The 112,207-nt window shown below is 71.9% G+C and carries 108 protein-coding genes and 1 tRNA gene (2 of these 109 running past the window's edge); 32 read left to right on the plus strand and 77 right to left on the minus strand.

The genetic code is table 11. The features are described from left to right. Positions 1-1,187: the 5' portion of a cytochrome P450 family protein gene (locus ACQPZA_RS30240; protein WP_433275505.1), read on the minus strand. Its footprint begins 52 nt before the window's first position; only the first 1,187 of its 1,239 coding nucleotides appear in the window; its start codon is at positions 1,185-1,187; its stop codon lies off the left edge, out of view. Positions 1,188-1,221: 34 nt separating this feature from the next. Then, positions 1,222-1,929: a TetR/AcrR family transcriptional regulator gene (locus ACQPZA_RS30245; RefSeq protein ID WP_433275506.1), complete on the minus strand. Its 708-nt coding sequence runs from the start codon at positions 1,927-1,929 to the stop codon at positions 1,222-1,224. Positions 1,930-2,095: 166 nt separating this feature from the next. Between ACQPZA_RS30245 and ACQPZA_RS30250 the strand changes: the two genes are divergently transcribed. Then, positions 2,096-2,869 (plus strand): enoyl-CoA hydratase-related protein, encoded by a 774-nt coding sequence (locus ACQPZA_RS30250; RefSeq protein ID WP_433275507.1) that lies wholly within the window; start codon positions 2,096-2,098, stop codon positions 2,867-2,869. Between the two features lie 7 nt (positions 2,870-2,876). Here the strand turns inward: ACQPZA_RS30250 and ACQPZA_RS30255 are convergent, their stop codons facing one another. Genes ACQPZA_RS30255 through ACQPZA_RS30265 form a run of 3 tightly spaced genes read right to left on the minus strand, consistent with a single transcriptional unit; the run spans position 2,877 to position 6,525 of the window. After that, positions 2,877-4,049, minus strand: a complete 1,173-nt coding sequence (locus ACQPZA_RS30255) for a DUF418 domain-containing protein (protein WP_433275508.1) — start codon at positions 4,047-4,049, stop codon at positions 2,877-2,879. Then, the gene (locus ACQPZA_RS30260) at positions 4,046-5,767 is read right to left on the minus strand and encodes a hypothetical protein (RefSeq protein ID WP_433275509.1); all 1,722 of its coding nucleotides are present in this window, start codon (positions 5,765-5,767) and stop codon (positions 4,046-4,048) included. Before ACQPZA_RS30260 ends, ACQPZA_RS30255 begins: the two co-directional genes overlap by 4 nt. Then, complete coding sequence (locus ACQPZA_RS30265) at positions 5,752-6,525, minus strand: ABC transporter ATP-binding protein (protein WP_433275510.1); 774 nt, start codon at positions 6,523-6,525, stop codon at positions 5,752-5,754. Before ACQPZA_RS30265 ends, ACQPZA_RS30260 begins: the two co-directional genes overlap by 16 nt. Before the next feature lie 129 nt (positions 6,526-6,654). Here ACQPZA_RS30265 and ACQPZA_RS30270 point away from each other — a divergent pair, with 129 nt between their 5' ends. Both ACQPZA_RS30270 and ACQPZA_RS30275 read left to right on the plus strand, forming a co-directional pair. Further along, entirely contained in the window at positions 6,655-7,986 is a 1,332-nt protein-coding gene (locus ACQPZA_RS30270; protein WP_433275511.1) for a sensor histidine kinase, read from the plus strand. A gap of 32 nt (positions 7,987-8,018) precedes the next feature. Further along, a complete protein-coding gene (locus tag ACQPZA_RS30275) occupies positions 8,019-8,699 on the plus strand; it encodes a response regulator transcription factor (protein ID WP_433275512.1) in 681 nt (226 codons plus the stop codon). A gap of 25 nt (positions 8,700-8,724) precedes the next feature. On the opposite strand, the gene ehuA is transcribed toward ACQPZA_RS30275, so the two are convergent. The 4 genes from ehuA to ehuB are packed head-to-tail and all read right to left on the minus strand — an operon-like array spanning position 8,725 to position 11,764. Beyond that, positions 8,725-9,489 (minus strand): ectoine/hydroxyectoine ABC transporter ATP-binding protein EhuA, encoded by a 765-nt coding sequence (ehuA, locus tag ACQPZA_RS30280; protein ID WP_433275513.1) that lies wholly within the window; start codon positions 9,487-9,489, stop codon positions 8,725-8,727. Between the two features lie 4 nt (positions 9,490-9,493). After that, complete coding sequence (gene ehuD / locus ACQPZA_RS30285) at positions 9,494-10,153, minus strand: ectoine/hydroxyectoine ABC transporter permease subunit EhuD (protein ID WP_433275514.1); 660 nt, start codon at positions 10,151-10,153, stop codon at positions 9,494-9,496. After that, positions 10,153-10,857 (minus strand): ectoine/hydroxyectoine ABC transporter permease subunit EhuC, encoded by a 705-nt coding sequence (gene ehuC, locus ACQPZA_RS30290; RefSeq protein ID WP_433275515.1) that lies wholly within the window; start codon positions 10,855-10,857, stop codon positions 10,153-10,155. The genes ehuD and ehuC overlap by 1 nt, the downstream gene beginning before the upstream one ends. 7 nt (positions 10,858-10,864) lie before the next feature. After that, positions 10,865-11,764: an ectoine/hydroxyectoine ABC transporter substrate-binding protein EhuB gene (ehuB, locus tag ACQPZA_RS30295; protein ID WP_169397847.1), complete on the minus strand. Its 900-nt coding sequence runs from the start codon at positions 11,762-11,764 to the stop codon at positions 10,865-10,867. A 197-nt stretch (positions 11,765-11,961) separates the two neighbouring features. On the opposite strand from ehuB, the gene ACQPZA_RS30300 reads away from it, so the two are divergent. Next, a complete protein-coding gene (locus ACQPZA_RS30300; RefSeq protein WP_433275516.1) occupies positions 11,962-12,831 on the plus strand; it encodes a hypothetical protein in 870 nt (289 codons plus the stop codon). A 1-nt stretch (position 12,832) separates the two neighbouring features. Here the strand turns inward: ACQPZA_RS30300 and ACQPZA_RS30305 are convergent, their stop codons facing one another. The 6 genes from ACQPZA_RS30305 to ACQPZA_RS30330 all read right to left on the minus strand — a co-directional run bounded on the left by ACQPZA_RS30305 (position 12,833) and on the right by ACQPZA_RS30330 (position 21,064). Further along, positions 12,833-13,885: an ABC transporter ATP-binding protein gene (locus tag ACQPZA_RS30305; protein ID WP_433275517.1), complete on the minus strand. Its 1,053-nt coding sequence runs from the start codon at positions 13,883-13,885 to the stop codon at positions 12,833-12,835. 38 nt (positions 13,886-13,923) lie between these two features. Continuing rightward, complete coding sequence (locus ACQPZA_RS30310; protein WP_433275518.1) at positions 13,924-14,967, minus strand: ABC transporter ATP-binding protein; 1,044 nt, start codon at positions 14,965-14,967, stop codon at positions 13,924-13,926. Then, a complete protein-coding gene (locus tag ACQPZA_RS30315) occupies positions 14,964-15,977 on the minus strand; it encodes an ABC transporter permease (RefSeq protein WP_433275519.1) in 1,014 nt (337 codons plus the stop codon). Before ACQPZA_RS30315 ends, ACQPZA_RS30310 begins: the two co-directional genes overlap by 4 nt. Positions 15,978-16,076: 99 nt before the next feature. Beyond that, entirely contained in the window at positions 16,077-17,819 is a 1,743-nt protein-coding gene (locus tag ACQPZA_RS30320; RefSeq protein ID WP_433275520.1) for an ABC transporter substrate-binding protein, read from the minus strand. A gap of 56 nt (positions 17,820-17,875) precedes the next feature. After that, a complete protein-coding gene (locus ACQPZA_RS30325; protein WP_433275521.1) occupies positions 17,876-18,871 on the minus strand; it encodes an ABC transporter permease in 996 nt (331 codons plus the stop codon). Positions 18,872-19,066: 195 nt separating this feature from the next. Beyond that, the gene (locus ACQPZA_RS30330; protein WP_433275522.1) at positions 19,067-21,064 is read right to left on the minus strand and encodes a protein meaA; all 1,998 of its coding nucleotides are present in this window, start codon (positions 21,062-21,064) and stop codon (positions 19,067-19,069) included. 165 nt (positions 21,065-21,229) lie between these two features. Between ACQPZA_RS30330 and ACQPZA_RS30335 the strand changes: the two genes are divergently transcribed. Then, positions 21,230-21,556, plus strand: a complete 327-nt coding sequence (locus ACQPZA_RS30335) for a hypothetical protein (protein WP_433275523.1) — start codon at positions 21,230-21,232, stop codon at positions 21,554-21,556. 182 nt (positions 21,557-21,738) lie between these two features. Here ACQPZA_RS30335 and ACQPZA_RS30340 read toward each other — a convergent pair whose 3' ends face one another. The 4 genes from ACQPZA_RS30340 to ACQPZA_RS30355 all read right to left on the minus strand — a co-directional run bounded on the left by ACQPZA_RS30340 (position 21,739) and on the right by ACQPZA_RS30355 (position 25,363). Continuing rightward, positions 21,739-22,560 (minus strand): DUF1206 domain-containing protein, encoded by an 822-nt coding sequence (locus ACQPZA_RS30340; RefSeq protein WP_433275524.1) that lies wholly within the window; start codon positions 22,558-22,560, stop codon positions 21,739-21,741. Between the two features lie 107 nt (positions 22,561-22,667). Beyond that, entirely contained in the window at positions 22,668-23,360 is a 693-nt protein-coding gene (locus ACQPZA_RS30345) for a DedA family protein (protein ID WP_433275525.1), read from the minus strand. Positions 23,361-23,451: 91 nt separating this feature from the next. Continuing rightward, entirely contained in the window at positions 23,452-24,720 is a 1,269-nt protein-coding gene (murA, locus tag ACQPZA_RS30350) for a UDP-N-acetylglucosamine 1-carboxyvinyltransferase (protein WP_169398755.1), read from the minus strand. Between the two features lie 31 nt (positions 24,721-24,751). Further along, positions 24,752-25,363, minus strand: coding sequence for a TetR/AcrR family transcriptional regulator (locus ACQPZA_RS30355; protein WP_433275526.1), 612 nt, complete (start codon positions 25,361-25,363; stop codon positions 24,752-24,754). A 98-nt stretch (positions 25,364-25,461) separates the two neighbouring features. Here ACQPZA_RS30355 and ACQPZA_RS30360 point away from each other — a divergent pair, with 98 nt between their 5' ends. Next, positions 25,462-26,202 (plus strand): SDR family NAD(P)-dependent oxidoreductase, encoded by a 741-nt coding sequence (locus ACQPZA_RS30360; RefSeq protein ID WP_433275527.1) that lies wholly within the window; start codon positions 25,462-25,464, stop codon positions 26,200-26,202. A 49-nt stretch (positions 26,203-26,251) separates the two neighbouring features. After that, positions 26,252-26,833, plus strand: coding sequence for a cob(I)yrinic acid a,c-diamide adenosyltransferase (locus tag ACQPZA_RS30365; RefSeq protein ID WP_433275528.1), 582 nt, complete (start codon positions 26,252-26,254; stop codon positions 26,831-26,833). Positions 26,834-26,836: 3 nt separating this feature from the next. On the opposite strand, the gene ACQPZA_RS30370 is transcribed toward ACQPZA_RS30365, so the two are convergent. From ACQPZA_RS30370 to glyA, 12 genes are all read right to left on the minus strand, one after another. Beyond that, the gene (locus ACQPZA_RS30370; protein ID WP_433275529.1) at positions 26,837-27,283 is read right to left on the minus strand and encodes a DUF2550 domain-containing protein; all 447 of its coding nucleotides are present in this window, start codon (positions 27,281-27,283) and stop codon (positions 26,837-26,839) included. Positions 27,284-27,303: 20 nt separating this feature from the next. Continuing rightward, positions 27,304-27,678 (minus strand): F0F1 ATP synthase subunit epsilon, encoded by a 375-nt coding sequence (locus ACQPZA_RS30375; RefSeq protein ID WP_433275530.1) that lies wholly within the window; start codon positions 27,676-27,678, stop codon positions 27,304-27,306. An 11-nt stretch (positions 27,679-27,689) separates the two neighbouring features. Beyond that, entirely contained in the window at positions 27,690-29,138 is a 1,449-nt protein-coding gene (atpD, locus tag ACQPZA_RS30380) for a F0F1 ATP synthase subunit beta (protein ID WP_169398746.1), read from the minus strand. Further along, positions 29,138-30,160, minus strand: coding sequence for a F0F1 ATP synthase subunit gamma (locus tag ACQPZA_RS30385; protein ID WP_433275531.1), 1,023 nt, complete (start codon positions 30,158-30,160; stop codon positions 29,138-29,140). Before ACQPZA_RS30385 ends, atpD begins: the two co-directional genes overlap by 1 nt. A gap of 12 nt (positions 30,161-30,172) precedes the next feature. Then, complete coding sequence (gene atpA / locus ACQPZA_RS30390) at positions 30,173-31,831, minus strand: F0F1 ATP synthase subunit alpha (RefSeq protein ID WP_169398744.1); 1,659 nt, start codon at positions 31,829-31,831, stop codon at positions 30,173-30,175. Positions 31,832-31,882: 51 nt separating this feature from the next. Beyond that, on the minus strand, positions 31,883-32,713 hold the full coding sequence (locus ACQPZA_RS30395) for a F0F1 ATP synthase subunit delta (RefSeq protein ID WP_433275532.1): 831 nt from the start codon (positions 32,711-32,713) through the stop codon (positions 31,883-31,885). Then, positions 32,713-33,273, minus strand: coding sequence for a F0F1 ATP synthase subunit B (locus tag ACQPZA_RS30400; RefSeq protein WP_433275533.1), 561 nt, complete (start codon positions 33,271-33,273; stop codon positions 32,713-32,715). The genes ACQPZA_RS30395 and ACQPZA_RS30400 overlap by 1 nt, the downstream gene beginning before the upstream one ends. A 39-nt stretch (positions 33,274-33,312) precedes the next feature. Then, positions 33,313-33,519, minus strand: coding sequence for an ATP synthase F0 subunit C (gene atpE / locus ACQPZA_RS30405; RefSeq protein ID WP_433275534.1), 207 nt, complete (start codon positions 33,517-33,519; stop codon positions 33,313-33,315). Between the two features lie 66 nt (positions 33,520-33,585). After that, positions 33,586-34,380, minus strand: coding sequence for a F0F1 ATP synthase subunit A (atpB, locus tag ACQPZA_RS30410; protein WP_433275535.1), 795 nt, complete (start codon positions 34,378-34,380; stop codon positions 33,586-33,588). Between the two features lie 477 nt (positions 34,381-34,857). Then, a complete protein-coding gene (locus ACQPZA_RS30415) occupies positions 34,858-35,298 on the minus strand; it encodes a hypothetical protein (protein ID WP_433275536.1) in 441 nt (146 codons plus the stop codon). Continuing rightward, positions 35,295-36,443: a glycosyltransferase family 4 protein gene (locus ACQPZA_RS30420; RefSeq protein WP_169398738.1), complete on the minus strand. Its 1,149-nt coding sequence runs from the start codon at positions 36,441-36,443 to the stop codon at positions 35,295-35,297. The genes ACQPZA_RS30415 and ACQPZA_RS30420 overlap by 4 nt, the downstream gene beginning before the upstream one ends. Positions 36,444-36,471: 28 nt before the next feature. Continuing rightward, on the minus strand, positions 36,472-37,782 hold the full coding sequence (gene glyA / locus ACQPZA_RS30425) for a serine hydroxymethyltransferase (protein ID WP_312859407.1): 1,311 nt from the start codon (positions 37,780-37,782) through the stop codon (positions 36,472-36,474). A 101-nt stretch (positions 37,783-37,883) separates the two neighbouring features. Between glyA and ACQPZA_RS30430 the strand changes: the two genes are divergently transcribed. After that, positions 37,884-38,579: a TetR/AcrR family transcriptional regulator gene (locus ACQPZA_RS30430; RefSeq protein ID WP_433275537.1), complete on the plus strand. Its 696-nt coding sequence runs from the start codon at positions 37,884-37,886 to the stop codon at positions 38,577-38,579. 18 nt (positions 38,580-38,597) lie between these two features. Here ACQPZA_RS30430 and ACQPZA_RS30435 read toward each other — a convergent pair whose 3' ends face one another. From ACQPZA_RS30435 to argS, 10 genes are all read right to left on the minus strand, one after another. Continuing rightward, positions 38,598-39,245 carry an L-threonylcarbamoyladenylate synthase gene (locus tag ACQPZA_RS30435; protein WP_169398736.1) on the minus strand — a complete coding sequence of 216 codons (648 nt, stop codon included), beginning with the start codon at positions 39,243-39,245 and terminating at the stop codon, positions 38,598-38,600. Between the two features lie 9 nt (positions 39,246-39,254). Then, positions 39,255-40,133, minus strand: coding sequence for a N5-glutamine methyltransferase family protein (locus tag ACQPZA_RS30440; RefSeq protein WP_433275538.1), 879 nt, complete (start codon positions 40,131-40,133; stop codon positions 39,255-39,257). A gap of 88 nt (positions 40,134-40,221) precedes the next feature. Beyond that, positions 40,222-41,286, minus strand: a complete 1,065-nt coding sequence (prfA, locus tag ACQPZA_RS30445; RefSeq protein WP_169398734.1) for a peptide chain release factor 1 — start codon at positions 41,284-41,286, stop codon at positions 40,222-40,224. A gap of 153 nt (positions 41,287-41,439) precedes the next feature. Next, positions 41,440-41,661 (minus strand): 50S ribosomal protein L31, encoded by a 222-nt coding sequence (gene rpmE / locus ACQPZA_RS30450; RefSeq protein ID WP_169398733.1) that lies wholly within the window; start codon positions 41,659-41,661, stop codon positions 41,440-41,442. Positions 41,662-41,789: 128 nt separating this feature from the next. After that, positions 41,790-44,042 carry a transcription termination factor Rho gene (gene rho / locus ACQPZA_RS30455; protein ID WP_433275539.1) on the minus strand — a complete coding sequence of 751 codons (2,253 nt, stop codon included), beginning with the start codon at positions 44,040-44,042 and terminating at the stop codon, positions 41,790-41,792. 327 nt (positions 44,043-44,369) lie between these two features. Then, positions 44,370-45,272, minus strand: coding sequence for a homoserine kinase (thrB, locus tag ACQPZA_RS30460; RefSeq protein ID WP_433275540.1), 903 nt, complete (start codon positions 45,270-45,272; stop codon positions 44,370-44,372). A gap of 64 nt (positions 45,273-45,336) precedes the next feature. Beyond that, on the minus strand, positions 45,337-46,353 hold the full coding sequence (gene thrC, locus ACQPZA_RS30465; protein ID WP_433283055.1) for a threonine synthase: 1,017 nt from the start codon (positions 46,351-46,353) through the stop codon (positions 45,337-45,339). A gap of 56 nt (positions 46,354-46,409) precedes the next feature. Then, complete coding sequence (locus tag ACQPZA_RS30470) at positions 46,410-47,735, minus strand: homoserine dehydrogenase (RefSeq protein WP_169397495.1); 1,326 nt, start codon at positions 47,733-47,735, stop codon at positions 46,410-46,412. Between the two features lie 66 nt (positions 47,736-47,801). Beyond that, complete coding sequence (gene lysA, locus ACQPZA_RS30475) at positions 47,802-49,244, minus strand: diaminopimelate decarboxylase (protein ID WP_433275541.1); 1,443 nt, start codon at positions 49,242-49,244, stop codon at positions 47,802-47,804. Between the two features lie 34 nt (positions 49,245-49,278). Then, a complete protein-coding gene (argS, locus tag ACQPZA_RS30480) occupies positions 49,279-50,934 on the minus strand; it encodes an arginine--tRNA ligase (RefSeq protein WP_169397497.1) in 1,656 nt (551 codons plus the stop codon). Positions 50,935-51,055: 121 nt separating this feature from the next. Here argS and ACQPZA_RS30485 point away from each other — a divergent pair, with 121 nt between their 5' ends. The 3 genes from ACQPZA_RS30485 (at position 51,056) to ACQPZA_RS30495 (ending at position 52,704) form a co-directional block, all read left to right on the plus strand. Further along, entirely contained in the window at positions 51,056-51,838 is a 783-nt protein-coding gene (locus tag ACQPZA_RS30485) for a DUF3105 domain-containing protein (RefSeq protein ID WP_433275542.1), read from the plus strand. Next, a complete protein-coding gene (locus ACQPZA_RS30490) occupies positions 51,838-52,593 on the plus strand; it encodes a DUF305 domain-containing protein (RefSeq protein WP_433283057.1) in 756 nt (251 codons plus the stop codon). Before ACQPZA_RS30485 ends, ACQPZA_RS30490 begins: the two co-directional genes overlap by 1 nt. Positions 52,594-52,629: 36 nt before the next feature. Continuing rightward, positions 52,630-52,704: transfer RNA gene (locus ACQPZA_RS30495), tRNA-Arg, on the plus strand. Between the two features lie 179 nt (positions 52,705-52,883). On the opposite strand, the gene ACQPZA_RS30500 is transcribed toward ACQPZA_RS30495, so the two are convergent. Continuing rightward, positions 52,884-53,651, minus strand: a complete 768-nt coding sequence (locus ACQPZA_RS30500; RefSeq protein ID WP_433275543.1) for a class I SAM-dependent DNA methyltransferase — start codon at positions 53,649-53,651, stop codon at positions 52,884-52,886. Between the two features lie 267 nt (positions 53,652-53,918). On the opposite strand from ACQPZA_RS30500, the gene ACQPZA_RS30505 reads away from it, so the two are divergent. After that, entirely contained in the window at positions 53,919-54,968 is a 1,050-nt protein-coding gene (locus ACQPZA_RS30505; RefSeq protein ID WP_433275544.1) for a homocysteine S-methyltransferase family protein, read from the plus strand. 59 nt (positions 54,969-55,027) lie between these two features. Here ACQPZA_RS30505 and ACQPZA_RS30510 read toward each other — a convergent pair whose 3' ends face one another. Further along, positions 55,028-55,720: a response regulator gene (locus tag ACQPZA_RS30510; protein ID WP_433275545.1), complete on the minus strand. Its 693-nt coding sequence runs from the start codon at positions 55,718-55,720 to the stop codon at positions 55,028-55,030. Next, positions 55,717-56,973, minus strand: coding sequence for a sensor histidine kinase (locus tag ACQPZA_RS30515; RefSeq protein WP_433275546.1), 1,257 nt, complete (start codon positions 56,971-56,973; stop codon positions 55,717-55,719). The genes ACQPZA_RS30510 and ACQPZA_RS30515 overlap by 4 nt, the downstream gene beginning before the upstream one ends. Before the next feature lie 109 nt (positions 56,974-57,082). Between ACQPZA_RS30515 and ACQPZA_RS30520 the strand changes: the two genes are divergently transcribed. The 3 genes from ACQPZA_RS30520 to ACQPZA_RS30530 all read left to right on the plus strand — a co-directional run bounded on the left by ACQPZA_RS30520 (position 57,083) and on the right by ACQPZA_RS30530 (position 58,984). After that, positions 57,083-58,084: a hypothetical protein gene (locus ACQPZA_RS30520; protein ID WP_433275547.1), complete on the plus strand. Its 1,002-nt coding sequence runs from the start codon at positions 57,083-57,085 to the stop codon at positions 58,082-58,084. Positions 58,085-58,240: 156 nt separating this feature from the next. Beyond that, entirely contained in the window at positions 58,241-58,453 is a 213-nt protein-coding gene (locus ACQPZA_RS30525) for a DUF4236 domain-containing protein (protein ID WP_433275548.1), read from the plus strand. A gap of 240 nt (positions 58,454-58,693) precedes the next feature. Continuing rightward, a complete protein-coding gene (locus ACQPZA_RS30530; RefSeq protein WP_433275549.1) occupies positions 58,694-58,984 on the plus strand; it encodes a hypothetical protein in 291 nt (96 codons plus the stop codon). A gap of 336 nt (positions 58,985-59,320) precedes the next feature. Here the strand turns inward: ACQPZA_RS30530 and ACQPZA_RS30535 are convergent, their stop codons facing one another. Both ACQPZA_RS30535 and ACQPZA_RS30540 read right to left on the minus strand, forming a co-directional pair. After that, entirely contained in the window at positions 59,321-60,526 is a 1,206-nt protein-coding gene (locus ACQPZA_RS30535) for an FAD-dependent monooxygenase (RefSeq protein ID WP_433275550.1), read from the minus strand. A 97-nt stretch (positions 60,527-60,623) separates the two neighbouring features. Continuing rightward, on the minus strand, positions 60,624-61,574 hold the full coding sequence (locus tag ACQPZA_RS30540; RefSeq protein ID WP_433275551.1) for a cupin domain-containing protein: 951 nt from the start codon (positions 61,572-61,574) through the stop codon (positions 60,624-60,626). Between the two features lie 81 nt (positions 61,575-61,655). On the opposite strand from ACQPZA_RS30540, the gene ACQPZA_RS30545 reads away from it, so the two are divergent. Together ACQPZA_RS30545 and ACQPZA_RS30550 are read left to right on the plus strand one after the other, a co-directional pair. After that, a complete protein-coding gene (locus tag ACQPZA_RS30545) occupies positions 61,656-62,492 on the plus strand; it encodes an NAD(P)H-binding protein (protein WP_433275552.1) in 837 nt (278 codons plus the stop codon). 31 nt (positions 62,493-62,523) lie between these two features. Next, positions 62,524-62,952, plus strand: coding sequence for a pyridoxamine 5'-phosphate oxidase family protein (locus tag ACQPZA_RS30550; protein ID WP_433275553.1), 429 nt, complete (start codon positions 62,524-62,526; stop codon positions 62,950-62,952). A gap of 16 nt (positions 62,953-62,968) precedes the next feature. Here the strand turns inward: ACQPZA_RS30550 and ACQPZA_RS30555 are convergent, their stop codons facing one another. The 5 genes from ACQPZA_RS30555 to ACQPZA_RS30575 all read right to left on the minus strand — a co-directional run bounded on the left by ACQPZA_RS30555 (position 62,969) and on the right by ACQPZA_RS30575 (position 66,508). Next, positions 62,969-63,424 (minus strand): nitroreductase family deazaflavin-dependent oxidoreductase, encoded by a 456-nt coding sequence (locus tag ACQPZA_RS30555; RefSeq protein WP_433275554.1) that lies wholly within the window; start codon positions 63,422-63,424, stop codon positions 62,969-62,971. 50 nt (positions 63,425-63,474) lie between these two features. Beyond that, positions 63,475-64,041, minus strand: coding sequence for a dihydrofolate reductase family protein (locus ACQPZA_RS30560; RefSeq protein ID WP_433275555.1), 567 nt, complete (start codon positions 64,039-64,041; stop codon positions 63,475-63,477). A 111-nt stretch (positions 64,042-64,152) separates the two neighbouring features. After that, a complete protein-coding gene (locus tag ACQPZA_RS30565; protein ID WP_433275556.1) occupies positions 64,153-65,439 on the minus strand; it encodes an RNA polymerase sigma factor in 1,287 nt (428 codons plus the stop codon). Next, on the minus strand, positions 65,439-65,807 hold the full coding sequence (locus ACQPZA_RS30570) for a YciI family protein (protein WP_169397515.1): 369 nt from the start codon (positions 65,805-65,807) through the stop codon (positions 65,439-65,441). Before ACQPZA_RS30570 ends, ACQPZA_RS30565 begins: the two co-directional genes overlap by 1 nt. A gap of 41 nt (positions 65,808-65,848) precedes the next feature. Next, the gene (locus tag ACQPZA_RS30575) at positions 65,849-66,508 is read right to left on the minus strand and encodes a DUF998 domain-containing protein (RefSeq protein ID WP_433275557.1); all 660 of its coding nucleotides are present in this window, start codon (positions 66,506-66,508) and stop codon (positions 65,849-65,851) included. 208 nt (positions 66,509-66,716) lie between these two features. On the opposite strand from ACQPZA_RS30575, the gene ACQPZA_RS30580 reads away from it, so the two are divergent. Next, the gene (locus ACQPZA_RS30580) at positions 66,717-67,190 is read left to right on the plus strand and encodes a hypothetical protein (RefSeq protein WP_433275558.1); all 474 of its coding nucleotides are present in this window, start codon (positions 66,717-66,719) and stop codon (positions 67,188-67,190) included. A gap of 15 nt (positions 67,191-67,205) precedes the next feature. Here ACQPZA_RS30580 and lexA read toward each other — a convergent pair whose 3' ends face one another. Next, on the minus strand, positions 67,206-67,868 hold the full coding sequence (gene lexA, locus ACQPZA_RS30585; protein ID WP_433275559.1) for a transcriptional repressor LexA: 663 nt from the start codon (positions 67,866-67,868) through the stop codon (positions 67,206-67,208). 111 nt (positions 67,869-67,979) lie between these two features. Between lexA and ACQPZA_RS30590 the strand changes: the two genes are divergently transcribed. Next, positions 67,980-68,762, plus strand: coding sequence for a methyltransferase domain-containing protein (locus tag ACQPZA_RS30590; RefSeq protein WP_433275560.1), 783 nt, complete (start codon positions 67,980-67,982; stop codon positions 68,760-68,762). A gap of 22 nt (positions 68,763-68,784) precedes the next feature. Here ACQPZA_RS30590 and ACQPZA_RS30595 read toward each other — a convergent pair whose 3' ends face one another. The 10 genes from ACQPZA_RS30595 to ACQPZA_RS30640 all read right to left on the minus strand — a co-directional run bounded on the left by ACQPZA_RS30595 (position 68,785) and on the right by ACQPZA_RS30640 (position 83,460). Then, on the minus strand, positions 68,785-70,440 hold the full coding sequence (locus ACQPZA_RS30595; RefSeq protein WP_433275561.1) for a PucR family transcriptional regulator: 1,656 nt from the start codon (positions 70,438-70,440) through the stop codon (positions 68,785-68,787). Positions 70,441-70,537: 97 nt separating this feature from the next. Next, a complete protein-coding gene (gene menC, locus ACQPZA_RS30600) occupies positions 70,538-71,644 on the minus strand; it encodes an o-succinylbenzoate synthase (protein ID WP_433275562.1) in 1,107 nt (368 codons plus the stop codon). After that, positions 71,641-72,534 (minus strand): GNAT family N-acetyltransferase, encoded by an 894-nt coding sequence (locus ACQPZA_RS30605; protein ID WP_433275563.1) that lies wholly within the window; start codon positions 72,532-72,534, stop codon positions 71,641-71,643. Before ACQPZA_RS30605 ends, menC begins: the two co-directional genes overlap by 4 nt. Further along, entirely contained in the window at positions 72,531-73,670 is a 1,140-nt protein-coding gene (locus ACQPZA_RS30610) for a M20/M25/M40 family metallo-hydrolase (RefSeq protein WP_433283059.1), read from the minus strand. Before ACQPZA_RS30610 ends, ACQPZA_RS30605 begins: the two co-directional genes overlap by 4 nt. A gap of 78 nt (positions 73,671-73,748) precedes the next feature. Then, complete coding sequence (locus ACQPZA_RS30615; protein ID WP_433275564.1) at positions 73,749-77,117, minus strand: serine hydrolase; 3,369 nt, start codon at positions 77,115-77,117, stop codon at positions 73,749-73,751. Next, entirely contained in the window at positions 77,114-78,115 is a 1,002-nt protein-coding gene (locus tag ACQPZA_RS30620) for an ABC transporter ATP-binding protein (RefSeq protein ID WP_433275565.1), read from the minus strand. Before ACQPZA_RS30620 ends, ACQPZA_RS30615 begins: the two co-directional genes overlap by 4 nt. Continuing rightward, the gene (locus ACQPZA_RS30625) at positions 78,108-80,039 is read right to left on the minus strand and encodes a dipeptide/oligopeptide/nickel ABC transporter permease/ATP-binding protein (protein ID WP_433275566.1); all 1,932 of its coding nucleotides are present in this window, start codon (positions 80,037-80,039) and stop codon (positions 78,108-78,110) included. Before ACQPZA_RS30625 ends, ACQPZA_RS30620 begins: the two co-directional genes overlap by 8 nt. Before the next feature lie 3 nt (positions 80,040-80,042). Beyond that, a complete protein-coding gene (locus ACQPZA_RS30630) occupies positions 80,043-81,035 on the minus strand; it encodes an ABC transporter permease (RefSeq protein WP_433275567.1) in 993 nt (330 codons plus the stop codon). A gap of 4 nt (positions 81,036-81,039) precedes the next feature. Continuing rightward, positions 81,040-82,620, minus strand: a complete 1,581-nt coding sequence (locus ACQPZA_RS30635) for an ABC transporter substrate-binding protein (RefSeq protein WP_433275568.1) — start codon at positions 82,618-82,620, stop codon at positions 81,040-81,042. A gap of 162 nt (positions 82,621-82,782) precedes the next feature. Continuing rightward, positions 82,783-83,460 carry a TetR/AcrR family transcriptional regulator gene (locus ACQPZA_RS30640; RefSeq protein ID WP_433275569.1) on the minus strand — a complete coding sequence of 226 codons (678 nt, stop codon included), beginning with the start codon at positions 83,458-83,460 and terminating at the stop codon, positions 82,783-82,785. Positions 83,461-83,555: 95 nt separating this feature from the next. On the opposite strand from ACQPZA_RS30640, the gene ACQPZA_RS30645 reads away from it, so the two are divergent. The 3 genes from ACQPZA_RS30645 (at position 83,556) to ACQPZA_RS30655 (ending at position 85,961) form a co-directional block, all read left to right on the plus strand. Continuing rightward, entirely contained in the window at positions 83,556-84,395 is an 840-nt protein-coding gene (locus ACQPZA_RS30645) for an SDR family NAD(P)-dependent oxidoreductase (RefSeq protein WP_433275570.1), read from the plus strand. 293 nt (positions 84,396-84,688) lie between these two features. Beyond that, positions 84,689-85,147, plus strand: a complete 459-nt coding sequence (locus tag ACQPZA_RS30650) for a DUF2231 domain-containing protein (RefSeq protein WP_433275571.1) — start codon at positions 84,689-84,691, stop codon at positions 85,145-85,147. 46 nt (positions 85,148-85,193) lie between these two features. Next, positions 85,194-85,961, plus strand: a complete 768-nt coding sequence (locus ACQPZA_RS30655; protein ID WP_169399361.1) for an FkbM family methyltransferase — start codon at positions 85,194-85,196, stop codon at positions 85,959-85,961. A gap of 7 nt (positions 85,962-85,968) precedes the next feature. On the opposite strand, the gene ACQPZA_RS30660 is transcribed toward ACQPZA_RS30655, so the two are convergent. From ACQPZA_RS30660 to ACQPZA_RS30685, 6 genes are read right to left on the minus strand one after another with little or no spacing between them, the layout of a single operon-like run. Then, positions 85,969-86,586: a histidine phosphatase family protein gene (locus ACQPZA_RS30660; protein ID WP_433275572.1), complete on the minus strand. Its 618-nt coding sequence runs from the start codon at positions 86,584-86,586 to the stop codon at positions 85,969-85,971. Continuing rightward, positions 86,580-87,623 carry a lysylphosphatidylglycerol synthase transmembrane domain-containing protein gene (locus ACQPZA_RS30665; RefSeq protein WP_433275573.1) on the minus strand — a complete coding sequence of 348 codons (1,044 nt, stop codon included), beginning with the start codon at positions 87,621-87,623 and terminating at the stop codon, positions 86,580-86,582. Before ACQPZA_RS30665 ends, ACQPZA_RS30660 begins: the two co-directional genes overlap by 7 nt. Beyond that, positions 87,623-88,465 carry an SAM-dependent methyltransferase gene (locus tag ACQPZA_RS30670; protein ID WP_433275574.1) on the minus strand — a complete coding sequence of 281 codons (843 nt, stop codon included), beginning with the start codon at positions 88,463-88,465 and terminating at the stop codon, positions 87,623-87,625. The genes ACQPZA_RS30665 and ACQPZA_RS30670 overlap by 1 nt, the downstream gene beginning before the upstream one ends. Positions 88,466-88,467: 2 nt before the next feature. Continuing rightward, complete coding sequence (locus tag ACQPZA_RS30675; RefSeq protein WP_433283061.1) at positions 88,468-89,550, minus strand: glycosyltransferase family 4 protein; 1,083 nt, start codon at positions 89,548-89,550, stop codon at positions 88,468-88,470. A gap of 23 nt (positions 89,551-89,573) precedes the next feature. Further along, positions 89,574-89,972: a 6-pyruvoyl trahydropterin synthase family protein gene (locus ACQPZA_RS30680; protein ID WP_433275575.1), complete on the minus strand. Its 399-nt coding sequence runs from the start codon at positions 89,970-89,972 to the stop codon at positions 89,574-89,576. 21 nt (positions 89,973-89,993) lie between these two features. Then, complete coding sequence (locus ACQPZA_RS30685; protein WP_433275576.1) at positions 89,994-90,974, minus strand: zinc-dependent alcohol dehydrogenase; 981 nt, start codon at positions 90,972-90,974, stop codon at positions 89,994-89,996. A gap of 68 nt (positions 90,975-91,042) precedes the next feature. Here ACQPZA_RS30685 and ACQPZA_RS30690 point away from each other — a divergent pair, with 68 nt between their 5' ends. The 7 genes from ACQPZA_RS30690 (at position 91,043) to ACQPZA_RS30720 (ending at position 101,192) form a co-directional block, all read left to right on the plus strand. After that, complete coding sequence (locus tag ACQPZA_RS30690; RefSeq protein ID WP_433275577.1) at positions 91,043-91,801, plus strand: CDP-alcohol phosphatidyltransferase family protein; 759 nt, start codon at positions 91,043-91,045, stop codon at positions 91,799-91,801. Between the two features lie 38 nt (positions 91,802-91,839). Next, the gene (locus tag ACQPZA_RS30695) at positions 91,840-93,591 is read left to right on the plus strand and encodes a sulfatase-like hydrolase/transferase (RefSeq protein WP_433275578.1); all 1,752 of its coding nucleotides are present in this window, start codon (positions 91,840-91,842) and stop codon (positions 93,589-93,591) included. 60 nt (positions 93,592-93,651) lie between these two features. After that, entirely contained in the window at positions 93,652-93,990 is a 339-nt protein-coding gene (locus ACQPZA_RS30700) for a DUF6968 family protein (protein WP_169399352.1), read from the plus strand. Positions 93,991-94,189: 199 nt separating this feature from the next. Beyond that, entirely contained in the window at positions 94,190-96,523 is a 2,334-nt protein-coding gene (locus ACQPZA_RS30705) for a putative bifunctional diguanylate cyclase/phosphodiesterase (protein ID WP_433275579.1), read from the plus strand. 236 nt (positions 96,524-96,759) lie between these two features. Continuing rightward, on the plus strand, positions 96,760-98,340 hold the full coding sequence (locus tag ACQPZA_RS30710; RefSeq protein ID WP_433275580.1) for a hypothetical protein: 1,581 nt from the start codon (positions 96,760-96,762) through the stop codon (positions 98,338-98,340). A gap of 146 nt (positions 98,341-98,486) precedes the next feature. Next, positions 98,487-100,655 (plus strand): eCIS core domain-containing protein, encoded by a 2,169-nt coding sequence (locus tag ACQPZA_RS30715; protein ID WP_433275581.1) that lies wholly within the window; start codon positions 98,487-98,489, stop codon positions 100,653-100,655. 123 nt (positions 100,656-100,778) lie between these two features. Beyond that, a complete protein-coding gene (locus tag ACQPZA_RS30720) occupies positions 100,779-101,192 on the plus strand; it encodes a hypothetical protein (protein WP_433275582.1) in 414 nt (137 codons plus the stop codon). Between the two features lie 159 nt (positions 101,193-101,351). Here the strand turns inward: ACQPZA_RS30720 and ACQPZA_RS30725 are convergent, their stop codons facing one another. Beyond that, the gene (locus tag ACQPZA_RS30725) at positions 101,352-103,199 is read right to left on the minus strand and encodes an FUSC family protein (RefSeq protein WP_433275583.1); all 1,848 of its coding nucleotides are present in this window, start codon (positions 103,197-103,199) and stop codon (positions 101,352-101,354) included. Positions 103,200-103,368: 169 nt separating this feature from the next. Continuing rightward, positions 103,369-103,941 (minus strand): histidine phosphatase family protein, encoded by a 573-nt coding sequence (locus ACQPZA_RS30730; protein WP_433275584.1) that lies wholly within the window; start codon positions 103,939-103,941, stop codon positions 103,369-103,371. Between the two features lie 89 nt (positions 103,942-104,030). On the opposite strand from ACQPZA_RS30730, the gene ACQPZA_RS30735 reads away from it, so the two are divergent. From ACQPZA_RS30735 to ACQPZA_RS30745, 3 genes are read left to right on the plus strand one after another with little or no spacing between them, the layout of a single operon-like run. After that, positions 104,031-104,249, plus strand: coding sequence for a CbtB domain-containing protein (locus tag ACQPZA_RS30735; RefSeq protein WP_433275585.1), 219 nt, complete (start codon positions 104,031-104,033; stop codon positions 104,247-104,249). 14 nt (positions 104,250-104,263) lie between these two features. Then, positions 104,264-105,007 carry a CbtA family protein gene (locus ACQPZA_RS30740; protein WP_433275586.1) on the plus strand — a complete coding sequence of 248 codons (744 nt, stop codon included), beginning with the start codon at positions 104,264-104,266 and terminating at the stop codon, positions 105,005-105,007. Between the two features lie 8 nt (positions 105,008-105,015). After that, a complete protein-coding gene (locus tag ACQPZA_RS30745; RefSeq protein WP_433275587.1) occupies positions 105,016-105,957 on the plus strand; it encodes a hypothetical protein in 942 nt (313 codons plus the stop codon). Here ACQPZA_RS30745 and ACQPZA_RS30750 read toward each other — a convergent pair. The 7 genes from ACQPZA_RS30750 to ACQPZA_RS30780 all read right to left on the minus strand — a co-directional run. After that, complete coding sequence (locus ACQPZA_RS30750; protein ID WP_433275588.1) at positions 105,937-107,352, minus strand: MFS transporter; 1,416 nt, start codon at positions 107,350-107,352, stop codon at positions 105,937-105,939. The genes ACQPZA_RS30745 and ACQPZA_RS30750 overlap by 21 nt on opposite strands. Positions 107,353-107,523: 171 nt before the next feature. Further along, positions 107,524-108,396, minus strand: coding sequence for an alpha/beta fold hydrolase (locus ACQPZA_RS30755; RefSeq protein WP_433275589.1), 873 nt, complete (start codon positions 108,394-108,396; stop codon positions 107,524-107,526). Between the two features lie 34 nt (positions 108,397-108,430). After that, on the minus strand, positions 108,431-109,252 hold the full coding sequence (locus ACQPZA_RS30760; RefSeq protein WP_433275590.1) for an alpha/beta fold hydrolase: 822 nt from the start codon (positions 109,250-109,252) through the stop codon (positions 108,431-108,433). A 270-nt stretch (positions 109,253-109,522) separates the two neighbouring features. Continuing rightward, a complete protein-coding gene (locus ACQPZA_RS30765) occupies positions 109,523-110,419 on the minus strand; it encodes a LysR family transcriptional regulator (RefSeq protein ID WP_433275591.1) in 897 nt (298 codons plus the stop codon). 71 nt (positions 110,420-110,490) lie between these two features. Next, a complete protein-coding gene (locus ACQPZA_RS30770) occupies positions 110,491-111,381 on the minus strand; it encodes an ABC transporter substrate-binding protein (protein WP_433275592.1) in 891 nt (296 codons plus the stop codon). Between the two features lie 202 nt (positions 111,382-111,583). Continuing rightward, positions 111,584-111,712, minus strand: coding sequence for a hypothetical protein (locus ACQPZA_RS30775; protein WP_433275593.1), 129 nt, complete (start codon positions 111,710-111,712; stop codon positions 111,584-111,586). Between the two features lie 111 nt (positions 111,713-111,823). After that, positions 111,824-112,207: the 3' portion of a hypothetical protein gene (locus ACQPZA_RS30780; protein ID WP_433275594.1), read on the minus strand. The gene runs 45 nt beyond the window's last position; only the last 384 of its 429 coding nucleotides appear in the window; the start codon falls outside the window, past its right edge — the gene reads right to left on this strand; the stop codon is at positions 111,824-111,826.

Raw genomic sequence — 112,207 nt, forward strand, 5'->3', positions numbered from 1 at the left:
GCCCACTCCTGCTCCTCGTTGACCAGCGCCAGGTCGGGGAACCGCTCGAACAGTGCCCGCAGCGCCACCTCCCCCTCCTGACGGGCGAGCGCCGCGCCGAGGCAGTAGTGGAACCCGTGCCCGAACCCCACGTGCCCCTCACCGCGTCCGACCGGCCGCCTGGTCACGTCGAACCGCTCGGGGTCGGTGTACTCCCGGGGATCGAAGTTGGCCGACACGAGCACGGCCTGGACAGCTTCACCCGCCCGGATCCGCACCCCGCCGAGATCGACGTCCTCCGTGGCATAGCGCACCCGCGTGATGTGCACCGGCCCGCAGAACCGCATCAGCTCGTGCACGGCGACGGGCCACAGGCTCGGGTCGCGACGGAGGAGGTCGAGCTGGTCGGGATGGGTGAGCAGGGCGACGATGCCGTTCCCGAGGAGGTGAGCGGTGGTCTCATGGCCCGCGATCACGAGCGTGAGCACCATCGTGACCAGCTCGTCGTCGCTGAGCTGGTCGCCGTCGGCCTCCTGCGCCTGGATGAGGGCGGTCAGGAGGTCGTCGGCCGGCTCGGCCCGGCGGCGCGCGATGAGGTCCTGCACATGGGCGACCATCTCGCGGATCACACCTGGGAAGATCTTCGGGTCCATCGACACGAGGCCGACGCCCCACTCGCGCCAGGCGGGCCGGTCGGCCTCGGGCACACCGACGAGCTCGCAGATCACCGTGATCGGCAGCGGATAGGCGAACTGCTCGATCAGTTCGGCGGGGGACTCGAGGCCGTCGAGCAGAGTGGCGGTGATCGCCTCGACCCGGGGGCGCAGGTCGTTGACCCGCCGCACCGTGAACGCCCGCGACACCAGCTTGCGCAGCCGGGTGTGGTCGGCGCCGTCGGTGTCGAGGATCGAGGTGGTGACGTAGCGGGAGAGCTCCGGCGGGAGGCCCAGCATGTCCTCGAGCATCTTCTCGCGGACGTTGCTCACCTCCACACCCGGAACCGAGGCCGGGTTGTTCACGAAACGTGGATCGCCCAGCACCACGCGCACGTCCGCCTGGCGCGTCACGTACCAGGCACTTCCGCCGTCCATCGTGCGTCCGCGCAGCACCGGGGCCTGCTCGCGCAGGCGGCCGTAGCCCCCGTAGGGATCAGCGATGAGGGCAGGGTCCATCAGGTCCGGTTCGACGGACGACGGTGTCGTGGTCATTCCTGGCTCCTTCTCCGGTGCCGTCCGTCCGGGTTCACCGGACGCGGCGGCGCCACTCGTTGTCGATGTGCTCGATGAGTGATCGGTAGAGCTCGGCGATGACGGGCGCCAGGCGCTCGAGCTCGGCGGTCGGCGGGTCCGGCATCTGCACGGCGGAGGCGACGGCCTGCTCGAGGAGATCGGCGCGGGTGTCCACGTCGAGGTCGGGGCGGCTCCCCGGCGCCCCACCCATGAAGAAGAACCCGGCCCCGATCGCCCCGAACATGTAGAGCAGCGCGTCGATGTCGAGGTCGGTGCGCACGCATCCCGCGTCGCGCAGCAGCCGCAGGTGTTCGGTCAGCACCTGCGCCCGGGCGGCGACCAGCCCCCCGAGGGTCTCCCCTGCCTCGTGTGCGAGCCGCCCGAGCACCTCGGCGTCGGCCAGGTACAGCGCCCGGGACATCGGGTCGGCCGCGAGCTCCAGGTAGAGCGAGCGCAGCTGCCGGGCAGGCAGAACGTGTGCGGGCTCGGCCTCCATCCGGTCGGCCATGGCCGTGACGACCCGGCGGTTGGCACGCAGCAGCACGGTGAGGAAGAGCGCTTCCTTGGTGCGGAAATGCAGGTAGACGGTGCCCTTGCCGATTCCGGCGTGCCGTGCGACCTCGTCGATGGTGACCCGCTGGTAGCCCCATCGCACGAGCAGCTCCGCTGCGGTGTCGAGTACCCGCTCCATGCGGCTGCTCGCGAACTCCGGCGCGGCCACGCCCACCTCCTCGTCGTGACGCCCTGACCATCTGACGACCTGACCATCTGACGATGTGACCAGATCTATCAATCTGGTCACGACGTGACCGTACGCCGGGCTGCGGCGTCCGACAAGACCGGTTCGCCCGACTGGCACGGGGCTCGGCCCGGACTACCGTTGCGGCATGGCCGACTACGAACATCTGCTGGTCAAGCACGACGGCGACACCGTCCGGATCACGATGAACCGGCCGGACCGGCGCAACGCGCTGTCGGAAGGCCACCTGCGCGAGCTGCTCGACGCGTTCGAGACGGCCGGGCGCAGCAGCGCCACGGGCATCGTGCTCGGCGCCGAGGGCAAGGCGTTCTCGGCAGGCCACGACTTCGCCGACGTGGCGGCCCGCGACCTCGGCGGAGTGCGCGACCTGCTGAAGCTGTGCACCCGCGTCATGCAGACCGTCCAGGAGGTGCCGCAGGTCGTGATCGCGCGGGTGCAGGCCATCGCGACCGCAGCGGGGTGCCAGCTCGTGGCGTCCTGCGACCTGGCGGTGGCGGCGGAGTCGGCCGCGTTCGCGCTGCCCGGGGGCAAGGGCGGCTGGTTCTGCCACACCCCTGCCGTCCCGGTGGCCCGCACCGTCGGACGCAAGCGGCTGATGGAGATGGCCCTCACCGGCGACGCGATCGACGCGGCGACGGCCGCCGAGTGGGGGCTGGTGAACTACGCGGTGCCGGACGCCGAGCTGGACGCCCGGGTCGACGACCTGCTCGCGCGGGCCACCCGCGGCAGCCGCTTCGGCAAGGGCGTGGGCAAGCAGACCCTCTACGCCCAGCTGGACCGGCCGGAGGCCGACGCGTACGCGATCGCCGTGGAGGTGATGGCGTCGCTGTCACAGAGCCCGGGCGCCAGGGAGGGCATGGCGTCGTTCCTGGAGAAGCGCGCGCCCGTGTGGCCCGACTGACCGCCGCTCACCGCCGGTAGGCGAGTCTGCGGAGGAGTGCGTCAACGGGGCCGGGGCGGCCGGTGCGGTCCATCCAGGCCGCGACGGCCAGCGCCACGAGCCAGACGGCGAGGGCGACGGCCAGCGCCCCGAGGCTGTCCACCCGCTCCCCGAGACCCAGCAGGTCGTGGTGCAGCACCACGGCGACGAGCACCGAGTTGACCAGGTAGAAGGTCAGCGACCGCTGTCCCACCGCGGCCACGGCCCGGGTGATCGGGCCGCGCCGCTCGTCCAGGCGCAGGGCGAGCAGCCCGAACGCCGCCGCGTAGCCCGCGCCGCCGAGCACGCCCGTCAGCACCTGTAGGGCGAGCAGAGCGCCGGTGGAGACGACGTCCGGGCGCAGGGCGTCGACCGCGATCAGGGCCGCGGGCAACGCGCCGAGCAGCGACGTGGCGATCCCGCCGGCCGCGATGCGGACCAGGAGCGGGCGGCGGCGCGCCGGGTCGTCGAGCAGCCCGAGGCGCCCGGCCCGGAAACCCAGTACCACGAGCAGGAACAGCGGGAAGGCCACGGCGACGAAGATCGGGTTGAACGGCACGGCGGCCGCACGCGCCGCCCAGTCCGCCGCGGTGCCGTACCCGGGCATCGCGACCGCGGCGATGTCGGGGGCGGCCGCGAGGGAGACCATCGCCAGTGTCACGGTGATGACGTAGCAGGGCACGAGCACCGCGATCGTGCGCGTGACGGCACGGTCGGAGCGGAACAGCAGACCGCCGAGCACGAGTCCGGCCAGCCCGTAGGAGGCGAGGATCTCGCCGGGGAACACCAGGAACGCGTGCACGGCGCCGAAGGCGAGGAGCCACAGGCTGCGCCGGCGGAGCAGGCCACGCGTCTCGGCGTCCGGCACGCCCGCCTGGCGCCTGCGGGCCACCATCCAGGCCAGCCCGTAGCCGTAGAGGATCGCGAACATCGGGAACGCGCGGTTGTCCAGCACGAGCATCACCACGAACCGCGCCACGGTGTCGGGCGCCGAGGTCCCGTCCGGGAGCCGGCCACCGAACGCCACTCCGGCGTAGACCCCGGCGTAGGCCATCGCGATCAGCAGGAGCATCACCCCGCGGGCCAGGTCGGGAGCGAGTTTCCGTTCCGAGCGCGGGGTGGCGCCGTACCCGGCGCTCGCAAGGGGTCCGGTCGCGGTCATCCCACGGTCTCCTTCGTCCTCTGCGGGGGCTTCTCCCCCTTGGCCGCTGCCGCGGCGGCGAGCGCGGAGCTCTCGGCGTGGCCGGACAGGTAGTCGAGGAACCCGGCACCGCGGCCCTTCGCCATCGTCGTGCCCGGGTAGCGCAGCCGGGCGAAGGTCTCGGGCAGGTGGGACTCCAGGCGCCGGGCCGCCACGGCACCACCCGCCCAGGCGACGACCACGGCGTTCCCGAGCGCCACCCCCAGGGCCGCCACGCCGAGCCACGGCGGCGGGTCGGCAGCGAACGCCAGCGGCACCGCCACCGCCACTGTCGGCGCGATCAACAGCAGCACCGCCCAGAGCGCCACCTGGATGGCGAAGCCGTTCTCCCCGGCGTCATTGGCGTTGACCCGGCGGTGTGGCTCGACCCCGGGGGTCACCCCGACCACGGACATCACGGCGGCGACGCCGCTGCCGACCCCGAGCGTGGCCAGGATGCCCGCATAGATCGGCACCGCGAACTCGAACACCCCGGTCAGCACCATCATCAGCGTCGACAGTCCGAAGGCGGGCAGGCCCAGCGCCACGACCAGCCCGATCTGGCGGCCCCTGATGTCGGCCCGCACAGCCCGGGGGCTCTCCCCGACCACGAGCAGCCACAGCGCGGTGCCGTCCTGGCCGAACAGGTTCGCCCCGCTGAGCCCGGCCATCAGGGCGACGGCGATGCCGGCCAGACCGGCGAGCTGCGGGATCCCGGCGATCACACCGTAGATCGCGACGAAGATCCCGAACCAGATCGACGACCGGATCTCCAGGCTCCGCCACGGATCCCGCCACCAGGTGCGCAGCTCCTTGCCGATCACGGCACCGAGCGGCGTGCCGGGCAGCAGCCGTCCCCGTGTCAGCGCCCGGCTCCCCCACGGGCGGGTGCGACGGCGGACGGTGCGGTTGCCCACGTAGGGCGTCAGGAGCGCAACGGCGGCCAGCACCACCAGTGCCGTGACCAGCGCCAACGCGCCGACCAGCCCTGCGGCCGACCCGTAGTCGCCCGCGGCCGCGGCGTCGACGGCCAGCAGGGGCCAGCTGCTGGGGAACAGGCCCAGCACCCCCGAGACCCCCGACGCGCCGAACCCGTCCCGCAGGAACTCCGGCACGGCAGTGATGGCGGGCGAGACGATCAACCACCCGACGAACATCGACGAGAGCACCAGTCCGTACTGGATCGCCGCGATCTCGACGCCCATCCGGGTGCGCATGGCCGCGCCGAGCAGGGCGTACGCCACCCGGGAGACCGCCACGGTGAACACGAGCAGCAGCGCCGCCCCGACCACCGCGGTCCCGACGGCGGCAGCCACGGACGCGACGTCCGGAACGGCCGTCACGAATGCGTAGCCGACCAGCGCGAGCACCGCCGCCGCGGTCACGACCGCGCCGACGCCGACGAACACCGACGCGAGCAGCCCGAACCCCAGCCGCCGCGGGGACAGCGGCAGCAGCGTGAAGTACTCGGGCCGCAGCACGGCCGCCCCCGAGGTCAGTATCGGCCCGACCAGCCAGCCGACGAGCCAGGCGGCGAGCACGAACAGCAGCACGTCGGACCGGGCCGACGGGGCCGCGACCAGCAGGGCTGCCCACGTGGCGAGCGCGCCCCCCACGCCCAGCACGAGACCGAGCACCCGCTTCCAGCTGAGTGTGTGCCGCTGGATCGCGAACTTGAGCCGGATCAGCTCGCCAACCACGCCAGGTCCTCCTCCCCGATCTCGCGCTCCCCGACGAGCCGGACGAAGGTGTCCTCGAGCGTCGAGGCGCCGCGGACGTCGGCGAGGGTGCCTGCGGTCAGGACCTGCCCGGCCGCGATGATGGCCACCCGGTCACAGAGGTCCTCGACCAGCGACATCACGTGCGACGAGATCACCACCGACCCCCCGGCGGCGACGAAACGGCGCAGGATGCCGCGCAGGACGCGGGCCGAGACCGGGTCGACCGCCTCGAACGGCTCGTCGAGCACCAGCACCTTCGGTGCGTGCAGCAGGGCGGTGGCCAGCCCGATCTTCTTGCGCATGCCCGTCGAGTACTCGATGACCTGCACCCCCCGGTCCTCGGCCTCGTCAAGCTCGAGAATGCGCATCAGCTCGGCGGCCCTGGTGCGCACCACGTCGGCGCGCATGTCGCGCAGCAGCCCCCAGTAGGTGAGCAGTTCGCCACCGGTGAGCCGCTCCGGGAGCGCGAGACCGTCGGGGAGCACACCGAGCAGCGCCTTCGCCCGGCCGGGGCGGGTCCACACGTCGACGCCGTGGACGGCGGCGGTGCCGGAGTCCGGGCGCAGCAGGCCGACGGTCATCGCGAGCGAGGTGGTCTTGCCCGCGCCGTTGGGTCCGACGAGGCCGGTCAGCGAGCCGACCGGCACCGTCAGGCTCACGTGGTCGGCTGCCGGTTTCCCGGAGAAGACCTTCGTGAGCCCGTCCAGCTGCAGGGCCGCGGGGGTGTCGATCGACATGCCGGCAACGCTGCCCGTCCGGCGCGCCCCGTACTGCGGCCGACCGGACAGTCCCCCTGGCCGATCGGTCCGCATCCGGCCGGAAAATCAAGCCACTCGGGCATACGTCCCTTCCGTACAGTTCGTCCCATGGTCGACACCGCCCGGCCGGCCGCGCCCCCGGTGGACCGCTGGATGCTCCCCGGGGAGCTGGCCCGCGCCGTCGACCCGGAGGGCCGCACCACCACGGGTACGGCCAGGCGCACGCCCCGCGACTGGGCCGTCGACCTCGCGATGTTCCTCGTGGCCGTACTCGCCGGGGCGTCCGAGCAGACGCTCGTGGTGCTGCCCGACCTGTTCGGCCTGCCCACCTGGCTCCGGATCGCCGATCCGCTCCTCGGCGCCGCGGCGTGCCTCGCGCTGTGGTGGCGCAGGGGGTTCCCGGTGGCCACCGGGGTACTGGCCGCCGTCGCGGCATCGATGTCCAACACGGCGACCGGTGCCGTGTTCCTGCTGCTGTTCTCCCTCGCCCTGCACCGGGGCTGGACGTACGCGGTGCCGGTCAGCTTCGGCATGGTGCTGCTCGGCGTGCCGTACATGGCCACGTACTTCCCGGCGGTGTTCGGGCCGCCCGTCCCGTGGATCCTCGTGATCCTGCTGTTGGTGGCGCTGGTGGTCACCGCAGGACTCGGCGTGCGGGCCCGGCGCCAGCTCGTGCTCGCCATGGGGCTGCGCGCCGACGCCGAGCGGCGCGAGCACGCGAGAGCGCTGGAGGAGAGCCGCCACACCGAGCGGCAGCGGATCGCCAGGGAGATGCATGACGTGCTGGCGCACCGGATCTCCCTGCTGTCGGTGCACGCCGGCGCCCTCGAGTACCGCACCGCCATGGCGGAGAGCGGCACCGCGCCGCCACCGACCGCGGCGGAGGTGCACAGTGCGGTGAGCGTGGTGCGGTCCAACGCGAACCAGGCCCTCGACGAGCTCCGCGAGGTGCTCCACCTGCTGCGCGACCCGGCCGCGACGGCCGACGTCGACCGGGAGGAGATCAGGGCCGCGCCGCAACCCACCGTGGACCGGCTCCCCGCGCTCGTCGACGAGGCGCGCCGCAGCGGCCAGGACGTGCACGCGGACCTCGCCGACGACCTGTCCGCCCTGCGCCCGCAGGTGCAGCGCACCGTCTACCGCATCGTGCAGGAGGGTCTCACCAACGCGCGCAAGCACGCGCCGGGCGCCGCGGTGCACGTCCTCGTGCGGGGCGAGCCGGGTGGTGACGTCGTGGTGCAGGTGGGCAACCCGGTGCCGCTGGGGGTCACCACGAGCGAGATCCCGGGGGCGGGCTCGGGCCTCACCGGGCTCGCGGAGCGCGTTGCCCTGCACGGCGGGGAGCTCACCCGGGAGATCACCGACGGGCGGTTCCGGCTGGGCGCGAGCATCCCGTGGCCACCCGAGGACGCCGTGATCCCGGCGGAGGACCGGCGATGACCACGGAGACAGCAATGACCACGGAGACGGCAATGACCGCGCAACCCGCGATCCGGGTCCTCGTCGTCGACGACGACCCCCTCGTCCGCAGCGGGCTCAACCTGATGCTGGGTGGCGCGGGGGACATCGAGGTCGTCGGCGAGGCCGCGGACGGCGCGGACGTCGTCGACGCGGTGGACCGGCTCGCCCCGCACGTCGTGCTCATGGACGTCCGGATGCCGGTGCTCGACGGCCTCGCCGCCACCGCGGCCCTCGATCGCCGCGCCGGCCCCGGACCGCGTCCCGCCGTCGTGATGCTGACGACCTTCGACGCTGACGAGACGGTGCTCGCCGCACTACGCGCCGGAGCCGCCGGCTTCCTGCTCAAGCACACCCCGCCAGCCCAGATCGTCGACGCCGTGCGCCGTGCCGCCGCGGGCGACCCCGTGCTCTCGCCGAGCGTCACCCGCAGCGTGATCGCGATGGCCGCCCGCCGGCACCCCCCGGCCGCACCGGCCGCCTCCGACGCCCGCGCCCGCATGGACCTGCTGACCGACCGCGAGCGCCAGGTCGCCATCGCCGTGTCGGAGGGGCTCGGCAACGCCGAGATCGCCGAGCGGCTGCACCTGTCCACGTCGAGCATCAAGGCGACGATCTCCAGCGCCCTGACCAGGCTCGACCTGACCAGCCGGATCCAGCTCGCGATCCTCGCCCACGAGTCCCGCCACGGCTGACCCGACCCGTTGCGGGACCGGGCCGCTATCCCCGCTCCAGCACCGCCTTCAGGAACTCCTTCGTGCGCGGGTGTTCCGGGGCGCTGAACAGCCGTTGCGGCGGGGCGTCCTCGATCACCTGTCCGCCGTCGAACATCATCACCCGGTGGGAGAAGTCGCGCGCGAACCCCATCTCGTGGGTGACGCAGAGGATGGTGATGTCGGTGGTCTCGCCGATGTCGCGCAGCAGGGCGAGCACACCGGCGACGAGCTCGGGGTCCAGTGCCGAGGTCACCTCGTCGAGCAGCAGGACGTCCGGGCGCATCGCGAGCGCCCGCGCGATGGCCACCCGCTGCTGCTGCCCGCCGGAGAGCCGTGACGGGTGCTCGTCGATCTTCTCCCGCAGTCCGACCAGGTCGAGCAGCTCCTCGGCGCGCGTGTTGGCCTCGTCCTTCGACAGGCCGAGCACCCGGGTGGGCGCCTCGGTCAGGTTGCCCCGCACGGTCATGTTCGGGAAGAGGTTGAACTGCTGGAACACCATCCCGATGTGTTTGCGCACCTCACGGCTGTGCTTCTCGTCGGCGGGGACGAGCTTGCCGCCCTTCTCCATGTGCGAGAGGTAGCGCCCCGCGACGGTGATGGTGCCGGCGTTCACCGCCTCCAGGCTCATGAGCAGCCGCAGGATGGTGGTCTTGCCCGATCCCGACGGCCCGATCAGCGTGACGTGCTCACCGGGGGCGACGGTGAAGTCGAGGTCGGAGAGCACGACGTTGTCGCCGAACCGCTTCTCCACCCCGTCGAAGACGATCATCGGGTCAGATGGTCCCGACACGGCTCTCCAATCTCCGCACGAGCAGCGAGGCAGGGTAGCTCAGCAGCAGGAAGAGCAACCCCGCGATGGTGTACGGCTCGACGTAGCGGAAGTAGGTGTCGCCCGCCTCCTGGGCGCGGCCGACCACGTCGAGCAGCCCGATCGCGGTGAGCAGCGGCACCTCCTTGAACATCGAGATGACGTAGTTGCCGAGCGCGGGGACGACCCGCGGGACCGCCTGCGGCAGCACCACGCCGGTCCAGACCCGCGAGCGCGGGAGGCTCAGTGCCGTGGCCGCCTCCCACTGCCCGCGCGGTACGGCGTCGATCCCGGCACGGTAGACCTCCGACGTGTAGCACGCGTAGTGCACGCCGAGGGCGATCACGCCGACCGTCAGCGCGCTCAGCACGATGCCGAACTGCGGCAGCACGAAGTACAGGAAGAAGATCTGCACGAGCAGGGGCGTGCTGCGCACGAGCTCCACGAAGCCCCGCACCACCACCGCGAGCGGCCGCGGGCCCCGTTGCAGCACCGCGAGCACCAGGCCCAGGACCATCGCGACGATCGAGCCGAGCACCGTCGCCACCAGGGTGAGGCCCAGCCCTTCGAGCAGCGAGGGCAGGATCGCGAAGGCGTAGTTCCAGTCCCAGATCTGCTGAGACATCAGACCGCCCCCGTGACGGCGGCGCGCCGGGCGCGCTCGGACGGCCCCCGGCCGAGCCGCGCCGCCGCCTTGCGTTCCAGGAACCGCATCACCGCGGTGATGACCAGCGACAGCACGAGGTAGAAGAGCAGCAGCAGCAGGAAGATCTGCAGCACCTGCGGGTTGAACCGCGGGACGAGGATCTGCGTGGCCTGCCGGGTGATCTCGCTGATGAAGACGAACGACAGGATCGAGGTGCTCTTCAGCAGCTGGATGAACAGGTTGTTGAACGGCGGGATCATCTCGACCACCGCCTGCGGCAGGATCACCCGGAACATCCGCTGCGCCGGGGAGAGGCTGAGCGCCAGCGCACCTTCGTACTGGGCGCGGGGCACCGACTGGATCGCACCGCGGACGATCTCCGCTCCGTACGCGCCGTGGTTGAGGCCGAGCACGAGAATGCCACCCCAGATCGGCACGATCTCGAACCCGACGAGCACCGGCAGCGCGAAGAAGATCCAGAACAGCTGCACGACCTCCGACGTGCCGCGCAGCCCCTCCACGTAGATCCGGCTGATCACGCGCACCGGCCGCGACGGCGACAGCAGCGCGAGCCCGGCCGCGAACGAGAGCACGATCGTCAGTGCGATGCCGCCGACGGTGGCCAACAGGGTCTCCGGGAGTCCCTGGGCGAGGACGGACAGGAACGTTGCGAGGTTGTCCACCGCAGCCTCAGGCCGAGCAGAGCTGCTCGGTGGTCAGCCCGGCGGTGGGCAGGTTGGCGTCGGAGAACCCGAACGGGCTCGCGATCTGCACCCAGCGCCCGTTCCCGTGCAGGTTCTGCAACTCGGTGTCGAACGCCTGCCGCAGGTCGTTGTCGCCCTGCCGGAACACGAACCCGCCCGCCGAGACGACGGGCCGCCCGTCCTGGGTGGGGGTGAACCCCGGGGTGACCTCGACGCCCGCCTCCGGGTTCTTGCCGGCCAGCCACTTCAGCGAGATGTCGGTGAGCGCCGCGGCGTAGACCCGGCCCGCGGTGACGGCCTGCAGCAGCGCGTTCTGGTCGTCGAACGGGCTGATGTTGCCGGCCGGGACGCCCCCCGCCTCGGCATAGCCCTGCTCCACGGCCGCGCCGAGCACGGCGAGCTTCAGGTTCTTCGCCGCGATGTCCGGGAACGTGGTGACGCCCTCCGGGTTGCCCCGCGGCACGAGGAACGCGGTGAGCGCGGTGTAGTCCGGGACGGAGAACGCCGCCTGCTGGCACCGCTGGGGCGTGATGTTCATGCCGGCGCAGACCATGTCGAAGCGGTTGGCGTTGAGCGCGGGGATCAGCGAGCCGAAGTCGACCTGCTCGGCCTGCACGTCACGGATGCCGATGCCCTGCAACACCGCGCGGGCCACCTCCGGCGCCTCGCCGGTGACCCTCCCGTCGGTGCCGGTGAAGCCGTAGGGCTCCTCGCCGGCGATCCCGATGCGGATGGTGCCGCTGCTGCGCGCGCTCTCCAGCACGCTGCCGCCGCCGGCGTTCGTGCTGGTACAGGCAGCGAGCGCCGTTGTTCCCCCGAGTGCCACCGCACCTGCGGCGGCGGTGCGGCGGAGGAAGTCACGCCTGCTCCATGATCGCTGCGTCATGGTGGTCCCCTTCCGGATCGAACGGCCGGGACCTTCGTCGGTCACCGACGTCGTCAGGCGAACGTAGGTCAACCCCTCCGGACGGACCGGTGTCTGCAGGGGACGGAGGCCACTCGTTATCCGAACGCAATCAGCCTCGGTGTCCGGAACGCCGGTACCCCGAGCCGATCGCCGGCCCATGCGCGAGGATCGGCCGCATGTTGCGCATCGCCGGGCTCCCCGTGCTGGTCGGCCCTTCCGACGTCGTCGCCGGGGCCAGAGCGGTGATGGGATGGACCGAGGAGGCCGTCGAGGTCGCGGCGTCGCTGCCCGGGCGGGCGTCGGCACTGCTCGACGACGTCGAGGCCCTCGTCGCCAGGATCTCCGCGGTCGCCGACCGGGTGGAGGTCATCGCGGACCGGGCCGACGTCATCGTCGGGTCGGTCGACGAGGTGCTCGTCGGCGTGCGCACCGCCGTCGCCAGGGTCGACACGGTGCTGGCCGACGCGGACGGGCTCGTCCGGCGGATCGACCCGCTGCTCGCCGAGGTGCGCACCGCCGCGGGCGGCGCCGCCGAGCTCGTCACGCAGGCCCGTGTCGTGGCCGACGATGCGGCCGGACTCGTCGGGCGCGCGGGAGAGGTCGCCGACGGAGCCGCGGAGCTCGTGGCGGGAGCGGGCAGCGTCGCCGACCGCGCGGGCGGTGTGATCGACAAGGCCACCGCGGTCGCCGAGCGCGCCACCACCGTGGTCGACCAGGCGGCAGGCGCCGCCGACGGCGCGGGCGAACTGCTCGCCGTCTACCAGCCGATCGCCCGCCAGGCCGCACCGCTCGCCCGGCGCTTCGTGGAGGAGTTCTCCGAGGAGGAGGTGCAGGCGGCGATCCGGCTCGTCGACCAGCTCCCCCAGCTCACCGAGCACATGGAGACCGACATCATGCCGATCCTCGCCACCCTCGACCGGGTCGGCCCGGACGTCCACGAGCTGCTCGAGCAGCTCAAGGAGATGCGCCAGGCCATCCAGGGCATCCCCGGGCTCGGGTACTTCCGCAGGCGCGGCGAGCGCGAGGACGCCGAGAACGGCAGCTGACCTACGCGGGCACGTTCTCCGGGAAGTGGCAGGCCACCCGCTGCCCGGGCGCCAGCTCCACCAGCGGTGGCTCCTGGGTGCCGCAGATGTCCTGCGCCTTCCAGCAGCGGGTGTGGAACCGGCAGGCCGGCGGCGGGTTCAGCGGGCTGGGGACGTCCCCGGTGAGCAGGATGCGCTCCCGCTTGGTCGTCCGCTGCGTGTCCGGCACGGGCACCGCCGAGAGCAGCGCGTTGGTGTAGGGGTGCATCGGGCGGGTGTAGACGGCGTCGCTCTCGCCGAGCTCCACGATCTTGCCCAGGTACATCACCGCGACGCGGTCGGACACGTGCCGCACCACCGAGAGGTCGTGCGCGATCAGCACGTAGGTCAGCCCGAGCTCGTCCTGCAGGTCCTCGAGCAGGTTCACCACCTGCGCCTGGATCGACACGTCGAGCGCCGACACCGGCTCGTCTGCGACGATCAGCTTGGGCCGCAGCGCCAGCGTCCTGGCGATGCCGATGCGCTGGCGCTGCCCGCCGGAGAACTCGTGGGGGTAGCGGTTGTAGTGCTCGGGGCTCAGCCCCACCAGCTGCAGCAGCTCCTGCACCGCCTTGCGGATCCCGCCGGGCGGCTCGATCCCCTGGATGCGGAACGGCGCCCCGACGATCGTCCCGACGGTGTGCCGCGGGTTGAGCGACGAGTACGGGTCCTGGAAGATCATCTGGACCTCCCGGCGCAACGGGCGCATCGCCCGCTGCGGCAGGTGGCTGATGTCGCGCCCGTCGAAGACGATCGAGCCACCGGTGGGCTCGATGAGGCGGGTGAGCAGGCGCCCGGTGGTGGTCTTGCCACAGCCGGACTCGCCCACCAGCGACAGCGTCTCGCCGCGGAACACCTCGAAGTCCAGGCCGCTCACGGCCTGCACCGCACCCACCTGGCGTTGCAGCAGGCCACGGCGCACCGGGAAGTGCTTCTGCAGCCCGGACGCGCGCAGCAGCACCTCCCGCTCGGTCGGGGCCGGCTCCGCCGGCTCTGGGCTGGGCGTCGACCCCGTGATGGTCGATCCGGTGGACATCGGTTCGGTACCCGTTCGGTCGGGGCTCATCGGTCGGCTCACAGCTTCGGCCTGATCTCGTCGTCGAAGATCTGCCGCCGCCGTTCGTCGGACAGGTGGCAGGCGACCCGGTGGCCGTTCGTCCCGACCGCGCGTAGCTCGGGGCGCACAGTGGTGGCCAGGCCGTCGGTGAGCTCGTCGTAGGCACACCGGGGGTGGAAGGCACAGCCCGACGGCACGTTGATCAGGCTCGGCGGGCTGCCGGGGATGGGCATCAGCCGGTCGGACCGCTCGCGGTCCCAGCGGGGCAGCGAGCCCAGCAGGCCCCACGTGTAGGGGTGCTGGGGTGTCTCGAAGACGCTCGCCGCCGAGCCGGTCTCGATCGCGCGGCCGCCGTACATGACCAGGATGTCGTCGGCCAGCTCGGCCACCACGCCCAGGTCGTGCGTAATGATGATCACCGCGGAGTTGAACTCGGCCTGCAGGTCGCGGATCAGGTCGAGGATCTGGGCCTGCACCGTGACGTCCAGCGCCGTGGTCGGCTCGTCGGCGATCAGCAGTTCCGGGTTGCACGACAGCGCCATCGCGATCATCGCGCGCTGGCGCATCCCCCCGGAGAAGTGGTGCGGGTAGTCGTCGAAGCGCGACGCCGCCTGCGGGATCCCCACGCGGTCCAGCAGCTGGACCGCCCTGGTCCGGGCGTCACGCTTGCTCACGTCGTGGTGCAGCCGGTACGCCTCGACGATCTGCTGGCCCACCGAGTAGTACGGATGCATCGCCGAGAGCGGGTCCTGGAAGATCATCGCCATGGTCCGGCCCCGCAGCTTGCGGACCTGCTCGGAACCGGCCGAGACCAGCTCCTGGCCGCCGAGCCAGATCTCGCCCGAGATCTTCGCCGCACGGGCCTTGTGCAGACCCATGATCGACAGGCTGGTCACGCTCTTGCCCGAGCCGGACTCGCCCACGATGCCCAGCCGCTTGCCCCGCTCGAGGGTGAACGACAGCCCGTCGACGGCCTTCACCACGCCGTCGTCGGTCGGGAAGTGCACCCGCAGGTCCCGCACGTCCAGGAAGGCGGGCGGGGTGGCGTCGGAGGGGGTCATGAGTACCTCACCCGCGGGTCGACGATGGCGTAGCACAGGTCCACCACCAGGTTGGCGAGGATGATGAAGATGCTCCCGACCATGACGACGCCGAGCACCTTCGGCAGGTCGTTGTTGACCACCGCGTCCACCGAGTACTTGCCGATACCGGGCAGTGAGTAGGTGCTCTCGGTGAGGATCGCGCCGCCCAGCAGCAGCCCGAGGTCCAGCCCGAAGATCGTCAGGATCGGGGTGAGGGCCGAGCGCAGGCCGTGCTTGACCACGACCGTCCGCTCGGGAAGGCCCTTGGCCCGCGCGGTGCGGATGAAGTCCTCGCCCATGGTGTCGAGCATCCCCGCCCTGGTCAGCCGGGCGTAGCCCGCGGCGTACAGGAATGCGAGCGTGATCCACGGCAGGAGCAGGTCGTACGCCCACAGGAAGGGGTTGTCCTCGATCGGCGTGTAGCTGCCGCCCGGCGCGGTGATGCCGAGCGCGTAGCTGAAGACCGCCAGTGACAGCAGCCCGGTGAAGAAGATCGGCAGCGACACCCCGGCGAGCGCCACGCCCATAGCGGCCCGGTCGAAGATGCTGCCGGGACGCAACGCCGACACCACACCGGTGGCGACGCCGGCGACCACCCAGATCAGTGCGGCGCCCGCGGCCAGCGACAGCGTCACCGGGAGCCGGTCGAGCAGGTCGGGCAGCACGGGGTTCTGGGTGAGGAACGAGTACCCGAAGCACGGCGCCGGACAGTGCACCGTGGACGGTCCGGTGCTGTAGTCCGCACCGGCCACGATCCCCTTGAGGAACCGGCCGTACTGCACCCAGATCGGGTCGGTGAAGCCGAGCTTCACCGCGATCACGTGGATCTGCTCGGCATCGGCGGTCTTGCCGACGTAACGCGACGCGAGATCCTCGGGGGTGGCCCCGGCGAGCCGGGGCACCAGGAAGAAGATCGCGAACACGGCGGCTGTGACGATCAGCAGCAGGATCACCGCCGCGACCAGCCGCCGCACGATGTAGATGGCCATCACTTACGGCTCGGTGGCCGGTGGGCCGCACCGGTCGGGTGCGGCCCACCGGCCCACCACGTGCCTTCACCTACCTCCAGGTCGGTCCGCGGGGAACACCTACTTGCGGGTGGTGCCCAGCGCCAGGTAGTCGAACATCTGGTAACCGTCGGTGATGAACACGTTCGTCAGGTTCGGCGGCCGGTAGAGCAGGCCCTTGGACCAGATGCCCGGCAGGATGTAGGCGTCGTCCATGACCTTCTTGTCGATGTCGACCCAGATCTTCTCCCGGGCCGTGGTGTCCGTTGTGACCAGCGCCTTGTCGAGCATCGCGTCGACCTCGGGGTCCTTGACGCCGAAGTTCGTGTTGCCCCCGGAGGCACGGATCACGCGGCTGTCGACCATCTGGGCGAGGAACCCGTAGCCGTCGGGCCAGTCGGCGGCCCAGCCGAAGACGTTCAGCCCGAGCGAGTTGGCCTTCGCGAAGTCCGGCTTGCCGGCGTAGAGCTTGGCGTAGTCACCGAGCGGGTAGGGCTTGATCTCCAGGTTGATGCCGACCTTGGCCAGCGACTGCTGCAGGGCCTCGGCCGTGGCCTTCTCCTTCGGCCGCTCGGCGCGGTAGGAGATGCCCGTGGTGAAGCCGTTCGGCTGCCCGCACTGGGCGAGCTCGTCCTTGGCCTTCGCCGCGTCACCCGCGTTGCCGGGGGTCGGGTAGGTGTCGAACTTCTCGGCACCGGGGATCACCGGAGGCAGCAGGTTGGTCGCGATCTCGCCACCGGTCGCCCCGCCGTAGGCGCGCTGGTAACCGGTCTTGTCGGCCGCGTACTCCACCGCTTTGCGGCAGTGGATGTTGTCCAGGGGTGCGACGTCGGAGTTGATCGACGTGTACCAGAGCCGCGCACTGATGGCCGAGTCGGTGTTCGCCTTGAGCGTCTGGTCGGCCAGTACCTTGCCCTGGGCGGCCGGGCCGACGCCGGTGCCTTCGATCGCGACGTCGAGGTCACCGGACTGCAGCCGGTTGTCGATGTCGTCGGAGTTCACATTGAGCGCCACCTCGATGCGGTCGGGCAGCGGCTTGCGGTTCGGGTCGGTCGCCTGGTCCCAGTTCGGGTTGCGCTTCATCGTGAAGCTCTTGCCGAGGTCGTTGGTGTCGAACATGTAGGGGCCCGTGGAGACCACGTGCTCCTTGTACTTCGACCCGGTGTCCTTGGCGACGGGAACCGGCGCGGTGCTCGGCATCTGCGCGAAGTAGTCGAACCCGCTGAACGGCTGCTTCAGGTGGAACACGATCGTCCGGTCGTCCGGGGTGTCGATCGCCTTGAGGCCCAGCTTGTTCGGGTCGGGGTCCGCGTACGGGCTCGTGTAGCCCTGCAGGTCCAGGAAGTCGTTGAAGTAGGTCGGCCCGTTCGGGAACGTGGTCTTGTCCAGCGACCGCTCGACGGCGTACTTGACGTCCTTGCTGGTGACCGGCGTGCCGTCCTCGAACTTCACGCCCTGGCGCAGCGTGTAGGTCCACGTCTTCGCGTCGTCGCTGGGCTTGCCGAGCGACTCGGCCAGGTCGGGCACGAGGGTGGCGCCGTCCTTGCCCGGGGCCGACTTGAACATCACCAGTGCACGGCTGTACAGCCGGGCGAAGTTCCACGAGTACGAGTAGTACGTGTCGGCGGGGTCCAGCGAGTCCCAGTCGCCCGAGTTGGCGTACCGGATCGTGCCGCCCGTGACGTCCGAGACGTTGTGGACGCCGCCGGCGTCGCTCCCGCCGCCACTCGACGAGCTCCCGCCCGAGCTACCGCCTCCACAGGCCGCCAGGGCCAGCGCCGAGACCGCGATGACCGCGGCCGCCGCCACTCTCCTACTTCTCACGCTTTCCGCCTACTTCTCATCGGGGAGCTCCCGGTGGTACCGGGAAATGGGATCAATTACCGCGAACGCGGATCGAGCGCGTCACGGAGGCCGTCGCCGAACAGGTTGAAGGCGAGGACCGTCACGAAGATCGCGAGCCCGGGGAAGAGCATGAAGTTCGGGGCGATCTGGAACCAGTGCGTGGCGTCCGACAGCATTCCGCCCCAGCTCGGGGTGGGGGGCCGGATACCGACCCCGAGGAACGACAGTGCGGCTTCGAACAGGATGTTCGTCGGGATCAGCAGCGTGGCGTACACCAGGATCGGCGCCACCAGGTTGGGCATCATCTCGGTGAACAGGATCCGGGGGCTGCGGGCGCCGAGGCTGCGGGCGGCGTCGACGAACTCACGCTCGCGCAGCGACAGCGTCTGGCCCCGGATGATGCGGCCGATGTAGGGCCAGCTGGAGAAGCCGATGATCACCACGATGAGCGCGATGCGCAGCGCGTCGCCCTCCAGGCCGAAGGCCTTGTCCGGGATGATGCCGGCCAGCGCGAGGGCGAACAGCAGGATCGGGAACGCCAGGAAGACGTCCATCGTGCGGCTGATCAGGGTGTCGACCCAGCCGCCGAAGTAGCCCGCCACCACACCCAGCACGGCCCCGATCAGCACCGCGAGGAGAGTGGCGAGGAACGCGATGAGCAGCGAGATCCGGGAGCCGTAGACGACCCGGCTGAAGATGTCACGCCCGTTCACCGGCTCGACCCCGAAGAGGAAGTCGTGGCTGATCCCGCCGAAGGGGCCGTTGGCCACCTGCAGGTCGGGGTCGATCTTCTCGTAGTGGAAGTCGAGCGGGGGGTGCCCCAGCAGCGCCACGATGAGCGGCGCGAAGATCGCCACGAGGACCAGCAGCACGATCACGGCCGCCCCGCCGAGCGCGACCTTGTCGCGGCGCAGGCGGCGCCACGCGATCGCGCCGAGCGACCGTCCCTGGATCGTCGTTCCCATGCCCACCGTGACGGCCTCGGGCTCGGCGTGCACCGCCGAGCCGGGTACGTCGCTGGGGGCCGTCATTGCCGCACCGGCATGCGTCCACCTTCACGTCGTTATCCAGATCGCTCCCGATTCGGGGTCGGGCGACCTGGGTTCGCGAACACTATCGGGTGAACTACCGGTGGGTACGCCTACGAACGGTAACGATTTCGTAAGCCAGTGTGGATAAACCGGACATATCTGTCGTAATTGCCTTGCCCGGCTCGCAAGAGGCCCTCAGTCGCCGAGCTGGTGCACCTTTCGGACCAGCGTCACGATCTCGTTCATCATGGCGGTGAGCCGATAGTCCTTCGGCGTGAACACCGCGGCCACGCCCTTCTCCCGCAGCGTCGCCGCGTCCTCGGGCGGGATGATGCCGCCCACCACGACCGGCACGTCGTCGGCTCCGGCGGCCCGCAGCCCCTCCACCACGGCAGGCACCACCTGCAGGTGCGAGCCGGACAGCACCGACAACCCGACGACGTGCACGTCCTCCTGCACGGCGGCTGCCACGATCTGCGCGGGCGTGAGCCGGATGCCCTGGTAGACCACCTCGAAGCCGACGTCGCGCGCACGCACGGCCACCTGCTCCGCGCCGTTGGAGTGGCCGTCGAGCCCTGGCTTGCCCACGAGCATGCGCAGCCGGGAGCCGAGCTCCTCCCCCGTGGCCCGCACGCGCTCGCGCACCACTCCGATCTCCCCGGCCGCCTCGCCGGAGGCGATCGCGGCGGACACCCCGGTGGGGGCCCGGAACTCGCCGAACGTCTCCCGCAGCACCCCGGCCCACTCCCCCGTGGTGACACCCGCCTTGGCGCAGGTGATCGAGACGTCCATGAGGTTGGTGTCGGTCTTGGCCGCGTCGCGCAGCGCGGCGAGCGCGCTCTCGACGGCCGGCGCGTCCCGGGACGCACGCCAGGCCCGGATCGCCTCGACCGCCGCGGCCTCGGTCGCCGGGTCGACCGTCTCGATCGCGGCCGCGCCATCGGCCTGCAGCGGGCTGGGCTCGGTGGTGTCGAACCTGTTCACGCCGACGACGACGTCCTCGCCCGACTCCATCCGGCGCCGCCGCTCGGCCAGCGAGCCCACCAGCCGGCCCTTCATGTAGCCGGACTCCACGGCGGCGACCGCGCCCCCCATCTCCTGCACCCGCTCGATCTCCGCGCGGGCGTCGGCCACGAGCTCGGCGACCTTCGCCTCGACCACACGGCTGCCGGCGAACAGGTCCTCGTACTCCAGCAGGTCGGTCTCGTAGGCGAGCACCTGCTGCATGCGCAGTGCCCACTGCTGGTCCCACGGCCGGGGCAGCCCCAGTGCCTCGTTCCAGGCCGGGAGCTGGATCGCGCGGGCGCGGGCGTCGCGGGAGAGCGTCACCGCGAGCATCTCCAGCACGATCCGCTGGACGTTGTTCTCCGGCTGCGCCTCGGTGAGCCCGAGCGAGTTGACCTGCACGCCGTAGCGCAGGCGCCGCTGCCTGGGGTCCTGCACGCCGTAGCGCTCCCGCGTGATGTCGTCCCAGAGCTGACCGAGGGCCCGCATCTTGCACATCTCCTCGACGAACCGCAGGCCCGCGTTGACGAAGAAGGAGATGCGCGCGACCACGTCGCCGAACCGCTCCGGCGGCACCTGGCCGGAGTCGCGCACCGCGTCCAGCACCGCCATCGCCGTGGACAGCGCGTAGGCGAGCTCCTGTGGCGGCGTGGCCCCGGCCTCCTGCAGGTGGTAGCTGCAGATGTTGATCGGGTTCCACTTCGGGATGTTGGCCACCGACCAGGCGATCATGTCGGTGATCAGGCGCATGCTCGGCGCGGGCGGGAACACGTACGTCCCGCGCGACAGGTACTCCTTCACGATGTCGTTCTGCGTGGTCCCGGCCAGGGTCGCCCGCGGGGCGTCGTGCTCGTCGGCCACCGCCACGTAGAGCGCGAGCAGCCACATGGCGGGCGCGTTGATCGTCATCGAGGTGTTGGCCTCGGCCATCGGGATGCCGTGGAACAACGCGCGCATGTCGCCGATGTGGCTCACCGGCACCCCGACCTTGCCGACCTCCCCCGTCGCCAGCTCGTCGTCGGGGTCGTAGCCGGTCTGGGTCGGCAGGTCGAACGCCACCGACAGGCCGGTCTGCCCCTTGGCGAGGTTGCGCCGGAAGAGCTCGTTGGACCGCTCCGCCGAGGAGTGCCCGGCGTAGGTCCTGATCACCCAGGGACGGTCGCGCTGACGGTCGGTCGGGTAGGGCACCGGACACCTCCGCGTCGTGGATCCGGCGGGCGGACCGGCTCAGCCTACTGGCGCGTAGCTTTCCCGAGCGGGCGAACGGCGCGGCGTCACACCGGGCAACGGTGAGGGATCGATCCAGTGTTCGTGGGGGCGCGGTTGCGGCGTCCGTGGCGCACAATGTCCGGCATGCTCGAGGGGACACCGGCCGTCGCCCTCATCGGCGCGCTGTTGATGAGTGCGGTCCTCTTCCTGGCGCTGCGCTGGACGTTCGGCACCGGCCGCAACCAGCCCGCGCCGCACCTCCCGGACCCGGACGACCCCACCGGCGACGGCCTGCTCGAGGAGGTCTCCCGGGTGCCGACGGAGGCGGCCGCCCTGGTGCTGCGGTCCCGCCTCGGCGACGCCGGCATCCGCGCGACGGTCGGCCGCGCCGACGGCGTCTACCGCCTGCTCGTCTTCCACTCGGACGCCGTCAACGCCCGGGTGGTGCTGAGCAGAGGCGCCCTCGACTGACCGTACGGCCGGGGAACCGGGCGACTCGCGCACGCGAAACGGGCGACTCGCGGGGCCGAAACGGGCGACTCGCGCGGCCGAAACGGGCGACTCGCGGGGGCCGCGCGCCGACCGTCCCGCGAGTCGCCCCGTTTCTCCCCGCGAGTCGCCCCGTTTCCGCGGGCGAGTCGCCCGCTGCGGCCTCAGACGCGGTGGTAGCGCGCGTCGAAGAAGGAGAACACGCCGTAGGCGGCCAGCCCGATGGCGACGATGATCAGCAGGTAGGGCCCGAACGGCTGGGCGGCGAGCGTCTTGAGCGCCACGTCGAGCCCGGACGCCTCGTCCGGGCGGAACCGGACGGCCGCGATCACGACGAGCACCCCGATGAGCCCGATGGTGATGCCCTTCGCGACGGAGCCGACCTGCCCGGTGCGTTCGAGGGTCTGCCGCGCGTGGCGGTCGGTCGGGGTGCTCATGTCCTCGAGGAACTTCTTCTGGTAGCCCTGGACGATCTTGACGATGCCGGCCACCAGTATCCCGAGCCCGACCGCCCCGACGATGAACTGACCGCCGGGCAGCCCGAGCACTCCGGCGGTGGCGCCCTGCTTGCCGCCCCCGCCGCCCCCGCCACCCGCAGCGGTCCTCCCCGCCAGCACGGCCAGCACCACGAAGACCACGGCGTTGCCCGCGCTCGTCACGCGCTTGCGGAGCTTCTTCTTGCTGTCGGACTCGTAGCCGAAGCCCCAGAGCGCCTGCGAGAGCCGCCACAGCGCCACGGCGACGAACCCGATGACGAGCACCCACAGCAGCACCTGGCCGAACGGCTGCTGCGCGAGGTCCTGGAACGCGCCGGTCTGGTCGGCGCGCTCACCGCTGTTGCCGAACGCGACCTGCAGGGCCAGCAACGCGATCAGGAGGTGGGTGACGCCGTAGGCCCCGATCCCCACCCTCACGCCGACCTTGAACGGCTGGCTGTCGGCAGCCTGCTTCGCGGACCGGTTGGCCGACTCGGCGGCACTCGTCATCGTTGATCCTCTCCGTACGTTCGGGCGCACCGTCGCACGGAGGTTCCCGCGCCGCAGCCGCTGCTGCTCTGTCCCCCGAATGGGCGGCGGCGAACCGCGGTCTGCAGCTACCGGGAGCGGGTCACCGGGTACTCGCCCGGCTCGACGTCTCCGAGCACCGTCATCTCGGCCGTCCGGGCGGCCTGCTCCGCACGGTGCTTCCGGACGGCCCGTACGACCAGGACGACGACCACCGCCGCGACGGCGACGCCCGTGACGGTGGGGCCGACGAGGTGGGCGGCCTGCCGCAGTGCCGCCGACGCCGCGCTCCCGAGTCCCACGTAGACCAGGCCCCAGAGCACGGCCCCCATGGCCGTGTAGCGGGCGAACCGGCGCACGGGCATCCGCAGCGTCCCGGCCAGCACGGGCACCAGCGAGTGCGCCACGGCGAGGAACCGGGAGCCCGCGATCGCCCGGCCGGTGCCGCCCTGCAGCACGGCCTCCGCGCGGGCCCAGTTGGGTTCGCCGATCCACCGGCCGGCCCGGCTGACCCGCAGCCGCGGGCCGAACCGCCGCCCGATCAGGTAGCCGCCGGTCTGCCCGACCAGGCTCGCGCCGGCGGCGACGCCCGCCAGCGCCGCGTACTCACCGGCGCTGCCCACCGTGGTGGCCGCCGCGAGCAGGACGACCTCCCCCGGCGTCACGAGGCCGATCAGCACGGTGGTCTCCAGCACCAGCAGCACGCCGACGACGGCGTAGAGCTGCCAGGCGGGCAGAGCATCGAGCATCGCGAAGAAGGAGCCGAGCCAGTCGCTGATCACCGGTCCAGAGTGGTCCGGCGGGCGCTCCACGCCCATCCGGACAACCCCTGAACACAGGTGGGGATGCCCCCCGGGTCACCCTGGGTTCGGCTCAGCGGTCGGGTTCACGCTCAACGCGCTGGATCTCGGCGCCGAGGTCCCGCAGGTTCTCCACGAACCGCGGGTAGCCGCGGTCGATGTGCTCGATGTCCCACACCTCGGTCTGCCCGTCGGCGCACAGCGCGGCGAGCACGAGTCCCGCGCCCGCCCGGATGTCGCTGGCCCAGACCGGCGCGCTGGACAGCCGCTCGACGCCCCGCACGACCGCGTGGTGGCCGTCGGTGCGTGCGTCGGCACCGAGCCGGACCATCTCGTCGACGAACCGGAACCGCGCCTCGAACACGTTCTCCGTGATCATCGACGTGCCTTCGGCGACGGCGGACAGCGCGATCGCCATGGGCTGCAGGTCGGTGGCGAAACCGGGAAAGGGCAGCGTCACGAAGTCCACGGCCCGCGGGCGCCCGTCCATCCGGACGGTGAACTCGTCGGGGCCGATCATCGTGTCGGCGCCGGCCGTGCGCAGCTTGTCGAGGACCAGGTCGATGTGGTGCGGGTCGACACCGCGCACGGTCACCTCCCCGCGGGTCATCGCGGCGGCGAACGCCCAGGTGGCACCGACGATGCGGTCACCGATCACGCGGTGCTCGGTGGGCTGCAGGCCGGTGACACCGTGCACGGTGAGCGTGGAGGTGCCGACGCCGTCGATCTTGGCGCCCATCTGCTGCAGCATCGTGCAGAGGTCGACGATCTCCGGCTCGCGGGCGGCGTTGTCGATCACCGTGGTGCCGTCTGCCAGCACGGCTGCCATCAGGATGTTCTCCGTGGCGCCGACGCTGGGGAAGTCGAGCCAGATCTGCGCCCCGCGCAGCTCCTCGGCGTGGGCGACCACCCGGCCGTGCTCGATCTCGGTGGTGGCACCGAGCTTGCGCAGCCCGGCCTGGTGCATGTCGAGCGGGCGGGAGCCGATGGCGTCACCGCCGGGCAGGGGCACGATCGCACGGCGGCACCGGGCCACCAGCGGCCCGAGCACGCAGACCGACGCGCGCAGCTTCGACACCGACCGGTAGTCGGCCTGGGCGCCGGGCTCCGCCGGAACGTCGATCGTGACGGTGTCGTGGTCGATGGTGACGGTGCAACCGAGACTGCGCAGCACATCCGCCATGAGCGGGACGTCGAGGATCTCCGGACAGTTCCGGATCCTCGTCGTCCCCTCGGCCAGCAACGCTGCTGCCATCAACTTCAGGACGCTGTTCTTCGCCCCCACCACGTCGACGGCGCCGACGAGCCGGGCGCCACCGTTTACCGCGAAATGCTCTGCCACGAGCATCGACGCTATCCCCTGGGGCCGGGGACTACGCGGTTGGCCGCGCCGACCGATCGAGCGCCACCATTGCCTGGTCCACCACGGTGGACAGCTCCTGGCGGGTCGCGCCGTCGCGGGCCTGGAGGGACATCCCGAACTGGACGGAGCTGACAAACGCTGCCAACGCGTCGATGTCGGCGCCAGGCGGCACGTCCCCGTCGGCCTGTCCCCTGGCCAACCGGTCGCGCACCTCCGCGGTGGAGGCCCGCCGTTGCTCGGCGAGGAAGTCACGGATCCCGGCGGTGCTGGGCGTGTACGTGGTGGCGGCCAGCACGATCATGCAGCCGCTCGGTTTCTCCGGGTCGGTGTAGGCCACCACGTTGGCGCGCAGGAGCGCCTCGATGCCCGCCACCGCCGTCGGCGCGTCGCACATGGCGCGCAGCGTCGGCTCGCCCTCCCGCTCCTCGTAGAGCGCCACGGCCTCCCGGAACAGTGCCTCCTTGCTGCCGAACGCCGCGTACAGGCTGGGCGGGCGGATGCCCAGCACCGTGGTCAGGTCACCGATGGACGTGCCCTCGTAGCCGTGCTCCCAGAACGTCTCCATCGCCAGGCGGAGCGCCTCGGCGCGGTCGAAACCGCGCGGCCGTCCTCGCTCCGTCATCGCCACCCTTTCTGTAGTGCTCCCTAAATATACCCCTTGACCCGAGTGGCGACCATGCTCCAGACTTCTTGAGCGACCACTACAGAATGGACTCTTCAATGACCGACCTCACCGGCCGGGTGGCCCTCGTGACCGGCGGCAGCCGCGGCATCGGGGCCGCGATCGCACTGCGGCTCGCCCGCGACGGCGCCGACGTCGCCCTCACCTACCTCACGGCACAGGAGCGCGCGACCGCAGTGGTGCGGGACATCGAGGCACTCGGCAGGCGCGGTCTCGCGGTGCGGGCCGACAGCGCCGACTCCGCCGCCGTCACGGCCGCCGTCGACCACACCGTCGAACGGCTCGGGCGCCTCGACATCCTCGTCAACAATGCGGGGGTCTTCCCGTTCGGTCCGTTCGAGAAGGTCGACGCCGACGAGCTCGACCACACCATCGCCGTGCACGTGCGGTCCGCGTTCGTGGCCGCGCAGGCCGCGTCACCGCACCTCGGTCCGGGCGGACGCATCATCAGCATCGGCAGCAACCTCGCCGAGCACGTGGGCCAGCCGGGCATCACGCTCTACGCGATGACGAAGTCGGCACTCACCGGGCTCACCCGCGGGCTGGCCCGCGAGCTCGGCCCGCGCGGCATCACCGTCAACGTCGTCCATCCCGGTTCCACCGACACCGACATGAACCCGGCCGGAGCGCCCGGAGCCGACGCCCAGCGCGCCGTCACGGCGCTCGGCCGGTTCCAGTCCGCCGACGACGTCGCCGCCACCGTGTCCCACCTGGCGGGCGAGGACGGGCGCACGATCACCGGCGCGGCCCTGCTCGTCGACTCCGGGGCGAACGCCTGACGGCGCCCGGCCACGGCGCCAGACAGGCTGGGCCGCATAGGCTGGCCCCATGGCCGTGCACCTGACCAGGATCTACACCAGGACCGGGGACGACGGCACCACCGCTCTCGGCGACTTCAGCCGCGTCCCCAAGACCGACGTCCGACTCGCCGCGTACGCCGACACCGACGAGTGCAACGCCGCGCTCGGCGTGGCGGTCACGGTCGGCGAGCTCGCCGCCGAGCTGCTGGTGCCGCTGCGTCAGGTGCAGAACGACCTCTTCGACGTGGGTGCGGACCTGTGCACGCCGATCGTCGAGAATCCGGAGTACCCGCCGCTGCGCGTCACCGAGGACTACGTCACGCGGCTGGAGGGCTGGTGCGACGAGTTCAACGAGGGGCTGGCGAAGCTCGACTCGTTCGTGCTCCCGGGTGGCACTCCCGGCGCGGCATACCTGCACGTCGCGCGCACCGTCACGCGCCGGGCCGAACGATCGGTCTGGGCCCTGCTCGAGGCAGACGCCGAGCGCACCAACCCGCTCACGGCGAAGTACCTCAACCGGCTGTCGGACCTGCTGTTCATCCTCGGCCGGGTCGCCAACCCCACCGGTGACGTGCTCTGGCAGCCGGGCGGCCCGCAGGCGCAGCGCTGAGCGTCAGGAGGCCTGGCGGTAACCGGTGCGCCCGGGTGGCGTCGCCTCCAGCCACGACAGGAACCCGGTGAGCACCCCCGGCCCCATGGCGATCTCGAGGTCCTCCCCCTGCACCCGGCAGCGCAGCACCGAGGCTGTGGGCGGCAGGAGGTAGATCTCGCCGCCGGACGGGCTGCGCCGGTCGATGATCTCGAGCTGCGTCCGGTCGACGACGGCGGTGGGCCCCAGCCGGAAGGACGTCAGGCGGAACCACGCGAGCTCGTTGCCCCGGTAGCGCCCGACACCGAAGTGCCATCCGGCGGAGTCGTCCTTCTTCTGGGAGTCGACAGCGGGGCGGCGGCGCAGAAAAACGTCCACGCCACCGCCCCGCATGAGTCGTACTCGCCGAAAGGCCAGGTATCCCAGGCCGAGACAGGCGATCAGGAGCAGGATTCCGACGACCAGCGCCATTGCTCCCAACGCGGCCCCAGCTACTCGGCCGCGCCGGCGGCTTTCAGCCGCGCGTTGGCGCGGGCAGCGGCAGCTGCACCATCCGGCTCGGACGTGTCGGCCCGATCCAGTGCGGCGCGGGCCCGGGACACGTCGATCTCCTCGGCCTTCTCGGCGAACTCGGCCAGCACCGTGACGTTGTCCGGTGTGATCGAGAGGAAGCCGCCGTGCACCGCGAGCGTGGTGGAGGTGCCGTCGGTGCCGTCGATGCGCACGACGCCTGCCTCCTCCAGCTGCGCGAGCGTGGGCTCGTGCCCCGGCAGCACCCCGATCTCGCCGACGGTGGTGCGGGCGAGCACGAAACTGGCCTGACCCGACCAGATCCGCCGCTCGACCGCGACCAGCTCTACCGTCATGTCCGCCACGGTCAGCCCTCGAGCTTCTTGCGGTTCTTGTCGAGGTCCTCGAGGCCGCCGCAGAGGAAGAACGCCTGCTCGGGGACGTCGTCGAACTCGCCCTTCGCGATCTTGTCGAAGGCCTCGATGGTCTCCTTCAGCGGCACCGTGGAGCCCGGCTGCTGGGTGAACTGCTCGGCGACCAGCAGGTTCTGCGAGAGGAACCGCTCGATGCGCCGCGCGCGGCCGACCAGCTGGCGGTCCTCCTCGGAGAGCTCGTCGATACCGAGGATCGCGATGATGTCCTGCAGGTCGGAGTACTTCTGCAGGATCCGCTTCACCTCGTTGGCGACCCGGAAGTGCTCCTCGCCGATGTACTGCGGGTCGAGGATCCGGGACGTCGACGTCAGCGGGTCGACCGCCGGGTAGATCCCCTTCTGGGAGATCGGGCGGGAGAGCTCCGTGGTGGCGTCGAGGTGCGCGAACGTGGTGGCGGGCGCCGGGTCGGTGTAGTCGTCCGCCGGCACGTAGATCGCCTGCATCGAGGTGATCGAGCGGCCACGGGTCGAGGTGATCCGCTCCTGCAGCTCGCCCATCTCGTCGGCCAGGGTGGGCTGGTATCCCACCGCGGACGGCATGCGGCCGAGCAGCGTGGAGACCTCGGAACCGGCCTGCGTGAACCGGAAGATGTTGTCGATGAAGAGCAGCACGTCCTGGTCCTGCTCGTCGCGGAAGTACTCCGCCATCGTCAGGGCGGAGAGGGCCACCCGCATACGCGTGCCGGGCGGCTCGTCCATCTGACCGAACACCAGCGCGGTGTTCTCGATGACACCGCTCTCGGTCATCTCCGTGATGAGGTCGTTGCCCTCACGGGTGCGCTCACCCACGCCGGCGAACACCGAGGTGCCACCGAAGTTCTGGGCGACGCGCTGGATCATCTCCTGGATGAGCACGGTCTTGCCCACGCCCGCGCCGCCGAACAGGCCGATCTTTCCGCCGACCACGTACGGGGTGAGCAGGTCCAGCACCTTGATGCCGGTCTCCAGCATCTCGGTGCGGCCCTCGAGCTTGTCGAAGGTCGGAGCCTGCCGGTGGATGCCCCACAGGTCGCCGGTGATCTCCAGGTCGGGCTTGTCCAGGCACTCCCCGAGCGCGTTGAACACGTGGCCCTTGACCTGGTCGCCGACCGGCACCGAGATCGGCCGGCCGAGGTCGGTGACCTCCTGGCCGCGGACGAGTCCGTCGGTGGGCTGCATGGAGATGGTGCGCACCAGGTTGTCGCCGAGGTGCTGGGCGATCTCCAGGGTCAGCGTCTTGGCGAGGTCACCGATCGAGACCTCGACGGTGAGCGCGCTGTAGAGCTCCGGCACCTCGTTCCGCGGGAACTCGACGTCGACGACCGGACCGGTGACCCTCACTACCCGCCCGGTCCTGGCCTGTGTCGGAGCGGATGGGGCGCTGGCATCAGCGGTGGCGGTCATCAGTTCTCACTTCCTACGCTCACGAGAGCGTCGGCACCACCGACGATCTCACTGATCTCCTGGGTGATCTGTGCCTGACGGGCCTGGTTGGCCTCCAGTGTCAGGGTACGGATCAGTTCGTTCGCGTTGTCCGTTGCGGCCTTCATCGCCCGCTGGCGAGCGGCCGACTCCGACGCTGCCGACTCGAGCAGGGCCGCGAACAACCGGGCCCCGACGTACTTGGGCAGCAGTGCATCGAACAGTGTCTCGGCGTCCGGCTCGAACTCGTACAGGGAGCGGACTTCGGAAGCGGCCTGGCTCGCCGTCTCCTCCGCGGAGCGTCCGACGTTCTCGCCCTCGGCGATCCGCTCGGTCTCGCTCCCCGCGTACTCGACCTCCATGGGCGCCATCCGCCGCGCCTGCGGCGTCTGGGTGACCATGTTCTGGAACTGCGTGTACACGAGGTGCAGCTCGTCGACCGGCTGCACGCCGTCCGTGTCCCGTTCGCCGTCGGTGCCCTCGGCACCCTGCTCACCGTCGGAGTCGTTCACGCCGGCCATGAAGGCCGCGACGAGCGTGCGGGCCACCTCCGCAGCGTCGGCGTAGCTCGGCTGCTCGGAGAACCCCGTCCAGGACGCCTCGACCTTGCGGCGGCGGAACCGGAAGTAGTTCACGCCCTTGCGACCGATGACGTAGAGCACCGGCTCCTTGCCCTGCTCACGGAGCAACGACTGCAGCTGCTCCGCCTCCTTGAGCACGTTGGCGTTGTAGCCGCCGGCCTGGCCACGGTCGCTGGTGACCACCAGCACCGCGGCGCGGGTGGCGTTCTCCCGCTCGACCAGCAGCGGATGGTCCAGCGCCGAGTTGTTGGCCAGCTCGGTGAGGACCGCCGTCATCTGCTCGGCGTAGGGCTTGGCCTCGTCGACCCGGGCACGGGCCTTCGCGATCCGGGAGGTCGCGATCAGCTCCATCGCCCGAGTGATCTTCTTGATGGACTGCGTCGACCGGATCCGCCGCCGCAGCACGCGAATCTGTGCCGCCATTGATCTACTCGCCTACTCTGAGGAGCTGCCGGCCGGAGCAGGCTTGTTGACCTTGACCTTCTCGCGGTCGACATCTTCCTCGTCGAGCGCCTCGGCCTGGGCTTCCTTCGGCACCACCGACGACCCGTCGGACGCGGTGAAGTTCTCCTTGAACTCCTTCACGACGCCGGCGATGCGGTCGGCCAGCTCGTCGGACAGCTTGCCGGTGTCGCGGATCTCGCCGAGGATGCCCTCCTGGTTGCGCCGCACGTGGTCGAGGAACTCCGACTCGAAGCGGCGGATGTCGCCCACCGGCACCGAGTCGAGGTGACCACGGGTGCCGAGGAAGATCGAGACGACCTGCTCCTCGACCGGCTGCGGCTGGTACTGCCCCTGCTTGAGCAGCTCCACCAGCCGACCACCGCGCCCGAGCGCAGCGGCCGAGGCGGCGTCGAGGTCGGAACCGAACGCGGCGAACGCCTCCAGCTCGCGGTACTGCGACAGGTCGAGGCGCAGCGATCCGGAGACCGTCTTCATCGCCTTGATCTGGGCGTCACCACCGACCCGGGAGACCGAGATACCGACGTTGATCGCCGGCCGGACGCCCTGGTTGAACAGGTCCGACTCGAGGAACACCTGGCCGTCGGTGATCGAGATGACGTTGGTGGGGATGTAGGCCGAGACGTCGTTGGCCTTCGTCTCGATGATCGGCAGGCCCGTCATCGACCCCGCGCCGAGCTCGTCGGACAGCTTCGCGCAGCGCTCCAGCAGCCGGGAGTGCAAGTAGAAGACGTCGCCCGGGTAGGCCTCGCGGCCCGGCGGGCGGCGCAGCAGCAGCGAGATCGCGCGGTAGGCCTCGGCCTGCTTCGACAGGTCGTCGAAGACGATCAGGACGTGGTTGCCCTGGTACATCCAGTGCTGGCCCAGCGCAGAACCGGTGTAGGGCGCGAGCCACTTGAAGCCGGCGGGGTCGTTGGCCGGGGACGCGACGATCGTCGTGTACTCCAGCGCGCCCGCGTCCTCCAGCGACTGCCGGATACCGGCGATCGTGGAGCCCTTCTGCCCGATCGCGACGTAGATGCAGCGCACCTGCTGCTTCGGGTCGCCGCTGGCCCAGTTCTGCTTCTGGTTGATGATCGTGTCGACGCAGACCGCGGTCTTGCCGGTCTTGCGGTCACCGATGATCAGCTGGCGCTGGCCGCGGCCGATCGGCGTCATGGCATCGATGGCCTTGATGCCGGTCTGCAGCGGCTCGCTGACGCCCTGGCGCTGCATCACGGACGCGGCCTGCAGCTCGAGCACACGCTGCGTCTCGGCCTCGATGTCACCGAGCCCGTCCAGCGGGTTGCCCAGGGGGTCGATGACCCGGCCGAGGAAGTTGTCCCCGACCGGCACGGAGAGGATGTTGCCGGTGCGCTTGACCGGCTGGCCCTCCTCGATGTGGGCGTAGTCGCCCAGGATCACCGCGCCGATCTCGTGGACGTCGAGGTTCAGGGCGACACCCAGCACGCCACCGGGGAACTCGAGGAGTTCGTTGGTCATCGCCGAAGGCAGGCCCTCGACGTGGGCGATGCCGTCGCCGGTGTCGGAGACGTGTCCCACCTCTTCGCGGGAGGTCTCCGTCTCCAGCGAGGAGACGTAGCTGGAGATCGCACTCCGGATCTCCTCGGAGGAGATCGTCAGCTCTGTCATGGCTGTCGTCTGTTCCTTCTTTTCGGTCGGTTAAACGTCTCTGGGCGGGGGTCAGCTCGGCAGTGTGCGCCGCGCGGCGGCCAGCTTGCCCGCGACGCTGCCGTCGATGACCTCGCCGCCGACCTGCACGACCAGTCCGCCCAGCAGGCGCTCGTCCAGCTCGACCTGCAGGGAGATCGGCCGTCCGTAGAGCCGACCCAACGAGTCGGTGAGCTTCTGTTCCTGCACCCGCGTGAGCGCAATCGGTGTGGTGACCCGCGCGACCGACCGGTCGCGGCGCTCCGCCGCCATCTCCGCCAGCTCTTCGGCCACGACGTCCAGGTGCCTGCTGCGGGGCAGCCGCACGGTCTGACGCAGCAGCGAGGCCGCGACCGGGGAGACCCGCTTGCCGATCACCTGGTCGAGCAGCGTGATGCGGCCGTCGGCCGGCGTGCTCGCGTCGGAGAGCAGCGTGTTCAGCTCGGGCTCGCGGTCGAGGATCCGACCGAACCGGAACAGCTCGTCCTCGACGTCGTCGAGCTTGCCGTTCTTCTCGGCCACGGCGAGCGTGGCCTGGCGGGCGAGCGTCTCCGTGGCGCCGACCAGGTCGGACGCCTGTGACCAGCGGGAGGTCACCAGCAGTTTCACGAAGTCCAGTGCGGACTCCGACAGCTGCCCGCCGAGCACCTGCTCGGCGAGCCCCGCGCGTGCCGACTCCGGAGTGGAGGGGTCGGCGAGGATGCGCCGCAGTGCCCTCTCCCCGGCGACGAGCCGCGTGAACGCGAACAGCTCGTCGCCCAGGGTGGTGAGCGCGCGGGCGTCGGCGCTGTCCACGTAGGCGTTCAGCCGGCCGAGGGCCGCAGCCATCGCCTCCCGGCTGGCCGCCTGCAGGACGGTGGCCATCAGCTCGCCCCGCTCGCCGGGGTGGCCTCACGGCGCTCCGCGAGACCGTCGAGCTCGGACAGGAACGCGTCGACGGTGGACGAGCGGCGCGCGTCGTCGGCGAGCGAGTCGCCGATGATGCGCTCGGCCAGCTGCACGGACAGCCCGCCGATCTCCCCACGGAGCTGGCGCACCACCTGCTCCCGCTGCGCGGCGATCTGCTCCTCGCCCCGCTGGCGGATGCGAGCGGCCTCCTCCTCGGCCTGGGCCCGCAGCTCGGCCTTGATCTGCTGGCCCTCGGCACGAGCGTCGTCGCGGATGCGAGCGGCCTCGGCGCGCAGCCCGGCGAGCTGCTCCTCGTACTGCCGCTTGAGGTCGTCCGCCTGCTGCTGAGCCTCCTCGGCCCGCTTCAGCCCACCCTCGATCTTGTCCTTGCGGTCGGCGTAGACCCGCTCGAACTGCGGGAAGGCCGTGCGCCGCAGGAGCAGGTACAGCAAGCCGAACGCGATCAGGCCGACGATGATCTCGACGGGATGCGGAGTGAGGGGGTTCAACTCCTCGGCCGCAATCACGGTGTTCATGGGATGTGTCTCCTCGCCTTGCCGGCGCTCGGCATGTAACTAGAGGGCGAACGCGAGCACGAGGCCCAGGATCGCCAGCGCCTCGGACAGCGCGAACCCGATGAACGCGATGCCCTGCAGCTGTCCGCGAGCCTCCGGCTGGCGGGCAACGCCGTTGATGAAGGCAGCGAAGACGATGCCGACGCCGATACCCGGGCCGATGGCGGACAGGCCGTACCCGATGACGTTCAGGTTACCGGTGACCATTGCACTTTCCTTTCGTCCGGTCCGCGGTACGTCCCGCGGACCCGTCAGTTCGTGGGGCGGGACGACCTAGTGGTCGTCGGCGAGCACGGCGCCGATGTAGGAAGCGGTGAGGATCGTGAAGATGTAGGCCTGCACGACCTGCACGAAGGCCTCGAAGAACGTGAAGACGATGCCGAGACCGAAGGCAGCCGGGGAAAGGATCGCAAGGCCGATCGACTGCGAGTGGAGCAGCATGTACTCGCCGCCGAGGATGAACACCAGCAGCAGCAGGTGGCCGGCGAACATGTTGCCGAACAGTCGCAGCGACAGCGTGACCGGACGCAGCAGGATGTTGGACAGGAACTCGATCGGCGTGAGCACGATCCGCACCCACCACGGCACGTCCGGCGGCCAGGTCGAGATCCGCAGATACCCGACGAAGCCGTGCTTGCGGAGGCCGATGATGTTGTACATCAGCCACACGATGCCGGCGAGGGCGTAGGGCATACCCGGGTGCGCGAACGTGGGGAACTGGATGAACGGAACGATCCCGAACAGGTTGTTCACCAGGATGAAGGCGAACAGCGTGGTGAGGAACGGGACGTACTTGAGGAACTCCGGCCCGATGTTGTCGCGAGCGATGCTGTTCCGCACGATGCCGTGGAAGGACTCGCCGAGGAACTGCGATTTGCTCGGCACCAGCTGCGGACGCCGCGCGGTGTAGGCGAAGAACGCGTACACGATGATCGCCGCGAGCACGAGCTCCAGCACCGGCTTCGTCACAGGACCGAAGATCGGAGGCAGCTGGAAGTCGGCAACACCCGGTGACTCGAAGCCCGGATTAGGGCCCGGGGGTGGTGGGGCGGTGGCCAGGATGGTCACCCAATGCTCCTTCCGGTTCCGTCGACCGGGCGGTCCGGGTCGGCAGAATCGTGACGATCAGGACTTAACGTACCTGATGTAGATCAAGTACATCGAGGCCGCCCCGCCGAACAGCAAACCGACCGGCGTGAACACTCGTGTACCCAGCAGTGCGTCCAGCCCCCACCCGATCCCTCCGAAGAGGAGGAAACCGGACAGCAGGTAGGACAGAGCGGTCCACGCGTCGCCCGGGGGTGGCGGTTCAGTGCCGCCCCCACGCGACTGGCCCGGCTCCATTGCAGTGGACCATATCAGGAGTGTTAGCGCCGGTTTACCAGGGATGACCTCGACGGACGACCGTTCGTCGCAGCCGGCCCTACTCCGGTGTCCCGGAAGCGACGCCGACATGGCTCTATCGCGTGTAGAACCTTAACGATGAGTGACCTGCACCTCAGAGAGACGCTCGTCACACCATCGTGTCACCCGGTCCGGTGACGGTCAGAGATCCACCGCGGGGATGCGGGTGCGCACGAAGCCGATCACCTCACCGGCGATCCACGCCGCCGTCACGGCGAGCATCGTGAACGCGAACGCCTGGTTGTCGAACAGCGTGGTGCCCCGGAAGAGCAGCAGGAACACCAGGAGGAACGCGATCTTCCCGGTGAAGGCGGTCATCGCCCCGATCATCACCCCGGCAGGCGTGGCCCTGGCCGTCTTCGCCATTACGAACGTGCCGAGCCAGCCCAGCGCGATGGCGATCACGCCCCCGACCACCGCGCCGACCGCCCCCGGCGTGCCGCGCAGCACCAACGCGACGACGATCGCCACCACGGCGACGACCACCGAGAGGATCGCGGCGGTGCGCTGCATGGCGGCCGCCAGCTTGAGCACCGAGGCGACGTGCGGAGCGTCCTTCACCGGGGGGTCCGGGTCTGTCATCTGGCCCTCACTCTCGGGATGGCGGTGGCGAGCACGGCCACGACGAGGCCGATCCCCACCGCCCACAACACGATGGACGGGTCGTCGATCAGCGCCAGCGCCACCGCGCCGAACGCCAGCACACCGGCCCACAGGTAGATCAGCAGAACCGCCCGCCGCTGGCTGTGGCCGATCTCGAGCAGCCGGTGATGCAGGTGCATCTTGTCGGGCGAGAACGGGCTCATGCCCTTGCGGGTGCGCCGGACCACCGCCATCAGCAGGTCCAGCAGCGGGACGAACACCACCGCGGCGAGCACCAGGAGCGGCGCGAACAGGGCCAGCACGTCGCTGCCGTCGGCGCCGATGATCGAGATCTTCCCCGACGCGCTCGTGGTGGCGGCGGCGAGCAGCAGGCCGATGAGCATCGACCCCGAGTCGCCCATGAAGATGCGGGCCGGGTTGAAGTTGTGGGGCAGGAAGCCGAGGCACGCGCCGCCGAGCACGGCCGCGATGAGAGCGGGCGAGTACGCCGACGGGTCGTTGCCCACCCGCTGCACCAGCCCGATCGCGAACAGGCCCGTGGCGGCCGCGGCGATCAGGCCGATGCCGGCCGCCAGCCCGTCGAGGCCGTCGACGAAGTTCATCGCGTTCACCAGCGCCACCGTGACCAGCACGGTGAGCACCACGCCCTGCTCCTGACCGAGGATCAGCAGCGACCCGGAGATCCCCGTGCCCCCGCCGCCCCACGGGACGTAGAACACCGTCCACTGCACGCCGAAGATCACCAGGATGCCGGCCGCGGTGGTCTGGCCGGCGAACTTCGTGAGCGCATCGAGCTCGTACCGGTCGTCGAGTGCGCCGACAGCGGCCAACAGGACCGCGGCGCCGAACACCCCGAGCATCTCGTAGGCGTTGTTGTCGAACGCCAGCCGCAGCGCGGGTAGCTGGTAGGCCATCCCGACCCCGGCCAGCACACCGCCGAGCATCGCCAGCCCACCCCACCGGGGCGTCGGCGTCACGTGCACGTCGCGGCCGCGGGGCCAGGCCACGGCGCCGAGACGCAGCGCCAGCACCCGTACCGGGCCCACGAGCAGGAACGTGACCACTGCCGCCGTCAGTCCCGTGAGCAGGTACTCCCGGATGGGTAGGACGAACGTGGGGACCACGACGATCTTCTCGGTCAGCCGGTGCGGATCAGGGCCGCGGGTACGCGGGAGCGCGGGCCACCAACGTCGACACGGCCTCGGCGACGTCGGCGAGCTCGGCGTCGCCCGCCGGGGTGCCGTGCTCGGCCCGCACCGCCCTGCCCAGCAGTGTGGCGACCTCGGCCATGTCGGACTCGACCATTCCCTGGGTGGTGACGCTCGGCGACCCCACGCGCAGACCCGACGGCTTCAGCGGCGGGGCCGGGTCGTAGGGGATGGCGTTCTTGTTGAGCGTGATGCGCGCGGCGTCGCAGCGCGTCTCGGCCTGGTCACCCGTGACACCGATGGGCCGCAGGTCGACGAGCGCGAGGTGGGTGTCGGTGCCGCCGGACACGGCCCGCATTCCCTCGGCCTCCAGGCCCTTGGCCAGCGCCTGCGCGTTGGCGATCACCTGCGCGGCGTAGGCCTGGTACTCCGGCGCCGCGGCTTCCTTCATCGCCACCGCCTTGGCGGCGACGGCGTGCATGAGCGGACCGCCCTGCGAGAACGGGAACACGGCCTTGTCGATGGCCTTCGCGTGCTCGGCGCGGGCGAGGATCATGCCGCCGCGCGGACCGCGCAGCACCTTGTGCGTGGTGGCCGTGACGACGTCGGCGAACGGCACCGGCGACGGGATCGCCTTTCCGGCCACCAGGCCGATGAAGTGTGCGGCGTCGACCACGAGCTTAGCGCCGACCTCGTCCGCGATCTCCCGGAAGGCGGCGAAGTCGATCAGCCGCGGGTACGCGGTGGCGCCCGCAATGATCATCTTGGGCTGGTGCTCGCGGGCCAGGTCGCGCACCTGGTCGTAGTCGATCAGCTCCGAGTCCTGGCGCACCGTGTAGGACACCGCGTTGAACCACTTGCCGGAGAAGCTGACCTTGCTGCCGTGGGTGAGGTGGCCACCCTGCTTGAGGTCCATCGCGAGCACGGTGTCGCCGGGCTGGGTGAAGGCGGCGTACACCGCGAAGTTGGCCGACGCGCCGGAGTGCGGCTGGAGGTTGACGTGCTCCGCGCCGAAGAGCTCCTTCGTGCGGGCGTTGCCGATCTCCTCCGCGCGGTCGACGACCTCGCAGCCGCCGTAGTAGCGGCGTCCCGGGTAGCCCTCGGCGTACTTGTTCGACAGCGTCGAACCGAGGGCGGCGAGCACCGCGGGGCTGGTGAGGTTCTCGCTGGCGATGAGCTGCAGCCCGCCGCGCAACCTGGCCAGCTCGTCGAGCACCACGCCCGCGATCTCGGGATCCTGGTGCTGCAGCGCGCCGAAGTCCGGACCCCAGAACGGGGTGTGCTGCTCACGGCTCTGCTCGATGGACTCGCTCACGCTGGACAACGGTACCCGGGCCGGGCGATTCCCCGGTCAGGGCACCAAGAGCACTGCTCGCTATTGTTGCCGATGCTCTGGTTTCGTGTCAGACTTCCGCGATGACCGCCGCCGGTACCCGCGCCCGCGTGCGCGCCGAACTGACCCGCGAGATCGCCGATGTCGCCCGCAGGCACCTCGCGTCCGACGGCGCCGCCGCGCTCTCGCTACGAGCCGTGGCCCGGGAGCTCGGGATGGCGTCCTCCGCCGTGTACCGGTACTTCCCGAGCCGCGACGACCTGCTCACCACGCTGATCGTCGACGCCTACGACGCTATCGGAGCCGCCGCCGAGCAGGCCGAGTCCGCTGTGGCGCGCACCGACCTCCGGGCGCGCTGGCGGGCCGTCTGCTCCGCCACCCGGACGTGGGCCGTGGCCCATCCGCATGAGTACGCCCTGATCTACGGCTCGCCCGTGCCGGGTTACGCGGCACCGGACACCACCACCGGGCCGGCAGCGCGCGTCGGGGAGGCACTCAGCCGGGTGATCGCCGACGGCGTCGCGGCCGGGACCGTCGACCCCGCCGCCGACGCCACGGGAGCCGACACCGCCCTGGCCCCCGGTCTCGCCGTGCGCGTCGGGCTGCCCGCTGACGACCCGGGCTCGTCGCTGGCCGCGCGCACGGTCCTGGCCTGGACCACGCTCTTCGGGATGATCAGCTTCGAGCTCTTCGGCCACACCCACAACGTGGTGGCCGACAACGCGCGCTACTTCGACGACGCCGTGGAGCGCCTGGCCACGATGGTCGGCCTGCCGTAGGGCCGAGGCCGATCCGCGCTACACCGTGAGGACCTCGCGGCCCAGCACCTCGGCAACCGCCGCCGTGCTCACCGCGCCCTCGCGCAGCACCCGGGGCTGGTCGCCGGTGAGGTCGACCACCGTGGACGCGATCGGCTCGCCGGAGGGACCGCCGTCCAGGTAGACGGCCACGGAGTCGCCGAGCTGGGCGTGCGCCTCGGCTGCCGACGCGGCGGGCGGCGACCCCGAGACGTTCGCGCTGGACACCGCCATCGGCCCCACGTCACGCAACAGCTCCAGCGCGACGGGGTGCAGCGGCATCCGCAGCATCACCGTGCCCTTGGTGGATCCCAGGTCCCAGTCCAGGGACGGCGCGTGCGGGAGCACCAGCGACAGCCCACCTGGCCAGAACGCCTCGATCAGGTCGCGCGCGGTCTTCGGCACCCCCAGCACCAGGCCGTCGATCGTGGACCAGGAGCCGACGAGCACCGGCACGGGCATGTCCGGACCGCGCCGCTTCGCCGCCAGCAGGCCGTGGACCGCGGTGCTGCTGAACGCGTCGCAGCCGATCCCGTAGACGGTGTCGGTGGGCAGTACGACCAGTCGCCCGGCCCGTACGGTGCGGGCCGCGGCGGCGAGTCCCTCGACCCGGGCGTCCGGATCGCTGCAGTCGTAGGTGAAGGCCACAGCAGAAGCCTACGAGGGAGCGGTGTCCCGGCGTCGCGCGGTGGCGAACCGGGGACGGCCGGCGAGGTCGACATGCTCCTCGACGTCGGTGAGGACGCGCCGGCGGCGCAGCAGCGCCGGCACCACCTCGCCGTGGGTGTCGTCGTGCTCGATGCCGAGGGAGCCGCCGTAGCGCAGCAGCCCGGCCGAGGCGGCGATGACCGCCCGGATGATCTCCAGGCCGTCCGGACCGCCGTACACGGCGTCGGGCGGGTCCCAGCCGACGACCTCCGGGGGCAGCGGCGTGCCGTCGGGGACGTAGGGCGGGTTGCAGAGCACCAGGTCGACGTGCGACTCGAGCTCGACGAGCAGGTCGGTCCACCGGACGTCGGCCGCGTGCAGCGTGACCGGCGTGCCACCGGCGGAGACGTGGTCGGAGATGTTGCGCTGCGCCCACGTCAGCGCGACGGAGTCGACCTCGACGGCGTGCACCACCGCGTCCGGCCGGCTCACCGCCACCCCGAGCGCGAGGGCCGCCGAGCCCGTGCACAGGTCCACCACCAGCGGCGACGGGATGTTGGCGATCGCGTGCAGACCCCATTCGAGCAGCAGTTCCGTCTCCGGGCGCGGGGTGAACACCCCCGGTCCGACGGCGACGGTGACCGGGCCGAGCACGGCGGTGCCGAGCAGGTGCTGCAGGGGCTCGCGGGCGGCGCGCCGCTCCACCAGGTGGCGCAACGCGTCGACCACGGGTGGGTCCACCAGCGGCTGGAGCATCAACCGGCCCCGCTCGACCCCGACGACGTGGGCGGCGAGCAGTTCGGCGTCGACCCGCGGCGAGCCGATGCCCGCGGCCGCGAGCGTGCGCTCCGCCTCGAGGATCGCCAACCGCAGCGGCTGCCGGCTCACGCGCTGACCCCTCCCCCCGGTTGCAGCAAAGCCACTTTCACGCAACGAGATGGCATGAAAGTGGCTTTGCTGCAATGCGGGAGGCCGTTCACGCGCCCACCGTCTCCGCGCGCTCGGCGGTGGCGAGCGCGGCCAGGAGGTCGTCGAGGTCGCCGTCGAGGACGGCGGGGAGGTTGTGGGCCTTGTAGCCGACGCGGTGGTCGGAGATGCGGCTCTCCGGGTAGTTGTAGGTGCGGATCCGCTCGCTGCGGTCGACCGTGCGGACCTGCGAGCGCCGGTCGGCCGAGGCCTGCGCCGCCGCCTCCGCCTCGGCGAGTGCCTGCAGCCGCGACCGCAGCACCTCCATCGCCCTGGCCCGGTTCTGCAGCTGGGACCGCTCGTTCTGGCAGCTCACGACGATGCCGGTGGGCAGGTGCGTGATCCGCACCGCGGAGTCGGTGGTGTTGACGCTCTGCCCGCCGTGGCCCGACGAGCGGAACACGTCGACCCGCAGGTCGTTCTCGTCGACTTCGACCGCGGCGTCCTCACCGGTGTCGGGGTACACCAGCACCCCCGCGGCGGAGGTGTGCACGCGGCCCTGCGACTCGGTGACCGGAACGCGTTGCACGCGGTGGACGCCGCCCTCGAACTTCAGCGCCGCCCACACCCCGTCGGCCGCCGGCGTGCGCGAACGCACCGACAGCGTGATGTCCTTGTAGCCGCCGAGGTCCGACGGCACGGCGTCGAGGACCTCGGTGGTCCAGCCCCGGCGCTCGGCGTACCGGAGGTACATCCGCACGAGGTCGCCCGCGAACAACGCGGACTCCTCGCCGCCCTCACCGGACTTGACCTCGAGCACGACGTCGTCGCCGTCGTGCGGATCCCGCGGCACGAGCAGCTCGGCGAGACGCCGTTCCAGCGCGGGGAGCCGTTCGGCCAGTGCGGCGGCCTCCGCGGCGAAGCTCGGGTCCTCCGCGGCCAGCTCACGGGCCGCGGCCTCGTCCTCGCGCGCGGCGGCCAGCTCGCGGGCAGCGGCCACGATCGGCCCGATCTGGGAGTAACGGCGGCCGAGCTTGCGCGCGGTGGCGGCGTCGGCATGGATCTCGGGATCGGCGAGGCGCAGCTCCAGCTCGGCGTGCTCGGCGAGCACGGCCTCCACCGCTGGTGCACTCATCGCACTCCCTCGCTGGACTCGGTCGGCGCTGCGCGCAGGCACTGTGTCGATGACTCGCTCGCAAGCTCGCTCATCGCATTTCCTCGCTGCTCCTCGGGCCGTCCCGGACATGCGGACGGCGCCCACCGCTTTCGGTGGGCGCCGTCGACGAAGCTAGGAGTTCTTGCCGGCCCGCTTGCCGTAGCGCGCCTCGAACCGGGCGACGCGACCGCCGGAGTCGAGAATGCGCTGCTTGCCGGTGTAGAACGGGTGGCAGGCCGAGCAGGTCTCGACGGTCATCGTGCCGCTGGTCTTGGTGCTGCGGGTGGTGAACTGGTTGCCGCAACCGCAGGTGACCTGGGTCTCGACGTATTCGGGGTGGATACCGGAGCGCACGGTGGGTTCCTCTCGATGTGGCGCCGGGTCCTCGCAACCGCGAGGTGAACCGGAACCGGAGCGTGACAGTTCATTCAACCACTCGGGCCGCCCGCGGATTCCCACGGGCGGCCCGAGTGGTCGGTCTTTCAGTCGTCCGAGCCGGGAGTGCTCTTCGCGACCTGCATCAGGAACTCGATGTTGGTGCGCGTCTTGCGGAGCTGGGTGAGCACCAGGTCGAGCGCCTGCTGGTCGTCCAGCGCGGAGAGCACCCTGCGGAGCTTGACGGTGACCGCCAGCTCGTCGGGCGAGAGCAGCAGCTCCTCCTTGCGGGTGCCGGACGCGTCGATGTCGATGGCGGGGAACACCCGCTTGTCGGCGATCCGGCGGTCCAGCTTGAGCTCGGCGTTGCCGGTGCCCTTGAACTCCTCGAAGATCACCGTGTCCATCGTGGACCCGGTCTCGACGAGCGCCGTGGCGAAGATCGTCAGCGAGCCGCCGTCCTCGATGTTGCGGGCCGCGCCGAGGAAGCGCTTCGGCGGGTAGAGCGCCGTGGAGTCGACACCACCCGACAGGATCCGGCCCGACGCGGGCGCGGCCAGGTTGTAGGCCCGGCCGAGGCGGGTGATCGAGTCGAGGAGCACGACCACGTCGTGTCCCATCTCGACCAGGCGCTTGGCCCGCTCGATCGCCAGCTCGGCGACCGTGGTGTGGTCCGACGGCGGACGGTCGAACGTCGACGCGATGACCTCACCCTTCACCGACCGCTGCATGTCGGTGACCTCCTCCGGCCGCTCGTCCACGAGGACGACCATGAGGTGGCATTCCGGGTTGTTGGTGGTGATCGCGTTGGCGATCGACTGCATGATCATGGTCTTGCCGGCCTTGGGCGGCGAGACGATCAGCGCACGCTGGCCCTTGCCGATCGGCATGACCAGGTCGATCACGCGCGGGGTGAGCTTCGACGGCTCGGTCTCCAGGCGCAGCCGCTCGTTCGGGTACAGCGGCGTGAGCTTGGTGAACTCCGGGCGGTTGCGGGAGTTCTCCGGGTCCTGCCCGTTGATCGAGTCGACGCGCACCAGCGGGTTGAACTTCTGCCGCGACTGCTCGCCCTCGCGGGGCTCGCGCACGGCACCGGTGATCGCGTCGCCGCGGCGCAGCCCGTACTTGCGGACCATCGACAGCGACACGTAGACGTCGGTGGGGCCGGACAGGTAGCCGGTGGTGCGGACGAACGCGTAGTTGTCCAGCACGTCGATGATGCCGGCGACAGGCAGCAGCACGTCGCCGTCGCGCACCTCGGTGTCGACGTTGCCCTGGCCACCACCCTGGCCACCGGCGGGACGCTCGCGGTCGCGGCCCCGGCGGCGGTCCCGGAAGCGACGGCCACGACGGCCGCGGCCGTCGCCCTCGTCGTCATCGTCGTCGGGCCGGTTGTCGCGAGGACCGCGGTTGTCGGCCCGGTTGTCGGCGCGGTTGTCGGGCCGGTTGTCGGGACGGCCACCCGACCGGTTGCCGTCCTGGCGGTTGTCGGGACGGTTGTCCGTCCGGTCGTTGCGCTCGGCCCTGTTGTCGGCCCGGTCGTTGCGCTCGGTCCGGTTGTCGCCGCGGTCGTTGCGCTCGGCACGGTCGTTGCGGCTCTCGCCGCGGTCGCCACGCTCGGGACGCGTGTCGCCGTTGCGGTTGTCGGCGCGGTCGTCGCGACCCTCGCCGCGGGTACGACCCCGCTGCCGCTCCTCCGAGGGGCTCTCGCCCGCTCCGGAGTCGGTGGCGGTGTCCGGGGACGACTGCTCGCCACGGTTCCGGCGGCTCTGCCGCGTGCGGCGGCTCCCCTGCTCGGGCTCGGCGTCGGGCGCCGGTGCCTCGGGCGCGCTGCTCGGGGCGGGCGCGGACTCGACGGCAGGCGCGACCCCGTTGGTGGGGGCCGTGTCGACCGGCGGAGCCACCTCGGGGGCCGACGAGCCGTTCACCTCGGGCCTGCTGCTCGGCGCGGGCGTCTCCACAGCGGTGGTGACGTCGGGCGCACCCGCCGGACGCGACGCGGTGCGGCGACGCCGGGTGGGCGTGGTGGGAGCGGGGGCGGCCTCGGCCGCGGGGGCGGCAGGCGCGGAACCGTTGGTGGGCGGACCGTCGGTGACGGCCGGCGTCTCAGCGGGGGCGGGGGTGGGGGACGTGCCGTTCTCCGGAAGCGAGAGCTGCGCGGCAGCCGGCTTACGGGTGGGGGCGGCACCCTGCTTCTCCTTGATGGCGGCGATGAGATCGCCCTTACGCATCCCGGAGGTGTCCGGGATGTTCAGCTCCCCGGCGAGCTGGCGGAGCTCCGCCAGCACCATGCCGGTCAGGCCACCGCGCTTGCGCGGCGCAGGAGCTGATTCGGTGCTGACGAGATCGGTCTCGCTCACTGATGTCCTTCCTGACCAACCCGGGTCTGTCCCTGGTCAGCTGGATTCACACACTCGCCCGGACGGTGTGCCGGACGACATGTCGGTCAACGGGTCGCGGGAAGAGCGGCCGCCCCGACAGGCAAGGGGGGCGATCGGCGCGACGGTCGCGACTGAAGGCCGCCCGAGTCGAAATCAGATCTGATCCAATGGATACGCAGATTCCGGCTCGAGTGGCCACGCGGATGACGCGTGGATCGCCGTTGCGGTGACGAGAGTAGACGTTCACCCCACGGTGCGGCAACAACCCCCCTGTTCGACGCGCCGGACGGCGGTCGACCGAAGGGGCTATCCGACCTCCACCCTCGCTCCGTCCGTGTCGACGGGCAGCGCGACGGCCGTGAAACCGTGCAGGTCCAGGTCGCCGGGCACCGTCCCGTCCGTGGTCAGCGCCAGTACCGAGGGGCCCGCGCCGGAGATGGCGGCCGGGACGCCCCGGGCGCGCAGCGCGTCCACCAGGTCGGCCGACTCCGGGTAGGCCGGTCGCCGGTAGCCCTGGTGCAGGCGGTCCTCGGTGGCGGGTAACAGCAGGTCAGGCCGTTGGGTGAAGGCCAGCACCGCGAGCGCGGAACGGCTGCCGGTGAAGGCCGCGTCCTGGAGGGGTACGCGGTCGGGCAGCAGGCCTCGGGTGGCGCTGGTGGAAGATTCCGTTCCCGCGACGAGCACAACCGGGCGAATCCCCGGGTGTGTCTCGAGCCGTACAGCGTGGAACCGCTCCGAGGTATTCCCCGCGGTCTCCCAGGCCACCACGAAGCCACCGAGCAGGCTGGCCGCCGCGTTGTCGGCGTGGCCCTCCATGCCTGCGGTGACCTGCAGCACGGTGTCGCGTTCCAGCTCCAGGTCACGCCCGGAGAGCACCACGGCGGCCACGGCACCCGCCACGGCGGCGGCGGCGGAGCTGCCCAGCCCGCGCGAATGCGGGATCGCGTTGCGGCAGCGCATCCGGATGCCGGGCGGCGCGTCCCCGACGATGTTCCACGCGGTGCGCATGGCGCGCACCACGAGGTGGGCCTCGTCGCAGGGCACCTGCCCGGCGCCCTCCCCCTCGACCGCGACCTCGACGCCGCCCGTCGTGACCGACACCTCGACGTCGTCGTAGAGCCCGAGCGCGAGGCCGAGCGAGTCGAAGCCGGGCCCGAGGTTCGCCGATGATCCCGGCACCCGGATCCGGACCTCGCCGGGACGCCCCATCAGCCCGTCCCGCGCGCGGAGCCGGAGGTCGGCAACGTCACGTCACCGGCATCGGCGGCGGAGATCATCGCAGCTCCAGCGCGTCCGCGACGGCACCCGGGTCGATCGGCACCACCCGGGGGTCGGGCGCCGCGAGCAGCGCGGTGTCCGGGTCCTTCAGCCCGTGGCCGGTGACGGTGCACACCACGAGCGAGCCGCGCGGGAGCGAGCCGTCGGCCGCCGACTGGAGCAACCCGGCCACGCTCGCCGCCGATGCCGGCTCCACGAAAACCGCTTCCTGCGCGGACAGCAGGCGGTACGCCGCGAGGATCTCGTCGTCGGTGACCGCGGCGAACTGCCCGCCGGACTCGTCGCGGGCGGTGACCGCGGCCGCCCAGGAGGCCGGCGCTCCGATCCGGATCGCCGTGGCGATCGTCTCGGGATGGCGCACCGGTGCGCCGTGCACGAGCGGGGCGGCGCCCGCCGCCTGGTAGCCGAACATGCGCGGGGCCTCGGTGATCAGGCCGTCGGAGCGGTAGGCGCGGTAGCCGGCCCAGTAGGCCGTGATGTTGCCCGCATTGCCGACGGGCAGGCAGTGCACGTCGGGAGCGCGTCCCAGCTCGTCGCAGATCTCGTAGGCGGCGCTCGCCTGCCCGGCGATCCGGGTGGGGTTGACGGAGTTGACCAGCGCGGCCACCGGGTAGTCGGCCGCGGTCTTGCGGGCGAGCTCGAGGCAGTCGTCGAAGTTGCCGTCGATCTGCAGGATGCGCGCGCCGTGCGCCACGGCCTGGGCGAGCTTGCCGAGCGCGATCTTGCCCTGCGGCACCAGAACGGCGCAGCTCAGACCGGCGCGGGCCGCGTAGGCGGCGGCCGACGCGGACGTGTTGCCGGTGGAGGCGCAGAGCACCCCCTTCTTGCCCTGCGCAAGCGCGTCGGTGACCGCCATCGTCATCCCGCGGTCCTTGAACGAACCCGTCGGGTTGGCGCCGTCGACCTTGAGGAACACCTCGCAGCCCGTGCGCCGCGAGAGGTGCGGCGCGGGGAGCAGCGGCGTGCCGCCCTCCCCGAGCGTGACGATCGTCCAGCCCGGCTCGACGGGCATCCGATCCCGGTAGGCCTCGATCACGCCGGGCCATCGGGTCGCTTTCGTCGCTGCACTCACCCGGCAACACCCTTCCGGCCCAGGTCCTCGACCCGCAGAACACTGTCGACGCCACGCACGACGTCCAGTCCCGCGAGCACTTCCACCGTGGCGGCGAGGGCCGCCTCCGGTGCGGCGTGCGTGACGACGACCAGCCGCGCCGCCTCTCCCCCGTTGCCGCCGCCGGTCTGCCGGACCGCGGCGATGCTCACCCCGCGGTGGGAGAACTCCCCCGCGATCGCCGCGAGCACACCCGCACGATCGTCGACGTCGAGGCTGACGTGGTAGCGCGTCCGCACCGTGCCCATCGACCGCACGGCCAGGCTGGCGTAGGCCGACTCGCGCGGGCCGCGCCCACCGCCCACCCGGTTGCGCGCCACCGCCACGAGGTCGCCGAGCACGGCACTCGCCGTGGGCGCACCACCCGCGCCCTGGCCGTAGAACATCATCTGGCCGGCCGCCTCGGCCTCGACGAACACGGCGTTGAACGCGCCGTCGACCGACGCGAGCGGGTGGACCGCCGGGATCATCGCCGGGTACACGCGCGCCGACACCGACTCCGGGACGTCGCCGTCCGGGGGGATCCGTTCGCAGATCGCCACCAACTTGATCACGCAGTCCATGCCCGCCGCTGCGGCGATGTCGGACGAGGTGACCGACCTGATCCCCTCGCAGTGCACGTCGGAGGCGGTGACCCGGGTGTGGAACGCGAGCGAGGCGAGGATCGCGGCCTTGGACGCCGCGTCGTAGCCGTCGACGTCGGCGCTCGGGTCGGCCTCCGCGTAGCCGAGCCGGGTGGCCTCCTCGAGCGCCTCGGCGAAGCTCGACCCGGACGCCGTCATCGCGGAGAGGATGAAGTTGGTGGTGCCGTTGACGATGCCGGCCACCCGCGTGATCCGGTCGCCCGCCAGCGACTCACGCAGCGAGCGCAGCAGCGGGATCGCCCCGGCCACGGCCGCCTCGTAGTAGAGGTCGACGCCGGACGCGTCGGCCGCCTCCGCCAGCGCGGGACCGTCCTCGGCGAGCAGGGCCTTGTTGGCCGTGACCACCGACTTGCCGGCCTTCAGCGCCTCCAGCAGGAGGGTGCGCGCCGGTTCGATACCGCCGATCACCTCGACGACCACGTCGACGTCGTCGCGCGTGACCAGGCCGGCCGCGTCGGTGGTGAGGAGATCCGCCAGGTCGCCGTGCCGGTGGGGACGGCGCACGGCCACCCCGGTCAGCTCGACGGGCGCACCGGCACGCGCCGCGAGCTCGTCGGCGTGGTCACGCAGCAGCCGCACCACCTCACTGCCGACGGTGCCGCATCCCAGCATCGCGACGCGGATAGGTGTCACAGCCATATTCCCGTCATCACGGCCCCGATCATCGCTGCTGGCAGGACGTGGACGAAGCCCGGGTGGGCGGCCTCACGCGGTCACCTCGAGCCGGAACTGGTCCTCGAGCGTCTCCCGGCGCAGCAGGACGCGGGCAACGCCGTCGCGGACCGCGACGACGGCGGGGCGCGGCAGCCGGTTGTAGGAGCTCGCCATCGAGTAGCAGTACGCACCCGTGGCGGCCACCGCGAGCAGGTCCCCGGGTGCGATGTCGTCGGGGAGCCAGCAGTCCCGCACGACGATGTCGCCGCTCTCGCAGTGCTTGCCGACCACCCGCGACAGCACGGCGTGGCCGCTGCCGTCGAGCTCCGAGGAGCGGGACACGAGCCGGCAGTCGTAGACCGCGTCGTAGAGGGCGGTGCGGATGTTGTCGCTCATGCCGCCGTCGACGCTCACGTAGCGACGCTGCGCGTGCCCGCCGAGCGGCACGTCCTTGAGCGTGCCCACCTCGTAGAGCGTGACGGTGCCGGGACCGGCGATGGCCCGCCCGGGCTCGACGGCGATCTCGGGGACGTCCAGCTCGGCCTCGTGACACTCGTACTTCACGATCCCGCGCAGCTCCTCGGCCAGCTCGGCCACGTCGAGCGGCCGCTCGGCGGCGCGGTAGGCGATGCCGAAACCCCCGCCGAGGTCGAGCGTGGTGACCGACTCCAGCGCCTCGTCACCGTGCTCCTTGTGCAGCTGCGCGAGGAACCGCACCACCCGGTGGGCGGCCACCCGGAAGCCCTCGGTGTCGAAGATCTGGCTCCCGATGTGGCTGTGCAGCCCGACGAGCCGCAGCCCGCGGGACCCGAGCACGCGCCGGGCCGCCTCCGCCGCGGCGCTCGCCTCTCCCCCCGCGATGGAGAACCCGAACTTCTGGTCCTCGTGTGCGGTGGCGATGAACTCGTGCGTGTGCGCCTCGACGCCCACCGTCACCCGGAGCATCACCGGCACGACGACGTCGCGCTCACGCGCGATGGCGTCCAGGCGCGCGATCTCGTGGAACGAGTCGATCACCACGCGGCCGACCCCGGACTCGACGGCGGCGACGAGCTCTGCGACGGACTTGTTGTTGCCGTGCATCGCGATCCGCTCCGCCGGGAAACCGGCGCGCAGCGCCACGGCGAGCTCTCCTCCGCTGGCCACGTCGAGGCTGAGCCCCTCCTCGGCCACCCAGCGGGCGACCTCGGTGCACAGGAACGCCTTGGCCGCGTAGTGCACGGAACCCGCACCGAAGGCGGCGGCGAACTCCGCGGCACGGGACCGGAAGTCGGCCTCGTCCACGACGAAGAGCGGCGTGCCGTACGTCTCGGCGAGCTCACGCACGTCGATCCCGGCGACCTCGACCGCACCGGCGGCGCCGCGGGTGGCGCCGCGCGGCCACACCAGCGGGGCCAGCTCGTCGAGGCCGGGGGCGTCGACGGGCCGGGGCCCCGCCGTCTCCGGGGGGACCTGGATGCCGGCGTGCAGCGGGCCGGCCGGGTGCGCTCTCATGATCTCGCCTCCGCGGGAACAAGCACGTCGGCGCTCACATCCGCTCCGGCGCAGAAACGCCCAGCATGCCGAGGCCGTTCTCGAACACCTGGCGCGCGGCGACCGACAGCGCGAGCCGGGTGCGGTGCAGGTCGGAGATCTCCTCGTCGCCCATCGGCAGCACCCGACAGGCGTCGTAGAACCTGTGGTACGCGCCCGCCAGCTGCTCCAGGTAGCGGGCCACCCGGTGGGGTTCACGCAGCTCGGCGGCCGACGCGACCACGGCGGGGAACTCGCCGATCGTCCGGATCAGGTCCCCCTCGCGCGGGTGGTCGAGCAGCCCGAAGTCGGGCTCGTCGGGCACGGTGACGCCGAGGTCGGCCGCGTTGCGGGCCAGCGACGCGAGCCGCGCGTGGGCGTACTGCACGTAGAAGACGGGGTTGTCGTTGCTGCGCCGCGCGATCAGGTCGAGGTCGACGTCGAGGGTGGAGTCGACCGACGACCGGATCAGCGTGTAGCGCGCGGCGTCGACACCGACGGCGTCCACGAGGTCGTCCATGCTCACGGCGGTGCCCGCCCGCTTGCTCATCTTCACCGGCTGGCCGTTGCGGTACAGGTTGACCATCTGACCGATCAGGACCTCGACCGTGTCCGGGTCGTCGCCGAACGCCGCAGCGGCGGCCCGCAGCCGGGCGATGTAGCCGTGGTGGTCGGCGCCGAGCATGTAGATGCACAGGTCGAAGCCACGCTTGCGCTTGTCGAGGTAGTAGGCCAGGTCGCCGGCGATGTACGCCGGGTTGCCGTCGCTCTTGATGACGGGGCGGTCCTTGTCGTCGCCCTCGTCGGTCGAGCGCAGCCACCAGGCGCCGTCGGCGAAGTAGAGGTTGCCGGAGTCCTTGAGCCGCTGCACCGCCGTCTCGACCGCGCCCGAGTCGTGCAGGGACTTCTCGTGGAACCACACGTCGAAGTCGGTGCCGAAGGCGTGCAGCGAGCGCTTGATCTCGTCGAACATCAGGTTGACGCCGATCCGGCGGAACACCTCGCGCCGCTCGGCGTCGGGCAGGTCGAGCACGCCCGGCTCGGCCGCCGTCACCTGGGTGGCGATCTCACCGATGTAGGCGCCCGCGTAGCCCTTCTCGGGCGTGGGCTCGCCCGTCGCCGCGGCGATCAGCGAGTCGACGAACCGGTCGATCTGGCCACCGGCGTCGTTGAAGTAGTACTCGCGGGTGACCTTGGCACCGCGCGCGGCGAGCACCCGGCCGAGCGCGTCGCCGACAGCGGCCCAGCGGGTGTGGCCGAGGTGCAGCGGCCCCGTGGGGTTGGCGGAGACGAACTCCAGGTTGACTGCCTTCCCGCCCACGTCGTCGCCGGTGCCGTAGGCGTCGCCCGCGCGGAGCACCTCGCCGACGATCGCGCCCTGCGCGTCGGCGGCGAGCCGCAGGTTGATGAACCCGGGGCCGGCGATCTCCGCGCTCGCGATGCCGTCGCGGGTGGCGAGGGCGTCGGCCAGCCAGCCGGCCAGGTCCCGCGGCGGGACGCCGGCCTTCTTCGCGGTGCGCAGAGCCACGTTGGTGGCGTAGTCGCCGTGCTCGGGGTTGCGCGGGCGCTCGACGCCGACGTCGTCGGGCAGCGCGGCGAGGTCCAGGCCACGGTCCTTGAGCACGTCGGACGCGGTGGCACGGACCAGGTCGGCGAGCACGGCGGGATTCACCCGACCAAGTCTAGGAGGTACTGCTCACTGCCTTTTCACGCCTCACTCCTACACTCGCCTGCGGCAACGGCCGTTCGGGTGACGGCCACGCTGTCTCTCAGCCCCGAGGTCTGGACGGTTCATGGTCAGCGGCAACAAGAGCAAGGCGGCTCGCAGCGGATCACGCAAAGCCGTCGTCAGCCAGAAGTCCACTCCGTGGGGTCTGATCGCGGCCGTCATGGCGGTCGTGCTGTTCGCAGGCGCGGTGTTCGGCTACGCGTTCCTGCGCAACCAGGAGAACTCGGCGAAGGCGGAGGCCCTCGCGCCGTTCACGCCGACGGCGCAGAACCAGGATCCGTCGACGCAGATCCAGGGCGTCGTGAGGCAGGGGTACGCCGGTGGCCAGCACGTCGCCCCGGACGTGCGCATCGCCTACACCCACAGCCCGCCCTTCGGCGGCGCACACGACGGCAGCTGGGCCGCGTGCAACGGTGTCGTCTACCCGCAGGCGGTGCGCAGCGAGAACCTCGTGCACTCGCTCGAGCACGGGGCGGTGTGGATCGCCTACAACCCCGACCAGGTCACGGGGGATGCGCTCGAGACCTTGAAGAGCAAGGTCGAGAACCAGCCCTACACGGTGATGTCGCCGTACCCGGGTCTCGACCAGCCGATCGCCCTGCAGTCGTGGGGCCACCAGCTCAAGCTGGCCGACGCCGCCGACCCGCGGGTCGACCAGTTCATCGCCGCGTTGCGCCTGAACCAGTACACCTACCCGGAGCCGGGTGCGAGCTGCAACGAGATCGGTCCGGGCGGGTTCTCCCAGGACAACCCGCCGCCGTTCGTCCCGGCCCCCGCACCCGGCTCGCCGGGCTCGCAGCCGGAGACGACGCCGGGGTCTGCGGTCACGCCCGACACGGGTTCATGATGGATGGGGTGAGCACGCCGACCGCCCCCTCAGCCGGCGGCGGCGACCGCCCACCCACGCACACCGACCCAGCACCCGGCGACGCAGCACCCGGCGAGGCGCGCTGGGTGCGGCCGCTGCTCGTCGTCGCCGCGGCGGTGGCCCTGCTCCTGCTCGGTGCGGCGGGCGGGCTCCTCGTCGGCCTGCCCGGCTCGTCCCGCGCCCCCGCCACGCCCGCTGCCGACTCCGTCGACGTCGGGTTCTCCCAGGACATGACCGTGCACCACCAGCAGGCCGTCGAGATGGCCTCCTGGGAGCGCGACCACACCACCGACCCCGTGCTCGCCCAGCTCGCCTCCGACATCGAGGCCACCCAGAACTCCCAGGTCGGCCGCATGCAGGGCTGGCTCGAGATGTGGGGCGCCGGAGCGCTCCCGGTCGGTGGCCACATGGCCTGGATGTCCGCCCCCGACGGCCACGGCCACATGAGCGCCACCATGTCCGGCGGCGGAGTCGCGACCATGCCCGGAATGGCCAGCACCGCCGACCTCGCCGCCCTGCGCGCCGCCACGGGGCCCCAGCTCGACGTGCTGTTCCTGCAGCTGATGCTGCGCCACCACGAGGGAGGCGCCTCGATGCTGCAGTACGGCGCCCAGCACGCCGAGACGCCGCAGGTCCGCAACCTCGCCGCCCAGATGCTGAGCTCGCAGACCACCGAGGCCGGCTACATGCGCCAACTGCTCGCCGAACGCGGTGGGCAGCCCCTGCCGAGCTAGCTCTGGGCGTGCGCTAGGGTTTGCAGCGTTGCAAGGGCCCCCGTAGCTCAGGGGATAGAGCACCGCCCTCCGGAGGCGGTGGCGCAGGTTCGAATCCTGCCGGGGGCACCATCCGCATCACCAGCAGAATCGGCCCTTCACCTGCGTCAACAGGGTGAGGGGCCGATCTTGTTGGGTCCGGTGGTGTCCGGCCCGCACCGGCCGTTGGCGGCCATCTGTGCCCGACGATTCGTCGAGCAGCGCGCCACGCCCGCATGTAACAAGCCTCGCCGTGGCAACAGTGGTACGGGTCAGCGGCCGTAGACCGTGACGTGGCGGAGGCTGCGGCCATCGAACGGTTCGTCGGACCAACCGCCCCATCTGGCTCGACGCCGGAGGCCGGCGAGGCGGGCCATGAGGTCCAGCTCACTGGGCCAGATGTAGCGCAGCGCGAGCGGTCCGAGCGTGACGCCGTTCTCGCTCAGGCCGACGTGGCACTTGTCCACCCGCTGTGTCGCGCGGTCGTAGCGGCCGACCTCGACGGAGAGACTCTCGGGTCCGATCCGGGCGGCGTCGACGTACTGATCAACGCCGTTGCGATCGTGTCGCAAGCTGTACATCGGGTCAGGGACGACGTTCTCGACCACGAACACTCCGTCGTCGGTGAGGTGTCGCGCAGCGTTGGCGACGCACTGAACCTGCTCATCCTGGGTGAGTAAGTTCATGATCGAGTTGAACACGATGTACACCAGCGGGTACCGGTCGGGCATCTCGACGACAGCCATGTCTCCGCATGCCACATTCAGAGCGTCCCCTCCCGGTTTTGCCCTCAGTCGCTCGATCATCGCCGGTGCAAGTTCGATGCCGTCGACACGCAGACCGGTCGCGGCGAGTGGAAGGGCGATGCGGCCGGTGCCGATCGCGAACTCCAGCGCGGGCCCAGGTCCAGCGAGGTCCGCGAGGCGGGCTACAGCGGCCGTTTCATCGCCCAGCAGCACGTCGTCGTAGACGGCCGCCACCCGGGGGCCGAAGCTGGTCCGGGGATCGAAGGGCATCGCGTTGAAGGACACGACGACCATCTGATCTCGGATCGACCTTGCGATCAATCCGTTTGCGGGCCTGACAGCACTGCTTTCGCCGGGCCTGCGCAACGGCCCCTGCGCCCACTGTGCGGCTGAGCCCGGCTCGGCCGTCCCGCGGCCGCACGACCTCGTCAGCGGTGCGGATACCGGCCGCGGGGACGCCGCGATCCGAGGACCGGATGCCTACACTCGCCGCAGCGACCGGGGAGCCGGTGCGGGTCGGGCTTGGCTTCGCCATTGCGCCAAGAGATGGAGGCTGCGCCGATGAACGACAGCGCACCACTGACCGACCGCCTGGACGCGGGTCCGCTGATCTGCGCCGAGGGCTTCCTCTTCGAGCTCGAACGGCGGGGCTACCTCAGCGCCGGCGAGTTCGTCCCCGAGGTCGCCCTGGAGCACCCCGAAGCGCTCCGCGCGCTTCACGTGGACTACCAGCGCGCCGGCTCCGACATCGTCGAGGCGTTCACCTACAACGGTCACCGCGAGAAGATGCGGGTCATCGGCAAGGAGGACCTGCTCGAACCCCTCAACCGGGCGGCACTGCGGATCGCCCGCGAGGTGGCCGACGCCCACCCGGGCGACCTGATGGCCGGCAACATCTCCAACACCAACATCTGGGACCCCGCCGACCCGCAGCGCCAGGACGAGGTACGGGGCATGTTCCGGGAGATGGTGGGCTGGGCCGTCGAGGGCGGCGCCGACCTCATCATCGGGGAGACCTTCTACTACGCCGGTGAAGCGCTCGCCGCCCTCGAGACAGCCAAGTCCAGCGGGCTGCCCGTGGTGCTCACCATCGCCCCGATGGCGCAGAACGAGATGGCAGACGGCGTGGGCATCGTCGAGACCTGCCAACGGCTGGAGCAGGGCGGTGCCGACGTGGTCGGCATGAACTGCTTCCGCGGACCGCGGACCATGCTGCCGTGGCTGCGCGAGATCCGCGCCGCGGTGTCCTGCCACGTCGGCGCACTCCCGGTCCCCTACCGCACGACAGATGCCGAACCGACGTTCTTCAACCTCGGCGACCCCGGCGCGAGCGTGCCCTCCCCGCACGGGCGCACGTTCCCGACCGCACTGGACCCGCTGTACGCGAACCGCTACGAGATCGGCGCCTTCGCCCGCGAGGCCGCCGGGATCGGGATCAACTACCTCGGCGTGTGCTGCGGCGCGTCGCCGATGCTCATCCGCCAGGTCGCCGAGGCCGTCGGGCGCACCACCGAGGCCAGCCGGTACTCGGAGAGGATGGAGAACCACTTCCTGTACGGCGACAACGAGCGCCTGCCCGACCACATCGTGGCCCTCGGCGAGAAGGCCTGAGCGCAGGACCATCTCGGGGCACCGCGGCTGCTCGCCGCCGGTATCCCCCACCGACGTCGCTAGCTGCCGGGGGTGACCAGACCCGTCTCGTAGGCCGTGATGACCAGCTGAGCGCGGTCCCGCGCGTCCAGCTTGAACAGCAGGCGGCCGATGTGGGTCTTCACGGTGCCCAGCGTGACGTACAGGTCCTGGGCGATCTCGGTGTTGGACAGGCCACGCGCGATCAGCGTGAGCACCTCCCGCTCGCGATCGGTGATGCCCGGGAGGGCCGTGTCCGCGGCGGCAGCCGGGCCTCCCTGACGGGCGAACGCGGCGATGAGTCGGCGCGTGACGCGCGGCGCCAGCAGTGCCTCGCCTGCGGCGACCACCCGGATCGCGGTGATGAGCTCGGCCGCGGTGGAGTCCTTGACCAGGAACCCGCTGGCCCCGGCCCGGAGCGCGGCGTAGACGTACTCGTCGAGGTCGAAGGTGGTGAGGATGAGGACGCGGACCGACGCCGTCTCGGGTGTGGTGCAGATGCGTCGGGTGGCCTCGATCCCGTCCATCTCCGGCATCCGGACGTCCATCAGCACGACGTCAGGCTGGTGGTGACGGGCCAGCCGCACGGCCTCGGAGCCGGTCCCGGCTTCACCGACCGGCCGGAAACCGGGCTCGGCCTCGAGCAGCGCGCGGAAGCTCTCCCGGATGAGCGCGTGGTCGTCGGCGAGCAGCACGCGGGTTCCCGCCGTCGGCGTCGGGGCCGAGGCCGTCACGGGGCGGCGTCCGGCACGACACGGGGTATGTCGGCGACGACCTGGAACCCGCCGTCCGTGAGTGGACCGACGGTCAGCGTGCCGCCGTACGCGGCGATCCGTTCCCGCATCCCGATCAGACCGTGCCCACCGCCCGGGCGACGGCGCAGGGCCCTGCGTACCGGACCGTCGTCGACGACCTCGATGCGCACCGACTCGGTTGTCCTCCGCACGACGACCCGGCAGTGCCTGGCGGCGGCGTGCTTGACGACGTTGGTGAGGGCTTCCTGCACGACGCGGAACACTGCCAGGTCGACGCCGGGCGGGAGCGTGCCGGTCCCGCTCAGCTCGAGGTCGATCTCGAGGTCCGTGGCGCGGAACCGGTCGATAAGAACGGGCAGGTCCGCGCTGCCGGGCAGCGGGCCCCGTTCGGCGTCACCGGCGCCATCGGCGGTGGAGGGCCGGTCCACCTCGTCGGAGGCGGGCCGCAGCACCCCGAGCAACTGGCGGATCTCGGTCATCGCGGCCCGGCTGGTCTGCTCGATGGCGCTCAGCGCGGCCTTCGCGTGCTCGGGGTCTTCGTCGGCCAGGCGGCCGGCCACGGTGGCCTTGATCGTGATGAGGCTCATGCTGTGCCCGAGGACGTCGTGCAGCTCGCGGGCGATCCGGAGCCGCTCGTCGGCCACCGCCTCCCGGGCCGAGCGACGGGCGAACTCGGCCTCGGCCACGCGCCGCGACCGCACCACCCGGCCCGCGGCCCAGGCCGCGCTGAGCAGGACGACGACGATCCCGAGCTCGACCTGCCACCACAGCGGCACCTCGCTGCCGGCCGTGCCGCGGTCCGCCGGCCGGTGGATCCAGTAGAACGCCGGGATGGCCGCGGCTGCCGCGCCGAGGCCGGCCACCAGCACCGCCGCGGCGACGATGGTCCGGCTGGACAGGTTCGCCACGGTGTACATGGCGACGGCGACCGGGGCGTAGGTCGCCCACACCGCTCCCGCGCCGACGACGCCGAGCACGGTCGCCGAGACGGCGACCAGCACGACCCAGACCAGCACCGGAACGCTCCGGCGACGCCGGAGCAGCAGCGGCGACCCGGCGGCTGCCCCGACCAGAAGGGCGGCCCACGCCGGACCGGGATAGGGGGGTCCGGGCGGGTCGAGCGGCGTGTACGCCGCCAGGCACGCCAGTGCCGCAGCTGATGCGGCGTCCACGAATACCGCACGGCGCCGTCGGGCGTCCGGACGCGGGCCCAGGGCGACGAAGTGGCGCACACGAGCACGCTAGGCGCGGCGCGGAACGATCGCGTCCTACCCGGGTCAGACAGCCGTGTCCGACCCGAGTCGGACGCGGAGCGCGGTCCCGCGCTGCGATCTTCCGTCCATGACCATGACCACATCGGGGGAGCCCGGCACCCGGCCGACCCACACCGAATCCGACCCGCGTGCCGACCTGCGAGCGGCTGCGGTCCTCCTCGGGGCCGTGACCGTCGGCGGGGTGGGCGGGTTCGCGCTCGCCGAACTGCTCGGGATCGGCGGAACGCGCTGGAGTGGCTCCGAGCTCTCGGCCATCACCTCGGCGGTCGGCGCGCTGTTCGCGGGACTCGTCGCCGGCCGGCTGCTACTGGGCGGCAGGGGCTCGGCCATGGCGGTGCGCGCGCCGCGCCCCCTCACCAGTTGGCCGGGGACCCGCCTCGGCGCGGGCGCGCTCATCACGGGACCGCTGCTGCTGCTGGCCGGTGAGGCCGTCCGCTCGGGGCACCACTACTTCTATCCCGCGCAGCTCGCCGGGATGGTCAGCGCGCCAGGAACCATCCTGACCTCGTACGCCCTCTACACCGCGGGCCTCGTGCAGATGATCCCTGCGTTCCTCGCCCTGACCGGACTGATCGCCCAGGAGCGACCCGGTTGGGCCTTCTGGGGAGCAACCATCGCGATGGTCGGCAACACCGTGCGCATCTTCCAGGAAGGCATCAGCTTCCTGGGTCTGCAGCTCGTCGGGGCGCAGGGGCTGGAGGCCGCGACGGCGGCGGTGAGCGACACCTACGGAGCCTGGTACGTCCTGCAGACCCTTAACGGCAGCGACAACATCGCGTGGGCGGTGCTCGCGATCGGCGCGTACCGGGCAGGCGTGCTCGGCTGGGTGCCCGCGCTCGGCGTGGCGTTCATGATCACCCACTACAGCGGGGTGCTGAAGGGCAGCGACCTCAACTCCCTGAGCGGCGCGGTGCTGCTGGCCGCTGCGCTCGTCCCACTGGGGATCAGCCTGGCGCGGCGCGCCGAGCCCGTCTCCCGCAGGGTGTGGTGGGGCGGCCTCGCATCGCTGGCGCTGCTGGCGGCCCAGTACCTGCTCGCCGTGCTGAGCGGGTTCCAGAACCTGGGATGAGCGGAGCGCCCCGCCGCCGGCGCTCACCGACTTCGATAATCGCGGCTCGCGACCGGCTGACTGCGACCCCGCCGGCGTTAGGCCGGTTGACGGGCTGCCGGTCCGGGAACCGGTGATACCAGACGTAAGCTCGCCACCCGGACAAGGAGGACTCCGATGGGGTTCAGACTGCTCCCCCGCTTCCATCCCCGCCACCACCTGCGCAGGACCTTCACTGCCGGCCCGCTGCGGCTGCACGTCGGTCCCGAAGGCGCCAGCTGGGGACTCGGTGTGGGCCGCTGGTCATGGAACGCCAGAAGCCGCCGCCACACGGTCGACACCCCCGGTCCCGGCTACTGGCAGAGCCGGGGACGAGACCCGCGCCTCTAGCCACGTCCCGGTTCGGCCGAACACCGTACGTCGACGGTGACCTGACCGCGGGTGCGTAGCCGCAGCGGATCGGGGCAGCCGGTGGCGCCGGGCGGGACCCGCCGCGCGGAGAGCCTGAGGCGGAGGGAAACGCATGGCCGGCCGTCGCGACCACGCCACGCTCCAGACGATCGCCACCGAGGTCGGGGTGACGCCGTCGACGGTCTCGGCGACACCGGTCTGCTGGTCAACGGCAACGACATGCTGGCCACCGGCCTCTTCGTGGAGCACTACCAACGCTACGAGGTGATCTGGAACGGCGAGCGCGGGCGCACCGTCTTCTTCCAGAACGAGAAGCCGTACGACGTGCCGGACCAGGCTTCCTGGATCGGCCCGCGGGGCAACGGCTACGCCGCCTACAAGGTGGCCGACGAGGTCACCGACCACGAGCTCTGGGGTGGTGGCGTGTACAGCTTCTTCAACGCGAACCCGAGCGTGCGGGTGGACCGCGGCTTCGAGGTGCCGATCCGGTCCGGCTGCACAGCCTGCTGACGGTCTCCCTCGGCGACGTCGGCACGATCGCCAACGTGGTCAACGACACCGGGGGGTCGGTGCCGAACCCCGCGGGTAACACCACACCGCGCACGGTCGTCTCCTACCCCTGACCGACCGGCCCCTGAGCGCTGCCCGTCCGGCTGCAGATCCGGAGCGGCCGGCGGGCAGTTGCATCATGAGGCGATCTTGAACAGCAGCTCGCTCAGCTGGCGCCACCGTGTTGTGGATGTAGGTGCGGGGGATCGTCCGGGCGGCCGGGGCGTCCAGGTGGACCGGCTGCTGCAGGCAGAGCTCCGGCACTTCGGAGCCGTAGTGCTGTCAGAACGGCCTCTGCTACAGCACTGTGGCTCCTAGGTGCGATGAGTCCGGGACCCCGGCGTAGTCGGGCAGTTCGACGCCGTTGATCGCGCGCTCGATCAGCTCGAGGTCCCATTCGGGCTCCGCGCTCGGCTCCGCGTCCGGCCCCGGGACGTCACGGCTGCGCACGTGCAGCCGGCCGATCTCCTGGTTGGCCTCGACGAACGAGCGCATCCGCCCCTCGTAGCCGGCGAACCCGGCCTCCGGGTCCCACCCGGCCGCGGCCAGCTCTCCGGCCAGCAGATACGCGCCGACCAGGGCCAGCCCGGTGCCCTGTCCGGACATCGGCGACGAGCTGAACGCCGCGTCCCCGAGCAGCCCCACCCGCCCGCTCGACCAGCGGTCCATCACCACCTGGGCGACCTGGTCGAGGTAGAAGTCCGGGGTGTCGTCCAGGTGGGCGAGGATGCGGGGGGTCAACCAGCCCAGGCCGGCCATCCGCTCGCGCAACAGGTCCTTCTGGGCCGCGACGTCGCGGTGGTCGACGTCGAAGTCGGCCGAGGGGAAGGAGAACATGGCCATCGCCCGGGTGGCGTCCTGGATGGGCCGCAGGCCGGCGGAACGCCCGGACTCCGCCTCCTGGAAATCGATCACCCAGCGATCCAGCCCGAACTCGTTGGGCACGCTGTAGAAGGCGAGCACGAGCCCGAGGTGGCGGACGAACCGCTCGCGCGGGCCGAACACCATCGCTCGCAGCGCCGAGTGCAGCCCGTCCGCGCCGACCACCAGGTCGAAGCGCCGCCGGTCGCCGCCCGCGAAAGCCACGTCGACCCCGTCCGCGTCCTGCGTGAGCTCGGCGATCCGGTCGCCGAAGACGTACTCGACGCCGTCCCGGGTGTCGTCGTAGAGCACCTGGGACAGGTCGCCGCGCAGGATCTCGATCTCCGAGATGTACCCGTCGCCGCCGTCGTCGTCCGCGCGGAAGGTCTCCAGCACGTTCCCGTCCACGTCCACGGTGTTCGCGCCCGCGGTCTCGGTGCGGGCAGCGCGCACCGGCGCGTCCAGTCCCATCCGCCGGATGACCTCCTTGGTCACCCCGCGCGCGTCCACCGCCTGCCCACCGGGACGCAGCTCCGGGGCCCGCTCCACCACGGTCACCTCGGCCCCCCGCCGGCACAGCCAGTGGGCCAGAGCGGGCCCCGCGATGCTCGCCCCCGCCACCAACACCCTGATACCGCTCACAACGCCCCCTGCTCGTCCGATTCGTGTCGAGATGTGGAGTCGGACCCGTCCTCGGCCCACCCGCTCCCGGCAGTGAGACCGGGGCGCGGTGAGGAACTCATCGCTGCGCAGTCATCCGCCGGGCGCTGGTCGACCGGAACCCGCTCGGGTTGACGCCTCGGACCCGCTTGAACGCCGCGCTGAACCCGAACGGGTCGGAGTAACCCACGGCGCGGGCAACCTCCGCGACCGTGGTCGCCTCCTGCTCGGCCAGCAGGTCCGCCGCAAGTGTCATGCGCCAGTGGGTGAGGTACGTCAGCGGCGGTTCGCCGACCAGGTCGGCGAACCGCTTGGCCAGCGTCGAGCGCGACACCCCGGTGCGGTCGGCCAGCGCGGAGACCGTCCACGGCGCCGCCGGGTCGGCGTGGAGCAGGCGCAGCGCCTCGCCGACCACCGGGTCCCGCTGGGCGGCCCACCACGCGGGGGGCTCGCCGCCGGGCCGGTCGAACCACGTGCGCAGCGTGCAGACCAGCAGCCAGTCCAGCAGCCGGTCCAGCACCACCTGCTGGCCCGGGGTGTCGGTGGCCACCTCGGCGGCGAGGTGGTCCAGCACCGGGTCGCCCGTGTCCCCCGGGTCCACGCGCAGCACGACGGGTAGCGCGTCCAGCAGCCGCCGGCTGATCTCGCCGCGCACCGGATAGGCACCGACGATCAGGGTCGTCGCGCCGTCGCCGTCGTCGCCGCAGTCGTTCCAGCCGAGCCGGTGCCGGGTGCCACCCTGCTCGGGCGTCGCACAGTGCTCACCGCACGCGACCGGCTCGGCCCGGGTCCCGACCTCGTCGACGAACGTGAACGTCCCGGGGCCCCGCACGACGACCGTCTCGTAGGCGCGCAGCGGTTCGGGCGGGCAGTGCTCCGGCACGATCCAGCCCGACCCGCCGAGGACGGTGCACAAGGTCAGCGGCGGGCCGTCCACGAAGTGCAGCGCCCAGGGCGGGGTCAGGGTCGAGCTGCCGAACAGCGAACCCTGGGCCCGCACTCCCCGGATCAGGTCATCGAACACGGCCACTGCGCGAGATTAGACGAATACACAGGCGATCCGGCTCCTCACCTATGGATTCGTCCGAGCCCGCCCCGTTCACTCGATGTCATGACCAACGGCACCACCCTCGTCCTCGGCGCCACCGGGAAGACCGGCCGGCGGATCCTCGCCCGGTTGCGGCTGCACGGCACACCCGTGCGTGCTGCCTCCCGGTCCAGCCGGGTCCGGTTCGACTGGTCCGATCCCGGCGGCTGGGACGCGGCCCTGCAGGGCGTCACCGCCGTCTACGTCGTGGCCCCGCGCGTGCCCGGTCCGGTGCACGAGTTCGTGGCCCGGGCCGAGGTCGCCGGCGTGCAGCGCCTCGTCCTGCTCTCCGGGCGCGGCGCCGACACCTGGGGCGACTCCCCGTTCGGGCTGGACATGCGCTCGGCGGAGGACGCCGTACGCGGCTCGGCGCTGGAGTGGACCGTCCTGCGGTCGTCGAACTTCGACCAGAACTTCGACGAGGACGTCTTCCACACCCCGCTTCTCACCGGCGAGCTGGCGCTCCCGGCCGGTGCGGTCCCCGAGCCGTTCATCGACATCGAGGACGTCGCCGACGCCGCGGCCACGGTGGTGACCGAGCCCGGCCGCCACGCCGGACGGATCTACGAGCTGACCGGACCGCGTGGGATCACCTTCGCCGAGGCCGTCGACCTGATCTCCCGGGCGTCCGGGCAGCCCATCACCTACAAGCAGATCTCCCCCGCCGAGTACACCGCGACGCTGGTCGAGGACGGCGTGGGCGAGGACGACGCCCACCACGTCGCCGAGATGTTCGTGCTGATGGAACGCGGGCTGATCGCCGCGACGACGGACGACCTCGCCACCGTGCTGGGACGGGCGCCCCGGACCTTCGAGGACTACGTCGTGCGGACCGCAGCGGCGGGGGCCTGGCGGCGATGACCCGGTCCCCCTCACCTCCGGAAGGACCGCGATGAGCACCGACGCCAGTTCACTGACCGCCCAGGACCTCGAGTTCCTCCGACGCCCCCTGCACGGGTTCCTGTCCGTGGCCGGGGGGCCGCACCCGCCACAGCCTCGGCCCGTGTGGTTCGAAGCCACTGCCGAGGGCACGGTCCAGCTGTTTACCGCCCCGGACTCGCTGAAGGTCCGACGCCTGCGCCGCGACCCCCGCGCCTCGATCGTCGTCGCCGCGCCGGTGGGTGAACGCGAGCGCTGGGTGTCGGTCGCCGGCCCCACCACGGTGGAACCCGACGGAGCGCACGACCTGGCCGCCCGCCTCGCCGCCCGCTACTGGGGCCCCGGCAACCCGGCCCGGGCCGACGACCTCGCCGAGATCTTGGCCGCGGACCAGGTCCGCCTCGTCATCCACCCGGAGACCGTGAGTCGCTACAGGTATTGATCTTCGCGGCCGTGCGCTAGTGGGGTCCGTCCAGCGGGGTGAGCAGGACGATCGGGATCTCGCGGTCGGTCTTCCGCGCGTAGTCGTCGTAGAGCGGGAAGATCTCCACCATCTGCGCCCACAGGGCCGCGCGCTCGGCCGAGGACGCGACGCGGGCGCGTCCGGTGAACCGGCGAGTGCCGACCTGCACCCCGACGCCGGGGTCCGCCTGGAGGTTCATGAACCATGCCGGGTCCTCGTCGGCGCCGCCCTTGGAGGCGACGACGACGTAGGCGTCGCCCGAGGTGCCGTAGATCAGGCAGGTGCGGCGAGGCGTCCCGGTCCGGCGTCCGGTCGTGGCGAGCACGAGGGTCCGCACGCCGTTGTTCTCGTGGCCTTCGGCGCCGCCCGAGGCGAGGTACGTGCGGGTGTGTTCGGCGACCCAGTCCCACTGCGAGTCGGTGGCGCGGTCGAGGTCCTCGGCGATGGCCATGGCGGCTGTCCTTCCGGTAGGGGCGATGGTGCGACGGAGCCGTACGTCCACTACTTCGTGATCTCGTAGCGCAGAAGTGCCACGCCGTTGTCGAACGCGGTGGCCTCCACCAGCAACAGGTCGTGCCCGTCCACGAAGACGCGCGTTCCCGTGCCGCGTGACACCGGGCAGACCAGCATCCGGACCTCGTCGACGACGCCGGCGTCCAGCAGGGAGTGCATGAGCGTCAAGCTCCCCCACAGCCAGATGTCCTTGCCGCTCTGCCCCTTGAGCGCCCGGACGGTGGCGACCGGGTCGCGCGTCACGGTCGCGGCGGGAAAGTCACCCCAGGGTGCCTCGTCGAGCTTCGACGAGGCGACGATCTTGGTGAGGTTGTTGAGCTTCTGGCCGTACTCGCCCTGCTCCTCGGCGTACGGCCAGTAGTCCTTGGTCTGGGCGTAGGTGGTGGCGCCGAGAACCATCGTGTCGACCGAGTCGATGAACCCCATCAGGTTCGCCTTGAACGCGGGGTTGGTCTTCTCGGAGAAGGGCTCCCCGGACACGAAGGTGAGCCCGCCGTCCTCCTCCGCGGCGATGTTGTCGACGGTGACCCACTGCTGGACGACGAGCTTCCGCATTGGCTGCCCTTCCGGTACGTGCGGCCACGCCGGCCGCATCCGCCACTGGGACGGAGTCGCCACGTGGGTCTCGACATCCCGGCCACGAAGTTCCGTGTCGAGATCGACCGATCAACGCTCCTCGGGTGCGGGTCGGTGTGTGCGTCGGCGGAGGTAGCGGCGTTCGGCCTCGTTCCGGGTCAGGGCGGCGGCGGCGCTGAACTCGTCGTCCGCCCGGTCGTGGTCGCCGAGTTGGTCGAGGAGGTGCGCGCGGACGGCGTGGGCGCGCTGCGCGACGAGGGGGTCGTCGGTGATGTGGTGGTCACGATCGAGCTGTTCGAGCAGGGCGAGCCCGCGGCGTGGCCCGAAGGCATGTGCGACGGCGACGGTGCGGCTGAGGCGGACCGGCGCAGCGGGCTGCAGACGTTCGAGCCACAGATACAGGGCGGCGATCTGTGGCCAGTCGGTCTCCGCAGCGGTCCTCGCCTGTGCGTGGGTGGCGGCGATGGCCGCCTGGAGCTGATAGGGCCCGACACGCTCCTGCGACCAGGCTTGCTCGATGAGCTCCCGACCCTCGGTGATCAGGATCTCGTCCCACCCGGCGCGGTCCTGCTCGGAAAGGACGACGAGTTCCTGGTGAGGGTCCGTACGGGCGGCGCGGCGTGCTTCGGTCAGCAGCATGAGCGCGAGCAGTCCTGCCACCTCGGCATCTCCGGGCAGAAGTCCGTGGAGCATCCGGGCGAGCCGGATCGCCTCCGCGGTGAGGTCGGTGCGGGTGAGCCGGTGGCCGGCGGTGGCGGTATACCCCTCGTTGAAGATCAGGTAGAGCACCTTCATCACGACGGGGAGGCGCCCGGTGACGTCGTCCTCGTCGCGCATCTCGAAACGGGCGCCGGCCTTCGTGAGAGTCTGCTTGGCCCGGCTGATCCGGGTACCCATCGTGGACTCCGTCGTGCCGTAGGCGTGGGCGATCTCATCCGTCGTGAGCCCGCCGACCGCGCGCAGGGTGAGCGCGACCTGGGAGACCTCGCTGAGTGCCGGGTGGCAGCACAGCAGCAGCAGTTGGAGGCTGTCGTCGTGGTCGACGACGGCGGGTCCAGGTCGGCTGGGATCGACGAGCACGGGGTCGGCGTGGGCGGCGTCCTCCTCGCGGCGGTGCGCAGCCTGTTCGGAGCGGATGAGATCGATCATCTTGCGATAGCCGACGCGGATCAGCCAGCTACGCGGCTCATCCGGCACGCCCTTGTCGGGCCACTGCCCGGTGGCGACGATCAGGGCTTCCTGCACGGCATCCTCGGCGAGCTCGAACCGGCCGAAGCGACGCACCAACGCACCGAGCACGTGCGGCGTCTCGTTCCGCAGCATGTGCTCGATGCGCCGGGTCCCGGCTTCCCCGGTGCCGTCGGTCGGGGGCGCCATCAGGCGAAGTCGTCGCCCATGATCGGTCGAATCTCCATCGGCTCGCCCAGTGCGTCAACCATCCGGGCGACGATGTCGCGGGCGCGCTCGAGGCTGGAGACGTCGATGATCGCGAAACTCGCGAGAACCTCCTTCAGCTCGGCGAAGGGGCCGTCCGTGGCAACGACGCCCGCGTCGGTCTTCCGGACCGTCGTGGAGACGGCGGGATGGCCCAGGCCCTCGCTCTGCACGAACTCCCCGGTCTCGCGCAGCTCGGCCTCGAACTTCTGGTAGGCGGCGAACGCGTCGAGAGCCTCCGGGCTGGGCACGTCGGCGGTCTCGGCGTCCCACGCCTGCGCGGGGGTGTAGCTCAACAGCAGGAACTTCATGACTCTCCATCGGATATCGGTGGCGGATCAGATCAGTCGGGTCACACCCCACTCCGGAGGCGCAGCGCGGACACGGTGACCCACGAGAGCGCGATCAGTCCGGTGACGGCGATCTGGATGCTCGACTCCGTGGGCGACATCGGCAGCAGCAGCACGACGGCGACCAGCCCGTTGCCGATCGAGGCCCACACCCGGCGGCGCCGGATCGAGCGGACGAGCAGCGCGATGCACGCACCGGCGAGGGCGATGAACGACACCGCTGCCGCCGCCGTGTGCACGATCGAGTGCCACGACATCTCCACGACGCCCGCCGGTGCGCCGATCGGGAACCCGTTCTGGGCGTCCATCGGGAAGCAACCGGCGATCAGGAAGCCCGCGCCGAAAACACTGAGGAGGATCGGGGCGATCCGCGAGCCTGCGCCCGTCGAGACGATGCATCGGTGTGCGACAGCGAAGGCGATCGCGCCCAGTCCCGCCAGCACGAACGAGACCTGCTGGAGCCAGCCGAGTCCGCCGGTGGCGAGCTGGCTGAGCGGATGGATGCGGATGTCGAATCCCTCCCGCGTCAGCGCCTGCACCGCGGACGAGACGTAGAAGAAGGGTCCGGCGAGCGCGGCAGCCGTGAGCAGCCCGCGAGTGCGCCTGCGAGCCGCAGGTGCTCCGAGGTCGTGCACCGCCTGGGGGATGGTGCTGGTGACCATGATGTCCTCCGGTCGCCGAGTGCGTCGTCGCCCGGGTCCGGGCGGCGTTCACGGACACCACGGAGCCGAATGTGCCGTCTCGACATCCTCGGCAGGACGTTCTCGGAAGATTTCTCGCCCCGCCGTGTCGAGAACCCGGCAGCCGCTCCGACGTACCGGCGAGAGCGGCCGCATCGGAGTCGCTCCCGGCGCAGTCGAGGAGCACATCATGAACGACAACACGACCACCCTGCCCGCCGGCGCGGATGACGGCCGGCAGGAGGAGCATCCCCAGCCCAGCGACCGCATCCGCGCGCTCGACCGGCTCGTCGGCACCTGGACGGTGACCGGCGGCGCCGAGGGGACCGTGCGCTACGAGTGGATGCCCGGCGGGCACTTTCTCATCCAGCACGTCGAACTCGAACAGTTCGGTCGGTCCGTCACCGGATTCGAGGTCATCGGGCACCTGCACCCGTTCGGCGAGCCCGTCGGCGAGGAGATCGCATCGAGGTTCTACGACTCGATGGGCAACACCTTCGACTACGTCTACGAGCTCGAAAACGACACTCTCACCATCTGGGCAGGCGCGCACGGCAGCCCCGCATACTTCCGCGGTACGTTCACAGACCGCGATCACACGATGACCGGTGACTGGGTCTACCCGGGAGGCGGCGGATACACCAGCACCATGACCAGGCAGTAACCGGCAGGCTCCGTCTCAGACGCTGCGCAACACCGAGACGATCACGCCCAGCACAACGGCCTCGTCGCCGTCGATGACGTCGTAAGCCGGGTTCCGCGGCTCGAGGTACACGTGCCCGTTGCGGCGGCGGTACACCTTCACCGTGGCCTCCCCGTCGATCATCGCGGCGACGATCTGCCCGGAATGGGCCTCGGACTGCTGGCGCACCACGACGGTGTCACCGTCGCAGATCGCCGCGTCGATCATCGAGTCACCGCGCACCCGCAGGGCGAAGACGTTGCCGCGCCCGGCGAGAGCGCGGGGCAGCGTCAGCACGTCGTCGACGTGCTCCTCGGCCACGATGGGAGTCCCCGCAGCGATATCGCCGACCACGGGCACGGCCACCGAGTCGTCGGCAGCCCGCCGCGGCCGGGGCTCCTGCAGGAAGACGCGCACGTCGATCGGCCGGCACATCGCCGTACCGCGCCGGAGGAATCCCTTCTCCTCCAGGCTCGCCACATGCTTCGACACCGACGACGATGACCGCAGCCCGACGGCATCCCCGATCTCGCGCGTGCTCGGCGGATACCCGTACCGGACCACCCAGTCCCGGATCGTGACCAGGATCCGCTGCTGGCGCGGCGGTAGCGTCGAGGTGTCCAGGTGCTCGAACACATCATGATCATCGGAGACGGGCACCCGCGGATGGTAGAGGCGGGCAGCCGGGTCGAGCCCCGGTGGGCGACGACGTGACGCAGGAGATGATGCCCACGGCCCATCCGGTGTTTCTCGGCTTCTAGTGTCGGCCGCATGACCATGCTGCGGTTCGACGGGGATGCCGCGCGACGTACCGAGCGAACGTATGCGAGCCCCGATGTCGTCGCGCAACGGGAGCACGTGCTGTCATTGCTCGCGCCGCAACCGGGAGAGCGGGTTCTCGACGTCGGATCCGGGCCCGGTTACCTGTTGGCGTCGATCGCTGAGGCGGTGGGCCCGTCGGGCGTGGTGCACGGCCTGGACCCGAGCCCGGCGATGCACGCGCTCGCCGCTGCACGCACCGGGGGGACGCCGTGGGTCCACCTCGACGAGGGTGACGCCGTCTCGCTGCCGTACTCCGACGACACGTTCGACGCCGTCGTGTCGACCCAGGTCTACGAGTACGTCGCCGACATCTCAGGAGCGCTCGGCGAGCTGCGGCGGGTCCTGCGGCCCGGCGGGCGGGCGTTGATCCTCGACACGGACTTCGACTCGCTGGTGTGGCACACCGCCGACCGGGAGCTGAACCGGCGGGTCCTCACGGCCTGGGACGAGCACCTGGTGCACCCGCGCCTGCCGCAGACGCTGGCCGGGCTGCTGCGCCGCTCCGGGTTCGTCGTCACGGGGCAGCACGTGCACGTCATGTTCAACCCGCGGCTGACAGAGGACTCGTACAGCGCCCACATGATGCAGACGATCTCGCGGTTCGTCGTCGGCCGGCAGGGCCTGACCGCGGCCGACGCCGAGGCGTGGCTCGCCGACCTCCACGCGCGCAGCGACGAGGGCGACTACCTGTTCAGCGTCAACCGGTACGTGTTCGTGGCGACGGCAGCCTGACCTCACTCGACCGTGCCGGCGGTCACGGCTGCCGCCGCGGTGCCGTCGGCATGACGACCCGCAGCTGGAGCATCGCCGCGAACCGCGCTTCCGGGTCGGTGAGGTCGATGCCGCCGACCTCGGTGAGGCGGCGCAGCCGGTAGCGGAAGGTGTTGGGGTGGACGTAGACGGCCGCGGAGGCCGCGACGACGTCACCGAAGGCCTCCAGCCACGCCCGCAGGGTCTCCACCAGGTTCGTGTTGTGCTGCTCGTCGTAGGCGAAGAGCCGGGCCACCGGGCCGGTCGGGCGGTCACCGCGCGCCGAGACGAGGTCGCGCAGCTCCAGCACCAGCGCCTCGACCTGCACGTCGGACAGCCGCGCGACCCGGCGCCCGCGGCCGCCCTCCGCGCGGAGCACCCGCAGCGCCCGGTCGGCGCTGGCCCGCGCACCGGCCAGGCCTGCGGCGTCCTGCGCCGGTGGGCCGACCCCGATGACGGGACGGGCGCGGTCACCGACCCGGTCGAGGAAGTCCGCGGCGATCCGCCCGGCCCGCGTCTCGCCGTCGACGTCGGGGGCGACGGGCACGAGCCCGTAGGCGACGTCCCCGACGAGCGCGGCGGCACAGCGCGGGTGCACCGCGCTGAGGTGCACGGCGAGGCCGTCGGCCAGCCGCTGCCGTTCGGTGGCCAGGTCGGCGTCGCCTGCGATGGAGCGGTGGGCGTCGGGGCGGCCGAGCGTCGCCATCGCGAGCACGACCACCGGCTGGTCGGCCAGGCCGAGCCGGTCGAGGGCCTCGCGGGCGCCTGCCCCGCCCTCCAGCGCGGTGCTCACGAGGTCGGCACGCAGCCTGCGCTCGACGTCGGCGCCCGCCCGGATCCGCAGCAGGTGCAGCGCCACGAGCCGCGCCGCGTCCGCCAGTGCCTGGGTGCGGTCGGGGCTGAGCGGGGCCCGCACGGCGGCCCAGATCGAGCCGAGCGCCTCGTCACCGGCGCGGACGGCCACCGCGACGCGCGGCAGGTCCACCCCGTCGAGGCCCAGGAGGAGCGGTTCGACGAGCACCGGCCGGTCGCTGCCGTAGAGCTCCCGGAACACCCCTCGTTCGGCGATCACCCGGGAGAAGCGTTCGGGGACCTGCCGGCCGAGGATCGTCTCCACGCGCGATGCGTCGGCCTCGTCCTGACGCCCGGAGAACGCCAGTACCCGGAAACTGAGGTCCTCGATGGTCACCGGCGCGTCGATGAGCGCGGCGATGGCGTTGGCGAGGGCGAACAGGTCACCGGACGGGATCCCGCCGAGCGTCTCGGCGCGGGCGTCGCCCACGTCGCCCTCACCCAGCAGCGCGCGCAGCATCGCCGCGAGCTGCGCCCAGGACGCGCCGGGGGTCAGCCCGACCAGTGCCACACCGGACTCCTCGGCCGCGGCGGCGACCTCGGGCGAGACGGTGACGGGCATGCGGACGACCAGCCCGGCGGCGCCGTGCCCGCCCAGCGTGAGCAGCAGCTGCTCGAGCTCCGCGGGCGCGCCGATGCCCACGCCCAGCACGAGCGCGTACCGCGGCAGCACCGGTTCCTCGAACGGGTCGTGGATCACGACGCCCCCGATCGGGCCCGCCCGGCCCGGGTCACCGTGGAGGAGCTCCAGCAGCGTGCCGAGGTCGGCGAGCACCCGGCCGAGGCCGCGCTGCGATCGCAGGTCCATCGAAGCAGCACCGCCCGACGCTAGGGAGCCGGTCGGCGAGTCTAGATCGCCCCGCTTGTTCGTGCCGGGGGACGATCATCGTGGCGACCGCGGCACCTCACAGGGGCAGCCAGTCCGTGCCGGTGGTGACCGCGGCCAGCGCGTCGGGAAGCGGCTCGACGCCGAGACCGGGCGCGGTCGGGACCGGAAGGTGGCCGTCCTCCAGCACGAACGGCGGCGTGATGTCCGTGCGGTAGTAGCGATCGGACGCGGACGTGTCGCCGGGCAGCGTGAAGCCGGGCAGCGCGGCCAACGCCACGTTGGCCGCCCGGCCCAGCCCGGTCTCCAGCATGCCGCCCGCCCACACCGGCACGCCGTGCGCCGCGCACACGTCGTGGACGCGGCGCGCTTCGAGGTAGCCGCCGACCCGGCCGGGCTTGATGTTGACGATCGAGCACGCGCCCAGCCGGATCGCGTCCGCCGCCGCCTTCGCCGACGTGATCGACTCGTCCAGGCAGATGGGCGTGGCGAGGGTCCTGGCCAGCTCCGCGTGGCCCAGCACGTCCTCCTCGTCGAGCGGCTGCTCGATCAGTAACAGGCCGAACGGGTCGAGCCGGGCCAGGTGGCGGGCGTTGGCCAGGGTGTAGGCGGTGTTCGCGTCGACCTGGAGCAGCACGTCGTCCCCGAAGCGCTCGCGCACGGCGCGCACCGGCTCCACGTCCCACCCCGGCTGGATCTTGAGCTTGATCCGGACGTAGCCCGCGTCCAGGTACCCGTCGACGGCGTCGAGCAGCTCACCGACCGACCCCATGATCCCGACCGACACCCCGCACGGCACCCGCTCGCGGACGGCGCCCAGCTCGCGGGCCAGCGGCCGGCCCGCCGCCCGCAGCTCGGCGTCGAGCACGGCCATCTCCAGGGCGGCCTTCGCCATCCGGTGGCCCTTGAAGCGGTGCAGCGCCGGCGCGACCATGTTCGCGTCCAGCCGCTCGTGCGCCGCCAGCGCCGGGACGAGGTAGCGGCGCAGCACGTCGGCCGCGCCGTCCACGTACTCGGAGGAGTACAGCGGGTCCGTCAGGGCCACGCACTCGCCCCAGCCCTCCGCCTCGTCGGTGACGGCACGCAGGAGCAGCACGTCGCGGGTCGTCTCGACACCGAACGACGTGCGGAACGGCGCCACGAGCGGCATCCGGACCCGCCGCAGCTCCACCCCGGTCAGCTTCATCGGACCGCCCTCCCGGCGTCACGGTTGCGGGTGAGGACGTACCACCCGGTCCTGTCGAACCCGGCGACGCGGGAACCGCCCGCGATCGCCGGGGCGAGCACCTCACGCATCGCCACCCGCCACTCCTTGCCGTAGCCCGCGTCGGCGGCCCGCAGCTCCTCGATGTCGCGCGGGACGGCCACCAGCAGGGTGTCGCCGTCGAGCGAGCCGGCAACCGGCCCGTCGCGCTCCGAGCGGCCCAGCGCGACCACCGCCCCCGCCGCCAGCTCGGCCTGCACGTCGCACCACCGGAACGACCCGGAGCAGGCCGCGACGACGGCCGGGTCCTCGAGGTCCCACCGCAGCAGCAGGCGGTCGGTCTCGTCACCGCCGTTGATGCCGTCGTGCACTCCGCCGTAGAAGTTGGGCAGGTACTCGACGGGGGCGGCGGCGAGCTTGACCAGGTTGAAGTACGCGTTGCGGCGGACGAGCGGGTCGAACGTCCAGGTGACCGCCGAGACCCCCCGCCGCAGCGCCCACGCACGCTGGTGCAGCTTCAGCGCGTACCCGACGTGGCGGCCGCGCCCGGACGCGGCCACGCCGGCGATGTGACTGTGCATCATCCCGTCAGCGGGCGCGCCGAAGAAGCCGACGCAGGCACCCACCAGCTCCGCCCCGTCGAACGCGCCCGCGACGTAGTTCCCGCCCTTCGCGAGCGCACGCAGCAGCTCGGTGGTCACCGGCGGGTTGGCCGGGTCCGGCCGCCAGATCGCGTCGTAGAGCCGGTAGACCGCCTCCAGCCCGGCAAGGTCGGCGATCTCCCGCATCCGCACGCCTGCCGTGGCCGCGGCCGCCTCGGCTGCCACCCGTGCCGGCGTGGACGCGTCGTCTGCTCCGCCGTCGATGCTCATGGTTGCGCCCGGGTCCGTGCTCGTCCGCGCGCCGCACCGCCCGGGGACCCGGCGAGCAGGTCGTCCACCAGCGCGGCGACGAGCGCGGCGCGCCCCGGCAGGTCGGCGACGACGACGTGCTCGTCGTCGGCGTGCGCTCCCCCGCCCGTTGCGCCGAGCCCGTCCAGCGTGGGCGTGCCGACGCCCGCGGTGAAGTTGCCGTCCGAACCGCCGCCCACCGCGGCGCGGGCCGGCGGCGGCAGCCCGAGCTCGGCGGCCAGCCGGACCGCGCGCCCGAACGGCTCCTCCGACGCCGCGGCCGCGAGCGGGGGACGGTTCGGGCCACCCGTCACCTCGACGCGCGCGCCGGGCAGCACCGGTCGCAGCGCGCGGATCCCGGCGTCCACCCGCCGCTGCTCGGCGGTGTCCCGGACGCGGACGTCGACCGTCACCTCGCCCGATGCGGCGACCGTGTTCGAGGCGGACCCGGCCGACATGAGGGTCGGGGTGACCGTCGTGCCGCGCCCGGGATCGGCCAGTGCGTGCACGGCGAGCAGCTGGTGGGCCAGCTCGACGGTCGCGTTGATCCCGCGTTCGGGTTCGAGCCCGGCGTGGGCGGCGCGGCCGGTGACGGTGATCCGGTACAGCGACACGCCCTTGCGCTCCGTCTTGAGCGCACCCCCGTCGGCCGCGGCCTCCAGCACGAGCGCCGCGGCACACCCGGCCGCGTCGGCCTCCACGAGCACGCGCGACGTGGGCGAGCCCAGCTCCTCGTCGCCGGTGACGAGGAGCGTCACCCCGGGACGCCCGGGTGCCGTCGCCCCCGCCAGCTGCAGCGCGTGCATCCCGACGACCAGCCCGGCCTTCATGTCGAAGCAGCCCGGCCCCCGCAGCACCCCGGCGTCGACGCGGAACGGGTGGGTGGCGAGCGAGCCGACCGGCCACACGGTGTCGTGGTGGCCGAGCAGCAGCACCCGCGGCGGGCCCTCGCCCAGCCGCCAGCGCAGGTGGCTGCGGCCCTCGGCGACGAGCCGCTCGGGCGCCACGCCGAGCACCCGCGTGCCGACCCGCGCCACGGCGTCGGCGCTCGCCGCGACCGCGGCCAGGTCGGCCGACGGCGACTCGCACGTCACCAGCTCCTCGATGTCGGCGAGCATCCCGGGGAGCGCGGCGTGCATGCGCGCGACGAACGTGGTGCGGTCCGGGCCGTCCCGCACCGTCTCGGAGCCCGGCACTCAGCTCACCCTCGGGGTGGCGCGCGCACCGAAGTGCACGTACCGCTGGCCGGTGGGCAGCTCGTAGAACGTCACGGGGAACCAGCTCTGCACCGAGCCGGGCAACTGCACCAGGAACAGGTTCTCCTCGACCGGCACCAGCGCGTACTCCTGCGTCTCCTCGGGGACCAGCTCGGCGAGTGGGCCGATCACCGTCGTCCGCATCACGGGCCCGTCCGGGCCTTCGGCGACCTCGACCCGGACGCCCGCCCGCTCGTAGGTGCCCACGTGCCGGGACACGTCCACGGACACGGGCTCGGCCGGCGGGGTGGGCAGCCGGGGCAGCTCGACGTCGACGAGCTCGGCGAAGATCTCACGGTAGAGGTCTTCGTGCAGGTCACGGTTGTTGCCGCCGTTGGTGAGCAGCGCGACGGCGAACCCGTGGGACGGCAGCAGCTCCAGGAAGGCCGCCTGCCCGACCGTGTTGCCGCCGTGCCCGATGACGCGGTGGCCGCCCCAGTCGTTCCGGATCCACCCGAGACCCCACGAGTCGCCGAGCGTGTGCTTGTCGGGCAGGTCGGCCTGCTTGGACGCCATCTCCGCGGCGGCCTCCTCGCTGAGCAGCCGGGTGCCGTCGGGCGCGAGGCCACCGGTCAGGTGCAGGCGGGCGAAGCCGAGCAGGTCGGCGACGGTCGAGTTGATCAGACCGGCCGGACCCGCCGACCGCTGGAGCGTCCAGACAGGAGCCCGCACGGGGTCGGTGCCGGGCTCGCCGATGTGCCCCACCGCGGCCCGGTGCAGCAGCGCCTCCTCCGGCAGCGTGCTCGTGCGCCGCAGCCCCAGCGGCTCGAAGATCCGCTTGCGTACCGCCTCGTCCCACGTGCCGCCGATGATCTTCTCGATCACCCGCCCGGCCAGCGAGAACCCCGAGTTGCAGTACGACCAGGTGGCGCCGAGCGGGTGGCTCTGCGCCACGTCGACGAGCTGCGCCACGTACTTCTCGAGGTTGTCGTCGCCGCGGCCGGTGTCGGTGAAGACGTCACCGTCGATCCCGCTGGTGTGGGTCAGCAGGTGCCGCATCGTCACCCCCTTCGTAGCGTCCGGGTCGGCGAGCCGCAGCTCGGGCAGCACCTCGACGATCGGCGCGTCGAGGTCCAGCAGGCCCTCGTCGACGAGCTGCATCACGATGGTCGTCGTCCAGACCTTGGTGATCGACCCGATCTGGAACACCGAGTCGGGTGTGGTCCCGACACCGGTATCGACGTTCAGCACGCCGTGTGCGGCCTCGACGAGCTCGTCGTCACCGCCGGGGTGCAGGCGCAGGATCCCGAGGGTGGCGCCAGGGACACCGTAGCGCGCGGCCAGCGCGGTGAGCCGCCGCTGCCAGTGCGCGGCGTCGATGCGCGGGCGGCGCGGACCGGTGGCGTCCCCGGCGTACTGCTCCACCCAGTCGAGGACCCGGCGGTTGAAATCGGTCCGGTGCGACGGGCGGCCGTCGAGGATGAAGATGTGCGAGCCCTCCGGGTAGAGCACCAGCCGGGTCGGGACGCCCTGCTCCCGCAGTGCCGTGTGCCACTGCTGGGCCTGGCCGACCGGGCAGAGCAGGTCGGCCCCGCCGTGCACGATCAGCGTCGGCGTGCGCACCCGGTCGATGTGGGTCAGCGGGGACATCGCGGCGTACCGCTCGCTGCCCTCCCCCCACGGGCGCGCGCCCAGCTCGTACTCGCTGAGGAAGTGCCCCTCGTCGGAGGTGCCTGCCATGCTCGTGAGGTCGGTGACCACGCCACCGGCCACAGCGGCGGCGAAGCGGTCGTCGCGGCTGGTCAGGTAGCAGGTCATGAAGCCGCCGTAGCTGTAGCCGGCCACGGCGAGCCGCCGCGGGTCGGCGGTCCCGTCGGCGACGAGGTCGTCGAGCGGCTCCAGGAAGTCCTTCGCGTCGGCCTCGCCCCACCCGCCGCGGACCGCGTCGAAGAACTGCTCGCCGTAGCCGTCGCTGCCGCGCGGGTTGAGCAGCAGCACCGTCCAGCCGCGGGCGACCAGCTCCTGGTGGTAGAGGTGCACCTCGTCGGCAGCGGCGTTCCACGCGTTGTGCGGGCCGCCGTGGACGTCCAGCAGCAGCGGCTGCGGCCCCGGTTCGGCGGCCGGGTCCCGGATCAGCCAGCCCTGCACGACGGTGCCGTCGGAGATCGTGAACTCCCGCTCCTCCCGGGCGAAGAGCTCGACGTCCGCGAGGTCCGCGCCGTGATCGGTCCGGACGGTCTCCGCGCCGGTGGCGAGGTCGACCGCGACGATCTCGCCGAAGGACGTCGGCGTGCCCAGCGCCACGACGGCCACGCCGCCCGCCACGGAGAGGCCCTGCACGTTGCGCCCGGCCCCGCCGAGCACCGGTCGCGGGGTACCGCCGTCGACAGGCACGGAGTAGAGGTGCGTGCAGCCCCGCTCCCTGGCGCAGAACAGCACGGTGGCGCCCTCGTCCACGAGCTGGGGAAGCGCGCCCGGGTAGGCGGGGCCGCCCGGCATCACGTTGCGGTCCAGCGGTGCGGTGAGGTCCACCGGGTCGCCACCGTCGAGCGGCAGCCGCAGCAGCCGGTTGTGGCCGGTCGGTGCTCCGGTCGTGCCCACGACGAGCAGCGCCGACCCGTCGGCGGTCCATCCGACCGGCCCGCCGACCCCCTCGGTCAGGCCGACCGGTTCGGGGGTGGTGGCGACGGCAGTGACGTCGAGGACGTGCACCGGCACCCGCAGCACCAGGTCCGCGTCCCGGGCGGTCGCCGCGGAGAACGCCAGCCGCGTGCTGTCGGGCGACCAGGACGGGCGCCCGGCGTGCCAGTCCCCGTCGGTGACACGGCGGCACCGCCGGGTGTCGAGGTCGAGCACGTGCAGGTGGGTGCGCACCGAGCGCAGCAGCCCGGCGCCGTCGGCCTGGAGGTCGAGGCGGTCGGCCACCACGGGCGCGGTGTCCCGCCGGGCGCGCGCCTCGTCGCTCTCCCCGGCGTCGGCGGCGAGGTCGACGGCGGCGGCGAACGCGATCCGCGTGCCGTCCGGGCTCCACACCGGCGCCCCGGCGCCCATCGGCAGTGTGGTCAGTGGCTCGGGCTCGCCACCCCTGACGTCGAGCAGCCACACCTGCGGGGCCCCGTGGGCGGTGCGCAGGAACGCGACGTGGGTGCCGTCGGGCGACCACGCGGGCGCCGTGTCGGCGGGACCGCGGGTGAGCCTGCGGGGCCGCCCGTCGCGGGCGCCGACGCCCCAGATCTCCCGGACGGTGCGGTCGGCGTCGGCGTCGGTCGTGCGCAGGACGTAGACGACCTGGCTGCCGTCCGGGGACAGCGCGGGCTGCTCCGGCACGGCGATCGTCGTGAGGTCGTCGATCAGCTGGCGTCGGGTCACCGGGTGCTCCTCGGATCGATGGCGGCGTCGACGGGAACGTCGACGCGCTCTGCGTGCTCGGTGGTGTCGGGCGCCGCGAAGTGGCACGCGGCGCGGTGGCGGTGGCCGTCGGCCACGGGCTCGGTGGTCCGGCAGACCTCGCGGTCGGCGAGCACCAGCGGACCCTGGGGGCAGCGGCGGTGGAACCGGCACCCGGTCGGCGGATGGTGGGGGTCGGCCGGCTCCCCGTCGAGCACGGCGGGTGGCGCCGCGACGGGTGCGGTCACCGCGGCGAGCAGCTCGCGGGTGTAGGGGTGCTGCGGGTCCAGGAGGACGTCGCCGGCGGCCCCGTACTCGACGATGCGTCCGAGGTGCATCACCGCGATGTAGTCGCTGACGTACCGCACGACGGCCAGGTCGTGCGAGATGAACAGCATGGAGAGCGCGAGCTGCCGCTGCAGGTCGCGGACCAGGTTCAGCACCGTGCCCTGTACGGAGACGTCCAGCGCCGAGGTGATCTCGTCGGCGATCACCACGTCCGGGCGCCCGGCCAGCGCTCTGGCCAGCGCGACCCGCTGGCGCTGCCCCCCGGACAGCTGCGCCGGGTACGTGCCGGCGCGGTCGGCGGGCAGGGCGACCAGGTCGAGCAGCCGGGCGACCTCGGCCTGGCGGGCGGCCCGGCCGCGCACGCTGCCGTGGGGCAGCGCCTCCGCGATCGACGCGCCGACGGTCATGCGGGGGTCCAGCGAGGAGTACGGGTCCTGGAACACCATCTGGAGCGGGCGGCGACCCCGGGTGTGGTGCCGCAGCGGTTGCCCGTCCAGCAGGATGGCACCGCCCGCGATCGGGGTCAGACCGACCGCGGCCCGCGCGAGCGTCGACTTGCCCGACCCGGACTCGCCGACGAGGCCGACGACCGACCCGGCCGGGACCGTGAGGTCCACGCGTTCGACCGCGGTCAGGCCACGCCTGCGGCCGCCGAACCGGACGGTGACGTCCTTCAGGCGCAGCTCACTCATGGACACCGCCGATCCGGACGGCGACGGGCGCGCCCGGCCGCCCCGCGACGTCGGCGTGCCAGCACGCGACCCGCCGGCCGCGGTCGTCGGCCAGGAGCGGCGGTTCGACGTCCCGGCAGCGATCGTCGGCGAGGCCGCAGCGCGGGGCGAACGCGCAGCCGGCCGGCCACCGGGCGGGGTCGGGCGGGCGACCGGGGATGACGGCGAGCGGCCGCTCCCGGTCGGTCGTCATGTCCGGCACCGCCGCGAGAAGGGCCCGCGTGTAGGGGTGCCGGGCCGAGGTGCGCAGCTCGGCGGCGGGGAGATCCTCGACGATGCGCCCCGCGTACATGACGAGCACGCGGGCACACGTCTCGCGGACGACGCCGATGTCGTGGCTGATCAGCAGGACCGCGACGTCGTCGGCGGCGCGGACCGCGTCCAGCAGCGCCAGCACCTGCCGCTGCACGGTGGCGTCGAGCGCGGTGGTGGGCTCGTCGGCGATGAGGAGCGCGGGGCTGCCCATCAGGCCCATCCCGATCATCGCCCGCTGCCGCATGCCGCCGGAGAACTCGTGCGGGTACTGCGCCGCGCGCCGCGCCGCCCCCGGGATCCGGACGGCGCGCAGCCGGTCGACGGCGTGCGCCCACGCCCGCCTGCGGTCCATGCCCTGGTGCTGCTCGGCCACCTCCGCGAGCTGGCGCCCGATCCGCATCGCCGGGTTGAACGAGGTCATCGGGTCCTGGAAGACCAGCGCCAACGAGGTGCCCAGCAGCCGCCGCACCTCCCGCGACCGCGCCGTCGTCAGGTCCTCGCCCAGGAACTCCAGGCGGTCGGCATGCACCCGCCCCGGGTCGTCGACGAGCCTCGCGATCGCCAGTGCGGTGAGGCTCTTGCCCGACCCGGACTCGCCCACGATCCCGACGGTCTCACCGCGCCGCATCGTCAGGCTCACCCCGCGCAGCGGGGTGACGGGGCCGTCCGGGCCGGGGAAGCCGACCCGCAGGTTCTCCACCACGAGCACGGCGTCCTCGTCTGCGGGCACCGCCACCGGCGAGGCCAGGTCCGGGCCGAGGTCCGCGCCGACGTCCCGGCCGGGGCGCACGACCGGGGCGCGCATCCCCACGCCCTTCGCGATCGCCTCGCCGCACAGGTTGAACGCCAGCCCCGCGACCACCACCGCGGCCCCGGGGACCAGTGCCGCGGCCGGGTTGGCGTAGATGCCGCTGAGCCCGTCGCCCAGCATCCGTCCCCAGTCGTAGGCGGGAGCCTGCACGCCCATGCCGAGGAACGACAGCCCCGCGAACGCCAGCAGGCACGAGCCGGCCGTCATCGTCGCGTTGATCACGAGCGGCTCGGCGATGTTGGGCAGGACGTGCCGGGTGAGCAGCCGGACCCGCCCGACGCCGGCGAGGCGCGCCGCCGCCACGAAGTCGCGCCCGGCGACCCCGGCCACCAGGGTCTGGGTGAGCCGGGCGAAGCCGGGCGCGACGGCGACCCCGATCGCCAGCAGCGCCCCGCTCGTGCCCACCCCGAACACCACCGCGAAGAACAGGGCGAGCAGCAGGCCGGGAAAGGCGACGGCGATGTTCACCGCTGCGGTGACCCACCGGCCCGCGCGGCTGCCGAGCAGCACCGGCGCCGACCCGAGCAGGATGCCGGCCAGCACCCCGATCGCGGTCGCGAGCAGCGCCAGCACGACCGACAGCCGGGTCGCGACGAGGACCCGGGAGAGGATGTCGCGCCCGAGTGCGTCGGTGCCGGCCCAGTGCGCGGCGGAGGGGCCCTGCAGGATCCGGGTGGTGTCCGGGGCGTCGGCCGCGCCGGACCAGAGCACCGGGGCCACCACGGCGAGCAGCAGTACGGCCGCCAGCAGCACCTCCGCGGTCACGCCCAACGGGCTGCGCAGCGCCCCGGCCCACCGGGCCGCCGACCGTGACTCCACCGCTCAGCCCTCCCGGATCGTCGAACGCGGGTCGAGCAGCGCGAGCGCCACATCGACCAGGAGGTTCACCAGCAGCACACCCGCGCCGTAGACGAGCACGACGCCCTGGGCGACCGGGTAGTCCCGGCCCACGATCGAGGCGACCATCGAGCTGCCCAGCCCCGGCCACGCGAACACGCTCTCCACCAGCACCGTGCCGACGACCAGCGAGCTCAACATCAGCCCGCCGAGCGTCAGGGTCGCGGTGAGCGCGTTCGGCAGGGCGTGCCGAGCCAGCACGAGCCGGTCCGGCAGCCGCTTGGCCCGCGCCGTGCGGATGAAGTCGGCCTGCAGCACGGTGAGCGTCTCCACCCGCACGATCCGGGCGAGCACCGCCGCCGGGCCGAGCGCGAGCGCCATGACCGGCAGCACGTAGGAGGCGGGACCGGACTGCCCCGCGACCGGCACCCAGCCGAGCCGGACGCCGAACACGTAGACCAGCCCGACTGCCAGCAGGAACTCCGGGACGGCCGCGACCACGACGCTGGTGCCCGTGAACCCGAGCTCGGCCCGGCGGCGCCGGCCGCCGCGGGTCAGCACCGCCATCCCGAGCCCGAGCGGAACGGCGACGAGCACGGCCAGCCCGAACGCGTAGACCGCGATCTCGACGGTGGCGAGCAGGCGGTCCCCGATGATCGTCGACACCGGCAGCCCGGAGGTCAGCGACGTGCCCATCTCCCCGGTGAACAGGCCCCGGACGTACCTCCCGTACTGCAGCCATAGCGGGGCGTCGAGGCCCAGCGCGGCCCGGCGCGCGGCCACCAGCTCCACCGATGCGGTGGCCCCCAGCGCGGCCCGCACCGGGTCGCCGGGGATCAGGTGGAGCATCAGGAACGCCGCGGTGACCAGCACCCACACCGACACCAGCAAGCGGCCGGACCTGCGGAGCGCGAAGCGCAGCCACCCGTTCCCGGTGCGGCCCGCAGCGCCGGGGACGCCGGCGGTCGCGGTCGTCACCGGGTCAGCCGGTGAATCGGATCGTGGCAGGCGCGACGCTGCCGTCGCTCAGCTCGAACGTCACGCCGCGCCCGAACACCGGTCTCGTGGCGTCCGCGAACGGCACGACGTCCACGTTCCGCAGCAGCTCCCGTTCCGCCTCGGCCCACCTGTCGCAACCGTCCGAGCCGGGGATCGCGGCCGCCGCCTGGGCCTCGGCCGTGTAGCCGGCGTTCTGGATGTGGGCGAAGTTCGTGCCGCCGGGCGGCGTCGGACCGGAGAGGAACGGCACCAGCTGGCTGGGCAGCGACACACTCAGCGGGATGAAGGCGGCGTCCCAGTCGGCCTGCCCGGACACGAGCTGCCCGGTCTCGGCGTCCGCGCCACCCCGCAGCGTGACGTCCACGCCGACGGCGGCCCAGGCCTGCTGCAGCAGCTCGGCAGTGGCCTGCATGCCCGGGAGCACCGAGGTCGGGTAGAAGACCGACATCGACAGCCGCCGGCCGTCCCGCGTGCGCACTCCGTCCGGTCCGGCCGGGAAGCCTGCGGCGTCGAGGCCGGCCCGCGCCGCGTCGAGGTCGAGTGCCGGCAGGTTCGCGGCCACCCCGCCGGTGCTGCACGGGCCCCGGCCGGTGGACACGAGCCCACTCGACGGCAGGCCCGCCCCGCTGGTCAGCACCTGCCCGAGCTGGCCGAGGTCCAGTGCCTGCGTCAGCGCCCGCCGGACCGCCGGGTCGGCGGTGGGCCGCCCTGCCTCCTGGTTGAACCACAGCTCGCCTGCCGGGGCGAGCGCGTCCCGCACGAACAGCCCCATGCCCTGCAGGCGCTGCCGGTCGGGGCCCAGCACCGCCGCGGCCTGCACCTCACCGGAGGCGAGCAGGTTGGCAGCGGTGGTCTCGTTGGCCACGACGCGCAGCACGACCTTGTCCGGCAGCCCCGGCTGGTCGGGGCGCCAGTCGCCGGGACCCCAGGCGTACTCCGGCCGCCGGGTCAGCGTGTAGTGGTCGCCGGGCACGGCCTCGGTCATCGTGTACATCCCGCTGCCGACGGCGCCGCGGGCGAGCAGGCTCCGGTCGGCCATCCCCTTCGGGCACACGATCTGCAGGCCGCCGACGGTGCGGCTGAGGAAGGCGTCCGGCACCGGCGACGTGACGGTCACGGTGCGCGCCGCGTCGTCACCGGTGGCGCTCGCCCCGGGTGGCACGAAGATGCCCACGCGGGTGGAGGCGTTCCGGGTGTCGCCGACGAAGCTGATGTTCGCCGCCACGTCCGATGCCGTCAGCGGGGTGCCGTCCGAGCACGTGACGCCCTCGCGCAGGGTGTACGTCGCCGTGGTCGTGGTCGCCTCCCACTTCTCGGCGAGGCCCGCCACCATCTCGCCCTTCTCGTCGATGTCGACCAGCGAGTCGTAGAGGAACTGCCCCACCTGGAACGCGCTCGACAGCGACGTGAAGTGCGGGTCGAGGTTGCCGGGGTCGGCGGGCAGCACCATCACGAACGTGCCGCCGTCCGCGGCCCCTCCTCCGGTGGCCGTGCCGCCGCTGCCGCACGCGGCAAGGGTCAGCGCCAGCGCGCCGGCTGCCGCGAGGGCCGCGGAAGATCGCATCGTGCCTCCACTCAAGATCGGGTGGATGCGGAGCATGCCGGGACGAGTCGCGGCTGTCCTGGTCGCGGCGCACGAATCGGAACCGTCTTTCTCGTCCGCCACGATGAACGACGCCGGAGTCCTACCCGTCGACGATGCGGTTCCTGCCGTCCGCTGCCGCCGTCACAGTCGGCCGGCCCTGGCGAGGGAGCCCACGACGAGCGCCGCGAGCGTCTCCCGCAGCGACTCCTCGAAGTTCCCGCGCAGCGCTTCCAGGGAGGGGTCGGCCGCGTACGCGGCGAGCATGCTCGGCGCGGGCCGGTTGTGGGTCCAGACGGCCCCGCTGACCATCAGGACCCGCCCGCACAGCACGAACGCCCCGTCGCCGAGCTCGGGCAGGTAGTCGCGCAGCAGGTCGGCCAGGCGGGCGACCCCGGCGATGGTCGCCCGCTTGTACCGGGCGGCCACGTCCGGGGAGACGTTGTGCTCCAGGACGCCGGCCTGGGCACTCAGCAGGTCGCACAGCACCGCCCGGCGCGCGAGCGACCCGCTCAGCACCGCGGCGACCCGCTCGGCGCGCTCGCGGGCGCCGGCCTCGGGGTCGATCTCACCCGTGAACTCCCCGGGCAGATCGGCGACCCAGGCGTTCCAGGCGCTGTCGAGCAGTTCGAGCAGGATCGCCTCGCGCGACTCGAAGTAGCGCAGGACGTTCGACTTCGCCAGGCCGACGCGGCGGCTCAGCTCGTTGAGGCTCACCTCGTGGACGGGCATCTCCTCGAGCATCGACGCCACGGTGCGCAGGATCGTCCGTCGCCGGAGCTCGCGCTGCTCCTCGCTGCGGGCGCGCTGGAACGTGGGCACCCCCACAGATTACAGACCGTCGGTGCTTTGACAGGAGACCGCCGGTCTCTTAGCGTGGGACGTACAAGAGACCGCCGGTCTGAAAGGAAGCAGCGATGTCCCCAGCAGCAATGCCCCAGGTCTGGTTCGTCACAGGAAGCTCGCGCGGTCTCGGCCGCGCGGTCGTGGAGGCGGCGCTCGACGCGGGCGACCGCGTGGTCGCCACCGCCCGCAAGCCCGAGCAGCTCGACGACCTCGTCGCCCGGTACGGCGACCGGCTGCTCCCCGTGGCGCTCGACGTCACCTCGGCCGCCGCCGTCGAGCAGGCGGTGCAGGCCGGGTTCGAGCGGTTCGGCCGCTACGACGTGGTGGTCAACAACGCCGGATACGCCGACATGGCGTCCGTCGAGGACACGACGCCCGAGTCGTTCCGCGCGCAGATCGAGACCAACTTCCTCGGCCTCGTGTCCGTCACCAGGGCGGTGCTGCCGATCCTGCGGGAGCAGGGCTCCGGCCACGTCTTCCAGGTGTCGTCCCTCGGCGGCCGGCTCGGTACGCCCGGCCTGTCCGCCTACCAGAGCGCGAAGTGGGCGACCGGCGGCTTCTCGACGGTGCTCGCCCAGGAGGTGGCCCCGCTGGGCATCAAGGTCACGGTGCTCGAGCCGGGCGGGATGACGACCGACTGGGCCGGCTCGTCGATGACGGTCCCCCCGGTCAGCGAGCCCTACCGGCCGACCGTCGGCGCCGTCACCGCCCACATCAGGGCGGCGACGACCGTGGCGGAGACCGACCCCCGCAAGGTCGCGCAGGTGATCCGGACGCTCGCGGGCCGCGAGGACGCCCCGCTCCGCCTCGTACTGGGCGCCCAGGCCTACGCCATGGCCCAGGAGAGCGCCCGCACCCTCGCCGAGTCGGACGAGAGGTGGCGCGAGCTCTCCGAGTCCGTCGTCGCCTGAGTCCCCGGCGACCCGGCCAGAGCGGGGCGCCCGTACCCCCGCGAGTCGCCCGGTTTCCGCGTGCGAGTCGCCCGCCTGGGGCCACATGATCGCCACGAGACCCGCCTTTCGGCCCTTCCAAGGGCCAAGAGCCACATCTCGGAACGAGCATCCCGGCTCCCGCCCGGGCGACTCGCCGACGCCAAACGGGCGACTCGCGCGTGCGAAACGGGCGACTCGCGGGGGCCGGCCGGCGCGCGCCCCGGGCGGGCGCCGTCCGAGGGCGCGTCCCGCCGGTGGTCCAGGATGCTGCAGTGCTCATCACGGTCGCAGGCGTCCCGGCGCATCCACTCCTCGTCCATGCGGTGGTGGTTCTGATCCCACTCGCCGTGCTCGGCGCCGTCGTTCTCGCGGTGCGACCGGCGTGGGTCCGGCCGTACGGGCTGCTCGTCGCCGCGGGCGCGCTGGCGGGGGCCGTGACGGCGACGCTGGCGAAGCTCGCGGGCGACCAACTGGAGGCGGCGATCGACGTCACCGCGGAGTTCGCGCCGGTGATCGCGCAGCACGGGCAGTTCGGTCTGTTCACGGTCGTGGCGGCGTGGCCGTTCGCGGTGCTCGCGATCGCAGCGGCCGTGCTGGGGCGCCGGAAGAGCGGTTCGGCGGCTCGGGTCGTCGGTGCGCTGTCGGCGGTCTCCGGGCTGGTCGCGGTCACCCTCACGGTCCTCGCCGGGCACTCGGGCGCGGCGGCCGTCTGGGGCTCCGTCGCGGGCTGACCCGTTCTGGATCTTCCGCCACGCGGGCCCCGAGTAGGGTCTCCGCATGCTCCGCCGCGTGCGCGGGATCGCGCGATCCCTGGCCATGTACCACGGGGTGCCGGGCAGGCACCGACGGATGGTGCGGTTCTACGGCCAGTTCCTCGGGCCGGGGGACATCGCCTTCGACATCGGTGCCCACGTGGGAAGCCGGGTGCGCGCGTGGCGGAAGCTGGGGGCGCGGGTGATCGCGGTCGAGCCGCAGCCCGACTGCCTGCGCGTCCTGCGCCTGTTCTTCGGCCGCGACCGGGGGGTGACGATCGTGCCGGAGGCTGTCGGGGCCCGGGCGGGGCGGGCACAGCTGGGCCTGTCCACCGCGACACCCACGGTCTCCTCGATGTCACGTGACTGGATCGAGTCGGTCACCACCGACAGCAGCTTCGCCCGGGTGCGTTGGGACCGCGCGGTCGAGGTGGAGGTGGCGACCCTCGACGACCTCATCGCGACCCACGGCGAGCCGGCCTTCTGCAAGATCGACGTCGAGGGCTTCGAGGTCGACGTGCTCCGCGGGCTCACCCGGCCGCTGCGCGGGTTGTCCTTCGAGTACCTGCCGCCTGCGCACGACGCCGCGCTCGCCGCGCTGGACCTCGTGGAACAGCTCGGAGCCGCGGCGGGCGGGTACGAGTACAACTACTCGCCCATCGAGACCATGCGGTTCGCCGGCGACCGCTGGCTCGACGCGGCCGAACTGGTGTCGCTGCTCGAACGCTTCCGGCCGCTGGGCCGGTCCGGGGACGTGTACGCCCGCCTGGTCCGGCCGGCCGCAGCGGCCTGACCGGACCTCAGCAGTCGGCGGGGTCGCCTCCGTCGAAGGGACAGGGGTCGTTGAACGCCAGCAGGAGCGGCACCCGGCCACTGGTGTCGATCCGGCAGATCGCGGCGTCGCCGAGGAACATCCGCCAGCCCACCTCGTGGCTCACCCCCAACGCCCAGGTGACCGCGGCCTTGATCGGGGAGACGTGGCTGACCACCACGACGTCACCGCGCGCGGCGTCGTCGGCGAGCTCGGCACAGGCCTCGTGCACCCTCGAGCACACAGCGGCGAGGGACTCCCCACCCGCGGGCACGAACTCCGGATCCTCCCGCCACGTCCGCCACGACCCCTCGTCCAGGGCTGTCGCGGGCCTGCCGTCCAGCTCGCCGTAGTCCATCTCGATCCACCGCGCGTCGACCTCCACGTCCTCGGCGTCCATGACGCCGGGAGGCGCACCGGCGAGCACCGCGGCGGTGTGCCGGGCGCGGGCGAGCGGGCTGGACACGATCCGGGACGGACGCGGGAGTGCCTTCGCCAGTGCACGCGCCTGTCGCTCCCCGAACTCGTTCAGCGGCGGGTCGGCCCGGCCGAGCAGGAGCCCTTGCGCGTTGGCGTCCGTCTGTCCATGGCGGACGAGGATCAGCACTCGCGCCACACTAGTCGCGTGGGACGTGACGTCCATTCGACGCCGTTGTCCGTCACGGGTTCCGCAGCGACCAGGACCTCGGGCTGCCGGACCGCCGGCGAGCGCAGGAGCCGGGCGACCGGGCGGCGCAGCAGCAGCACACCGACCCCGGGGAGACATGCGATCAGGCTGAGCACCCCGTAGACCACCGCGGTGGTGAGCCCTTGGGTGGCGTCGAACCCCACCGCGCCGAACGCGACCGCGGTGACGGCCTCGCGGGGACCCCAGCCTCCGACGTTCAGCGGCAGCGCCATGGCGAACAGCGCGAGCACCAGCAGCGGGAGCAGCTCACCGAGCGGCGCCTCGGATCCCGCGGCGCGAGCGGCGACCACGAAGAGCGCGAGGTAGCCGACCAGCGCGGCAACGGAGAGCAGGACCAGCCCCGGCAGGATGCCGCGGGAGAGCACTCCGGTGCGGACGTCCGCGAGAACGGTGCGCAACGCGACGCGGACTCTCGCCGCGCGGGCCCCGCGCATCGTCCAGATCCCGAGCGCGACGACGGCGGTGAGCGCGGCGAGCGTCCAGCCGAGGGCGCCGCGGCCGAGGTGCAGATCGCCCACCGTGACCGCGAGCAGGGTCGGCTGCGCGAGCAGCACACCCATCCCGACGACGATCAGGACCACCAGCCCGACGACCCGCTCGAACACCACCGCGCGGACGCCGCGCCCGACGTCCCCGGACCGGCGGCCGTGGTTCACCGCACGGTGCACGTCGCCGAGCACGCCCGCGGGCAGCACGGAGTTGAGGAACAGGGCCCGGTAGCAGTCGGCCACCGCTGTGGCCAACGGCAGCCGCAGGCCGACACCGCGCGCCACGAGGCACCAGCGCCAGGCGCTGAACACCGTGGTCAGCAGGCCGATGCCGAGTGCGGCGAGCACCGACCCCGTGCCGATCGACCGCAGCCCGTCGACGACGGCGCCGGTACCGAGGTGCACCACGAGCGCGACCAGGATGCCGACGCCGGCGAGTACCCGCACGTAGCGCCAGAGCCGCGCCATCACGACGCACCGGCCGGGAGCGCGAGCACGTCGACGTGGCCGACCTCGACCAGCAGCTCACCGGCCGTGGAGGCCTCGAGCCTGCGCCGCAGGTAGGCAGCGGCATGCCGTTCGAGGTCCGGCTGCTGCTCGCACGCAGCGGCGATCCAGCCCCGCAGCCATTCCTCCGCGAGCTCGGCCTGTTCCGGACCGAGACGCCACGGGCTGGGCCGGGTCTCCACCACCGCTCCCCGCTGCGCGAACGCGGCGGCCGCGGCGGGACCGGCGTCCGGCCCGAGCAGTTGCCTGCCGTCCACGGGGCGCCGCTGGTGGGAGTCGAAGGCGGCCGCGAACACGGCGTCCAGCGGGTCGAAGGGAGAGATGTCGACGCTCCCGGCGACCGTGAGCGTCAGCAGCGCAGCACAGCCGGCCGCCACGCACGTGGCGGCGAGACCGTCCACCTCCTCGGAGGTGAGCAGGTCCAGCACGGCGGATGCGGTGAGCAGCGATGTCCCGGCGAGCTCGGCGGCGCGCAGGTCGGTGAGATCCCCGTCCTCGGTCCGCATGGTGACCGGGGCGCCGTCGGCCGCCTCGCCCGGCGTGTTCGCGCCCGCGTAGGACAGCAGGCCGGTGTCGCGGTCGCGCAGGATCCAGAGCTGCGGTCCGGGCAGGCGGCCGGCGAGCCAGCGGCCCATCGATCCGGTGCCGCAGCCGAGATCCCTGATCACCGCGGGCGCACCGGGCCGGGCCGTGGCCTCCAGATGTCCGCGGACCAGCTCGACCAGCTCGGTCGACCGGGCCGCGGCGTCGGCGCCCTCCCGCAGCGTCAGCCAGTCCGGCGCACAGATGGGCGATCCGGGCACGCTCAACCGAGCGTCCCACTCAGCGGCTCCAGCACTCCGGCCAGACATCGTGACGTCACCTCCCATCCGTTCAGAGTTCTGCGGCGCCCCCTCGCGGAGCGGCGGAGCCGGTCCCGCAGTGCCGGCTCGTCGAACCAGCGGCGCAGCTCCCCGGCGAGTGCCGGGGCGTCGTCCGGCGACACCAGAAGTCCCGGCACGCCGCCGTCCGGAGCGTCGCCGAGGGTGCCCGGCACCCCACCGACAGCTGCGGCCAGCACCGGGATCCCCCGGGCCAGCGCTTCGGTGACGACCATCCCGTAGGACTCGACACGGGACGGCAGCACCAGCAGGTCGGTCGCAGCGTAGGACGTGGCCACCTCCGCGGCCGTCCGGGGACCGGTCAGCTGCACCCGTTCGCCCAGCCCGTGTCGCTCGATCGTGGCCCGGACCGCGGCAACATGCGCGGGATCGCGACGCACCGGACCGGCGAGCTCACACGTCCACGTCAGGTCGGCGACGGCCGCCAGCGCCTCGACGAGCAGGTCCTGACCCTTGGTCGGGGTGACCGACCCGAGGCACAGCAGGCGGGTCGCACCGTCCGTGCCGGGCGCGATCGGCGCGGGGTCGACGCCCGGCGGGACGACGTGGACCCGGTCGGCGGCGAGCCCGTGGTGCGCGACGAGCCGGCGCGCCGCCCACGGGCTGGTGGCCACGACCGCGCTCGCGGCGTGCAGCGTCTCCCGCTCGAGCGCGGTCAGCTCCGCAGCGAGCGCCGGTGGGTGCCCCAGCTCGTCGCCGAGGGGCAGGTGCACCAGAACGACGAGCTTCAGCCTGCCGGCCTCGGGCACGACGACGTCCGGCACGCCGCAGGCGATGAGCCCGTCGACGAGGACGACGGTCCCGTCGGGCACGGCACGCAGCGCACGGGCCAGCGCCGCGCGCGAGTCGCTGTCGGGCCGGGGCCACGCCCCGGCGACCGCGAGCTCGTGCACCGACCAGCCGGTGGCCGGCAGGCCGAGGCAGACCCGGCGGTCGTAGGTGTTGCCGCCGCTGGGCACGGTGGCGTCGTCGATGTCAGCGGGGACGACGACGTGCACGGAGCGCAGGCCTGCGATGAGGCCGCCCGGTCTCACAAGGAGCGCTCGTAGCTCGCTGAGGCGATGTGCGACTCGTGCAGCACGACCGTGATCCCGGCCAGGTCGCGAGCCCCGGCACCGAGAGCGCCCGCGCGCACCTTTTCGACGAGCCGGTCGGCGATGACCTTGGCGAGGAACTCCGTGGACGTGTTGACACCGGCGAATGCGGGCTCGTCGTCGAGGTTGCGGTAGTTCAGGTCGGCCAGTACGGCGCCGAGCTCCTGGGTCGCCAGGCCGATGTCGACGACGATGCCGTCGGCATCGAGGTCGGCACGCCGGAACGAGGCGTCCACCACGTACGTCGCGCCGTGCAGGCGCTGGGCCGGACCGAACACCTCTCCCTGGAAGCTGTGAGCGATCATGACGTGATCCCGAACGGTGATGGTGAACAAGACCTGCCCTTCCGGCGTCTCCTACTGCTGTCCGTACACGACACGGACGCACAGCGAGGAAAGTTCACCGCCAGTGAGCTCCGGCATCAGCCGGGGCAGGTCCTCGAAGGGTCGCTCGTCCGTGATCAGCACGTCGAACACCGGATTTGCCAGCAGCCGCAGCGCCAAACTCATTCGATCGGAGAAACTCCGCCGCCCTCTCCGGGCCGGCGCGACGGCCCCCACCTGACTGCTGCGCACCACCAGCCGTCGCGAGTGGAAGGCCTCGCCGAGCGGCACACGCACCGGCCGGTCGCCGTACCAGCTCATCTCGATGACCTCGCCCTCGTCGCCGAGCAGCTCGAGGGCCCGCGCGAGCCCAGCTTCCGTGGCGCTGGCGTGCACCACCAGGTCGCACTCCCCCTCGGCCTCCTCCGGGGCGGCGAACCGGACACCGAGCGCGTCGGCGACGGCGGCGCGCGCGGGATCGACGTCGACGAGCTGGACCTCGACCCCGGGGAACTGCGCGAGCACCGCGGCGACGCTGCACCCGACCATCCCGGCCCCGATGACGGCGATCCGGTCCCCGACCAGCGGCGCCGCATCCCACAGCACGTTCACCGCCGTCTCGACGGTGCCGGCGAGCACGGCACGTCCAGGCGGCATACCGTCAGGGATCGGCGTCACCGCGGCGGCCGGAACCACGTAGCGCGTCTGATGGGGATAGAGGCAGAACACGGCACGGCCGAGCAGCGAAGGAGGCCCATGCTCGACCACTCCCACGCTCAGATATCCGTACTTGACCGGCGCAGGAAAGTCGCCGTCCTGGAACGGAGCGCGCATCGCGGCGAACTGGCTCTCCGGAACGCCCCCGCGGAAGACCAGCGTCTCGGTGCCGCGGCTGACTCCCGAGTACAGCGTTCGGACTTCGACGTCGTCGGGACCCGGCCGGGGTACCTCGACAGGGCGAATTTCGCCCTCGCCCGGAGCCCGAAGCCAAAAGGCTCGCGCGGTGCGATACACACATCCCTCCAATTCGTGCTGAACCTCCGCGTCTCCGGACCCGTGCTGAGTGTGTGCACAGAGGCTCGATGTCGACCGTAGACCGGCAGCGGATCACGCAGCAGCAGGCCGTCGGGGCGGGTGTCCAGGTCGTCCTGCTCGTCGGACTGTGGGTAGGAGGCGGCCTCGACAAGGCCGGCTGGCTCGCCGGAATCGCGTACCTCGTGGCGCTCTGGAGCGTGCTGGCCGCCGCCGTCCACCGGGCCGGAGTCACCACGCTCGGCCCGGCCGACATCGTCACGCTGGTGCGGGCCGGGCTCGTCGGAGGCGTCACCGCGCTCGTCGCGGACGGCCTCGTGACCGGGGACGCCCCGGTCGTGCCGCTCGTCGTCATCGCCGCCGTGGCGCTGGCTCTCGACGCCGTCGACGGGCAGGTCGCCCGGCGCACCGGCACGGTCTCCGCGCTCGGTGCCCGGTTCGACATGGAGGTCGACGCGTTCCTCGTACTGGTGCTGAGCATCCACGTCGCGGTGCTGCTGGGCCCGTGGGTACTGGCCATCGGTGCGATGCGGTATGTATTCGTCGCGGCGAGCCGGCTGGCGCCGTGGATGCGGTCGGCTCTGCCCACGAGGTACTCCGCCAAGACCGTGGCCGCGCTGCAGGGGATCGCCCTCGTCGTGGCCGCCAGTGAGGCTCTGCCGTTCCTGCTCGCCGTCGCGCTGGTGGCGGTGGCGCTGACCCTGCTGGTCTGGTCGTTCGGCGAGTCCGTGGTGTGGCTGTGGCGCAACTCGCGCCTTCCGGCCCGGCCGGACGACGCTGCGATGGTCGGGCCGCACCCGCGGGAGTGAGCAGCGACCACGACAACTCGAACAGAAGGAACAGAGCATTGCGGAAGGACGACCCGCCGGCCGACGCCGGTCCGGCGCGTACACCGGAGGACGCCCCCTCGACCGACGAGGCGGGCGACGTCCGGGATGACGTGGCGCCCGGCGCCGGGAGCCGTGGAGCGGGCCGCCGGGCCGTGGCGCGGGTGGTCACCGCACTGGCCGCGCTGCTCGTGTTCCTCGCACTCGTCGCCCCGGACGACCTCGGCCACCTCACACCCGCCGCGTTCGTGCGCATCCCCGTCGAGGCGCTCGTCGCCGTCGCCGTCCTGCTCGTCCTGCCGGCGACGCCGCGGCGGGTGGTGGCGATCGTCGGCGGAGCCGTCCTCGGCCTCCTGACCATCCTGAAGATCCTCGACATCGGCTTCGTCTCGGTGCTCGCCCGGCCGTTCGACCCGGTGATCGACTGGCCCCTGCTCAGCGCGGGCCTCGACTTCCTCAGGGGCTCGATCGGCCCGATCGGCACGGATGCCACCGTCGCCGGGGTCGTGGTTCTCGCGGTCGCACTGGTCGCCCTCATGATCATGGCGGCTCTCCGGCTGACCCGGCTCGTGGTGCGGCGCCGGATCTTCGCGACCCGCGCCGCGCTGGTGCTCGGGGCGGTGTGGATCACCTGCGCCCTGCTGGGCGCGCAGCTCGTCCCCGGGGTGCCGGTCGCCGGCACGAGCGCGACCACCCTCGCCTACGACCACGCCGTCCAGGTGCGGGCGGGCCTGCTGGACCAGCGGGCGTTCGAAGCCCAGGTGGCCGCCGACCCCTTCGGGGACACGCCCGACGACCAGCTGCTGACCGGGCTGCGGGGCAAGGACGTCATCCTCACGTTCGTCGAGAGCTACGGGCGCAGCGCGGTGGAGAACCCCGATCTCGCCGCCGTGGTCGACCCCGTGCTCGACGACGGGACCCGGCGCCTGGCCGCGGCCGGGTTCGCGGCGAAGAGCGCCTTCCTCACCTCGTCGACGTTCGGCGGCTCCAGCTGGCTGGCGCACGCCACGTTCCTCTCCGGCCTCTGGGTCGACAACCAGCAGCGCTACGACACCCTCGTCGCGAGCGATCGCCTGACCTTCACCAGCGCCTTCCACCGCGCGAAGTGGCGGACGGCCGCGGTGGCGCCGGGCACCACCGGGGCGTGGCCGGAGGCGGCGTTCTACGGCTTCGACCAGGTGTACGACTTCCCGAAGCTCGCCTACAAGGGACCGGACCTCGGCTGGGCGACGGTGCCCGACCAGTACATCCTGTCGGCCTTCCAGCGCGCCGAGCGCTCGGCTCCGAACCATTCTCCGGTGATGGCGGAGATCGACACCGTCTCCAGCCACGCGCCGTGGCCGTTCATCCCACCGGTCCTCGACTGGAACAGCATCGGTGACGGCTCGGTCTACACCGGCCTGGCGGCCGGGGCCCCGCCGCGTGACGCCGTGTGGGCGAAGGGCACCCCCGCCGTCCGCGACGCGTACGCGCGCTCGATCGGGTACGCGATCAACAGCCTCGTCTCCTACGTGGAGACCTACGGCGACGACAACCTGGTGCTCGTCTTCCTCGGCGACCACCAGCCCCTCTCGCTCGTCAGCGGGGAGGGCGCGAACCACGACGTCCCGATCACGATCGTCGCCAAGGACAAGAACGTGCTGGACCGCATCTCCGGGTGGAAGTGGCAGGACGGCCTGAAACCCGGCCCGGACGCTCCGGTGTGGCGGATGGATGCCTTCCGCGACCGGTTCCTGACCGCTTTCGGCCCGCAGGGCGAACCGGCCCGTTAGGAGGGTGCGCTCGCTATCGTGTGCGATTCGCGATCGCACCGACAGGGGGAGCACGTGACGATGACCTATGAGCTCGGCGAGGTCGTGGCCGAGCGGCAGGTGGACGCCATTGCCGATGACGGTCACCGCACTCCGGTGGTGCTGAGGATCGGCAAGCCGTTGCCGGACCCCCTGCCCGGCGGGGACTGGTACTGCCCCCGTCAGATCCTGGGTCTCGGCGACGAGGCCGTCGAGGCCTCTTTCGGTGTCGACTCCCTGCAGTCCCTGCTGCTTTCCGTATACGGCATGCAGCTGGAACTCGCGGAGCGCGCGGACACGGCGGCAGTTCGGCTCGACTGGCTGGGGCTGCCCGACCTGGGCCTGAAAGTCGATCCGGAAGTCCACAAGGTCATTCCGTAGAATCTCCTGCCGGCACCGGGGAAACCCGTTCGGAGAGGTCTGCGCACGCCGTTACGAGGCATTTACCCGTAGGCTTGGCTATTGCGTCCGAATGTCGGCGCGGCCCGGCCTGGTCCGAACGTGCCCTTAGGCCGTACCGGGCGGGCTCGTGGGGTGCAGGCCCCCGGCCCGGGTCCGGGGCCGAGGTCGGGATGGTGGCGTGCACGCGTACAGCGATGAGGCGACCGCAGCGCCACCGACGGACTGGGTGCGCTTCGGGCGCCCGCAGGATCTGGTGGCGCAGACGCGGTGGCTGTTCACCCTCATGGTGCTGGCGCTGATCCTGCTGTCGCTGCCCGGCATGATCGGCACCCGGGGTCTCCTCGCCTGGCTCCTGGTGATCGCCGCCTTCGCCGGCCTCTTCGTGGTGTGGAGCTACCGCTACCTGTCCGGACGCGCCCCGCTCCTGCTGGGTGTCGTGGAGTCAGCGCTGGTCCTCGTCGCGGCGGTCGCCGGGCCCGCGCCGGCCACCGTCTTCACCTTCCTGTTCGGCTCGCTGTGGCTGCACGCGCTGTACGGCTCCACCCGCGGCGTCCTCCTGCACACCTCGTTCCTGGCCGCGGCGATCCTGGCCTCGCTGGAGGTGTGGCACCTGCTGCCGGGCCGGGAAGGGGTCCTGCCGAGCGGCGCGATCACGAACGTGGTCAGCGTGGTGCCCGTCATGTTCGTGACGGCCGGGGTGGCGCGGTACCTGGTCCTCAGCCTGTTCGCCCGTGAGCAGTCCCAGAAGCGCGACGCCGCGCTCGTTCGGCTGGGCAGCCGGCTCATCGGCGTCACCGAACGCCGCAAGATCCAGGAGACGGGGACCGAGTGCGCCCGTGCGATCTGCGAAGCGACCCCGGACATGCAGTTGCTGATCGTCATCCTGAGGGGGAGCAGAGCTGCGGTCGTCGGGCACGCGGGAAGCTCGGAGCAGAGCCCGTGCACGGTGCCGATGTCGGTGCTGCCCGCGAACCTCGATCTCGGTGTACAACCGCTGCCCGACAGTGGGCCGCTGAAGGAGCTCACCGGAGTCGGCGGCACCTGGATCGGCGTGCCGCTCCCCGAGACCGGCGGCTGGATCCTGCTCGGAGCCGAGCCGCAGGTCCCCACGGAGGCGGTGGTGGCGGTCCGCTCGATGGTCAACCAGGTGGCGCTGGCCCTGCGCAACAGCGATGCGCACTTCGACCTCTCCACCCTGGCCAGCCAGGATCCGCTGACCGGGCTGGCCAACCGGGCCGCGTTCAACGCCGCGCTGGCGACGGGGATCGCCGACCCCGAACGACGGCTCGCGCTGTTGTTCCTCGACCTCGACGACTTCAAGATCGTGAACGACGGTCTGGGCCACTCCGCAGGCGACGAGCTGCTGTGCAGCGTGGCCACCCGGATGCGGGCCGGCGTCCGCTCCGACGACCTGTGTGCCCGGATCGGCGGCGACGAGTTCGCCGTCCTGCTCCGCGACCGCGACGACGAGGCGGCAGCGGTGGGGCAACGCCTCGTGGAGCTGATCGCCGAGCCCGTGTCCATCAAGGGGCGGCTCGCGCAGGTGGGCGCCAGCGTCGGGCTGGCCTTCGCCTGCGGCGGACACTCCACGGGCGAGCAGCTCGTGCAACGGGCGGACATCGCCATGTACGCGGCGAAGGCCAAGGGCAAGAACCGGGTGCAGATGTACGACCCGAGCCTCCTGCAGGACGACGGGCGGCTCCAGTTCGAGGCCGAGCTGGCGGCGGCCGCCGGGGCGGGCGAGCTCGTGCTGCACTACCAGCCGATCGTCTCGGTGCGCGAGGACTGGTGCGTGGCGGTCGAGTCGCTCGTTCGGTGGCAGCACCCGACGCGCGGGCTGCTGCAGCCGTCGGAGTTCATCCCCACGGCCGAGCGCACGGGGGCGATCGTCGCCATCGGCGCGCAGGTCCTGCGCCGCGCCTGCTCCGACGCCGTCTCGTGGTCCGGCCCGTCGGGACCGCTCGCGGTGCACGTCAACGTGTCGGCCGCCCAGCTGATCGACCCGGACTTCGTCGCGACCGTGCGGTCCTGCGTCACCGACTTCGCGATGCCGCCGGACCGTCTGGTCCTGGAGATCACCGAGAGCATGGTGCTGGACTCACCGGCGATCCGCACCGCGCTCGCGGCGCTCGCCGCCCTGGGCGTCACGATCGCCATCGACGACTTCGGCACCGGCTACTCGGCTCTGAGCACGCTGCGCACCCTGCCGCTGGACATCGTCAAGATCGACAAGTCCTTCCTGTCGACCGGTCCGTCGCGTGCCGCCGACCAGGCGGTCGTGGAGGCCATCGTCCAGATGGCCGGACGGCTCAAGCTGAAGGTCGTGGCGGAGGGCGTCGAGCGCATCGAGCAGCTGCAGTTCCTGCGCAGCGCCGGTGCCGACGCCACCCAGGGCTACCTGCACCTGCGCCCGACACCGGCTCCCGAGTTCGGGAGCTGGCTGGAGCAGACGAACGCCACTCGGCACGAGGCCGGCTCGGTCCCGCGAATCGGTCCGCGCCAGACCGGCTGAGGCATGGGCCGCCCGGCGGCCTCCGTCCCGCCGGCAGGCCGTGCGGCCGGGACGGCTCGGGGCACATCCGCCCAGGTGACCGGAGTGCCCAGCGGTCCCGTCTGATGCCGGATTCCGACCCGCCGTAACGTGAGGCCCGGATTCACGTGCTCGTCACCGGAAAGCCGGGCAGCGTGCGTCCGTCGTTCACCGCCAGAACGCCGGCGCCGGCGTACCGGACGCGAACAGGGGTGGTCATGGGGGTCAGGAAGCGGAGCGAGATCCTCCGCGCCAGGATCGGCACGCTGCGTGCCCTGCTGCGGTGGGCGGCGAAGGACCTGCCGCACCGGATGGAGGCGCTCGACCGGCAGCTCACGGCCATCGACGCCGAGCTGCACGCCACCCGTGACGATGTCGGCGCCGTGCAGTCCCGGCTCGACCGGGTCGTCGAGACCGTCGTCGAGTCCCGGGAGGGCGTCGTCGAGCTGCGGGACTCCGTGCACGTCACCGCCCGGCGCACCGCGCTACGGCGCCGACCGACCCGCGTGCTGTTCCTGGTGCACGTGATCGGGGCGTGGGACTCCTACCACGCACTCGTCCAGAAGATGGCCGCCGCCGACGACTTCGAGCCCATCGTCGCGTCGATCCCGCGGCGGTTCCCCGGCTCGGACGGGCTCGGCAGCGAGGAGGACGTGCACCGCGGCCTGAGCGACCGCGGGGTTGCGCACCTCCGCTTCTCCGACGGTGACCCGCGCGACCTGCTCCGGCTGATCAAGGCGATCGAACCCGACGTGATCTTCCGGCAGTCCCAGTGGGACGCCGACATCCCCGACGAGCTGGGCACCGAGCGGCTCGGCTTCGCCCGCACCTGCCTGGTCCCCTACGAGACGATGAACATCGTCGTCAACGTCCCGAACCCCCGCACGTCCAACACCGCTGTCGACAGCGATTACCACCGCTCCGCCTGGTTGGTCTTCTGCACCAACGTGATGATGCTCGACACGGCGGTCCGGGACGGTGCGCGCGCAGGCGCGCAGTTCCGGGTGGTCGGCCACCCCAAGGCCGACCACCTGCGGGCAGCGCGGCCGTCGTGGCCGGTGCACACGCCCGAGGAGGCCGCCGGTCGCCCCGGCCGCGTCGTCTGGTCGGCACACCACTCGATCGCGCAGGGCTGGACGGATTTCGGCGCCTTCCACCTGATGAGCGAGGACATGCTCGCGTGGGCAGCGCAGCGCTCCGACGTCCAGTTCGTGTTCATGCCGCACCCGGCGCTGCTGCCGTTCCCCGGCTCGGACGCCTCCCCGGTCAGCCGCTCGGACTTCGACGCCTGGATGGAGAAGTGGGCGGCGCTGCCCAACACCGCGGTGCTGTCCGAGGCGGACTACGGCCCGGCGCTCGCCGCCTCGGACGTGATGGTGACCGACGGCCTCTCGATGCTCGTGGAGTACCAGCTCTTCGACAAGCCGGTGATCTTCTTCGAGCGCGACGGCCACCGGCCGTTCAACGCCATCGGCGAGCAGGTCGCCACGGGTGTGCACACCGTGCACACCGTCGACGACGCGCGCGGCCTGGCCGAGAAGTTCCTCGCCGGCGAGCCGGACCCACTGCGACCCCGGCAGCGGGACAACGTCCAGCGCCTCTTCGGCAGCGGTGACAGCACCGAACGGATCCTCGCCGCGCTGCGCCGGGAGATCGCGCTCGAGCGCGGAGATGCGCCCGCCGAACCCGCCGTCCGGCACGGACGACGGTCGTCCGGACGGCAGGAGCCAGCCCGGACGGTGCGGACCCGCCGGCCCTCCGCTCTCGAGCGCAAGGACGAGGCGCCGGTGCGGGACTGACCGCCTCGGCTCCCCTACCCGCAGCCGAACGCAGGACTGCCCCGGCGTCTGCCCTTGCGGTCCTTCCCCACCCCGCCGGCACTGGGATAGACCACCAAGGACGTGTGACTTCGGTCGGTCGCGCCATGCGTGAGAGGTGGGAACGGATGCGGGAGCAGGGACGGCGGCCGGACAGGAGCGACGCGCGTCAGGACGGCCGGCGCACCACCGCACGGCCGCCCGCCGCGCCGACGGCGGCGGCGCTGCCTCCGGTCACCGCTCTGCAGCACACCGCAGGCAACTCGGCGGTCGTCCAGTTGCTGGCCCAGCAGGAGGACGACGTCCCCGCGGCCTCCCCCGACGTCCAGCGCTCCAGCGTGCACAGCGTCCTGCGGTCCCCCGGGCGCCCGTTGGAGGACTCCCTCCGCACGGAGATGGAGGCGCGGCTCGGAGCCGACTTCCGGAGCGTGCGCCTGCACGACACCGCGGCCGCGGACCGCTCCGCCGCGGAGATCGGAGCCCGCGCGTACACCTCCGGAGAGCATGTCGTCGTCGGACGCCAGGGCCGCGACAAGCACACGCTCGCCCACGAGCTCACCCACGTCATCCAGCAGCGCTCGGGCCCCGTGTCCGGCACGACGGACGCGTCGGGACTCTCGATCAGTGACCCGTCGGACAGCTTCGAACGCGCCGCCGAGGCGAACGCCGCCCGGGCGCTTCGAGGCTCGGTGCCGGTGGGGGCACAGGTCGCCGACGACGAGGAGCCCGCCGTGCAGCGCTCGGCGTCCGTCCCCGTCCAACGGCTCGTCACGGTGAACAATGTCGAGGTCTACAGCGACCTACCGAGCCCCTCGGGCACCCCTCGGAGATCAGCCGACGAGCTGATGCAGAACGTCACCAGGGCCATCGAGGCGTCGAACGACCGGGAGCTCATCGCACAGTTCACCGCCAACCGCGCCAAGGTGTACGCGCAGGCGATGAACTGGGTGGGCGACTCGAAGGTGGGGACGTGGGCCGGGGCGGGCAGCCAGAAACTCAGCACGCACCAGTACGGCAGAAAGAAGCAGAAGCGCGTCTACAAGACGTACGAGGAGGCCGGGCGCGCCCTGGTCGGATGGGTGCTCCAGAAGCCCGGCCGGCACGAGGAGAAGGAGTTCGCGAACCAGCTGATGGACGATCCCGACCTCGCCGCGGATCTCGACAGCGCGCTCACCAAGGTGCGGGCCTGGATCACCACTCTCGGCAGTGACCCGAGCAAACTGCACGACCCCACGATGACCGTGAACCCCGGCAGGATCTTGTCCGAGCTGACCAGCGGTCAGGGTGTGCTCAACCGCAACCCGAAGGCATTCGGCCGGTACCAGGAACACTTCGACAGACCCACCTCACCCAATCCGACGAAGTTCCAGGGCAACTTCCTCGCAGTTCTCGACCACCCGGACCAGTACCCCGTCCGGGACAAGATCATTGTCCTGCACGACCTGACGGACTACTTCAAACCCGAGAACACCAGCAGGAGAGACGAGGCGGACACCGCAGGCCGCGGCGTACTGCCCGACACTCCGGACAGCTCCAGGCTCCTGAGCACCCAGGAGATGAATCCCGACGGCACCCGCAAGGTCGCAGGGTCGGATCGCGGTTCCAAGACGACGGTGCGTGACGAGAACGCGCCGTCCACCCGGATGGCTCGCGAGAACCGCATCCCCGTGACCGCCGGACAGTCGTTCACGGCCGCCCGCCTCCTCCACCTCGGGAACGAGGCAGGCGCGACTGCCGACGAGCTCAACGCGATGGCCCTGAGCATCTTCGCCCTGTGGCGTATCGACTACGACCACACCGTCGACCTCGCCGCCCACACCCTGCACGAGGTGCTCGACATCGCCTCCAACTTCGGGCTCGCGTACAACATGAAGGTTCCCCAACGTGCGTCGAACCAGTACCCGCAGGTGGTGGCCAAGCGGGCGAAGCGCACCAACGAGAAGCTGCGGGCCCAGCTCTCGCCGCTCCGCAACGCGGTCGCGAACATGAAGAGCGACATCGAGTCGCGCTTCCTGGGGTCCAGGCGACAGACCGGACGCAAACGGCTGGCCGACAACCTCCTCGGCGAGTACACGGCGGAGCTCGCCCGGAGCGACCAGGCGCGCGCCGACCTGGAGAACGCCGACGCGACCACCGCTCCTCAGGTGGTGGAACAGCTCAAGACCGACTACTACGCCGCGCTGAGGCGCACCATCCAGATCTACCAACAGCTCTGCGACGTGGTGAAGGCCAAGCGCATCGAGGATCGTCTGACCGAGGACGACCGCGACGCCGTCGGCGCCAGTCGCATCCCCTGACACCTCCGGCACACCCGTAGTGATCGCTGTCTCAGTTCATCGTATGAACTCTGCGACGCGCCTGCTCCGTGTACGCGCTGTCGGTTCCGAATCACCGGAACCGCTCACGCAACGGAGAATCCCATGCTGCGCAAGACTGTTCTGTCCCTCGCCACCTTCGGTGCCGTGGGAGCCGCACTCCTCACCGGAATCGGTATCGCTCAGGCGGCCCCCGCTCCGGCGGGCGCCAGTGCGATCCTGGACTCCGGAACCAACTTCTCCGAACCCGACGGCTCGCAGGGAATCAGCGGCATGCCGGGTGAATGCATTGCGGTGCATCTCGGCACCACGGGGTCGATTCAGTTCGTCACCGGAACCATGACGCTGTTCACCGGCGCGAACTGCGACTCCGGCAAGTCCCTCGTCGTCGACCACGACGTGGCTGACCTGAACGCGCTCGGCTTCGGGAAGACCGTCTCGATCCTCATCGGCGGCGACGACGCAGCCACTCAGGGCACACCGATCCCGGCCACGCCGGCCCCGACCGCGGCGTCCTGACCGCTGCACCACCCCATCGGGTTTCGCCTGCGCACTCTGGGATGAAGGGGAGATCACCCCAGGGCTCGGCGGGACCACAGCAACGGCCCCCCATCACTCACCGGATGGGGGGCCGTTTCCGTGCATCCACCGGGATCCGGTGACCCCTCCGCCCGGGAGTCACTCGTCAGGCGACGATCGGTCCAAGCGGACCGGCGGATGGCGGAAATCGTCCGGCTGCGCATCGTCGCGCAGCCGGCGGGCGAGTTCCTCGAACTCGGCGGCGGCAGGCTCCACCACGAGCGTCGACCCCGGAGCCGGGTACCGACGCAGTACGACGAGGCGGGTTGCCGTGTCGGCCGCATCCTCCATGTCGCCGATCAGCTGCGACCACCCGGCGACGCTGCGGCCGATCGGGCCCGGCTCGAACTGGCTGAACCTCAACGAGGTGCGCAGCTGCTCGACGAGCTGGTACATCGTCCGCCGGGCCGCCTCGATCTGTGCCGCGTCCTGCGGCTCCCGGAAGCCGAGCCGCAGGAACCGGGCGAGCCCGTCCGCACACGCGGCGAGCCGGGCCGGCGTCTGCGGCCGCCATGTTCCCGGCCACGCCAGATAACCCAGCACCAGGACGACGGCGCAGCCCAGCACCGTGTTGACCAGCCGTTGCACCACGATGCCGAGACCGGCCGGGCCGCCGAAGTCGAGCAGGAGCAGGACTATCGGCGTGACCAGTGTGCTGAACATGCCGTAGTTGCGCCGGACGGTGTACGGAATTCCGGCGGACAGGACGGCGATGACCGGCAGCACCGCGTAGCCGACGGGAACCATCAACACGGCCACCCCGAGGACCCCGCCGACAACCGTGCCGAGTCCTCTCTGCAGGACGCGGGGCAGCACGGGCTGGAAGTCGGGTTTCAAGGTCAGCGCCGCGGTGAGCAGGATCCAGTAGCCGTGGCCCAGTGGGTCGATCTGCCGGAGGATCTCGGCGACGCCCATGCAGAGCATGAGCCGCAGCGTGAACGACCAGGTCGTCGGCCTGCGCAGGACAACCGCGACGGGGTCGTGCACGCGCAGAGCTGGGCGCGCGAACTCCGGGCCCGTCTCGCCCACCCGGATCGCCCGCGCCACGGCCGCGACGGAGTCGAGAACGGCGGTCCGCAGGGCCGTCTCCGCATCGCCGGCTCCCGGGTCGGCCACGGACACGCACCAGTCGTGGTCGTGCCGGGCGATCGCCTCGGCCAGCCCGTCCAGGGACCCGGCGAGCTCACCGGCCGCCCGTCGATGGTCGCGACTCGTGGCGAGCGCGACGACGGACGCGACCAGAGCCGGCATCTCCGAGAGGAGCGCGATCACCGCGTTGACCTCCCGGCGGCGCCGAGCGGAGCGCGGGCGAGCAGCGAGAACGAGGTCGTAGGCGGCTTCTAACGACGCTTCGGCTCGCCGGCGGGTCACCATGGCGCCGGGGGGCGCGGCCCCTGACGGGCTCCCCTCGCCTGCCTCCCGCAGTATCTGCGCCGAGCGGCGGACGATGTCGACGACACCGGCCCGGTACCGCATGTCGGTGTGTTCGAGGCTGCTCTGCACCCACGCTCCGGCGATCGCCCACACCCCTCCGCCGACGTAGACGAGTACCACCTGCCCCAGTGCGACGTCGGTGTGCAGGCCGCCGGCGATCGACATCTGCACCAGCAACTGCATTCCGGCGAAGGACAGCAGCGGGTGGACGGCACACAACACGCCGGAGACCAGCGCGAACCCGAGCACGACCAGAAGAGGAACGACGCCGATGCCGTAGGTGTACCGGCCGAGCACCATCGCCACGGTGCCCACCGCCAACGCCCCGGAGATCCGGGCCAGCCGCTGACCCGACGTCCCGCTGCGTTCGGCCAGGACACCCAGCAACGCACCCAGCGAGCCGAACAACCCGAGGGTGGGGCTGTCGAGCGCGATGCCGATCGCCAGGGGCACCGGCACCGTCAGCCCCGAACGGATGACGTCGTTCCACGGCACCGCGGTAGGCGCGGGCACGAGCGTGCGGTGGAGCCAGTCAGGTATCTCGAGGCCCACTGCGGCCGTTCCCTCCGGTCACGTCAGGGCGCCGCCCGGCACCCGGCCGATGCTCGGCACGTCCTTCCGGACGGTAAGGGGAGCCGCCCGGCCCGCCCTCCGTCATTCGACTGGCCATCGCGACGTGCTCTCAGTCACCTCCGCGGAGGGGCAGGGCCGTGGTGCGCACCGTCCACCGGTCCGAACCGCCCCGCAGATCGGTGAGCGTCATCGGCGCCACGTCCACCCGCCAGAACGCCGAGGGCGGCGCGTCCAGCACCGAGACGACCGCGCCACGTACGAACGCCGGGTCGCACACGACCAGGGTGTGCCCGGCGGGCAGGGCCGCCAGCCACTGCCGGACGCGGGCCAGCAGCACGGTGAGCGCCTCGCCACCGTGGGGCGTGGCGGTCGGGTCGGTCAGCCAGGCCGCCACGTCGTCGGGCCGGTCGGCGGCGAGGTCGTCGAGCCTGCGACCCGCCCACCGCCCGACGTCCCAGCCGCGCAGCGCCCGATCCACGTCGCCGGACAGGCCGAGGACCTCGCAGGTCTGCCGGGCGGCCCGCTCCGGCGCGTGGCGGACCCGGTCGGTCCGCGGTACGCGTCCGCGCCCGGCGGCAGCCCACGCCCGGCCCCGTGCGTCCAGCGGTTCGTCGGCGGAGAAGGCCGCCGACGCCGTCGCCGCGGTCGGGGCGGCGGTGAGCAGCGTGACACGACCGCTCACGTCGTCGTCACCTTGACACCTCCGGGTACGGACAGAACACTCACCTGAGCAGTTCATCAGATGTGCAGGTGTGTGGCCGAGGAGTGTTGATGTCGCAGGCAGCTGTCGAGTCCCCGATCGCCGGTATCGGTCCCACTCCGATCCCCCTGCGCGAGATCGCGCCGTGGGCGGTCTTCGCCGGGGTCGTCCTGCTGGCCCTGCTGTACCTGGTGGGCATGGACCAGGGCGCCACCTCCGTGTTCTCAGGGGAGATGCTGCACGAGTTCGTCCACGACGGCCGGCACCTGCTCGGCTTCCCCTGCCACTGAGCGGGGCACCCACGATGGTGAGATCACTGCTGGTCCGCGGGATGATCGCCGGACTGGTCGCCGGCCTGGTCGCGTTCGTCTTCGCCCGGGTGTTCGGCGAGCCCGCCCTCGAAGGTGGCATCGCCTACGAGGACATGGTCTCGGCCGCCTCCGGTGAGACCGGTGGCCCCGCGCTGGTGAGCCGGGGCGTGCAGAGCGGCATCGGGCTCGCGGTGGGCTACCTGATCTACGGCGTCGCCGTCGGCGGCATCCTCGCGCTGGTCCACGCCATGGCGCAGGGCCGGCTCGGGCGGCTCGGGGTGCGCGGCACCGCTGTCGTCGTGGCACTCGTCGGGTTCACCTCCGCGGTGCTGGTGCCGTTCCTCAAGTACCCCGCCAACCCGCCGGCATCGAGCCTCGACGACACCATCGGCGAGCGCACCGGCCTCTTCGTCGTCATGATCGTGATCTCGGTGGCAGGGGCGGTGGCCGCCACCGCTCTGTGCCGGCGGCTGGCCGACCGGCTCGGCTGGTGGAACGCGGTGCTCAGCGCGGCGGGCGGCTACGTCGTGCTCGTCGGCCTGGCCGCCTTCCTGCTCCCCGCGATCTCCGAGACCCCCCGCGACTTCCCGGCCGCCGTGCTCTACGACTTCCGACTGGCCTCGCTCGGCGGTCACGTCGTGCTCTGGACCGCGCTGACGCTCGTGTTCGCCACCCTCGCCGACCGTGCCACCCGGCCGTCCGCCCTGGCCGGGGCGGTCCCCACCCGGGCGAGCTGACCGGCCTCGTGGGCCCGGCCGTGCGGGGAGCAGCCGGGCTCCTCCTGGCGCTGCTGTTCCTGCCGCTCGGCGCCGGGGTCGCGGCGGCCCACGGTGGAGGCGCCGCGGCGCCCGGCACCAGCATCCCCCGCGTCCTCGCCGTCGAGCCCGCCGTCCCGGGCCTCGCGCTCGTCGTGATCGAGGGCGGCACGAGGTTGCGGCTGGACAACCACACCGGGGTGACGGTGGCCGTCCTGCCGCCGCCGGACTCCCCCCGCGGTCAGGAGCCCCTCGTCCCCGCCGGCAGCAGCGCCGCGTGGGCCGACTCCCGGCTGGCCGGAGCCCCGGCGGCACCACCCCGGGACGGCACGTCGGCCTGGCTGGTCCCGCTCCTCGTCGGAGACCAGCAGGTCGTGGTGCACGGCGACCGGACGTGGCCGGCCCCTCCCCTTGCGGTGCCGTGGTGGTCGGTCACGGTGGCCGCGGCCCTCGGCACCTTCAGCCTCGGCGCCGCCGCTGCGGAACGCGGCAGGCACAGCACGGCGGCGACCGCCGTGGCGGGCGTGACCGTCCTGGTGGTGGGGGCGCACGTGCTGCACGTGATCGGCTCGTCGCTGGTGCTGGACCGGCCCGCCTCCGTCGGCGTCGTCCTCGCCGCGGCGGGCATCGGCGTCCTCTGCTGGGCTCTCGGCGGGCTGGGGGTCGCCCTGACCCTCGCCAGGCACCCGATGGGGGCGCCCACCTGCGCGTCCGCCGGCACCCTCGCCGCACTCGTCACGGTCTTCGACGTCGCGGGCTTCCACAGCGCCGTGCTGACGTTCGGCTGGGCCTTCGACCTCGACCGCGCCACCACCGTCGTCACCGTCGGGGGCGGCGTCGGCCTGTTCCTCACCGGCTGCGCGGTGCTCTCCACGACCGCACCGGCGCCCCCCGTTGCAGCAAAGCCACTTTCAGGCAACGACGTTGCGTGAAAGTGGCTTTGCTGCAACGTCGGTCGGGGCGGGACGGCTCGGCCGGACCAGGACGAACACCGCGACCGCCCCCACCACGGCGATGACGCCGGCCACCGCGTAGCTGGTGTTGAGGGCGGTCGCGACGGACGCGGCGCTGCCGGTGACGCCGCCGGGCGCCGCGGACGAGAACACCGCACCGAGCACCGCCACTCCGACCGCCAGACCGAGCTGCCGGGCCGAGTTCAGCGCGCCGCCCGCCATCCCGGCCCGCTCGCCGGGCACCGCACCCATCACCGCGGACGAGAGCGGGGGGATGGACAGGCCCGCGCCGAGGCCGATGCACAACATCCCCGGGATCAGAACGGCCGCCGTGGAGTCGGCCTGCACCCTGGCCTGCAGGAACGAACCTGCGGCGATGAACAGCAGCCCCACCGTCACCGAGTGCCGCGGCGCGATCGCGTGCCCGAACCTCCCCATGACCAGCGGCACCACGAACGAGACGACGGACATCGGCATGATCACCAGCCCGGTGGCCACCGGTCCGAGGCCGAGCCGGCTCTGCATCCACAACGACGCGTACGGGAACATCGACCAGGCCGCCAGGGACAGCAGCGCGCCACCGATCACCAGGCCCACGAACGTCCGGTGCCGGAACAGCGCGAGATCCAGCATCGGCGACGCCGAGCGCCGCTCGATCACCACGAACGCCGCGAGTGCCACCGCGGCCACCGCCACCGGCACCCAGACGCCCGGATCGCCCCAGGGAGCCTCCCCGCTGTGGATGAGGCCGTAGGTCAGGCCCGCGGCCGACACCGTGAACGCGACCATTCCCGGCAGGTCGAAGCGGCGGTAGCGGGATGCGTGGTCCGGCGCGATGGTGCGCCAGGTGATCACGACGGCGACGACCGCGACCGGCACGTTCACCGCGAAGATCCATTCCCAGCCGAGGTGCTGGGTGAGCAACCCGCCGATGATCGGCCCCGCCGCGGCGGCAGCGCCGTTGACCGATCCCCAGACGCCGAACGCCACGGCGCGGTCCCGGCCCTGGTAGGTGGTGCTGAGCAGCGCGAGCGTGGCTGCGAACATCGCCGCCGCCCCGACGCCCTGCACAGCTCGGCCGGTGATCAGCAGCTCCGTCGACGGCGCCAGCGCGCAGCCGAGCGACGCCAGCCCGAACAGCGTGAGCCCACCGATGTAGACGCGGCGATGTCCGAACCGGTCGGCGATCGTCCCGGTGCCCAGCAGCAGCGCGGCCAGCGTCAATGCGTAGATGTCGACGACCCACTGCAGGCCGCTGAACGACGCGCCGAGGTCGGTGGCCATGTCCGGCAGTGCGACGTTGACGATCGTGACGTCGATGAGCAGCATGAACGCGCCCAGGCCGACCGCGACCAGTGGCCACCACTTACGCATCACAAGCTCCCGAACTGAGGTCGACGGTCCCCGCCCCGCCGTGCACGGGCGTCCCGGCGATGGTGAGACATCTCGGGAGTTGCCATCGGGGCGGCATCGGCCCTACGGCGCACCCCGTCATCCTGCCCCGCTTCCGCTCCGGCCGCGCCCCGTGGGGCCACCCGGCACGCCTCAGCCGGCGAGGCGCGCCAGGTCGGCGACGATCCCCTCGAAGCCACCGACCGCCAGCGACAGGTGACCCTCCTCGGGTGACAGGTGCGCCTCCGCACCGGCCACATGCTCGGCGAGCCACCGGCCGTGCGCGTAGGGCACCATGCGGTCCTCGCCGCCCTGCCAGATCGCGACCGGCACCCGGCCGTCGCCGAGCCCGAACCCCCAACCCGTGACGAAGGCGAGGTCGTCGTCTCGCCAGCCCTCGATGCCGGAACGCAACGCCGCACGGAACGACTCGGCCAGGTAGTCGGCGAACTCGCCGGTGAGCTGGGCCCGGTCGATCCCGGACACCAGGTCGCCGAGCGCGGCACCGAGCTCGGCGCTCTGCGCCGTGGCGAACGCGGGGCCCTGCTCGTTCAGGTAGGTGGTGAGCGCGGCCTCCCCCTCGAGCGCAGCGCCGAACTCCTCGAGGTTCTCGGTGCCCATGCCGCTGAGGAAGTCCAAGCCGGTGACGCCGTACGGCCCGAACCCGGCGATCACGGCAGCGGCCCCGCACCGCTCCGGCAGCAACCGCGCACACGCCAGGGCGTGCGGACCCCCGCCCGACCAGCCGACCGTCACGAAGCGCCCGGCTCCCAGCGCGTCCAGCACGGCCGCAACGTCGCCTGCCGCGTCGGCGACGGTGCGCCCGGGCCGCGGGCTGGAGCCTGCGTACCCGGGGCGGGAGTACATCACGAGGCGGAACCCGTGCGTCGCCGCCTCCTCCACCCAGGGCTCGAAGATCACCGCCGCCGAGGGCGTCCCGTGGTGCAACACCAGCGGAACCCCGTCGGCCGGGCCCGCGGTGACGTACTCCAGCGTCCTACCGTCGGGCAGACCGACCTCTGTCATGATCGCGAACCTACCGCCCCGGTAACCCCACCCGTCACTTGCTGTTCACGGCGTCCAGGATGAATGCGGAGATCGTCTTCGGATGGGTGATGAACGAGAGATGTCCCGATGCGACCTCGATGGTCGTCGCCTTCATCCGCTTCGCGAGAAACCGCTGGAGCTCGGGGTTGGTCGTGCGGTCCTCGGTGGTGATCACGTATCTGGTCGGCTTCGACGTCCAGGCCGCCGCGGACGTCTTGGTGGTGAACAACGTCTGAGCGATGCGGCCCTGCGCCGCGTAGAGCACCCGGGCCCGCTCCGCCGGCACGCCATTGGCGAAGTCGTCCAGGAAGGCTTTCTCCGTGAGCTGCCCGAAGCCGTTCTGGTACACCAAACCGGCGTTCGCCGGCGGAGCGGGGAACTTCTTCGAAAGGGCCGCGTAGTCCTCACCCGCCTCGGGTGCGCGGGCCGACAGGTAGACCAGCGAGCGCACCTTGGGGTGGTCGCCCGCCTGGCTGATCACGGTGCCGCCGTACGAATGGGCCACGAGCACCGTAGGCCCGGTCTGCAGGTCGAGGATGCGGCGAACCGCAGCGACATCGTCGGCCACCGAGGTCAGCGGGTTCTGCACCGACGTGACCGTGACGCCGGCCGCCTGCAGGTGGGGGATGACGTCGGAGAAGCAGGAGCCGTCGGCGTAGGCGCCGTGCACCAGCACCACCCTGCGGCCGCCTTCCGGCGCCCCGGCAGCGGCGTCGGTGGTGGCGGCAGCGGACCGACCGGTGGCAGCCGAGGCCACGGAGGTCGATGCCGCCCCGATCGTCGCTGCCATCCCCGTGGACGCCACGATTTTTCCGAACGTACGTCGATTCAGCATGAAAAGAACACCTCGGGAGCGAGTGGCGGAGAACATGAACGGGGCGAAAAGATCCGCCCGGCCGACGCTACCGAAGCCGACAGATCAGCTCCAACTTGATTCTCCACACACCAGATCCGTAAGGGATCCGTATGATCTCAGCGGTGCGTAGCAACGTGAATCCAGCAGGTGTCGCCCGCGGCCTGGATCTGCAGGTCCGAGAAGCTCCTCGATCCGGATTTCGGATCTGCCCGAAGAACACATATCAGCAATTTTGCCCGATTCGTGCCGTCAGCGGGCGGCGATCCTCCGCAGCCAGCCGGCGAGGTCCTCGGTGCCGGTCGCCGGCGGATCGTCGCTGCGCCGCACGAGACCGACCTGAACCCTGATCAACGGACCCACCGCCGCCAGCGCCACGAGATCGGCGTCCACCGGGCCCGGACGCGTCGGCAGGAACGTCGCGATCACGCCCAGACCGGCTGCGGCAGCGAGGAACCTGGTCTGCATACCCCCGACCTCGAGCACCGAACGCACCCGCGTCATGCCGAACTCGTGGAGGGCCGCACGGTAGAAGTTCTCCTCGTCGCCCGTCAGGGGCGCCGTGATGAGACCCGCTTCGGCGATCTCGTCACCCGTGACGGACTCCTGGTCGGCCAGCCGATGGCTGCGGGCCGCCAGGAAGGTCAGCTGCACCTCCTGGAGCGGCTCGAAGCGCGCTTCGGCCGGCAGGTGCCACCGGATCACGTAGGCGAGGTCCAGCTCGCGGTCCAGCACGGCCTGCGCCTCCCGCGCGCTGTGCCCGAACCGCACCGCGAGCAACGTCTCCCCGTGGGACCGGCTGAACGGCGCGATCACCTCGTCGAAGAACCATCTCTGTTCGAACGCCATGCTGACGCCCAGCCGCACCCGGCCCTGGCGGCCCTGCCTGAGGTCCTCCAGCGAGTCCTGCAGGCGGTTCTGCTCCGTGAGCATCGCGATCGCGCTCAGGTAGACCTCCCGGCCCGCGGGGGTGAGGTGGACGGCCCTCTCGTGGTAGCGCAGGAGTTCGGTGCCGCAGGCCCGCTCCAGCTCGCTGACGTGATGGGACACCGTGGACTGGCTGAGGTTGAGCCGGCGGGCCGCCGCCGAGTACCCGTTGCGATCGACGACGGCGACGAAGACCGAGAGGCGGTACAGATCGAGGTTCACACGCCACACCCCTCATCGAGGCGAGTGCCTCTGCGACGGCGGCTCCCGTCGGGCTCAGCCCGACCGGCCGGTCAGACGAGGACGACGCCGTCGAACGTCGACTCGTTCCCGAGCCGCGGGTCCAGGAGGTCGTGGGCACTCATCCACCGCTGGGTGGTCTCGTACATCTCCCGAGTGTAGGGCTCGAACACGATCCGCTCGCCCGGGCCGAAGCGGCGGACGTCGACGAGGGCCGCGATGTCCTCCGGCATCTCGCGGTTCCAGTACCGCAGGTAGCTCTGCGGCTGGAGGTCGATGTCCCGCTGAGCCTTGCGCAGGGCCCGGAAGTACTTCTTCGTCTCCTCGGGATCGGCGCCCTCGGCAACCAGGAAGCCGACGGCGAAGGTGGCGTCGACCAGTTTGCGGTAGCCCAGTTGCTCCGCGACGTAGAACTGCTGGCCGAACAGGGTCGCGGCCGGCACATCGCCGCGGAGGAGCCGCCGCAGGCGGTCGTTCGGCAGCCCCTGGAACGTGAGTGTGAGCTGGTCGGACGGCAGGAAGGGCTCCAGCGCCTGGATCGTCGCGTAGTGGCTGCCCGAGTGGTAGCCCACGGCCACCTCGACCCCGGCGAGGTCCTCGGGGCGAGTCAGGTCGGAGCCGGGAGCGACGAAAACCGCGGCCGGAGTGATCGAGTAGGCGCTGCCCCACATCTTTCCTGCACCCGCCGCGGCCACCGCGTTCACCGCCCAGTGGCAGGCCGCCGAGATGTCACAGGACCGCTTGGCCGACATGTCCTCGAACGCCCCGGACCGGACCTCCTCCGGGACACTGTCCGCCGAGCGGACCGCCGATGTCGTGCGCGAGCCACCGGACAGGCCGTTGGCCTGGAATTCGTAGTCGAGGCCCTCGGCCGCAAAATAGCCGTGCTCCTCCGCCACCCACTCCTGAAGCCGCGTGTGGGGCTGGATCACATACTTCCCCATTGCCGATCTCCCGCCGGATCGTCCGAATTGTTTTCCGACCTCCACGTTATGTTCCACGAAAGACCCGGGCAACGGACCCCGATCGATGGCACCATCGCGCTTTCCTATGGGGCAAAAGGGAAAAGCCGCCGAGCCCGGCCCCACGGGTACACGGGGCTCGAACGACCCAGCCGACCCCAGCCGGGCCGCACCCGGCGCCCGGTCAGCCCGGCGGCCGCTCGACCTGCCTCGTCAGCGTCATCGGTGCGCGGGCGCAGAAGCTCTCCGTGATCAACTCCGCGACCTCGTTCCAGTCGATGTCCGGGCCGAGCACACCAGCGGGAACGTCCACCGGCGCATTGAAGCCCCTACCGGAAGTTCAGGAAAGCCACTTTCAGGCCCTCTCAGGGCAGGAAAGTGGCTTTCCTGAACCCGCGGGGGTCACCGGGACGTGCCAACCCGGTCAGACCTCGACCCAGGCCCGGAAGGGCAGGCCGGTGCGGTCCGACTCCTCGAACACCAGGCGCACCAGCTCGACGATGCCCACGTAGTCGTCGACGTCGAGGACGAACTCCAGGTCCTCCGGCGGTTGCGCCGCGAACGTCCGGCGCTCGGCGAGGCGGGCACCGAGGCCGGTGAGGAGCCGGACGAGGGCGGCCAGCTCCTCGTGGTCGAGCGAGAAGTCGGGGTCGGAGTCGTAGGCGAAGTCGCCGGAGACCCGCCTGAGCTCGGCCGCGGCCTGCGGGTCCAGCAGTGCGGCCTCGGCCACGACCAGCCGCCACTGCGGCGCGGGCAGGACGACGGCGCGCCCCGCGAGCCACGGCAGGTCGGTGACGGTGAGGGCGTC

The organism is Pseudonocardia xinjiangensis (genome assembly GCF_050948425.1).
GTDB lineage: Bacteria > Actinomycetota > Actinomycetes > Mycobacteriales > Pseudonocardiaceae > Pseudonocardia > Pseudonocardia xinjiangensis.

What these genes read in the sequence shown, in the direction of transcription:
- ACQPZA_RS30250 (WP_433275507.1), top strand. Translation starts at nt 2,096, where the DNA reads ATGGCCGACTACGAACATCTGCTGGTCAAGCACGACGGCGACACCGTC.
- ACQPZA_RS30255 (WP_433275508.1), bottom strand. Translation starts at nt 4,049, where the DNA reads ATGACCGCGACCGGACCCCTTGCGAGCGCCGGGTACGGCGCCACCCCG.
- ACQPZA_RS30265 (WP_433275510.1), bottom strand. Translation starts at nt 6,525, where the DNA reads ATGTCGATCGACACCCCCGCGGCCCTGCAGCTGGACGGGCTCACGAAG.
- ACQPZA_RS30270 (WP_433275511.1), top strand. Translation starts at nt 6,655, where the DNA reads ATGGTCGACACCGCCCGGCCGGCCGCGCCCCCGGTGGACCGCTGGATG.
- ACQPZA_RS30275 (WP_433275512.1), top strand. Translation starts at nt 8,019, where the DNA reads ATGACCGCGCAACCCGCGATCCGGGTCCTCGTCGTCGACGACGACCCC.
- ehuA (WP_433275513.1), bottom strand. Translation starts at nt 9,489, where the DNA reads ATGATCGTCTTCGACGGGGTGGAGAAGCGGTTCGGCGACAACGTCGTG.
- ehuD (WP_433275514.1), bottom strand. Translation starts at nt 10,153, where the DNA reads ATGTCTCAGCAGATCTGGGACTGGAACTACGCCTTCGCGATCCTGCCC.
- ehuB (WP_169397847.1), bottom strand. Translation starts at nt 11,764, where the DNA reads ATGACGCAGCGATCATGGAGCAGGCGTGACTTCCTCCGCCGCACCGCC.
- ACQPZA_RS30300 (WP_433275516.1), top strand. Translation starts at nt 11,962, where the DNA reads ATGTTGCGCATCGCCGGGCTCCCCGTGCTGGTCGGCCCTTCCGACGTC.
- ACQPZA_RS30305 (WP_433275517.1), bottom strand. Translation starts at nt 13,885, where the DNA reads ATGTCCACCGGATCGACCATCACGGGGTCGACGCCCAGCCCAGAGCCG.
- ACQPZA_RS30310 (WP_433275518.1), bottom strand. Translation starts at nt 14,967, where the DNA reads ATGACCCCCTCCGACGCCACCCCGCCCGCCTTCCTGGACGTGCGGGAC.
- ACQPZA_RS30315 (WP_433275519.1), bottom strand. Translation starts at nt 15,977, where the DNA reads ATGGCCATCTACATCGTGCGGCGGCTGGTCGCGGCGGTGATCCTGCTG.
- ACQPZA_RS30325 (WP_433275521.1), bottom strand. Translation starts at nt 18,871, where the DNA reads ATGACGGCCCCCAGCGACGTACCCGGCTCGGCGGTGCACGCCGAGCCC.
- ACQPZA_RS30335 (WP_433275523.1), top strand. Translation starts at nt 21,230, where the DNA reads ATGCTCGAGGGGACACCGGCCGTCGCCCTCATCGGCGCGCTGTTGATG.
- ACQPZA_RS30340 (WP_433275524.1), bottom strand. Translation starts at nt 22,560, where the DNA reads ATGACGAGTGCCGCCGAGTCGGCCAACCGGTCCGCGAAGCAGGCTGCC.
- ACQPZA_RS30355 (WP_433275526.1), bottom strand. Translation starts at nt 25,363, where the DNA reads ATGACGGAGCGAGGACGGCCGCGCGGTTTCGACCGCGCCGAGGCGCTC.
- ACQPZA_RS30360 (WP_433275527.1), top strand. Translation starts at nt 25,462, where the DNA reads ATGACCGACCTCACCGGCCGGGTGGCCCTCGTGACCGGCGGCAGCCGC.
- ACQPZA_RS30365 (WP_433275528.1), top strand. Translation starts at nt 26,252, where the DNA reads ATGGCCGTGCACCTGACCAGGATCTACACCAGGACCGGGGACGACGGC.
- ACQPZA_RS30370 (WP_433275529.1), bottom strand. Translation starts at nt 27,283, where the DNA reads ATGGCGCTGGTCGTCGGAATCCTGCTCCTGATCGCCTGTCTCGGCCTG.
- ACQPZA_RS30375 (WP_433275530.1), bottom strand. Translation starts at nt 27,678, where the DNA reads ATGACGGTAGAGCTGGTCGCGGTCGAGCGGCGGATCTGGTCGGGTCAG.
- atpD (WP_169398746.1), bottom strand. Translation starts at nt 29,138, where the DNA reads ATGACCGCCACCGCTGATGCCAGCGCCCCATCCGCTCCGACACAGGCC.
- ACQPZA_RS30385 (WP_433275531.1), bottom strand. Translation starts at nt 30,160, where the DNA reads ATGGCGGCACAGATTCGCGTGCTGCGGCGGCGGATCCGGTCGACGCAG.
- atpA (WP_169398744.1), bottom strand. Translation starts at nt 31,831, where the DNA reads ATGACAGAGCTGACGATCTCCTCCGAGGAGATCCGGAGTGCGATCTCC.
- ACQPZA_RS30395 (WP_433275532.1), bottom strand. Translation starts at nt 32,713, where the DNA reads ATGGCCACCGTCCTGCAGGCGGCCAGCCGGGAGGCGATGGCTGCGGCC.
- ACQPZA_RS30400 (WP_433275533.1), bottom strand. Translation starts at nt 33,273, where the DNA reads ATGAACACCGTGATTGCGGCCGAGGAGTTGAACCCCCTCACTCCGCAT.
- atpE (WP_433275534.1), bottom strand. Translation starts at nt 33,519, where the DNA reads ATGGTCACCGGTAACCTGAACGTCATCGGGTACGGCCTGTCCGCCATC.
- ACQPZA_RS30415 (WP_433275536.1), bottom strand. Translation starts at nt 35,298, where the DNA reads ATGACAGACCCGGACCCCCCGGTGAAGGACGCTCCGCACGTCGCCTCG.
- ACQPZA_RS30430 (WP_433275537.1), top strand. Translation starts at nt 37,884, where the DNA reads ATGACCGCCGCCGGTACCCGCGCCCGCGTGCGCGCCGAACTGACCCGC.
- prfA (WP_169398734.1), bottom strand. Translation starts at nt 41,286, where the DNA reads ATGAGTGCACCAGCGGTGGAGGCCGTGCTCGCCGAGCACGCCGAGCTG.
- thrB (WP_433275540.1), bottom strand. Translation starts at nt 45,272, where the DNA reads ATGGGGCGTCCCGGCGAGGTCCGGATCCGGGTGCCGGGATCATCGGCG.
- thrC (WP_433283055.1), bottom strand. Translation starts at nt 46,353, where the DNA reads ATGCCCGTCGAGCCGGGCTGGACGATCGTCACGCTCGGGGAGGGCGGC.
- ACQPZA_RS30470 (WP_169397495.1), bottom strand. Translation starts at nt 47,735, where the DNA reads ATGGCTGTGACACCTATCCGCGTCGCGATGCTGGGATGCGGCACCGTC.
- lysA (WP_433275541.1), bottom strand. Translation starts at nt 49,244, where the DNA reads ATGAGAGCGCACCCGGCCGGCCCGCTGCACGCCGGCATCCAGGTCCCC.
- ACQPZA_RS30485 (WP_433275542.1), top strand. Translation starts at nt 51,056, where the DNA reads ATGGTCAGCGGCAACAAGAGCAAGGCGGCTCGCAGCGGATCACGCAAA.
- ACQPZA_RS30490 (WP_433283057.1), top strand. Translation starts at nt 51,838, where the DNA reads ATGGATGGGGTGAGCACGCCGACCGCCCCCTCAGCCGGCGGCGGCGAC.
- ACQPZA_RS30500 (WP_433275543.1), bottom strand. Translation starts at nt 53,651, where the DNA reads ATGGTCGTCGTGTCCTTCAACGCGATGCCCTTCGATCCCCGGACCAGC.
- ACQPZA_RS30505 (WP_433275544.1), top strand. Translation starts at nt 53,919, where the DNA reads ATGAACGACAGCGCACCACTGACCGACCGCCTGGACGCGGGTCCGCTG.
- ACQPZA_RS30520 (WP_433275547.1), top strand. Translation starts at nt 57,083, where the DNA reads ATGACCATGACCACATCGGGGGAGCCCGGCACCCGGCCGACCCACACC.
- ACQPZA_RS30525 (WP_433275548.1), top strand. Translation starts at nt 58,241, where the DNA reads ATGGGGTTCAGACTGCTCCCCCGCTTCCATCCCCGCCACCACCTGCGC.
- ACQPZA_RS30530 (WP_433275549.1), top strand. Translation starts at nt 58,694, where the DNA reads ATGCTGGCCACCGGCCTCTTCGTGGAGCACTACCAACGCTACGAGGTG.
- ACQPZA_RS30545 (WP_433275552.1), top strand. Translation starts at nt 61,656, where the DNA reads ATGACCAACGGCACCACCCTCGTCCTCGGCGCCACCGGGAAGACCGGC.
- ACQPZA_RS30550 (WP_433275553.1), top strand. Translation starts at nt 62,524, where the DNA reads ATGAGCACCGACGCCAGTTCACTGACCGCCCAGGACCTCGAGTTCCTC.
- ACQPZA_RS30555 (WP_433275554.1), bottom strand. Translation starts at nt 63,424, where the DNA reads ATGGCCATCGCCGAGGACCTCGACCGCGCCACCGACTCGCAGTGGGAC.
- ACQPZA_RS30560 (WP_433275555.1), bottom strand. Translation starts at nt 64,041, where the DNA reads ATGCGGAAGCTCGTCGTCCAGCAGTGGGTCACCGTCGACAACATCGCC.
- ACQPZA_RS30565 (WP_433275556.1), bottom strand. Translation starts at nt 65,439, where the DNA reads ATGGCGCCCCCGACCGACGGCACCGGGGAAGCCGGGACCCGGCGCATC.
- ACQPZA_RS30570 (WP_169397515.1), bottom strand. Translation starts at nt 65,807, where the DNA reads ATGAAGTTCCTGCTGTTGAGCTACACCCCCGCGCAGGCGTGGGACGCC.
- ACQPZA_RS30575 (WP_433275557.1), bottom strand. Translation starts at nt 66,508, where the DNA reads ATGGTCACCAGCACCATCCCCCAGGCGGTGCACGACCTCGGAGCACCT.
- ACQPZA_RS30580 (WP_433275558.1), top strand. Translation starts at nt 66,717, where the DNA reads ATGAACGACAACACGACCACCCTGCCCGCCGGCGCGGATGACGGCCGG.
- ACQPZA_RS30590 (WP_433275560.1), top strand. Translation starts at nt 67,980, where the DNA reads ATGACCATGCTGCGGTTCGACGGGGATGCCGCGCGACGTACCGAGCGA.
- ACQPZA_RS30595 (WP_433275561.1), bottom strand. Translation starts at nt 70,440, where the DNA reads ATGGACCTGCGATCGCAGCGCGGCCTCGGCCGGGTGCTCGCCGACCTC.
- menC (WP_433275562.1), bottom strand. Translation starts at nt 71,644, where the DNA reads ATGAAGCTGACCGGGGTGGAGCTGCGGCGGGTCCGGATGCCGCTCGTG.
- ACQPZA_RS30605 (WP_433275563.1), bottom strand. Translation starts at nt 72,534, where the DNA reads ATGAGCATCGACGGCGGAGCAGACGACGCGTCCACGCCGGCACGGGTG.
- ACQPZA_RS30610 (WP_433283059.1), bottom strand. Translation starts at nt 73,670, where the DNA reads ATGCTCGCCGACATCGAGGAGCTGGTGACGTGCGAGTCGCCGTCGGCC.
- ACQPZA_RS30620 (WP_433275565.1), bottom strand. Translation starts at nt 78,115, where the DNA reads ATGAGTGAGCTGCGCCTGAAGGACGTCACCGTCCGGTTCGGCGGCCGC.
- ACQPZA_RS30635 (WP_433275568.1), bottom strand. Translation starts at nt 82,620, where the DNA reads ATGCGATCTTCCGCGGCCCTCGCGGCAGCCGGCGCGCTGGCGCTGACC.
- ACQPZA_RS30645 (WP_433275570.1), top strand. Translation starts at nt 83,556, where the DNA reads ATGTCCCCAGCAGCAATGCCCCAGGTCTGGTTCGTCACAGGAAGCTCG.
- ACQPZA_RS30655 (WP_169399361.1), top strand. Translation starts at nt 85,194, where the DNA reads ATGCTCCGCCGCGTGCGCGGGATCGCGCGATCCCTGGCCATGTACCAC.
- ACQPZA_RS30665 (WP_433275573.1), bottom strand. Translation starts at nt 87,623, where the DNA reads ATGGCGCGGCTCTGGCGCTACGTGCGGGTACTCGCCGGCGTCGGCATC.
- ACQPZA_RS30690 (WP_433275577.1), top strand. Translation starts at nt 91,043, where the DNA reads ATGTCGACCGTAGACCGGCAGCGGATCACGCAGCAGCAGGCCGTCGGG.
- ACQPZA_RS30700 (WP_169399352.1), top strand. Translation starts at nt 93,652, where the DNA reads ATGACCTATGAGCTCGGCGAGGTCGTGGCCGAGCGGCAGGTGGACGCC.
- ACQPZA_RS30710 (WP_433275580.1), top strand. Translation starts at nt 96,760, where the DNA reads ATGGGGGTCAGGAAGCGGAGCGAGATCCTCCGCGCCAGGATCGGCACG.
- ACQPZA_RS30715 (WP_433275581.1), top strand. Translation starts at nt 98,487, where the DNA reads ATGCGGGAGCAGGGACGGCGGCCGGACAGGAGCGACGCGCGTCAGGAC.
- ACQPZA_RS30720 (WP_433275582.1), top strand. Translation starts at nt 100,779, where the DNA reads ATGCTGCGCAAGACTGTTCTGTCCCTCGCCACCTTCGGTGCCGTGGGA.
- ACQPZA_RS30735 (WP_433275585.1), top strand. Translation starts at nt 104,031, where the DNA reads ATGTCGCAGGCAGCTGTCGAGTCCCCGATCGCCGGTATCGGTCCCACT.
- ACQPZA_RS30740 (WP_433275586.1), top strand. Translation starts at nt 104,264, where the DNA reads ATGGTGAGATCACTGCTGGTCCGCGGGATGATCGCCGGACTGGTCGCC.
- ACQPZA_RS30750 (WP_433275588.1), bottom strand. Translation starts at nt 107,352, where the DNA reads ATGCGTAAGTGGTGGCCACTGGTCGCGGTCGGCCTGGGCGCGTTCATG.
- ACQPZA_RS30755 (WP_433275589.1), bottom strand. Translation starts at nt 108,396, where the DNA reads ATGACAGAGGTCGGTCTGCCCGACGGTAGGACGCTGGAGTACGTCACC.
- ACQPZA_RS30760 (WP_433275590.1), bottom strand. Translation starts at nt 109,252, where the DNA reads ATGCTGAATCGACGTACGTTCGGAAAAATCGTGGCGTCCACGGGGATG.
- ACQPZA_RS30770 (WP_433275592.1), bottom strand. Translation starts at nt 111,381, where the DNA reads ATGGGGAAGTATGTGATCCAGCCCCACACGCGGCTTCAGGAGTGGGTG.